Origin of the sequence: Bradyrhizobium sp. S3.12.5 (assembly GCF_040548225.1) — a bacterium.
Lineage (GTDB): Bacteria > Pseudomonadota > Alphaproteobacteria > Rhizobiales > Xanthobacteraceae > Bradyrhizobium > Bradyrhizobium cytisi.
The window spans coordinates 57,672-173,014 of sequence record NZ_JBEPRF010000017.1 but is presented as its reverse complement, the minus strand read 5'-3'; the positions used below and the strand labels follow the sequence as shown (position 1 = coordinate 173,014).

Annotated in this window: 93 protein-coding genes, 1 tRNA gene and 4 pseudogenes (2 of these 98 cut by a window edge); 51 read left to right on the top strand and 47 right to left on the bottom strand. The window is 63.5% G+C overall.

Annotation, left to right across the window (positions count from 1 at the left end):
- From ABIC09_RS25065 to ABIC09_RS25055, 3 genes are all read left to right on the top strand, one after another.
- On the top strand, positions 1–811 hold the 3' portion of the coding sequence (locus ABIC09_RS25065; RefSeq protein WP_354110932.1) for a CheR family methyltransferase. It extends 59 nt beyond the left edge of the window; the window shows 811 of its 870 coding nt (coding positions 60–870); its start codon lies beyond the left edge, outside the window; it ends in the stop codon at positions 809–811.
- A 2-nt stretch (positions 812–813) separates the two neighbouring features.
- Positions 814–1,131, top strand: a complete 318-nt coding sequence (locus ABIC09_RS25060) for a PilZ domain-containing protein (protein ID WP_128963451.1) — start codon at positions 814–816, stop codon at positions 1,129–1,131.
- Between the two features lie 142 nt (positions 1,132–1,273).
- Positions 1,274–1,777, top strand: coding sequence for a response regulator (locus tag ABIC09_RS25055; protein ID WP_148756725.1), 504 nt, complete (start codon positions 1,274–1,276; stop codon positions 1,775–1,777).
- 54 nt (positions 1,778–1,831) lie between these two features.
- Here ABIC09_RS25055 and ABIC09_RS25050 read toward each other — a convergent pair whose 3' ends face one another.
- Positions 1,832–2,134, bottom strand: coding sequence for a hypothetical protein (locus ABIC09_RS25050; protein WP_354086486.1), 303 nt, complete (start codon positions 2,132–2,134; stop codon positions 1,832–1,834).
- Positions 2,135–2,310: 176 nt separating this feature from the next.
- Between ABIC09_RS25050 and ABIC09_RS25045 the strand changes: the two genes are divergently transcribed.
- Positions 2,311–2,946 (top strand): response regulator transcription factor, encoded by a 636-nt coding sequence (locus ABIC09_RS25045; RefSeq protein ID WP_148756727.1) that lies wholly within the window; start codon positions 2,311–2,313, stop codon positions 2,944–2,946.
- A 150-nt stretch (positions 2,947–3,096) separates the two neighbouring features.
- On the opposite strand, the gene ABIC09_RS25040 is transcribed toward ABIC09_RS25045, so the two are convergent.
- From ABIC09_RS25040 to ABIC09_RS25030, 3 genes are all read right to left on the bottom strand, one after another.
- The gene (locus ABIC09_RS25040) at positions 3,097–6,693 is read right to left on the bottom strand and encodes a PAS domain S-box protein (RefSeq protein WP_354110931.1); all 3,597 of its coding nucleotides are present in this window, start codon (positions 6,691–6,693) and stop codon (positions 3,097–3,099) included.
- Positions 6,671–7,090 carry a response regulator gene (locus ABIC09_RS25035; RefSeq protein WP_354110930.1) on the bottom strand — a complete coding sequence of 140 codons (420 nt, stop codon included), beginning with the start codon at positions 7,088–7,090 and terminating at the stop codon, positions 6,671–6,673. The genes ABIC09_RS25040 and ABIC09_RS25035 overlap by 23 nt, the downstream gene beginning before the upstream one ends.
- Before the next feature lie 193 nt (positions 7,091–7,283).
- A complete protein-coding gene (locus ABIC09_RS25030; protein ID WP_354036289.1) occupies positions 7,284–7,988 on the bottom strand; it encodes a GntR family transcriptional regulator in 705 nt (234 codons plus the stop codon).
- Between the two features lie 94 nt (positions 7,989–8,082).
- Here ABIC09_RS25030 and ABIC09_RS25025 point away from each other — a divergent pair, with 94 nt between their 5' ends.
- The 6 genes from ABIC09_RS25025 to ABIC09_RS25000 all read left to right on the top strand — a co-directional run bounded on the left by ABIC09_RS25025 (position 8,083) and on the right by ABIC09_RS25000 (position 14,497).
- A complete protein-coding gene (locus ABIC09_RS25025) occupies positions 8,083–9,102 on the top strand; it encodes an ABC transporter substrate-binding protein (protein WP_354110929.1) in 1,020 nt (339 codons plus the stop codon).
- Complete coding sequence (locus tag ABIC09_RS25020) at positions 9,102–9,863, top strand: ABC transporter ATP-binding protein (protein WP_148755898.1); 762 nt, start codon at positions 9,102–9,104, stop codon at positions 9,861–9,863. The genes ABIC09_RS25025 and ABIC09_RS25020 overlap by 1 nt, the downstream gene beginning before the upstream one ends.
- Positions 9,864–9,874: 11 nt before the next feature.
- Positions 9,875–10,738, top strand: coding sequence for an ABC transporter permease (locus ABIC09_RS25015; RefSeq protein ID WP_354110928.1), 864 nt, complete (start codon positions 9,875–9,877; stop codon positions 10,736–10,738).
- Positions 10,735–12,471 (top strand): L-arabinonate dehydratase, encoded by a 1,737-nt coding sequence (gene araD, locus ABIC09_RS25010; protein WP_354110927.1) that lies wholly within the window; start codon positions 10,735–10,737, stop codon positions 12,469–12,471. The genes ABIC09_RS25015 and araD overlap by 4 nt, the downstream gene beginning before the upstream one ends.
- Positions 12,472–12,601: 130 nt before the next feature.
- Positions 12,602–13,321 (top strand): ribonuclease activity regulator RraA, encoded by a 720-nt coding sequence (locus tag ABIC09_RS25005; protein WP_354110926.1) that lies wholly within the window; start codon positions 12,602–12,604, stop codon positions 13,319–13,321.
- Positions 13,322–13,405: 84 nt separating this feature from the next.
- Positions 13,406–14,497 carry an SMP-30/gluconolactonase/LRE family protein gene (locus ABIC09_RS25000; RefSeq protein ID WP_354110925.1) on the top strand — a complete coding sequence of 364 codons (1,092 nt, stop codon included), beginning with the start codon at positions 13,406–13,408 and terminating at the stop codon, positions 14,495–14,497.
- Between the two features lie 56 nt (positions 14,498–14,553).
- Here the strand turns inward: ABIC09_RS25000 and ABIC09_RS24995 are convergent, their stop codons facing one another.
- From ABIC09_RS24995 to ABIC09_RS24980, 4 genes are all read right to left on the bottom strand, one after another.
- Complete coding sequence (locus ABIC09_RS24995; protein ID WP_354110924.1) at positions 14,554–16,659, bottom strand: S9 family peptidase; 2,106 nt, start codon at positions 16,657–16,659, stop codon at positions 14,554–14,556.
- Positions 16,660–16,899: 240 nt separating this feature from the next.
- On the bottom strand, positions 16,900–18,087 hold the full coding sequence (locus tag ABIC09_RS24990) for a pyridoxal-phosphate-dependent aminotransferase family protein (RefSeq protein WP_354086478.1): 1,188 nt from the start codon (positions 18,085–18,087) through the stop codon (positions 16,900–16,902).
- 106 nt (positions 18,088–18,193) lie between these two features.
- Positions 18,194–18,919 (bottom strand): thermonuclease family protein, encoded by a 726-nt coding sequence (locus ABIC09_RS24985; protein ID WP_354110923.1) that lies wholly within the window; start codon positions 18,917–18,919, stop codon positions 18,194–18,196.
- Between the two features lie 274 nt (positions 18,920–19,193).
- The gene (locus tag ABIC09_RS24980; protein WP_354036278.1) at positions 19,194–20,921 is read right to left on the bottom strand and encodes a hypothetical protein; all 1,728 of its coding nucleotides are present in this window, start codon (positions 20,919–20,921) and stop codon (positions 19,194–19,196) included.
- Between the two features lie 409 nt (positions 20,922–21,330).
- On the opposite strand from ABIC09_RS24980, the gene ABIC09_RS24975 reads away from it, so the two are divergent.
- Positions 21,331–22,182: a caspase family protein gene (locus ABIC09_RS24975; RefSeq protein WP_354110922.1), complete on the top strand. Its 852-nt coding sequence runs from the start codon at positions 21,331–21,333 to the stop codon at positions 22,180–22,182.
- 119 nt (positions 22,183–22,301) lie between these two features.
- Here ABIC09_RS24975 and ABIC09_RS24970 read toward each other — a convergent pair whose 3' ends face one another.
- From ABIC09_RS24970 to ABIC09_RS24960, 3 genes are all read right to left on the bottom strand, one after another.
- Positions 22,302–23,189 (bottom strand): efflux RND transporter periplasmic adaptor subunit, encoded by an 888-nt coding sequence (locus ABIC09_RS24970; protein ID WP_354036276.1) that lies wholly within the window; start codon positions 23,187–23,189, stop codon positions 22,302–22,304.
- 301 nt (positions 23,190–23,490) lie between these two features.
- Entirely contained in the window at positions 23,491–24,618 is a 1,128-nt protein-coding gene (locus ABIC09_RS24965) for a lactonase family protein (protein ID WP_354110921.1), read from the bottom strand.
- A 170-nt stretch (positions 24,619–24,788) separates the two neighbouring features.
- Positions 24,789–24,959, bottom strand: coding sequence for a hypothetical protein (locus ABIC09_RS24960; RefSeq protein ID WP_187435412.1), 171 nt, complete (start codon positions 24,957–24,959; stop codon positions 24,789–24,791).
- A gap of 244 nt (positions 24,960–25,203) precedes the next feature.
- Between ABIC09_RS24960 and ABIC09_RS24955 the strand changes: the two genes are divergently transcribed.
- Positions 25,204–25,326, top strand: a complete 123-nt coding sequence (locus ABIC09_RS24955; RefSeq protein ID WP_283812804.1) for a hypothetical protein — start codon at positions 25,204–25,206, stop codon at positions 25,324–25,326.
- Positions 25,327–25,481: 155 nt separating this feature from the next.
- Complete coding sequence (locus ABIC09_RS24950; RefSeq protein WP_354110920.1) at positions 25,482–27,581, top strand: methyl-accepting chemotaxis protein; 2,100 nt, start codon at positions 25,482–25,484, stop codon at positions 27,579–27,581.
- Between the two features lie 90 nt (positions 27,582–27,671).
- Here ABIC09_RS24950 and ABIC09_RS24945 read toward each other — a convergent pair whose 3' ends face one another.
- On the bottom strand, positions 27,672–28,370 hold the full coding sequence (locus ABIC09_RS24945) for a metallophosphoesterase family protein (RefSeq protein WP_354110937.1): 699 nt from the start codon (positions 28,368–28,370) through the stop codon (positions 27,672–27,674).
- Between the two features lie 229 nt (positions 28,371–28,599).
- Between ABIC09_RS24945 and ABIC09_RS24940 the strand changes: the two genes are divergently transcribed.
- Together ABIC09_RS24940 and ABIC09_RS24935 are read left to right on the top strand one after the other, a co-directional pair.
- Positions 28,600–29,859 carry an MBL fold metallo-hydrolase gene (locus tag ABIC09_RS24940; protein WP_354036301.1) on the top strand — a complete coding sequence of 420 codons (1,260 nt, stop codon included), beginning with the start codon at positions 28,600–28,602 and terminating at the stop codon, positions 29,857–29,859.
- A gap of 45 nt (positions 29,860–29,904) precedes the next feature.
- A complete protein-coding gene (locus ABIC09_RS24935; protein WP_354110919.1) occupies positions 29,905–30,861 on the top strand; it encodes a hypothetical protein in 957 nt (318 codons plus the stop codon).
- Positions 30,862–30,904: 43 nt separating this feature from the next.
- Here ABIC09_RS24935 and ABIC09_RS24930 read toward each other — a convergent pair whose 3' ends face one another.
- The 5 genes from ABIC09_RS24930 to ABIC09_RS24910 all read right to left on the bottom strand — a co-directional run bounded on the left by ABIC09_RS24930 (position 30,905) and on the right by ABIC09_RS24910 (position 37,047).
- Positions 30,905–32,602, bottom strand: coding sequence for a GMC family oxidoreductase (locus ABIC09_RS24930; protein WP_354110918.1), 1,698 nt, complete (start codon positions 32,600–32,602; stop codon positions 30,905–30,907).
- A gap of 98 nt (positions 32,603–32,700) precedes the next feature.
- Positions 32,701–32,961 carry a hypothetical protein gene (locus ABIC09_RS24925; protein WP_187435411.1) on the bottom strand — a complete coding sequence of 87 codons (261 nt, stop codon included), beginning with the start codon at positions 32,959–32,961 and terminating at the stop codon, positions 32,701–32,703.
- 48 nt (positions 32,962–33,009) lie between these two features.
- Positions 33,010–33,348 (bottom strand): hypothetical protein, encoded by a 339-nt coding sequence (locus ABIC09_RS24920; RefSeq protein WP_502917699.1) that lies wholly within the window; start codon positions 33,346–33,348, stop codon positions 33,010–33,012.
- A gap of 214 nt (positions 33,349–33,562) precedes the next feature.
- Positions 33,563–36,226 carry a bifunctional diguanylate cyclase/phosphodiesterase gene (locus ABIC09_RS24915; protein WP_354110917.1) on the bottom strand — a complete coding sequence of 888 codons (2,664 nt, stop codon included), beginning with the start codon at positions 36,224–36,226 and terminating at the stop codon, positions 33,563–33,565.
- Positions 36,227–36,354: 128 nt separating this feature from the next.
- Entirely contained in the window at positions 36,355–37,047 is a 693-nt protein-coding gene (locus ABIC09_RS24910; RefSeq protein WP_187435410.1) for a hypothetical protein, read from the bottom strand.
- Between the two features lie 163 nt (positions 37,048–37,210).
- On the opposite strand from ABIC09_RS24910, the gene ABIC09_RS24905 reads away from it, so the two are divergent.
- The 4 genes from ABIC09_RS24905 to ABIC09_RS24890 all read left to right on the top strand — a co-directional run bounded on the left by ABIC09_RS24905 (position 37,211) and on the right by ABIC09_RS24890 (position 42,644).
- Positions 37,211–38,233, top strand: coding sequence for a LysM peptidoglycan-binding domain-containing protein (locus ABIC09_RS24905; RefSeq protein ID WP_354110916.1), 1,023 nt, complete (start codon positions 37,211–37,213; stop codon positions 38,231–38,233).
- Between the two features lie 215 nt (positions 38,234–38,448).
- A complete protein-coding gene (locus ABIC09_RS24900) occupies positions 38,449–39,804 on the top strand; it encodes a Spy/CpxP family protein refolding chaperone (RefSeq protein WP_354110915.1) in 1,356 nt (451 codons plus the stop codon).
- A gap of 317 nt (positions 39,805–40,121) precedes the next feature.
- Positions 40,122–41,159 (top strand): cytochrome-c peroxidase, encoded by a 1,038-nt coding sequence (locus ABIC09_RS24895; RefSeq protein ID WP_354110914.1) that lies wholly within the window; start codon positions 40,122–40,124, stop codon positions 41,157–41,159.
- Positions 41,160–41,582: 423 nt separating this feature from the next.
- Positions 41,583–42,644, top strand: a complete 1,062-nt coding sequence (locus ABIC09_RS24890; RefSeq protein WP_354110913.1) for a hypothetical protein — start codon at positions 41,583–41,585, stop codon at positions 42,642–42,644.
- A gap of 5 nt (positions 42,645–42,649) precedes the next feature.
- Here ABIC09_RS24890 and ABIC09_RS24885 read toward each other — a convergent pair whose 3' ends face one another.
- Positions 42,650–43,006 carry a methylamine utilization protein gene (locus ABIC09_RS24885; protein WP_148755876.1) on the bottom strand — a complete coding sequence of 119 codons (357 nt, stop codon included), beginning with the start codon at positions 43,004–43,006 and terminating at the stop codon, positions 42,650–42,652.
- 209 nt (positions 43,007–43,215) lie between these two features.
- On the opposite strand from ABIC09_RS24885, the gene ABIC09_RS24880 reads away from it, so the two are divergent.
- The 5 genes from ABIC09_RS24880 to ABIC09_RS24860 all read left to right on the top strand — a co-directional run bounded on the left by ABIC09_RS24880 (position 43,216) and on the right by ABIC09_RS24860 (position 53,131).
- A complete protein-coding gene (locus tag ABIC09_RS24880; protein WP_354110912.1) occupies positions 43,216–46,137 on the top strand; it encodes an EAL domain-containing protein in 2,922 nt (973 codons plus the stop codon).
- Positions 46,138–46,444: 307 nt separating this feature from the next.
- Positions 46,445–47,989, top strand: coding sequence for a type I restriction-modification system subunit M (locus tag ABIC09_RS24875; RefSeq protein ID WP_354110911.1), 1,545 nt, complete (start codon positions 46,445–46,447; stop codon positions 47,987–47,989).
- Entirely contained in the window at positions 47,986–49,191 is a 1,206-nt protein-coding gene (locus tag ABIC09_RS24870; protein WP_354110910.1) for a restriction endonuclease subunit S, read from the top strand. The genes ABIC09_RS24875 and ABIC09_RS24870 overlap by 4 nt, the downstream gene beginning before the upstream one ends.
- 123 nt (positions 49,192–49,314) lie before the next feature.
- Positions 49,315–49,515 (top strand): hypothetical protein, encoded by a 201-nt coding sequence (locus tag ABIC09_RS24865; protein ID WP_354110909.1) that lies wholly within the window; start codon positions 49,315–49,317, stop codon positions 49,513–49,515.
- Between the two features lie 202 nt (positions 49,516–49,717).
- Positions 49,718–53,131, top strand: a complete 3,414-nt coding sequence (locus ABIC09_RS24860) for a DEAD/DEAH box helicase family protein (RefSeq protein ID WP_354110908.1) — start codon at positions 49,718–49,720, stop codon at positions 53,129–53,131.
- Positions 53,132–53,386: 255 nt separating this feature from the next.
- On the opposite strand, the gene ABIC09_RS24855 is transcribed toward ABIC09_RS24860, so the two are convergent.
- Positions 53,387–55,834: an adenylate/guanylate cyclase domain-containing protein gene (locus ABIC09_RS24855; protein WP_354110907.1), complete on the bottom strand. Its 2,448-nt coding sequence runs from the start codon at positions 55,832–55,834 to the stop codon at positions 53,387–53,389.
- A gap of 104 nt (positions 55,835–55,938) precedes the next feature.
- Positions 55,939–57,984, bottom strand: coding sequence for an AsmA family protein (locus ABIC09_RS24850; RefSeq protein ID WP_354110906.1), 2,046 nt, complete (start codon positions 57,982–57,984; stop codon positions 55,939–55,941).
- Positions 57,985–58,207: 223 nt separating this feature from the next.
- Here ABIC09_RS24850 and ABIC09_RS24845 point away from each other — a divergent pair, with 223 nt between their 5' ends.
- Positions 58,208–58,882: a Crp/Fnr family transcriptional regulator gene (locus tag ABIC09_RS24845; protein WP_148755872.1), complete on the top strand. Its 675-nt coding sequence runs from the start codon at positions 58,208–58,210 to the stop codon at positions 58,880–58,882.
- 9 nt (positions 58,883–58,891) lie between these two features.
- Here ABIC09_RS24845 and ABIC09_RS24840 read toward each other — a convergent pair whose 3' ends face one another.
- The 6 genes from ABIC09_RS24840 to ABIC09_RS24815 form a co-directional block, all read right to left on the bottom strand.
- Positions 58,892–59,128: a DUF4926 domain-containing protein gene (locus ABIC09_RS24840; protein ID WP_354110905.1), complete on the bottom strand. Its 237-nt coding sequence runs from the start codon at positions 59,126–59,128 to the stop codon at positions 58,892–58,894.
- On the bottom strand, positions 59,128–59,466 hold the full coding sequence (locus tag ABIC09_RS24835; RefSeq protein WP_354110904.1) for a DUF6883 domain-containing protein: 339 nt from the start codon (positions 59,464–59,466) through the stop codon (positions 59,128–59,130). Before ABIC09_RS24835 ends, ABIC09_RS24840 begins: the two co-directional genes overlap by 1 nt.
- Before the next feature lie 28 nt (positions 59,467–59,494).
- The gene (locus ABIC09_RS24830; protein WP_354110903.1) at positions 59,495–62,659 is read right to left on the bottom strand and encodes an efflux RND transporter permease subunit; all 3,165 of its coding nucleotides are present in this window, start codon (positions 62,657–62,659) and stop codon (positions 59,495–59,497) included.
- Complete coding sequence (locus ABIC09_RS24825; RefSeq protein ID WP_354036258.1) at positions 62,659–63,588, bottom strand: efflux RND transporter periplasmic adaptor subunit; 930 nt, start codon at positions 63,586–63,588, stop codon at positions 62,659–62,661. Before ABIC09_RS24825 ends, ABIC09_RS24830 begins: the two co-directional genes overlap by 1 nt.
- Positions 63,589–63,731: 143 nt before the next feature.
- Positions 63,732–64,403 carry an OmpA family protein gene (locus tag ABIC09_RS24820; RefSeq protein ID WP_187435409.1) on the bottom strand — a complete coding sequence of 224 codons (672 nt, stop codon included), beginning with the start codon at positions 64,401–64,403 and terminating at the stop codon, positions 63,732–63,734.
- A gap of 144 nt (positions 64,404–64,547) precedes the next feature.
- Complete coding sequence (locus ABIC09_RS24815) at positions 64,548–66,071, bottom strand: caspase family protein (RefSeq protein WP_354110902.1); 1,524 nt, start codon at positions 66,069–66,071, stop codon at positions 64,548–64,550.
- 363 nt (positions 66,072–66,434) lie between these two features.
- Here ABIC09_RS24815 and ABIC09_RS24810 point away from each other — a divergent pair, with 363 nt between their 5' ends.
- On the top strand, positions 66,435–67,241 hold the full coding sequence (locus ABIC09_RS24810) for an N-acyl homoserine lactonase family protein (protein ID WP_354110901.1): 807 nt from the start codon (positions 66,435–66,437) through the stop codon (positions 67,239–67,241).
- On the opposite strand, the gene ABIC09_RS24805 is transcribed toward ABIC09_RS24810, so the two are convergent.
- Positions 67,242–67,796: a MarR family winged helix-turn-helix transcriptional regulator gene (locus ABIC09_RS24805; RefSeq protein WP_354110900.1), complete on the bottom strand. Its 555-nt coding sequence runs from the start codon at positions 67,794–67,796 to the stop codon at positions 67,242–67,244.
- Positions 67,797–67,906: 110 nt separating this feature from the next.
- Between ABIC09_RS24805 and ABIC09_RS24800 the strand changes: the two genes are divergently transcribed.
- The 5 genes from ABIC09_RS24800 to fahA all read left to right on the top strand — a co-directional run bounded on the left by ABIC09_RS24800 (position 67,907) and on the right by fahA (position 73,479).
- Positions 67,907–69,523 carry an FAD-dependent oxidoreductase gene (locus tag ABIC09_RS24800; protein WP_354110899.1) on the top strand — a complete coding sequence of 539 codons (1,617 nt, stop codon included), beginning with the start codon at positions 67,907–67,909 and terminating at the stop codon, positions 69,521–69,523.
- A gap of 7 nt (positions 69,524–69,530) precedes the next feature.
- Entirely contained in the window at positions 69,531–69,755 is a 225-nt protein-coding gene (locus ABIC09_RS24795) for a DUF2783 domain-containing protein (RefSeq protein ID WP_008137646.1), read from the top strand.
- Positions 69,756–69,777: 22 nt separating this feature from the next.
- Positions 69,778–70,734 (top strand): MBL fold metallo-hydrolase, encoded by a 957-nt coding sequence (locus ABIC09_RS24790; RefSeq protein ID WP_148755862.1) that lies wholly within the window; start codon positions 69,778–69,780, stop codon positions 70,732–70,734.
- 2 nt (positions 70,735–70,736) lie between these two features.
- Positions 70,737–72,083: a homogentisate 1,2-dioxygenase gene (hmgA, locus tag ABIC09_RS24785; RefSeq protein ID WP_354110898.1), complete on the top strand. Its 1,347-nt coding sequence runs from the start codon at positions 70,737–70,739 to the stop codon at positions 72,081–72,083.
- A gap of 124 nt (positions 72,084–72,207) precedes the next feature.
- Positions 72,208–73,479 (top strand): fumarylacetoacetase, encoded by a 1,272-nt coding sequence (gene fahA / locus ABIC09_RS24780; protein WP_354110936.1) that lies wholly within the window; start codon positions 72,208–72,210, stop codon positions 73,477–73,479.
- A 149-nt stretch (positions 73,480–73,628) separates the two neighbouring features.
- On the opposite strand, the gene ABIC09_RS24775 is transcribed toward fahA, so the two are convergent.
- Both ABIC09_RS24775 and ABIC09_RS24770 read right to left on the bottom strand, forming a co-directional pair.
- Positions 73,629–73,940 carry a DUF1272 domain-containing protein gene (locus ABIC09_RS24775; RefSeq protein ID WP_354110897.1) on the bottom strand — a complete coding sequence of 104 codons (312 nt, stop codon included), beginning with the start codon at positions 73,938–73,940 and terminating at the stop codon, positions 73,629–73,631.
- 74 nt (positions 73,941–74,014) lie between these two features.
- Positions 74,015–74,494 (bottom strand): Lrp/AsnC family transcriptional regulator, encoded by a 480-nt coding sequence (locus ABIC09_RS24770; RefSeq protein WP_354086457.1) that lies wholly within the window; start codon positions 74,492–74,494, stop codon positions 74,015–74,017.
- 121 nt (positions 74,495–74,615) lie between these two features.
- Between ABIC09_RS24770 and hppD the strand changes: the two genes are divergently transcribed.
- Positions 74,616–75,734, top strand: a complete 1,119-nt coding sequence (hppD, locus tag ABIC09_RS24765; protein WP_354110896.1) for a 4-hydroxyphenylpyruvate dioxygenase — start codon at positions 74,616–74,618, stop codon at positions 75,732–75,734.
- A gap of 128 nt (positions 75,735–75,862) precedes the next feature.
- On the opposite strand, the gene ABIC09_RS24760 is transcribed toward hppD, so the two are convergent.
- From ABIC09_RS24760 to ABIC09_RS24745, 4 genes are all read right to left on the bottom strand, one after another.
- Positions 75,863–76,975, bottom strand: a complete 1,113-nt coding sequence (locus ABIC09_RS24760; protein ID WP_354110895.1) for a CaiB/BaiF CoA transferase family protein — start codon at positions 76,973–76,975, stop codon at positions 75,863–75,865.
- A 201-nt stretch (positions 76,976–77,176) separates the two neighbouring features.
- Complete coding sequence (locus ABIC09_RS24755) at positions 77,177–77,977, bottom strand: FAD binding domain-containing protein (protein ID WP_148755855.1); 801 nt, start codon at positions 77,975–77,977, stop codon at positions 77,177–77,179.
- A gap of 15 nt (positions 77,978–77,992) precedes the next feature.
- Positions 77,993–80,335 carry a xanthine dehydrogenase family protein molybdopterin-binding subunit gene (locus tag ABIC09_RS24750; RefSeq protein WP_354036245.1) on the bottom strand — a complete coding sequence of 781 codons (2,343 nt, stop codon included), beginning with the start codon at positions 80,333–80,335 and terminating at the stop codon, positions 77,993–77,995.
- Positions 80,336–80,419: 84 nt separating this feature from the next.
- Positions 80,420–80,905, bottom strand: a complete 486-nt coding sequence (locus ABIC09_RS24745) for a (2Fe-2S)-binding protein (RefSeq protein WP_354036244.1) — start codon at positions 80,903–80,905, stop codon at positions 80,420–80,422.
- 240 nt (positions 80,906–81,145) lie between these two features.
- On the opposite strand from ABIC09_RS24745, the gene ABIC09_RS24740 reads away from it, so the two are divergent.
- Both ABIC09_RS24740 and ABIC09_RS24735 read left to right on the top strand, forming a co-directional pair.
- On the top strand, positions 81,146–83,185 hold the full coding sequence (locus ABIC09_RS24740) for a methyl-accepting chemotaxis protein (RefSeq protein WP_354110894.1): 2,040 nt from the start codon (positions 81,146–81,148) through the stop codon (positions 83,183–83,185).
- A gap of 187 nt (positions 83,186–83,372) precedes the next feature.
- Positions 83,373–85,406: a methyl-accepting chemotaxis protein gene (locus ABIC09_RS24735; RefSeq protein WP_354110893.1), complete on the top strand. Its 2,034-nt coding sequence runs from the start codon at positions 83,373–83,375 to the stop codon at positions 85,404–85,406.
- A 3-nt stretch (positions 85,407–85,409) separates the two neighbouring features.
- Here ABIC09_RS24735 and ABIC09_RS24730 read toward each other — a convergent pair whose 3' ends face one another.
- Positions 85,410–85,781: a DUF3175 domain-containing protein gene (locus ABIC09_RS24730; protein WP_148755850.1), complete on the bottom strand. Its 372-nt coding sequence runs from the start codon at positions 85,779–85,781 to the stop codon at positions 85,410–85,412.
- Between the two features lie 130 nt (positions 85,782–85,911).
- On the opposite strand from ABIC09_RS24730, the gene ABIC09_RS24725 reads away from it, so the two are divergent.
- The 3 genes from ABIC09_RS24725 to ABIC09_RS24715 all read left to right on the top strand — a co-directional run bounded on the left by ABIC09_RS24725 (position 85,912) and on the right by ABIC09_RS24715 (position 89,923).
- Positions 85,912–87,399, top strand: a complete 1,488-nt coding sequence (locus ABIC09_RS24725; RefSeq protein ID WP_148755849.1) for an MFS transporter — start codon at positions 85,912–85,914, stop codon at positions 87,397–87,399.
- A gap of 4 nt (positions 87,400–87,403) precedes the next feature.
- Positions 87,404–88,225 (top strand): trehalose-phosphatase, encoded by an 822-nt coding sequence (gene otsB / locus ABIC09_RS24720; RefSeq protein ID WP_148755848.1) that lies wholly within the window; start codon positions 87,404–87,406, stop codon positions 88,223–88,225.
- 234 nt (positions 88,226–88,459) lie between these two features.
- A complete protein-coding gene (locus ABIC09_RS24715) occupies positions 88,460–89,923 on the top strand; it encodes a trehalose-6-phosphate synthase (RefSeq protein ID WP_354110892.1) in 1,464 nt (487 codons plus the stop codon).
- Positions 89,924–89,956: 33 nt separating this feature from the next.
- Here ABIC09_RS24715 and ABIC09_RS24710 read toward each other — a convergent pair whose 3' ends face one another.
- Positions 89,957–90,310, bottom strand: coding sequence for a hypothetical protein (locus tag ABIC09_RS24710; protein WP_354110891.1), 354 nt, complete (start codon positions 90,308–90,310; stop codon positions 89,957–89,959).
- 194 nt (positions 90,311–90,504) lie between these two features.
- Here ABIC09_RS24710 and ABIC09_RS24705 point away from each other — a divergent pair.
- Positions 90,505–90,594, top strand: a tRNA-Ser gene (locus ABIC09_RS24705).
- A gap of 222 nt (positions 90,595–90,816) precedes the next feature.
- Here ABIC09_RS24705 and ABIC09_RS24700 read toward each other — a convergent pair.
- From ABIC09_RS24700 to ABIC09_RS24690, 3 genes are read right to left on the bottom strand one after another with little or no spacing between them, the layout of a single operon-like run.
- On the bottom strand, positions 90,817–91,227 hold the full coding sequence (locus tag ABIC09_RS24700) for a ubiquitination-like system serine protease family protein (protein ID WP_354110890.1): 411 nt from the start codon (positions 91,225–91,227) through the stop codon (positions 90,817–90,819).
- Between the two features lie 5 nt (positions 91,228–91,232).
- Positions 91,233–92,417: a ThiF family adenylyltransferase gene (locus ABIC09_RS24695; protein WP_354110889.1), complete on the bottom strand. Its 1,185-nt coding sequence runs from the start codon at positions 92,415–92,417 to the stop codon at positions 91,233–91,235.
- The gene (locus ABIC09_RS24690) at positions 92,377–92,829 is read right to left on the bottom strand and encodes a multiubiquitin domain-containing protein (protein WP_354110888.1); all 453 of its coding nucleotides are present in this window, start codon (positions 92,827–92,829) and stop codon (positions 92,377–92,379) included. Before ABIC09_RS24690 ends, ABIC09_RS24695 begins: the two co-directional genes overlap by 41 nt.
- A gap of 175 nt (positions 92,830–93,004) precedes the next feature.
- On the opposite strand from ABIC09_RS24690, the gene ABIC09_RS24685 reads away from it, so the two are divergent.
- The 3 genes from ABIC09_RS24685 to ABIC09_RS24675 all read left to right on the top strand — a co-directional run bounded on the left by ABIC09_RS24685 (position 93,005) and on the right by ABIC09_RS24675 (position 94,626).
- Positions 93,005–93,376, top strand: coding sequence for a helix-turn-helix domain-containing protein (locus ABIC09_RS24685; RefSeq protein WP_354110887.1), 372 nt, complete (start codon positions 93,005–93,007; stop codon positions 93,374–93,376).
- Between the two features lie 11 nt (positions 93,377–93,387).
- Complete coding sequence (locus ABIC09_RS24680) at positions 93,388–94,251, top strand: ImmA/IrrE family metallo-endopeptidase (RefSeq protein ID WP_354110886.1); 864 nt, start codon at positions 93,388–93,390, stop codon at positions 94,249–94,251.
- Positions 94,252–94,329: 78 nt separating this feature from the next.
- Positions 94,330–94,626, top strand: a complete 297-nt coding sequence (locus ABIC09_RS24675; protein WP_354110885.1) for a hypothetical protein — start codon at positions 94,330–94,332, stop codon at positions 94,624–94,626.
- Between the two features lie 31 nt (positions 94,627–94,657).
- Here ABIC09_RS24675 and ABIC09_RS24670 read toward each other — a convergent pair.
- A pseudogene (locus ABIC09_RS24670) lies at positions 94,658–95,427 on the bottom strand (SDR family NAD(P)-dependent oxidoreductase).
- A gap of 206 nt (positions 95,428–95,633) precedes the next feature.
- Here ABIC09_RS24670 and ABIC09_RS24665 point away from each other — a divergent pair.
- The 5 genes and pseudogenes from ABIC09_RS24665 to ABIC09_RS24645 all read left to right on the top strand — a co-directional run bounded on the left by ABIC09_RS24665 (position 95,634) and on the right by ABIC09_RS24645 (position 103,989).
- Positions 95,634–96,164 (top strand): RNA polymerase sigma factor, encoded by a 531-nt coding sequence (locus tag ABIC09_RS24665; RefSeq protein WP_354110884.1) that lies wholly within the window; start codon positions 95,634–95,636, stop codon positions 96,162–96,164.
- Entirely contained in the window at positions 96,161–99,376 is a 3,216-nt protein-coding gene (locus ABIC09_RS24660; protein ID WP_354110883.1) for a DEAD/DEAH box helicase, read from the top strand. The genes ABIC09_RS24665 and ABIC09_RS24660 overlap by 4 nt, the downstream gene beginning before the upstream one ends.
- Position 99,377: 1 nt before the next feature.
- Positions 99,378–99,686 (top strand): annotated as a pseudogene (locus ABIC09_RS37475) (sacsin N-terminal ATP-binding-like domain-containing protein); the annotation flags it as partial.
- 165 nt (positions 99,687–99,851) lie between these two features.
- Positions 99,852–102,458: a hypothetical protein gene (locus ABIC09_RS24650; protein WP_354110881.1), complete on the top strand. Its 2,607-nt coding sequence runs from the start codon at positions 99,852–99,854 to the stop codon at positions 102,456–102,458.
- Between the two features lie 97 nt (positions 102,459–102,555).
- Entirely contained in the window at positions 102,556–103,989 is a 1,434-nt protein-coding gene (locus ABIC09_RS24645; RefSeq protein WP_354110880.1) for a phospholipase effector Tle1 domain-containing protein, read from the top strand.
- A 67-nt stretch (positions 103,990–104,056) separates the two neighbouring features.
- Here the strand turns inward: ABIC09_RS24645 and ABIC09_RS24640 are convergent, their stop codons facing one another.
- The 3 genes from ABIC09_RS24640 to ABIC09_RS24630 all read right to left on the bottom strand — a co-directional run bounded on the left by ABIC09_RS24640 (position 104,057) and on the right by ABIC09_RS24630 (position 108,810).
- Positions 104,057–104,584 (bottom strand): hypothetical protein, encoded by a 528-nt coding sequence (locus ABIC09_RS24640; RefSeq protein WP_354110879.1) that lies wholly within the window; start codon positions 104,582–104,584, stop codon positions 104,057–104,059.
- A 359-nt stretch (positions 104,585–104,943) separates the two neighbouring features.
- Positions 104,944–108,261 carry a DEAD/DEAH box helicase gene (locus ABIC09_RS24635; protein ID WP_354110878.1) on the bottom strand — a complete coding sequence of 1,106 codons (3,318 nt, stop codon included), beginning with the start codon at positions 108,259–108,261 and terminating at the stop codon, positions 104,944–104,946.
- A gap of 351 nt (positions 108,262–108,612) precedes the next feature.
- On the bottom strand, positions 108,613–108,810 hold the full coding sequence (locus ABIC09_RS24630; protein WP_354110877.1) for a hypothetical protein: 198 nt from the start codon (positions 108,808–108,810) through the stop codon (positions 108,613–108,615).
- A gap of 148 nt (positions 108,811–108,958) precedes the next feature.
- On the opposite strand from ABIC09_RS24630, the gene ABIC09_RS24625 reads away from it, so the two are divergent.
- Together ABIC09_RS24625 and ABIC09_RS24620 are read left to right on the top strand one after the other, a co-directional pair.
- Complete coding sequence (locus tag ABIC09_RS24625) at positions 108,959–109,579, top strand: hypothetical protein (RefSeq protein WP_354110876.1); 621 nt, start codon at positions 108,959–108,961, stop codon at positions 109,577–109,579.
- A 14-nt stretch (positions 109,580–109,593) separates the two neighbouring features.
- Positions 109,594–110,118, top strand: coding sequence for a hypothetical protein (locus ABIC09_RS24620; RefSeq protein WP_354110875.1), 525 nt, complete (start codon positions 109,594–109,596; stop codon positions 110,116–110,118).
- Between the two features lie 367 nt (positions 110,119–110,485).
- On the opposite strand, the pseudogene ABIC09_RS24615 reads toward ABIC09_RS24620, so the two are convergent.
- A pseudogene (locus ABIC09_RS24615) lies at positions 110,486–110,807 on the bottom strand (alcohol dehydrogenase catalytic domain-containing protein); the annotation flags it as partial.
- A 207-nt stretch (positions 110,808–111,014) separates the two neighbouring features.
- On the opposite strand from ABIC09_RS24615, the gene ABIC09_RS24610 reads away from it, so the two are divergent.
- Positions 111,015–111,164 carry a hypothetical protein gene (locus ABIC09_RS24610; RefSeq protein ID WP_354110874.1) on the top strand — a complete coding sequence of 50 codons (150 nt, stop codon included), beginning with the start codon at positions 111,015–111,017 and terminating at the stop codon, positions 111,162–111,164.
- A gap of 11 nt (positions 111,165–111,175) precedes the next feature.
- Here ABIC09_RS24610 and ABIC09_RS24605 read toward each other — a convergent pair whose 3' ends face one another.
- The 4 genes and pseudogenes from ABIC09_RS24605 to ABIC09_RS24590 form a co-directional block, all read right to left on the bottom strand.
- Positions 111,176–111,580: a hypothetical protein gene (locus ABIC09_RS24605; RefSeq protein WP_354110873.1), complete on the bottom strand. Its 405-nt coding sequence runs from the start codon at positions 111,578–111,580 to the stop codon at positions 111,176–111,178.
- A 16-nt stretch (positions 111,581–111,596) separates the two neighbouring features.
- Positions 111,597–111,797 carry a hypothetical protein gene (locus ABIC09_RS24600; protein ID WP_354110872.1) on the bottom strand — a complete coding sequence of 67 codons (201 nt, stop codon included), beginning with the start codon at positions 111,795–111,797 and terminating at the stop codon, positions 111,597–111,599.
- Positions 111,798–112,010: 213 nt separating this feature from the next.
- Positions 112,011–112,363 (bottom strand): annotated as a pseudogene (locus ABIC09_RS24595) (HAD family hydrolase).
- A gap of 31 nt (positions 112,364–112,394) precedes the next feature.
- Complete coding sequence (locus ABIC09_RS24590; RefSeq protein ID WP_354110871.1) at positions 112,395–112,637, bottom strand: hypothetical protein; 243 nt, start codon at positions 112,635–112,637, stop codon at positions 112,395–112,397.
- Positions 112,638–112,967: 330 nt separating this feature from the next.
- On the opposite strand from ABIC09_RS24590, the gene ABIC09_RS24585 reads away from it, so the two are divergent.
- Together ABIC09_RS24585 and ABIC09_RS24580 are read left to right on the top strand one after the other, a co-directional pair.
- Positions 112,968–113,681 carry a hypothetical protein gene (locus ABIC09_RS24585; RefSeq protein WP_354110870.1) on the top strand — a complete coding sequence of 238 codons (714 nt, stop codon included), beginning with the start codon at positions 112,968–112,970 and terminating at the stop codon, positions 113,679–113,681.
- Between the two features lie 489 nt (positions 113,682–114,170).
- Positions 114,171–115,343, top strand: the 5' portion of a protein-coding gene (locus ABIC09_RS24580; protein ID WP_354110869.1) for a Wadjet anti-phage system protein JetA family protein. 156 nt of this gene lie beyond the right edge of the window; the window shows 1,173 of its 1,329 coding nt (coding positions 1–1,173); its start codon is at positions 114,171–114,173; its stop codon lies beyond the right edge, outside the window.

Sequence of the window (115,343 nt, the reverse complement as noted above, 5' to 3'; positions counted from 1 at the left end):
TCTGTCCGCCGACAAGCAATATCTGATCGAAAGCCGTCTGCTGCCGCTTGCGCGCAAGGCCGGGCTCTCCGGTATCTCCGATCTGGTGCAGAAGCTGCAAGGCGGCTCGAGCGCGCTGATCACCAGCGTGGTCGAAGCCATGACCACGAACGAGACCTTCTTCTTCCGCGACAAGGTCCCGTTCGACCATTTCCGCGACACCATCATGCCGGAAGTTCTCAAGGCCCGCGCCAGCCGCCGCAGCGTGCGGATCTGGTGCGCCGCAGGCTCGACCGGGCAGGAGCCCTATTCGCTCGCGATGACCCTGAAGGAGATGGGCGCGGGCCTGACCGGCTGGCGCGTCGAGATCATCGCGACCGATCTTTCTCAGGAAGTGCTGGAGAAGGCCAAGGCCGGCGTCTACAGCCAGTTCGAGGTGCAGCGTGGCCTGCCGATCCAGATGTTGATGAAATATTTCAAGCAGACCGGCGAGACCTGGCAGGTCAATCCCGATCTGCGGGCGATGATCCAGCACCGGCAGCTCAATCTGCTGCAGGATTTCTCCCATCTCGGTACTTTCGACGTCATCTTCTGCCGCAACGTGCTGATCTATTTCGATCAGGAAACCAAGATCAACATCTTCAACCGCCTGGCGCGCCAGATCGAGCCCGACGGCTTCATGGTGCTCGGCGCTGCGGAGACCGTGGTCGGACTGACCGATACGTTCAGGCCGATTGCCGATCGTCGTGGCCTCTACAGGCCGAACGATCCGCGTGCCGCTGCGGCGGCCGGTGCCGCGGCGCCGCGGATGGTCGCGATGGCAGGGCGATAGGCATGGCCGAGGATGGCAAGGGCGCAGAGCGCGTCACATTCAGTCGGGGCTATGATGTCTGTATCATGGCTATCGACGGCACGTGGCGGCGCGACTGCACCCTCAATGCGATTTCCGATACCGATGCCATCCTCACGGTGGAAGGCTCGATCCAGGGATTGAACCTCAAGGAGTTCTTCCTGCTGCTGTCGTCCACCGGCCTTGCCTATCGCCGCTGCGAGCTGGTGCGCGTCAACGGCGCCGAGATGGACATCCAGTTCCTGCGCGGCAAGAATCGCAAGAAGCGCGGCGCGGCCAGCGGCCATGATGCGGTGGCGTGATCGCGACACGCAGCGTGTTGCTCCTTCCCGAGGCGTTGCTTCACATTTTCTGAAAACATCCGAACGAATTTGCAGGCCCGGCTTTACGTGGCCTAAGCGCGCACCGTGTATCAATGACAGGTCGCAATTTCAGGGTCCGGCCATGCCAAGAAGCTCTCTCTCCCCTATCCCGTCAAACCTTCCCGACGTCGCCGAACGGCGCGCGCTTCAGCTCCTGGTGGTCGATGACGACGCCACGCAGCGCAGCCTGATCAGTGTCGCCGCCAAGCAGGCCGGCCACGAAGTCGTCGTTGCGCCGTCGGTCGCGGAAGCCATCGAGAAGCTGCGCGCGGCGCGCTTCGACTGCGTGACGCTCGATCTCGTGCTGGAGGATGGCGACGGCATCGACGTGCTGCGCGAGATGGCGGCGGCGAAATTCACGGGCTCCGTGATCGTCATCAGCGGCATGGACGGCAAGCGCCGCAGCGGCGCCCGCAGCTTCGCCCGCTCGGTCGGGATCGAGCTTCAGAGCCTGCCGAAGCCGTTGGATCTCGCGGCGCTGCGCATCAGCCTCGCCAATCTCGGCAAGACGGCGATGGGGCTGCCGACGATCCATACCTGGGGCGGCGTCGCGACCGACGCGATCGTGGAGCGGCACCGCGCCTGAGGCGCGGAGCTGCCATGCAAGCGGCTGCGGCAAATCGGCTGCGCTGATTGCTGCCTAGTCCGGATTACCAGATTCCGACAGCTTCTGAAGGGCCCGGCCGAGCTCGGCCCGGCAGGCGTTGAGAGCGGCGCTCGCCGTGGCATAACGGGGCGTGACGTCGTCGAGCACGACAATCTCGGTGGAACCCGAGATAGCGCTCAAGATAGCGCTATCGTCATCCGGCTCCATCGCCGCGTCGATCAGGCGCATACTGATATCGATGCGCGCGATCAGGGAGCGAAGTTCGGCCGTGATCAACTGACGGCTGTCGGTTTCAGCCATCGCGGCGAGCGGGGGTGTGCCGGCGTAATTTAGCATGGATATTCTCCGTCCCCCGCAATAAGGCACCATGGCGCTACTTGTGCGTTAAGTTCATGTCCCGTACAAATGCGGGGTGGGTCGAATCTGCGCCGAAAGCCATAACGTTAGGTGCGGACGCGAGTCCTTGAACGCCGAACGGACTTGGTAATCGCCTTGGCGAATGGACATGGCACATGGTCGAACAAACCTCCCGTGGTGAGATCTTCGTGGTCGATGACGACCCGGCTGTTCGCGACACCCTGTCGATGGTGTTGAAGGCGTCGGGGTATGAGGTGATCTGTTTTGCGGACGGCGCAGCACTGCTCTCCGTCGCGCGAAGCCGGACGCCGGCTGCCGTGCTGCTCGACGTGCACATTCCCGGAAAATCGGGCCTCGATATTCTCAAGGAGCTGCACGGCGAAGACTATCCCGCGCCGATCTTCATGATCTCCGGCCAGGGCGACATTGCGATGGCGGTGGGCGCCATCAAGAGCGGCGCGCTCGACTTCATCGAGAAGCCGTTCCGCGGCAGCGAGATCGTCGGCCGGCTGGACGAAGCGATCGGCGCCTATGCGCGCCGGCAGTCGGAGAACGCATCGCCGAAGTTCGGCTCGCTGCATTTCCCCGGACGCGAGCCGCTGACCCGCAGGGAGCGCGAGGTGCTCGAGCAGTTCGCCGCCGGTGCCTCCAACAAGGAAGCCGGCCGCACCCTCGGCATCAGCCCGCGCACCATCGAGGATCACCGCGCCAACATCATGAAGAAGCTCGGCGCCCGCAATGCCGCCGATCTGATCCGCATCGTGATGACCGCGGCCCAGCGCGCGTCGTAAAATGGTCTCGTGCCCCAGACGCGGTGCATCATGAAATGATGCGCCGCTGAGCCGGGCCCATCTCTCCAACTCCACGGCTGACAGTTCTGGGTCCCGGCTCTGCGTTGCAGCGTTGCACGCTGCGCCTTGTCCGGGACACGAGATAGCGCCTTACGCCTGCAGCGCCTTGCGGATGATCCGCGCCAGATCGGATTTTCGATAGGGCTTCGCCAGCAGCAGCACGCCTGAATCCAGCCGGCCGTGATGGATGATCGCGTTCTCGGTATAGCCCGACGTGTAGACCACCCTGAGGTCGGGGAGCGTCTTCAGCACCTCGTCGGCGAGCTGCCGTCCGTTCATCTTGCCGGGCATGATCACGTCGGTGAACAGCAGGTCGAACGGCTTGCCGCTCGCGACGATGGTGAGCGCCTCCGCGGCATTGGCGGCCTGCAGGGTGACGTAGCCGAGCGAATGCAGCTGGGCCAGCACGTAGTCACGCACCAGCCGGTCGTCCTCGACCACGAGGATAGTCTCGTGACCGCCCTCGCTTGAGGCTGGCATCACGCCATCGGCGACCGGCGTCGGTGTCTTGCCCGGCGGCAGATACATCTTGATCGTGGTGCCGTGGCCTTCTTCGCTGTAGATCTTGATGTGGCCCGCGGACTGCTTGATGAAGCCGTAGACCATGGAGAGCCCGAGCCCGGTGCCCTTGCCCGGGCCCTTCGAGGTGAAGAAGGGGTCGAACACGCGCGCCAGCATATGGGAAGGAATGCCGGTGCCGGTGTCGCTCACCGCGATCAGCACGTAGTGCCCGGGCCTGACGTCGTTGACGCTGGCATAGACCTCGTCGAGATAGGCGGCGCCCGTCTCCACGATTAGCTTGCCGCCGCCGGGCATCGCGTCGCGCGCGTTGAGCGCGAGGTTGAGGATCGCCGTGGTGAGCTGGTTCGGGTCGACCACGGCGACGCAGCTCTCGTCCTCGAACACGGATTCGATCTGGATCTGCTCGCCCAGTGTCGGCCGCAGCAGCTTTGCGGTGTCGATGATCAGCGAATTGATGTCGATCTCGCGCGGCTGCAGCGGCTGCTTGCGTGCGAAGGCCAGCAGATGCTGGGTCAGCTCGGCGCCACGGCCAGCGGCCTCGTCGATCATCTTCGTGATCGCGGCAAGCCCCGGATCCCTGGCCACGGCATCGGCCAGGATCTCGATCGTCCCGGTGATCACGGTGAGGATATTGTTGAAATCGTGCGCCACGCCGCCGGTGAGCTGGCCGACCGCCTCCATCTTCTCGGCATGGCGGATACGCTCCTCGGAGGCGATCTTGTCGGTGAGGTCACGGTAAAACACGTTGAACAAGACGCCCTCGCGGCGCCGCAGCGCCGTGACGCTCAGCTCAGCCTTGAACTCCTTGCCGTCGCGGCGTCGGACCATGAGCTCGCGGCGGCGGTTGAGGGTCTGGCCATCCGCGGATTCGAGGAAGCGGGCGAGGCCGGCCTTGACCCTCTCGCGCTCGCTTTCCGCAACGATCAGGTCGACCGCGTTCTTGCCCAGCGCCTCGTCGCGCCGCCAGCCGAACAGCTCCTCGGCCCGCGAGCTCCAGTTCTGGATGGTGCTGCGATCGTCGGTCTGGACGAAGGCGTCGAGCGCGGTCTCGACGATGTTGCGCGCAAGCTGCTCGCTGTCACGCAAGGATTCGGCGGCGTGCCTCGCCTCGGTCATGTCGCGCCCGACGAAGAAGAAACGCTTGGCCTGATCCGACCAATTGCCGAGCCAGGACAGCCAGACCTCGTGGCCGTCCTTGTGAATGCACCGCGTGTCGGCGAGCTTCGGATGTCCGCCGCGCCGGAGTGCGCGCATCTCCTCGCGGGATTGGTCGAGATGGCCGGGATGGATGAAATCGACGCCGCTGCGGCCGATCATCTCGTCGGGCTTGTAGCCGAGCACGGTCTCACAGCTCGGGCTGATCTGCGCGATGTGGCCCCGCGAGTTCATGATCATGATCAGATCCTGCGAGGTGTCAAAAAGCTGCCGCCGCTCCTCCAGTTGCTGCTGTAGCGCCCGCTCCGCGCGCCGCGCTTCAGTCAGGCTGCGCGCGGACCCGGAGGCACCCATGATCTCGCCCAACGGCCCTCTGATCGGCGACAGGCTGAGCGAGATCTCGACCGGCGTGCCGTCCTTGCGCAGGCGCACCGTCTCGAAGCGCTCGATCGGCTCGCCCCGGGCGATACGCTGCAAAATATCCTTGCCCTGCTCGCGGCGGTCGGTCGGGACGATGATCGAGGTGGACTTCCCAATCGCCTCGTTCGCCGAATAGAAGTAGAGACGTTCGGCGGCAGGATTCCAGCCGGTGATGACGGCGTCGAGCGATTGCATCACGATCGCATCGTCGGATGACTCGACCGCGGCACTGAACAGGCGCTCACGCGCTTCATGATGGATTCGCGCGGCCTCGGTGCGGCGATGGTCCTCGATCTCGCGTTCGAGCGCGGCGGTTTTCACCCGGGTCTCTTCGACCATTTGGGCAAAGGCCCGCGCCAGCACGCCCGTCTCGCCGCCGGCATCGACGGGGATGTCTGCCGGCCGTCCGCTGCCGATGGCCTCCACAGCTTCGGTGAGACGCCCGATCGGGCGCGTCAAGGAGCGCGCCAGGAGCACCGCGAGCGCAGCCGCGGCGAGCACGGCAAGTACGCCGACGAGCAAGGAGGTCTTTTGAATGGCCGCCGGCACCCGGCCGAACACGGGCGGGGGGATCGTTTCGACGACCGCGATCCATTCCTTGCCTGCAAGCAGTGCTGGCGCGATCGCCGCGCCGCTCGGCCGGCCCGATCCGTCGGTCGTCAGATGGGTGGATCCGTCGAGCTTGCCGGCCAGCGCTGCAAAAAATGGAAAGTCTTGGCGCCAGTCGGTGGGATGGCCGCGCATTGAGCCGAATTCCCGCGCACGATCGGGGTGGACGAGATAATCGCCGCGCCAGCTTACGACGTAGATTTCTCCCCCTGTGCTCGTGGTCGCGCGGACACTGTCCAGTGCCCGGCGCATGTCGATATTGGCGATGATGATGCCGAACGGCTTGCCGTCCGGCGTGAACAGCGGCGTCGCGACCCGCAACGTCGGAATGTGAAGGTCCGCGGTTCCCCCGTGGCGGCTGGCGAGATCGACCGGAGAAACATAGACCTCGCCCGGCGCCAGTCGCATTGTGTCCTGAAAATAGGTTCGCTCGGTCTTGCGCTCCAGTTCGCTATTGGGGACGATCCGCGCCGTTCCGTTCGGGCCGGAGCGATCGACGCGGACCAGCTCGCGCTGATCGTCATCAAGGCCGATAATTCGAAACTGCCCATAGCTGGGCTTGGCGTCGATCTCGGCCGCGAGGCGCGCTGCGATGCGCTCGCGCCAGGTTTGCTCGGAAACGCCGTCGAGAGTGTCGATGCCGCCTGCGATATGGGCGCGGATCAGGCCATTGATGGCTGCGGCGGAGCGATAGCCGAGGAGATCGCCGCGGGCTCCGGCAACGTAGGATTCAAGATTGGTCGCCAGGAGGCGTGACTGGGCTTCGACGCGTTCCAGGACCCGCGGAATGACGGCTTGGGTCGTGTTGCGATAGCCCAGCCACCCCACTGCGGCCACGGTCACCGCCACCAGCAGGATCATCGCGATCGTGAGCCGCGTTGCGAGCCTCATGGGAATATTCGCTCCGCTTCCCGCATGGCCGCGCCTGTTCGGGCCTGGAACGGAACGAAGGCCCTTGTCATTGGCGGCTGGTGCTGACATTGGGCCCCGCCGGCTCGCCCGACTTCAGGCAACGGTCGGCCATCGCCAGCAGCACATCCGCCCGGAACGGCTTCTGCAGGCTGGCGACCGCGCCGAGCTTGATCGCCATCTTCAGGAAGTCGGGCTCCGCATAGGCGTCCGGCGTGATCGAGCGGCCGGAAATCACGATGATCGGTATAGCAGGCTGGAGCGCCCGCACGTGACGCATCGTCTCCAGCCCGTCCATGCCGGGCATGAAGACGTCGAGGAACAGCAGGTCGAACTGGCCGCCCTCGAACAGGACGAGCCCCTTGCGGCCGTCGCCGGCGACCGTCACGTGATGACCGGCCCGCTCCAACAGCAGGCGTATCGTAAGCTGGACGGCCGGGTCGTCATCCACGATCAGGATGTTGGCCACGTCAAAAACCTCCGGATCGGGCGGGGGAAGTTCCCTGCGACCCAAATCAAAGCATCAAATACGGAACTGTTGCGCGGATCGTGCCTGGCCTGCAAGCACTTCGCGCCCATTGCGACGTGTGATCGCCGGGGTTGCGTGCAAGTCATATGCATGTCTGCGTGCAAATGATGCCCGCCTGGTCCTCGGTGCCCGCCTAGTCGGAGAGATATTCGGGATAGCGCTCGCGGATCCTATCCAGCTCGCTCAGCGTGCCTGATAGATGCTTGCGCAGATGCTGCTGCGCAGCCTGGGCATCTTTCGCCTCGATTGCACGCGTGATTAGCTTGTGGTGGCGTACGATGTTCTGGGCCTTGCCGGGCGAGGGCAGATGCAGCCGGCGCAGCCGGTCAATATGTCCGCTGCGGCTTCGCACCAGCATCCAAAGGTCCTGCTTCCGGGCGGCGGCATAGAGCTGGGCGTGGAAATCATTATCGCCGGCAATGAAGGCCTCGAAGTCGCCGGCCTTCGCGAATTGCTGTTGCAACGCAATGGCGTGATCCAGCCGAATGATCAGGGCAGGATCAGGTTTGTCGGCAAGGAGCCGGACGATCTCCAGCTCCAGCGCCTGGCGCAGGAAATGCGCCTGTTGCGCGCGGTCGACGTCGATCTGGCTGACTACGGTCGCGTGCTGCGGAAATACGTCGACCAGGCCTTCTTCCTCGAGCCGCATCAGCGCGTCGCGCACCGGCGTTGAGCTGACGCCAAACTGGCCGGCCAGCTCTGCACGCGACAGCGGCGCGCCGGGCGGCAATTCCAGCGCAATGATCGCATTGCGCAGCCGCTCGAACACCTGCGGCGCGGCCTGCCGGGCTCGGTCGAGCCGGGCGGCCGCGCGCGGCACGGGATGGGCTGATTCCATGGCTGCGGCTCCGGCGGACTTGCCTTTGATACACTAATGCATTAGGGCATCAGCCCGGTTGCGCGTCAATGCCGGCCGGAGGAAACGAACAACAATGATCAAGCAATTCCAGCGTGGCAGTGCAGTCATCGCCCTGATCGCCGCGGCAGTCCTGTCGACCTCGCCCGCGCAGGCGCAGCAGAAATCCGAGATCTCCCTGTCGCGGCAGCCTGGCATTTTCTACATGCCGAGCCACATCATGGAGAAGCAGAAGCTGATCGAGAAGCACGCGGCTTTGCTCGGCGTGCCCGGCGTCACCACCAAATGGGTGACCTTCTCCAGCGGCGGCGCGCAGACCGATGCGCTGCTCGCAGGTGGCGTCGACATTCTCAACACCGGCACCGGCAATCTGCTGCTGCTGTGGGATCGCACCCGCGGCGGCGTGAAGGGCATCGTCGCGACCTCGGCGCAGCCGATGACGCTGATCAGCCGTGACGCCAACATCAAGTCGATCAAGGATTTTGGCCCGAGCGACAAGATCGCGGTGCCGACCGTGAAAGTCTCGACGCAGGCGATCGTGCTTCAGATTGCGGCGGCAGAGGCCTTCGGCGCCGACCAATGGTCGAAGCTCGATGCCAATACCGTGCAGCTTGGCCATCCCGATGCTTATGCGGCGCTGTCGAATCCCAAGCACGAGGTGCACACCCATTTCTCGATCCCGCCTTTCACGTTCCTCGAGCTGAAGAACGTGCCGGGCGCGCATATCGTGCTGAACTCGCCTGACGTGATGGGCGGCCCGCTCAGCCAGGCGCAGTTCTTCACCACCACCAAATTCGCCGACGCCAATCCAAAAATCATCCAGGCCGTGCGCGACGCGACCAAGGAAGCGCAGGACCTGATCCGCAGCGATACCAAGCAGGCGGTCGAGATCTACAAGGAGATCACCGGCGACAAGACCTCGGTGGAGGAGCTGCTCGATCTCCTGAAAGAACCCGGCATGATGGAATGGAATCTCGAGCCGCAGGGCACGATGAAGTTCGCGGCCCACCTCTACAAGACCGGCACGCTGAAGACCCAGCCCAAGGCCTGGACCGATTACTATCTCCCCGTCGCGCACGACCTGAAGGGCAACTGATGGCACTGCTCGACGTCAGTGGGGTGACGCTGCGCTACAAGACCTCCAGCGCCGTCGTCACCGCCACGGAGAGGGTGAGCTTCACCGTCGACAAGTCCGACCGCTTCGTGCTGCTCGGACCGTCCGGCTGCGGCAAGTCGACCCTGCTCAAGGCCGTCGGCGGCTACATGTCACCGAGCGAGGGCCGCATGACGATCGGCGATCGCGAGATCCGCGGCCCCGGCGCCGACCGCATGATGATCTTTCAGGAATTCGACCAGCTCCTGCCCTGGAAGAGCGTTCTCGCCAATGTGATGTTCCCGCTGCTGACCGCGCGAAAGCTGTCGCGCAAGGACGCTGAAGCGCGGGCGCGGGCCTATATCGAGAAGGTCGGCCTCACCCGCGTGGTCGACGCCTATCCGCACACGCTCTCCGGCGGCATGAAGCAGCGCGTCGCGATCGCGCGCGGCATGGCGATGGAGCCGGACATCCTGCTGATGGACGAGCCTTTCGCAGCGCTCGACGCACTGACGCGCCGGACCTGCCAGGACGAGCTGCTTCAGCTCTGGAGCGAAACCAGGTTCACCGTGCTGTTCGTGACGCATTCGATCGCGGAAGCGATCCGCATCGGCAACCGCATCCTGCTGCTGTCGCCGCATCCCGGCCGTGTCAAGGCCGAGGTGGTCGACGTCGACAAGGTGGGCAATGACGACGGCAGCGCCGGCCGGCTCGAAAAGGAGATTCACGATCTCCTGTTCGCCGGCGAAGCCACCGCGCACTAGGGGAGCCGCTCATGGGCGAAGTGAAGATTTTGCTGCGTCATGCGCCGGTCGCTGCCGTCAGTGGCACGGGTGAGGTCGAGCGCAAGCTGAGTGTGGCCGAGCTGCTGTGGAACGACGGCTTTGTTCGCAAGGCCGTCATCATCCTGTTTCTGGCCGCGATCTGGGAAGCTTACGGTGTTTACCTCGACAACCCCCTGCTGTTTCCCACGCTGCACGACACCATCGCGACGCTGTCCGACCGCGTGAAGGACGGCACTATTCCAATGCGGGCCTGGACCTCGCTGAAGGTGCTGTTCATGGGCTATTCGGCCGGCATCGTGCTGGCTGCGATCTTCACCGTGCTCGCGATCTCGACCCGCATCGGCACCGACTTCCTGGAAACGGTGACGGCGATGTTCAACCCGTTGCCGGCGATCGCGCTGCTGCCGTTGGCGCTGATCTGGTTCGGCCTCGGCAATGGCAGTCTCGTCTTCGTGCTGATCCATTCGGTGCTGTGGCCGGTCGCGCTCAACACCCATTCCGGCTTCAAGAGCGTGTCCAACACGCTGCGCATGGTCGGCCGCAATTACGGCCTGCGCGGGCTGCCCTATGTCGCAAAGATCCTGATTCCCGCGGCCTTCGGCTCGATCCTCACGGGTCTGAAGATCGGCTGGGCCTTTGCCTGGCGCACGCTCATCGCCGCCGAGCTGGTGTTCGGAGTGTCCTCGGGCCAGGGCGGGCTCGGCTGGTTTATCTTCGAGAACCGCAACCTGCTCGACATACCCGCAGTGTTCGCGGGCCTCTTGACGGTGATTATCATCGGGCTCTTTGTCGAGAACCTGATCTTCCGCGCCATCGAGCGGAACACCGTCCAGAAATGGGGCACCCAATCATGATCAAGAAGAAAGCACCCGACCAGCTTCGCAGCGCGCGCTGGTTCGCGCCCGATGATCTCCGCTCGTTCGGCCACCGCTCCCGCGCCATGCAGATGGGCTACGCCCCGGAGGAGTGGAAGGATCGGCCGTGCATCGCGATCATCAACACCTGGTCGGACGCGCAGCCCTGCCACATGCACTTCAAGTCGCGCGTCGACGACGTCAAGCGCGGCATCCTGATGGCCGGCGGCCTGCCGGTGGAATTGCCGGCGCTGTCGCTGTCGGAGTCGCTGCTGAAGCCGACCACCATGCTCTATCGTAATCTCCTGGCGATGGAGGCCGAGGAGCTGCTGCGCAGCCATCCGGTTGACGGCGTCGTGCTGATGGGCGGCTGCGACAAGACCACGCCGGCGCTGCTCTTGGGTGCGACCTCGATGAACATTCCGGCGATCTATCTGCCGGCAGGCCCGATGCTCCGCGGCAACTGGAAGGGCAAGACGCTCGGCTCCGGCTCGGACGGCTGGAAATACTGGGACGAGCGGCGCGCCGGCAAGATTTCCGACAAGGACTGGCTCGACATCGAAGCCGGCATTGCGCGGAGCTACGGCACCTGCATGACCATGGGCACGGCCTCGACCATGACCGCGATTGCCGAAGCCATTGGCATGACGCTGCCCGGCGCTTCCTCGATTCCCGCCGCGGATGCCAACCACATCCGCATGGCCTCTGAATGCGGCCGCCGCATCGTCGAGATGGTGTGGGAGGATCTGACGCCGAAGACGATCCAGACCCGCAAGGCCTTCGAGAACGCAATCGCGGTCGCGATGGCGATGGGCTGCTCCACCAACGCCATCATCCATCTGATCGCACAGGCCCGCCGCGCCGGCCAGGACATCGGCCTCGACGATTTCGAGATCGCGAGCCGCAAGGTGCCCGTCATCGCCAACGTCCGCCCGAGCGGAGATGCCTATCTGATGGAAGATTTCTTCTATGCCGGCGGCCTGCCGGCACTGATGGGCCAGATCAAGGACCATCTGCATCTCGACTGCATCACGGTGAGCGGCAAGACGCTTGGCGAGAACATCGACGGCGCCGAGGTGCATAATGCCGATGTCATTCGCAGCGTGGACAATCCCATCTACAAGGAAGGCGCGCTCGCCGTGCTCAAGGGCAATCTCGCGCCCGACGGCTGCGTCATCAAGCCCTCTGCCTGCGCGCAGCGCTTCCTCAAGCACACGGGTCCCGCGCTGGTGTTCGACGACTATCCGTCGATGAAGAAGGCGATCGACGATCCCAATCTGGATGTCACCGAGGATCACATCCTCATCTTGCGCAATGCGGGCCCGCAGGGCGGACCGGGCATGCCGGAATGGGGCATGCTGCCGATCCCGACAAAACTCGTGAAGCAGGGCGTGCGCGACATGGTGCGCATCTCGGATGCGCGCATGAGCGGCACCAGCTATGGCGCCTGCATCCTGCACGTTTCACCGGAGGCCTACATCGGCGGCCCGCTGGCGCTGGTGCAGAACGGCGATCGTATCACGCTCGACGTCGCCGCGCGCACCATCAATCTCGATGTGCCCGAGGCCGAGCTCGACAAGCGCCGCGCCGCCTGGAAGCAGCCCGAGCGCCGCTTCGAGCGCGGCTACGGCTGGATGTTCACCAAGCACATCAAGCAAGCCAACGACGGCTGCGACTTCGACTTCCTCGAGACTGATTTCGGCGCGCCGGTCGGCGAGCCTTCGATTTACTAACCCCCGTCATTCCGGGGCATCGCGAAGCGATGAGCCCCGGAATCCATTGAGCCGCAACATGTGAGGCCAAATGGATTCCGGGCTCGCGCCAAGTGGCGCGTCCCGGAATGACGATCAGAGAGAGCACATCATGCCCAAACTTAGCGAAGCCACCCGCAACAAGCTCAAGACCGTCTCCACCGCCACTGTCGCCACTGCGTTGTTCAAGCGCGGCCTGCGCATCCAGATGATCCAGGATGTGCATCCCCTAGGCCGCGACCAGCCGACCATGGTCGGCGAGGCCTTCACGCTGCGCTACATGCCGGCGCGCGAGGATCTCAACACCATCGACGTCTTCAGGGATCACTCCCATCCGCAGCGCAAGGCGGTCGAGGATTGCCCGGCAGGCAGCGTGCTGGTGATGGACAGCCGCAAGGACGCGCGCGCGGCTTCGGCCGGCGCGATCCTGGTGACGCGGTTGATGAAGCGCGGCGTCGCCGGCGTCGTCACCGACGGCGGCTTTCGCGATTCCGCCGAGATCGCCAAGCTCGGCATTCCCGCCTACCATCATCGCCCCTCCGCGCCGACCAATTTGACTCTGCATCAGGCGATCGAGATCAACGTTCCCATCGGCTGCGGCGATGCGCCGGTGTTTCCCGGCGACGTCGTCCTCGGCGATGCCGACGGCGTCATCGTCATCCCCGCGCATCTCGCCGATGAGATCGCCAATGAAACCTTCGAGATGACGGCATTCGAGGATTTCGTCACCGAGGAGGTCGGCAAGGGCCGCGGCATTTTCGGCCTTTATCCCGCGACCGACCCGCAGACGCTCACCGACTTCGCGGAATGGCGGAAGAAGAATGGCCGGTAAGGCCGTTCGCGCCAAAACCGATCACGTCAAGAAACAGGCCGGCCACATCAAGTGCCGGCCTTTTATCAAGCAGGGAGGACTCCTATGACTTTCACGCGACGCAATCTCTTGTCCAGCGCCGGCGCGGCGGCGGCTTCGACGCTGCTTGCCCGCGCGGCCGGTGCGCAATCGTTTCCGTTCACGCCCGCTCAGCGCTATCCGGACCCTGCCGTCCAGATCCTCGACCCGAGTTTTGCAAAATACCGGCTCTATTCCTCGACGCTCGAGCAGGTCGCGACTGGCCTGCGCTGGGCCGAAGGTCCGGTCTATTTCCCGGAAGGCGGTTATCTCCTGTTCTCCGACATTCCCAACAACCGGATCATGAAGTTCGACGAGAAGACCGGGCAGACCAGCGTGTTCCGTGCCAACGCCAATTACGCCAACGGGAATACGCGCGACCGTCAGGGCCGGCTTGTCACCTGTGAGCACTCGGTCACGCGCCGTATCACCCGCACCGAGAAGGACGGCAAGATCACAGTGCTCGCCGACAAGTTCGAGGGCAAGCGGCTGAACGCGCCGAACGACATCGTGGTGAAGTCCGACGACAGCATCTGGTTCACCGATCCGATCTTCGGCATTGCCGGCGAGTGGGAGGGCAAGAAGGAGAAGCCGGAGCAGGCCACCACCAACGTCTACCGCATCGCCAGGGACGGCAAGCTCACCGCCGTGCTCACCGACCTCGTCAATCCGAACGGCATCGCCTTCTCGCCGGATGAGAAGAAACTCTATGTCGTCGAGTGGAAGGGTACGCCCAATCGCAGCATCTGGAGCTACAATGTCGGCGACGACGGTAGCCTCAGCGGCAAGACCAAGCTGATCGACGCCGCCGACCAGGGCTCGCTCGACGGTTTTCGCGTCGACCGCGACGGCAATCTCTGGTGCGGCTGGGGCTCCAACGGCGCACTGCAGTCCGAGCCAACGGATGTCGGTGGCCGCAAGGTCTACCAGCTCAAGGGCAAGTCGGAGGATCTCGACGGCGTCATGGTGTTCAGCTCCGAGGGCAAGGCGCTCGCCTTCATCAAGCTGCCCGAGCGCTGCGAAAATCTGTGCTTCGGCGGGCCGAAGAACAACCGCCTCTACATGGCGAGCTGCCACTCGATCTACGCGCTTTATGTGGAGGCGCATGGGGCGGTGTGAGGCACGAAGCGACGGTGCCCTTTGCCTCTCCCCGTAAGAACGGGGAGAGGGAGAGGTCAGCCCTCCGCCTCCGCCATTCCCGCCGCCCACAGCGCGAACGCATACACGATCGCGACTTCATCGAGCCGGTCAAAGCGTCCCGAGGCGCCGCCATGGCCGGCGCCCATGTTGGTGCGGAGCAGGACCGGACCGCCGCCGGTCATGGTCGCGCGCAGGCGGGCGATCCATTTGGCGGGCTCCCAGTAGGTGACACGCGGATCGGTCAAGCCGCCCATCGCCAGGATCGCCGGATAGTCTTTTGCCGCGACGTTGTCGTAGGGCGAGTAGGACAGGATGGTGCGAAAATCCGTTTCGCTCTCGATCGGGTTGCCCCATTCCGGCCATTCGGGCGGCGTCAGCGGCAGCGTGTCGTCGAGCATGGTGTTGAGCACGTCGACGAACGGCACTTCGGCGACGATGCCCGCGAATAGTTCGCCGGCACGGTTGGCGACCGCGCCCATCAGCATGCCGCCGGCCGAGCCGCCATGGCCGACGATACGCTTGGCGCTGGTATATTTCGCGTCGATCAGCGCGCGGGCGCTGGCGGCGAAATCATCGAACGAATTGGTCTTCTTCTCGCGCTTGCCGTCGAGATACCAGCCCCAGCCCTTGTCGGCGCCGCCGCGGATATGGGCGATGGCGTAGACGAAACCGCGGTCGGCCAGCGACAGCCGGTTGGCGCTGAACGAGGCCGGCATCGCCATGCCGTAGGAGCCGTAGCCATAGAGCAGCAGCGGCGCCGCGCCGTCGAGCTTGAGCCCGCGGCGATAGAGGATCGAGACCGGCACCTCGGCGCCGTCCTGCGCCCTTGCCATGATGCGGGTGGTGACGTAGTCGCTCGCAACGTGCCCGGACGGAATTTCCTGGCGCTTGCGCAAGGTGCGCGTGCGCTTGGCCATGTCGTAGTCGTAGACCTCCGACGGCGTCGTCATCGACGAATAGGCAAAGCGCAAATTTGTCGTGTCGAATTCGTAGGAGCCCATCGTGTCGAGCGAATAGGCGGCCTCGTCGAACGCGATGGCGTGCTCCTCCGTCGTCTTGAGGTCGCGGATCACGATCGCAGGCAGCGCGTTGGCGCGCTCCAGCCGCACCAGATGGCCGGCATAGAGATCGAGATCGATGATGTAGATGCCGGGACGATAGGGGATCAGGTCGCGCCAGTTGTTCCGCTCGGGCGAGGCGAGCGGTGCCGTGACGATCTTGAAGTCGATGGCGTCGTCGGCATTGGTGAGGATGAAGAGCTCGTCGCCGCGATCGGCCAGCGAATATTGCACGCCCTCTTGGCGCGCTGCGACAAGGCGCGGCGGCGCTTCCGGATGGGTGAGATCGATCAGCCGCTGCTCGCTCGTCTCGTGGTCGCCACCGGCGATCACGCAGAAGCGGCCGCTGGTGCTCTCATGCAGATGGGTGAACCAGCCGGAATCCTGTTCCTCATAGACCAGCGTGTCGTCCGCCTGCCTGGTGCCGAGCCTGTGCCGCCACACCTGCATCGGGCGGTGATTGTCGTCGAGCTTCACATAGAAGAAGGACTTCGCGTCCTTGCTCCAGACGACGCCGCCGTCGGTCTCCTCGATGACGTCGTCGAGGTCCTTGGCCGTAGCCCAGTCGCGGACGCGGATCGTAAAATATTCCGAGCCTTTGGTGTCGGCGCTCCAGGCCTGCAGCTTGTGATCGTCCGAGTGGCGGCTGCCGCCGAACTTGAAGTATTTGTGGTCTTTTGCCAGCGCATCGCCGTCGAGCACGATATCGCCCTCGCCGCCCTCGCGCGGCATGCGGCCGAACAGCTCGTGCTGGCCGCCCTCGCGGAATTTGCGGAAATACGCGAACGGTCCGTCCGGCGACGGCACGCTGGAATCGTCTTCCTTGATGCGGGCGCGCATCTCGCGCACCAGCGTCTTTTGCAAGCTCGCGGTGTGGCCGAGCAGGCTCTCGGTGTAGCCGTTCTCTTCATCCAGATATTTGCGGATGTCGGGATCGAGCACCTTGGGCTCGCGCAGCACCTCCTGCCATTTTGCGTCCTTCAGCCAGGCATAGTCGTCGGCGACAGTGATGCCGTGGTGGGTGAAGGAATGCGGCCGGCGCGGAGCGACGGGAGCGGTGCTGGTTTTGCTGGTTTTGGGCAAATCGATCCTCGATATAGGGGCGTGTCTGGCCTCTATATCAGATCGAATGTGGGGGATTTAAAGAAGGCCGCTTGCACCGGCGGTCGGCTCCCTCGCCGCTTGCGGGGAGAGGGTGGGGTGAGGGGGAGTCTCCGCGAGGGAGGTGAGAGTTGAGTTCGCGGAGAGTCCCCCTCACCCGGAATGCGCGCGGAAGCGCGCCCATTCCGGCCTCTCCCCGCACGCGGGGAGAGGCGAAGAAGCCTACGCCGCCACCTGCTCGCCGAGATACGCCACCGCCGCCTCGAGCCCGCCTTTGCCGTGCGGGATCTTCAGCGCGTTGAGGCCGACCTCGATGACCCCGAGCGTGCCGAGCAGCATCGGGGCGTTGACATGGCCCATATGGGCGATGCGGAAAGCTTGTCCCGAGAGATCGCCGATGCCGGTGCCGAGCACGACGCCGCACTTCTCCTTGCAATAACGCTGCAGCACCGCGGGATCGTGGCCGGTGGTCATGGTCACTGTGGTCACGGTGTTGGAGCGCTCATGCGGTTCGGCGACGTTGAAGCCGAGCACCTGGCCCTCAGTCCATGCGCCGACCGCCCGCCGCGCGGCTTCGCCGAGCAGGGCGTGGCGGCGGAACGCGTTCTCCAGGCCTTCCTCGTGAATAAGGTCAATCGCCTGGCGCAGCGCGAACAACAGATGCACCGGCGCGGTGCCGGCATATTTGCGATAGTTCTCGGTGCCCTCGCGCTCGCTCCAGCTCCAATAGGGCGTTGCCATGTTCGCCTTCTTGTGGGCTTCCAGCGCACGCGCGTTCGCGGAGACGAAGCCGAGGCCGGGCGGCGTCATCAGGCCCTTCTGCGAGCCGGACATCGCGACGTCGACGCCCCATTTGTCCATCTCGAACGGCATGCAGCCGAGCGAGGCGACGGTGTCGACCATGTACAGCGCGGGATGGCCGGCCGCCTTGATCGCCTTGCCGATCGCCTCGATGTCGTTCTGCACGCCTGAGGCCGTATCGATCTGGACGACGACGACGGCCTTGATCTTGTGCTCGGTGTCGCGGCGTAGCCGCTCCTCGACCTCGTGTGGCCGCACCGCACGGCGCCAGTCGCCCTTGAGCACCTCGACCTCGGCGCCCATCAGCGCGGCCGCATTGCCCCAGCCGATCGCAAACCGTCCGCTCTCCAGCACCAGCACCTTGTCGCCGCGCGACAGCACGTTGCTCAGCGCGGCTTCCCAGGCGCCGTGGCCGTTGGCGATGTAGATGTAGGATTTGCCCTTGGTCGCGAACAGATTCGAGATGTCGCGGAGCAGGCTTTCAGTCAGGTCGAGCATCTCCCTGGAGTAGATGTCGATCGCCGGACGATGCATCGCCTGCAGCACCGCGTCGGGCATCGTGGTGGGCCCGGGGATGGCCAGAAATTCCCGGCCCGCGCGAACGGTCATTGCTATCTTCCTTGTGTCGTGAAGACTGTCTGGTGGGTCGCTGATTCACTCTTCTACGCGGCGGCGCAGCCTGAGAAAAGCACGTAAAATGCAGGTCTGAGGTGGGTTATCGCTTCGTCTCGCGGCAGCCGGCGGCCTCGGCCTCCTCGACCGAGCAGAACCAGCGTGTGCCCTTGCTGATCTTCATCTTGATCTGGGTGTACCAGCGGCTGTTCGGGGTGTGATAGATGCACTCGCCGGCGGTGTTGACGTTGCCCTTGATGGTGCAGTCCGGCGAGGGCGCGACCGGCCCCGAGGCCGAGGCGAGCAGCACCGCATGGGCGCCTTCGGGCGGCTTGGTGGCGCCCAAAATCGTCGTCTTCTTGTTGCGCACGCGCCAGTCCCAGGGGGCGATGAAGGCGCCCTGCCACATCCCGGCTTTTGCCTCACGTGCGGCAGCCTCGTCCGCGTCGTAATCGTGGGAGACGCGGGCGTAGGACAGCGCCCAGCCGCTGCGCACCAGCCATTTCTGGATGTCCTCGCCGCCGACCTCGCAGCGCGCCACGGTGCGGCCGCGCCGGTCGATCGAGCGGGCATGGCAGACCCAGCTCTTGCCCTCGGTGTATTTGGCGAGCTCGTCGCGCGCTGCCGCGCCGCAAGTCCAGCGCTCGGATTTGTTGTTGAGGCAAAGCTGGTCGGCCGACGGCGCGTCGATGCCGCCAAGCCGGACCCGCGTGCTGCCGATCAGGACGGAATCGCCATCACGGACCTTGGCGGTGCCGGTGACGTCAGCCGCCTGCGCCAGCGACGGCACAGCGAGCAGAGACAGCGCAATCAGGAGTTTTCGCAACATGCCGGTCCGAAGGTTCGGGAAAATCTCGATTAGCCCCGCAATTGTGGTCGGCTTTGGGCCGCCCGGCCAGCACATGCCTGACGGAGAGGCTTTCAACTTCCCGTCATTGAACGAATGGCGCTCGTGTCCCGGACGCGGTGCGACGTGCAACGCCGCTCCGCTGAGCCGGGACCCAGAAAATCGCGGGGGAGCGTACCGGTGTCGTGGGCCCCGGCTCTGCAGCGCACCGCCGAAGAGGCGCTGCGCTGCGTCCGGGGCACGGATGGAGTGCGTGTTACCCCCGCACCATTCGCCGCCGCGCCACCGCCAGCCCCATCAACACAAACGCCGACGTCACCTCCGGGCCGCCGACCAAAATCCGCGTCGGGGTCTTCATCTTGTTCCATTCATAGGCGCGGAACGGGCCGCGGCGGCCGCCTTCGCCGATGGCGTTGACGATCACGTTCAGAGCCGGCGCGAACGCGCGCGGGTCGGCGCCGAGATGGCCGAGCGCGATCAGCGCCAGTGCCGCGTCGAACACGTTCATCTCGGCCGCCATCAGCTCGCCCTTGACGTAGGAAAGCACGCGATGGCGGATGAAATCGAAATCGCCGTCGGGATCGATCGCAGCCTGGGCTGCCAGCGGCAGCGCCAGGAAGGCCGCATAGCAGCGGCCGAAATAGGCGCTGTAGAGCTCCGGCAGATAATAGATGTGCGAGCGCGGATTGGCGAAGGCACCGCTCGCCGCCAGCCGCTTCTGGAAGCCGATGATGCGATGCACGGTCGCGAGCCGCGCCGGTGTCTCCAGAATCCTCCAGCGCGCCAGATTGCGAAAGCTCACCTCGAGAATGTCGAGATTGAGCGTCGGGTCGAGATCGTTGCCGTAAGGACGCTCGCCCTTGAGGTTGTCGATCCAGGTCGCAACGCCGCCTTCGTAGTCGATATTGTCGTTGAGCGGCACCGTCACGCGCGGCTCGTTGACACCGGCATGCACCTGATAGCCCGCGTAGAAATCCAGCAGCGGCTGGTCGATGATCGGATCGGTGCAGCCGGCCTGCGTCGCCGCCGAAATCGAGCACGCCGTGGTGTCGCAATCCGGCACATAGACGCCGAAGCCAAGGTCCTGCTTGATCTGGGCGAAATAGCGCGAAAAGCGCGGATGCGGCGCCGGTGCCAGCGCCGTGATGACGTTGAAGCGCTGGCCGCCGCTGCCCTCGACCTGCTCGCGGCTGATGTTGACGCAGAAATCGACCATGTCGGCGATGGCGCGCTCGGCTGCAGTCTTGTCGGCCGGCGAGGCGAGCCCCGTTTCGACATAGCCGAGCAGCGCCTCGATGAAGAACGCATCGTAATAGGCCGAGCGGTGGCGGATCTGCACCGGCTCCCACATCGGCTCGGCGATTCCTCGCCAGGGTGGATTGACCACGGCGCGCGCGGGCGAGCGCGCGATGAAGACGCGGGCGAGGTTGAACAGCAGCGATGAATTCTTGTAGCCACGCGCGTTCAGCCCGCTGAGCGCCATGATCAGCTCGCGGCCGCGAAAATCGGGATCGCCGATCAGGTTGAAGGCGGCATAGGTCGGCAGGAAACCGTTGTTGCGGTACGAGCCGAGCAGATGCTGCGCGCAGTCGCGGATCACGCCGTCGATCTGCGATTGTGCCGGCATCGCGCCCACGAAATTGACCGGCGGCGGTTTTGGATGGTCGAGCGCGATGGTGTCGACGAGATCGGCGATGGGCTGGCCGACCGCCGCCCAGTCGGGTTCGGCATCGTCGCGGGCGCGGGCCAAAGCCTCGCGCAGCCGGGTCAGCTTGGCCTCGTCACGCAGATCGCTCAGGCCGGCGCGGCGCAGCAGCACCCGCAGCGCCGGGTTGCCGAGCGCGGTCTTGTAAAATTTCGCCAGATGCGGATCGCCGCTGGCTTGGCCCGACAAGACGGGATCGCAGACGTCATAAAGGGAGGGGCCGTCTTTCCGCGCCGTCAGCACCCGGCACGCGGCACCTGCAAAATAATGAAAGCTCATGAAATACCTGGTCGCGGGGGACTTTCACGGGAGCCAGGTCGATGACCCGTCCCCCACAAGTCTTTGAAAAGCTACCCGGATTCGCGGGAAATACAAATGTGACTGACGTCACGGAAAAGCCCGGCACGGGAGCTGCATAATCAATCCCCGGAAGGCTACGGGGAGCCAAAAATGGAGAAATCTGTTTGGGTAATTAACCAATATATTCAGTGGCTTAGATCAAATTTGGGACGATCTATTGCCGGGCCGGTGATATCCGGTTAAGGGTTTGTTTGGTGCGGCGCCGCAAATTGCGCGCAATTCGGGGGCACTCCCCCGGCCAATCCCTCAAACCTAAAGACGCCATCGCGCTACTCAATCCGTGTGCGCGCGCATGGACGGTCTTTGGCACTGACAGGAATGAACCGAGATGAATGTAAGGCAGCTCGACATTTCCCGACGCACGATTGCGGTGGCCGCGGCCCTCATCGGCACGGTGTCGCTGGCGATCGGCGCTCATGCTGCGCTGAATATGCGTTCGCTCGATGCCGCCAAGGCCGTTTCGACCGACCAGGTCACGGGCTCGCTGGGCCAGACCTCGCGTCTCGCGCTCGTCATCGGCAATGGTCATTATCCCGACGCGACCGCGCCGCTGACGCAGTCGATCAACGACGCGCGCGCGCTGTCCTCGTCGCTGCGCAAGAACGGTTTTGACGTCGACATGGTGGAGGACGCGAGCAAGGACGACATGGTCCGCGCCGTCAACCGCCTCAAGTCCCGCATCAGGCACGACACCGTCGTCATGCTGTTCTTCGGCGGCTACGGCGTGCAGGCCGGCCGCGAGAGCTACATGCTGCCGGTCGATGCCGTGATCTGGAAGGAGAGCGACGTCCGCCGCCAGGGCGTCTCGATCGAGGGCGTGCTCAACATGATGAAGGAGCAGGGCGCCAAGGCCAAGCTCGTCGTCGTCGATGCGTCCCGCCGCAATCCCTATGAGCGCCGCTTCCGCTCCTATTCGCATGGCCTCGCGCCGATCGGCACGCCCGACAATGCGCTGATCCTCTCCTCGGCCTCGCCCGGCAAGGTCGTCGACGACGGCAAGGGCGAGCACAGCACGCTGGTCAGCGAGCTCCTCAACAATCTCAATGCGCAAGGTAGCAGCGCCGAAAGCGTCTTCAACAAGACCCGCGTCGCCATCTCCCGCGCCTCCGAAGGCGACCAGGTCCCGACGGTTTCGTCCTCGCTGCTCGAGGACGTGCAGTTCAACCAAGCCGGCGGCTAGTTTCTAGCGGCAGCTTCGTAGGGTGGGCAAAGGCGCCCTTGCGCCGTGCCCACCATCTTTCCAACATTTCAATAGAAGAGGTGGGCACGCTTCGCTTTGCCCACCCTACGAGACCGTTGCTACTTCGCCGCTTCGCTCGCCATCACCGGGCGCACGGGATCGCCTTCGCGCAGCAGCGCGCCGGCACGGGCGACGACGATATCGCCTTCGGTGAGGCCGTCGCGGACCTCGATATTGCCGCCCGACATCAAGCCGGTCTCGACGCGCTTGGTCTCGACGCGATTGCGGCGGATCACCTGCACCACGGTGCCGGCGGATGAATATTGCACCGACGTCAGCGGCACCGCGACGTTGCAGCTCTGCCCGGTCTTGATCAGCGCGCGGCCGCTCGCATTGAGCAGCAGCCGCTTCTGCGAGGAGATGCCGATATAGACCATGCCTTGCTGGATGTTCGGCTCGACGGTCGGTCCGATGCGGCGCACCTTGCCCTCGATATCGCCGGCGCCGGCAATGCGCACGGTGGTCGGCTGATTGACCGCGAGCTTCCTGACATCGTTGGTCGCAACCAGGCCGACGAGATCATATTCGCTGCGCGCCACGATGGTGAACAGCGCCTCGCCCTTGGCCGAGGCGGGATTGCCGATCTGCGCGGTCGAGGTGGCGATGACGCCGGCAACGGGGGCGGTGACCTGCAGCGTGCCGCCTTCGGGCAGCGCCAGCCGTGCCAGCACCTGGCCGGCCGTCGTGGTCTCGCCGGCTTCGGCCAGCACCTCGGTCACCTTGAGCCCGGGACGCTCGGGCCGCACCGAGGTCTCCTCGCGCGCGATGATCGAGCCGGTGGCCTCGACGATGTCGGAGAAGCAGGACTTTGCCGCCTTCAGCACCGTGACCGCCGGCCCCTTGGGCGCGTCGTCATCGGCAGCGAGCACGGGCTGGGCGGAGACCAGCACCAGTCCGGCGAGCGTAACGAAGGTCAGGGAAGAGGAACGCGCAGGCAATGAACGCATCGGTCATTCCGGTTGGCCGCCAAGAAGGCTTCAATCGATAGCAGAAGCGATTGCGGCGGGCCATGGGCTGACCGGATGAGAAATGCCGCAGCGCAGGCGGCAGGAAGCCGCCCGTTGATTTAGTCGCTGCGAAAGCAAAGAGGTTCGCCGGTGGTCGCGCATCCCGGACTCGTCATGGCCGGGCTTGTCCCGGCCATCCACGTCTTGGCCACGTGGAACGAAGAACGTGGATGCCCGGGACAAGCCCGGGCATGACGGCCTCTTGTAGAAGCTACCCTAGGAGAGGAGGGGCAGCGCCACCTCACTTCAGCGTCAAAAACTCCACCCAGTTCGGCTTCTTGCCGGTGGCGTAGGATTTCAGCTTGCTGAGTGCGCCGCTGGTCTGGTCGATGGCGTAGACCGTCATGCCGTCGGACAGCTCGCCGACCGCGGCGAGGTAACGGCCGGTCGGATCGATGTTGAAGCCGCGCGGCTGCTTCTCGGTCGGCACGCTGCCGATCGTGGTCAGCTTGCCGCTTGATGCATCGACCTTGTAGGCGGTGAGCGTGTTGGTGGTGCGCTCGGAAGCGTAGAGGAAGCGGCCGTCGGGGGTGATGTGGATGTCGGCGGCCCAGGGTTTTCCGTTGAAGCCCTCGGGGAGCGCCGTCGTGCGCTGGATCTCGCTCCACGCGCCGCTCCTGGCCTCATAGCTGTATGCTGCAACGTCGCCGTTCAGCTCGTGGATGAGATAGACGAACTTGCCGTTGGGATGAAACACGAAGTGCCGCGGCCCGGATTTCTCCGGCGTCTTGATCGCCGGCGGATCGCTCGGCGTCAGCGTGCCCGCGGCGGCATCGAACGCAAAGCTCAACACCTGATCGGAGCCGAGATTGGTCGCGAACACAAAGCGGTTGTCGGGCGAGGGCAGCAAGGCGTGTGCGTTCAGCCCGGTCGGGATCACGTGCTTCGGCTCGCCGACGACGCCGTTGGCTTGAAGCGGATTTAGCGCGACCTTGTTGCCGCCATAGGAGGCGCTGAACAGCACCTTGCCGCCGCGGTCGGTGGCGATGTTGGCCATGCTGTCGGCGAGCGGCCCGTTGCCGATATGGCTGAGGAGGCCCGTCTTGGGATCGATCGCAAAGCTCTCCGCGAGGAAGGGCTGCGAGCGGACGCCGGCGATCAGCACGCGGTGGTCGGGCGTGATCGCGAGCGGGGTCGAGGATCCCGGTTTTTCGACGCCGGTGAAGGCGGCCGTCTGCACCGGCGTCATCTCGCCGTTCTCGGCGATCTTGAACACGCTGATGTCGTTGCTGTCGGCATTGCCGACATAGGCGAAGGATTCGGCCATGCCGGCACGGACTCCGGAAACGAGGGCAAGAGCGCTGACAAGAGCGGTGAAGAGCGTGGTGGCGATCGCCGCGCGGGATGCGGGGCGTGTCGGTTTGATCATGGGCCGTCCTCCTGAGCCGGTATGGCTTGTCGTTTTGCGGCAGAGGATAGCGGCTGGGGTTCCGTTGCACCAAATTCCAATTGGGATTGATCGATGCCGAAATGGTATCGGTTGCAAGGCGCTTTCGAGAGACAAGGCGTTTTCGAGCGAAGTGGGATGCTGGTTCGTGTCTACCGCACCGACGCCGTCAGGTCGCGTGAGGGCAGATGCGGGCCGGCCGGATGGTCGGGTGGCCCGAGCACGGTCCACACGGCAACGGCCACCAAGGCCGAGGTCAGGATGGTCCAGGCGACGAGTTGCTTGCGCATCAGGCCAAATCCGTCCGTCGAAGGTTCGGCCATCGTGCACTGCAAACGGCGACGACCCTATGAACTCGTTCACAGGGGCCTTCGGTATGGCGATGTCGTGGCAAAGCGCCACACCGGTTAAACCGATCGCAAGGTCTCGCTGACAAACTCAGGAGAGGTTGCGCTTCGCCTGCTCAAGTCGCAGGCATCCCCGCCGCATGATCGCGTGGGAACGGCGGCCGCGCCCCGCCGTTACCCCGGTCTCGCCGGTGGAGGACACCGAAACGGAGGCTGGCACGTGTTTTGGATTTATTGGGACACCGCCTGGTCGCTTATCATCAGCGGCATCATGTTCACCACCATCGTCACGCATCCGGACGCCGAGCTCGTCGAAGTGCACGCCGCAAAGCGACGAATGTGAACTTTTACGGGACCTGAGGTCGCCGCCTCCAACAGGGGCAAATTGAGCCTGGCTCGCGCCTGGCCAGCGGGGTAGGCGCATCTGGTGAACCAAATCTTAGGAGCAGGCCGGTATTTTTCTGCATCTTTTTCAGATTCAGAGACCCGGCGCTCCCCATGGCATTGTTCGGCAATCCCTCCATTCGTTCGGTTCTCGGCGCCATCATCGGCGTCCTCGGCCTGTTCCTGGTCGGGCAGCTCTCGACCGGGCTGCTTGGCGCCATCGCGCGCAACAGCGCGGCGCAGAAGGTCGAGCGCTTCGCCAGCACCGACCAGCAGCTGTTCGCGACCCTGCTCGGCTTCCGGCTCGAGCGCGGAACGTTCCTGTCGGGTCTGGTCGCGGACGCCCCGGCCAATGCCAATGCCGATGACCGCATCGCCACCAACCGGGGATTGTCGGAAACGGCCTACAAGAACGTGCTCGAGCGTCTCACGGGTGTGAGCGATTCTCGCCTGGCCGCCGCCACGAGCAAGCTGGTCGCGATCCACGACGCACTCGTGCCGTTGCGAACCAAGGCGGAAGGCGCCATCCATCAGCCGAAGGCCACGCGTGACGCCAGGGTCGGCGACGAGTTCCGCAAAGCCGCGCAAGATTATCTCGATGCCATTCTGGCGCTGACGGCCGAGCTCGAGAACGCGCTCAAGCTCACCGATCCCGTGGTCGATCATCTCCTGGGAATCAAGCAGTCGGCCTGGTCGGCGCGTGCAAACGGTGGCTCCGTCGCAATCCGTCTTGAAGCTGCGGCTGCGGCCGGCAAGCCCTGGAGTGCCGCCGACATGGTCGGCGCTGCCGAGGATACCGGCCGCTCCAAGCAGGCCTGGAGCCAGGTGCTGGAAGTCGCCGCGCGCCCTGACGCGCCGGCAAGCCTCACCGACGTGATCGCGCGCTCGAAGCAGGGCGAGGCTGCCGCCATGACCGAGCGCCAGCAGGGCTTCATCAAGGCGCTGAGCAACAACCAGACCATCGACATCAAGGTCGAGGATCTGTCCAAGCTCAATACCGCGATTCTCAACTATAGCGTCGAGGCCGGCCAGGCCGCGCTCGCCGAAATGGTCGCCCGCGCCCGTCAACAGATGACATCGGCGACATGGAGCCTCGCGCTCAATGGCGGGATGATGCTGGTTGCGCTCGCCATTACGGCTTTCGGCTTCATCCTGGTGAACCGCCGCGTCAGCGCGCCGATCCGCACGCTGACGCAGGCGATGCGCTCGCTTGCCGAGCGTGACTATGCGATCGCGCTCGCGGGCATCGAGCGCGGCGATGAGATCGGAGAAATGTCGCGTGCGGTGTCGGTGTTCAGGGAGAACATGATCGCCGGCGATCGCCTCGCCCAGGAGCAATCGACGGAGCAGGGCCGGAAAGAGCGGCGCCAGCTTGCGGTCGACGGCCTGATCGAGCAGTTCGAGAAGACCGTCACGGAATCGCTGCACACGCTGGCCTCGGCCTCCGGCGAGCTCAACGCCACCGCGCAGTCGATGTCGTCGACCGCCGAGCAGGGTTCGTCCCAGGCGGCCTCGGTCGCGAGCCTGTCGGGCGATGCCTCCTCCAACGTTCAGACGGTTGCGGCGGCGACGGAAGAGCTGTCGGCCTCGATCAGCGAGATCAGCCGTCAGGTCGCGGAATCCTCCAGCATTGCCGGTGCCGCCGCCAGCGAAGCCGATCGCACCAATGCCGAGGTGCAGGCGCTGGCCGACGCCGCCCAGCGCATCGGCGACGTCGTCGCGCTGATCACCGGCATTGCTGAGCAGACCAACCTGCTTGCGCTCAACGCCACCATCGAGGCGGCGCGCGCGGGCGACGCCGGCCGTGGCTTTGCGGTGGTCGCATCCGAGGTGAAGAACCTCGCCACGCAGACCGCGAAGGCGACCGAGGAGATCACGGGTCAGGTCGCCGCGATCCAGGGCGCGACCAAGTCGTCGGTGACCGCGATCCAGTCGATCGGCACCACCATCCAGCGCGTCAACGAGATCGCGGCGGCGATCGCGGCCGCCGTCGAGGAGCAGGGCGCCGCAACGCGCGAGATCGCCCGCAACGTGCAGCAGGCCTCGCAGGGCACCAACGAGGTCTCGCGCCACATCTCCGGCGTGTCGCAAGCCGCCGGGCAGACCGGTGCCGCCGCAGGCGAAGTGCTGGATTCGGCCAAGATGCTGGCGCGCCTGTCGGACGATCTCAAGCGCGACGTCGACCGCTTCGTCGGCGATCTCCGCGCGGCGTAGCGCAATTCTGCTCCGCTTGCGGTGTGCCGGATGCTGCGCAGCGCATCGTTGCGTGTTGCGCTTCGCCCCGGAGACGAGTGTTCAAGGTCCTTATCGCGCAGGCCAGGCGTCTCCGTCGCTGTCGATGAAGTGCGTCGGCAGGAGCCGGTCAGCGGTAAACGATGCGGCCGTGAGCGCTCGCCCAAAGCAGGCACCGGTGTCGATGTTGAGGCGGTTTGGACGCAAGTCCGGCAGGCCGGATTCAGTTGGAGTGTGTCCGTGAACGACGAACGCCCCGTGACTGGCACGAGACGACAGGAACGGCTCGCGGATCCACAATACATCATCCTCGGTTTGATCCGGGACCGGCACACCGGGTCGAATTCCGGTATGGACAAAAAGTCGGCCACGATCCGTGAACGTCAGTGGAAGCGCGTCGATCCAGGCAAGATGTTCCTTTGGAAGCTCGCACGGATCTCCGACACCATAGCTATCCAGCGTCTGCTCCCCGCCATTGGCCCACCAATTGACCAGGTCTGCATCCGTCCGCTCTCTTGCGGCGGCTCGTAGCAGCATGTCGTCGTGATTGCCGCGCAAGCAGACGACATGATCAGTTCCGCGCTCCTGCCTGTCGATCAGGACATCGAGGACCTTTCTTGCGTCCGGCCCACGGTCAACATAGTCGCCAATGAATACAAACCGAGCATGCCGTCCGCCTTTGATCATATCGCAGGCCTCCAGAAGGCGGACCAGCTTGTCAAAGCAGCCGTGTACATCACCGATTGCAAATGTGATGATATCGTCCAACACGCCAATCTCCGGAGCAGCCGAACACTTGGCAAGGAAATGCCTCTTGATGCCAGCAGAATATTTTTTTGGAATATTCCATAATAAGTAAATTTCTTCGAGCCTCGTTTGAATCCTCGGAGTGAAGACTATTGCGAGGCGGACGCGTCGCAGCGAGATCCGCAAGTCTTACAGGCTCCCAAGGCCACGACGAACGTTCGGCTTCAAACCTACGAGGGTCCACTCAGTGCGAATGAAAATCCACCGAGGAACGCGCGAAATCGGCGGAACGTGTGTTGAGCTGGAAAGCGCGGGGAATCGAATTCTTCTTGATCTCGGACTCCCTCTTGCGGCATCGGATCTGGCCTCGACGCCGCTACCCGATGTCGAAGGGCTGGGCGGAGGCGAGGACCGGCCATTGGCCATCATTCTGTCGCACGGGCACCGGGATCACTGGGGTCTCGTTCCCAAGGCCAGCCGCGAAATCCCGCTTGTGATGGGGAGGGCGACCGAAAGCATCATGCGGGCGGCCACCGATTTCGTTCCAGATGCCGTTGCGCTCGATGCGGTTCACCATCTCGAGCACGCGAGACGAATGACAATCGGACCTTTCAGCGTCACGCCGCGCTTGGTGGATCATTCAGGCTTCGACGCCTATGCCATGGAGATCGAGGCCGACGGCAAACGCCTGTTCTATTCCGGCGACCTCCGGGCGCACGGCCGCAAGGGCAGCCTGTTTGAGGCCCTGATCGGCAACCCGCCTCGCAACATCGATATCATGCTGATGGAGGGGTCGAGCCTCGGCCGTCTACCGGACGACGGGACCTTCCCGACGGAAGATACCTTGGAATTGACTTTCGCCGACCGCTTCAAGGACACCGCGGGTGTGGCGCTGGTCGCCTGTTCGGCGCAGAATATCGATCGGGTCGTTACGGTTTACCGTGCGGCCAAGCGGTGCGGGCGAACGCTCATCATCGACGCCTACGCGGCGGAAATCCTGAAAGCGACCGGGCAACAGAGCATTCCGAGGCCCTCGACCGGCTGGTCCAATCTTGCAGTCTACATTCCGGAAAGGCAGCGGCGGCAACTGAAGGCGAGGGGAATTGCCGCGCTGGTCGACAGCTACCGCGGATTCAGGCTTTGGCCCGAGCAATTGGCTGAGCAGGCGTCGCGATCGGTCATGCTGTTTCGCGGCTGGATGATGGATGATCTCGATCGGGCCAATGCCCTTTCGGGGGCCAGCCTGTTCTGGTCGCAATGGGACGGATATCTTGCGGAGGGCACTCCGGGCGCGGCGCTCAGAGCAGATTGTGAAGCCCGTCGCATACCTTTCGAAGTCATTCATACGTCAGGGCACGCCAGCCCGCGGGATTTGAAGCGTCTTGCTGCAGCGGTTGCACCCAAATGGCTGGTCCCGATCCATACCTTCGAGCGCCATCGATTCCCAGGTCTCTTCGAAAATGTGAAACTGGTGAATGACGGCGAATGGACTGAGGTTGGCCGCGAGCCGTAGTACCGCTCTCACAGGATCATCAACGGCGGATCGCAAAGGCAGGCAATGGGTTCATTCGTTCGCAAATTCGACCTCGATACTTTCGAGAAACGCTTGACCAACTCCGGGCAGGAGGGTTGGTGGAATGATCTGCTGATGCTGTGGCGACCAAGTGGGCAAGAGTCGGGCACGCATGGGCTGCGACTTGCCATTCGCAACAATTATCTGAATTTCTACCGGCTCGGACAATCGATCGCGCGCGTCGGCCTCAACAGACAAAAGCAGCCCACACTGGCCGTGCACGCAAAGTACGTCCTGCCTGAGGCTGAGAGACGGACAGTCGGGCAGGAGTATGTCGTGCTTACCGGCTCCACTCTGACTCGCCCGGGCGGGCAAGAGTTCCCCTATGAAGGCATTCAGACTCTGAAGGCGTGGATTGATGCGGCCAAGGACTATACTGGGGACGAGAAGAAGTTTGTCGATAAGCTCTTGAGCGTTCCGGAAAATGACGGCGTCATCGATCTGGAAATGGCTTTGCCGGCCTGGGGCAATGTGAAGACTGCGTCGCGCATGGATCTGGTCTCAATCGAACGGGTCAATGGACAACTCACTGTCTTTTTTGGCGAAGTGAAGCTCTTCGATGACAGCCGGCTGCGTTGTCGGGCCGCGCTTGTTCGCGATGAAATGCCGGAGGTTCTCTGGCAATTGAGCATCTATCGAAACTATCTGGCCGTTCCGAGCCACCGGGCTCGGATCAGCGAACAATATGCAGAAGCGGCCCAATTGCTCTCGCGGTTGCGAGATGCGGCCGATGCCATCGGCCAGACGCGCCCGCTTGGACGGGCCATCCTGCAATCGAGACACGAAAGTCTCTCGGTCGCTAATCTCGCTCGGCTGATCGTGCACAACGAACACCAGCGCGCGTGGACCGAGCACCGCGCCAAGCTCGAAGCTGAACGAGAGCGTGTGCCGATGATAGAGCTCGGTGCAGCAGGCCCGCTCAACCTCGCAACGACAACTTAGGTTCGGATCTTCGCATTGGCTGTCGCCGCGACATCGCCTGAGATCACTGCATCATCGCGGCTGCGATCTTCTCCGCCGACATCAGCACCGGAAAATTGGTGTTGGCGCACGGCACGACCGGGAAGATCGAGGCGTCGACGACGCGCAGGCCCTGGATGCCTTTGACGCGGCCTTGGGCATCGACCACCGCCATGGGATCGTCGGCCCGTCCCATGCGGCACGAGCAGGAGGCGTGCCAGACGCCGATAGTGGCCTTGCGCACGAAGGCTTCGAGCGTCTCGTCGTCGTTGATCACGTCATCGAAGGTAAAGCCTTCGACCACGAAATTGTCGATCAGATAGTGGCGCAGCGCCGCGGGTCCATCCATCAGGGTCGCGGCGATCCCGGTCAAAATCCTGTTCCTGGTGTTGACCACGCCGATCTTGCGGACCTTGTCGGTATAGGCGGCCGGGAACGGCTTGTCGGTCACCGCCTTCACGGCGTCGCTCATTTGAATGGCCGCCATCTTGCGGAAGCCACTCATCAGGCGCTCGAGGTCGCGCCGGTCGGACAGCAGATTGAACTCGACGACCGGCTCGGCGGCGGAATCGCGCGAGGCAAGCTTGACCTGTCCAGTCTCGGAATAGGTCTTGTTGACGAAGGTCAGCGCCGAGCCGATCTGCGCGCCGACCGCGTGCCAGGCCGACTTGCTGAGCAGGACCACGAACATGTCGCCCTTCGGCACGCCCGGCAGCCCCGACGAATAACGCAGGCCGAGCTGCATGTGACGCCTGGTATGCTCGTTCATGCGGGCGCCGCGGCGGACGAAGGAAGATAGCGAGATCGAGGGATGATCCATCAGGCGCTGGCCGACGCCTGCGAGCCCCATCAGGACCGGAATGCCCATATCCTTGAGGTGACCCACCGGGCCGATGCCGGCGCGCAACAGATGCGCCGGCGAATGGATCGCGCCGCTGGAGAGGATGATCTCGCGTCCCCGGAATTCCTGCTCGCGTCCGTCGACGACAGCCTTCACGCCGACGCATTGCGTGCCTTCAAACAGCAGCTCGTTCACCTGCGTGTTGGTGGAGATCGTCAGGTTCGTACGCTTGCGGGTGTCGCGATCGAGATAGCCCATTGCGGCCGAGACGCGTTGCTCGGCCTGGTTGGAATGCGTCACCGGGAAATAGCCGTCGACGAACTCGCCGTTCTGGTCGGGCAGATATTGATGGCCGGCCTGCTCGAAGGCGTCGGCGAATGCCTGGGAATGCCGGGTCCAGTGCTCGCGCGGAATTCGGCGCACGGGAATTCGGCCGTCCTTGCCGTGATACGGCCCATCGAAATCGAGGTCGCGCTCGACCTTCTTGAAGAACGGCAGCACGTCGGCCCATGTCCAGCCCGAGGCCCCCCGCGCGTCCCATTCGTCGTAATCGGTCGGTGCGCCGCGATTGGCCATCTGACCGTTGATCGAGGAGCCGCCGCCGAGCACGCGCGCCTGCTCGTATTTGCGCAAGGGCGGGCGCGCTTCGTTCGGATTGTTGTGGCTGACGACCTGGGTCGTGACCTTCAATTCCGTCCAGTGGAAGCGCGGATCGAAATAGGCGGTGCCGGGATAGCTGTCCCTGATTTCGGCCGGCTCGCTGCCGGGAGGCGTGTCCTGTCCGGCTTCGCACAGCAGGACCTTGTTGGCGCTCCTGGCGGAGAGCCGGTGGGCCAGCACGGACCCCGCCGAGCCGCCGCCCACGATAATGTAGTCGTACACGATTGGCGTTTCCTCTTGTTCTTGTCCCAAGAGGGTAGCGTGGATTTATCGCGAGGTCACGCCTGCGCCGACCGATCTGTGAGCGACGTCGGTGCGGTCTATTGCAGAACCTTCGGCATCACGACGACGACATCGACCTGTCGCTTCAGCACACGCGATGCGACAGTGGCGATATAGATCGAATAGCCGTCCTCGATGTCGGACGCGATCTCCTCGTCCTTGGCGAAGGCGTAGAGCATCGTGCCGTCGAGCTTGTCGAAACGGATGCCTGCAAACAGGCGATCGAACGTCTCGGCGCCGACGGCGCCCGCCGTCAGTGCCTGTATGGCCTGGTCCTGGACGAGTGTGAGCTTCATCATGCCGATGAGATATGAAACGGTTGCGCGAATGCAAGGTGGCTTGCGGCCTCACGTCATGCTTCCCGGCATGAAGCAGCGGATCAAGGCGCGACCGTTGACGTAGTAGGGCCAGACGATGGTGCGGCCGATGCGGTTCGGCTCGGTGATCACGGTGTCGTCAGGCACCTGGATCCACTCACCCTGGATCCTGACCCGGTAATGTCCGTTGCTCGTGTCCCAATCGACGTCGTCGAGCGCCGTGCCATCGGCGTCCGCGCAGCAGGGCCCGCCGCCCCTGCTGTGCAGGCTCTCGAACCAGCCCTTGAGCGGAGAGTTCGCGTAGCGCCCGTCATCGCGCGCGTCCGCGGGCGCGCCGATCAGGGCGATCGCCGCAGCAAGAAGAACCATTCGCAAAACCAACATTGCCATGTCGCCTCGCTCGATCTGCGCACCTGCGCAAAGCGCGAGACGCAAGCGTCCGCGATGCGCGCGATGCGATTGGCCGACCGCCCGCCGGCCGGAGCTTCCGGCCGTCTCAGCAAGGCCATAACCGCGAGCCGGCGCGTTTGATCCTATTTTCGGGGAGGCCGCGGACAGATCAATGCAGGCGAAGCAGCCGAGGTCAGGCCGCAGCCGCCTGCTTCGACAGCAATTGCTTCAGCTTCGCCGCCGGCACCGCCGGGCTGAACAGCCAGCCCTGCATCTGGCTGCAGCCGAGCTGCCGCAGCACTTCGCGCTGGGCTTCGGTCTCGACGCCTTCCGCGGTCGTCGCCATGTGGCGCGCGGCGGCCATTTGCACCACGGCCTGCACGATCGGCGAGGAATCCTCGGGCTCGCCGATGTCGCTGATGAAGCTGCGATCGATCTTGATCTTGTCGAAGGGGAAGCGGGGCAGATAGCTCAGCGACGAATAGCCGGTGCCGAAATCGTCGAGCGCGATGCGCACGCCGAGCTCGCGGAGCTGCTGGAGGACCGTGAGCGCTTCCTCGTCGTCGCGGATCAGCACGGTTTCGGTGATCTCGAGCTCGAGGCGCCCCGGCGCAAGGCCTGACTCGGCGAGCGCTGCGGCAACCTTCAGCGCCAGTGTCCTGGATCGGAATTGCACCGGCGAGACGTTGACAGCGATGTGGATGTCGCCGGGCCAGGATGCGGCCTCGGTGCAGGCCTGCCTCAAGACCCATTCGCCGATCTCGCCGATCAGGCCGGTGTCTTCCGCGACCGGAATGAAGTCGGCGGGCGAGACCATGCCGCGCTCGGGATGGCGCCAGCGCAGCAGCGCCTCGCAGCCAGTGACGACATTGGCGGAGAGATCGACCAGCGGCTGGTAGTGCACCTCGAACTCGCCGCGCCCGAGCGCCTGGCGCAGATCGAGCTCGAGCTGGCGGCGCAGCCCGGCCTTGGCGTCGTATTCGGGCACGAAGATGCGGAAGGTGCCGCGGCCCTCGGATTTCGCGGCATACATTGCGAGATCGGCGCGCTTGAGCAGATCATCGAGATTGTCGCCGTGGTCGGGCGCGATCGCGACGCCGATGCTGGCATCGGTCGCGATCTCCTGGCCCTTGCAATCCACCGGCATGCGCAGCGACGCCAGGATCTGTTCGGCGAGCGCGGTCAGCCCGGCCTGGTCGCAGCTCCCGGCCCTGATGATAGCGAACTCGTCGCCGCCGAGGCGTGCCACGAGATCGTTGCCGCTGGCGCAGGCGCGCAGGCGGTTGGCGACCTGGCGCAGCAATTCGTCGCCGACCTCGTGGCCGAGCGAATCGTTGACGCCCTTGAACTCGTCGACGTCGATATAGAGGATTGCAAACGGCTTGCCTTGGGCAAGCTCCGCCACCCGCCGTTCCAGATGGCCACGCATCAGCACGCGGTTGGGCAGGTCGGTCAGCGCGTCGTAATGCGCCATATGGGCGATGCGCTCGTCGGCGCGGATGCGCTCGGTGACGTCGTCATGCGTGGCGAGCCAGCCGCCGGCTGCACCCGGCTGGTTCTTGATCTCGATCAGGCGGCCGTCGGAGGTCTCGACGACGTTGCTCTGGATGCGTCCGACGCTGTTCAGGATGTCGTCGCAATAGGAATCGACGTCGCCGTCGAACGAGCCGGTGTCGGCGCGATGCTGGATCACGTCGCGGAAATGGGCGCCGGGCTTCACCAATGCGGTCGAGAGCCGATACATCTCGATGTAGCGGCGGTTGCAGACGATGAGCCGCTCGTCCTGGTCGAACATGAGCAAGCCCTGCGTCATCGTGTTCATCGCTGTGTCGAGCCGCTGCTTCTCCAGCGAGACGCGCCTCGTCACCTGGCGGAAGATCAGGAACAGCGTGAGCACGAGCAGGCCGATCGACAGCACGGCGACGGTGACGAAGAACTTGGTTTGCGTGTGCCAGGTGGCGAGCGTCGCATCCAGCGATTTGGTGGCGACCACGACCAGCGGCTCGCCGGTCAGCATGCGCGAGGCGACGATCCGGTCCTTGCCGTCGATCGGGCTGGCGAGCTCCGTGGTGACGAAGCTGCGCTCGAACACGGCCATCTGCTCCGGCGAGCCGGTGCGGTAGTTCTGCCCGATCATGGTGTCGACATGCGGAACGCGCGCCAGCAGCTGGCCGTTCTGGTGGTGCATCGCGATCGAGGATTCCTCGCCGAGGCCGGTCGAGGCGAAGAAGGATTCAAGCTGCTCCGGCGCAATCGCCCGCGATACCAGGCCGAAGAATTCACCGTGGGGGCCCGACACCCGCCGCGCGAACACGATCGCCGGGCCCTTGCCGAGCCGGCCGGGCACGACCTCGATCTCTTCCTGCGAAGCCGGATCGTTCTTGAGCCGGTTGAAATAGCGGCGATCGGACACCGAGATGTCGGCGACCGGCCAGCGCTTCGACGAGTTGATCAGCACGCCGTTGGCATCGAACACATTGGCGCCGGCGACGTCGGACCAGCCGCTGGCCTTGGTGCGCAGCACCTCGTGCACGGCGAGCGTCGCCATCTCGCTGCGGAACATGTCGGCGGATTCGATGCCATGGCTCTCGAGTTCCGCGATGATGCTCTTCTGCAGCACCGCAAAGTCCTCGAACTCGCGGTCGAAATGGCGGGCGAGCAGACGGACGGAGCTTTCCAGGCTGTCGCGGCCGCCCTCGATGGCGTTCTGCCGGAACCGGTCGACGGTGAGCCCAGTGCCGATGGCCATCGCCGCCATCAGCACGAAGCCGCCGACGATCAGCCACGTCAGCGGCGCGCCTCGCCATTGGCGAAGCAGCGCGCGCAGTCGCGCGGTCCATCGAATTGATGCGCCCATCCAGCCCTCCCGTGGGATGCAGGATGCCGCAAAACCTCCAAGACCCCGTTACCAGCGAAGGTTAGTGAGATGTGAATCGGAGCGGAATCAGGGGGTTGGTTCCGTTCGCGCAAGGGACCATAATGCCCTCACCGCTTGATCTCCCAGTGCAGCGCTTCCGCGTTGCCTTTGGCGAACATCGCCGGCACGTCGAACTTGCCGGTCTTGAGGTCATAGCGGCATTTCCAGTCGGCCAGTCCCTTCACGGCGACGTTCTTCGGATGCTTGTCCATCTCGCCCGACAGCGAGATCAGGAGGTAGCGGTTGTTGGGCCAGTCGACGCCGAGCCAGCGATAGGCATCCTCGCTGCCTTTCATGAGATTGGCCGAGATGTGGTAGTCGAGCTTCAAGTTCTTCGTGTCGCGCCGGCTGTGAAAATAATCCCAGGCGAGATCGCTCAGCGACTTCTTGGTGGCGCTTACGAAGGCGCCGTTCTCGACATGGTAGAGAAACAGATCCTGCTCGCCCGAGCCGGTCTTCTGCATCCGCACCAGCCATTGCGAGTCGCTGCTGAAGCGGAAGCCGGCGCCATAGCCCTGCTCGGGCTTCAGCTCGGTCATCTGCGCTCCTCGCCGGGCCCAGACCTGCCATTTGACGTCGAAATCCCCGGCGTCCTTCATGTACTGCTCGATCCCTGTGGCGCCGTCGGGCGAGGTGAAGGCGAGATCGGCATTGTCTGTGAGGACGAACCCCGGCGGCGGGCCGGAGGCGGCGAGCGCGGACGCGGCGGCGAGCGTCAGGGCAAGCGCCAGGAATGATGCGAAGCGGCAAAATCCGTTCACGGGAAAAATCCTCAAAAAATATGCCGCAGTGCGGCTTCGCCCATTTGACGCCGACGGGGCTACCTCGGTTCATCCCATTGACCGTCTTGCTGCCGCAGCCAAATCGGCGCACTTTGCCGGAGCCGATTTGCGACCCAAGATTTCGATTAAGGTTTGAGGACTGATGATCACCGCATCCAAGGCCTTCATTGCATTCTGTCTGCTCGCGGTGGCCGGCACCGTCTTGGTGATCGGCCCGACCGAGCTGCGCCGTCTGCTGCCGGGCGGGGCGGGCACCGAGCTCGCGGTCGTCGCCAAGCCTGAGGTCAAGCCTGAGGCCAAGATTGAGCCGAAGACTGAGCCGAAGACTGAGCTGAACTCCGAACAACCGAAACTCGCCGCGGTTGCACCGCCCGCGCCGTCCGCCTCGCCGGCACCGCCCGGCACCGCGAAGGCGGGGGCGCTGGCCGAGACCGAGAAGCAGGTCGCGGCGCTGGCCGATATCGCGCCGGCCAAGCCGCAGCCACCAGTTGCGGATGCCGGTCCCCGTTTCGACGTCGCGCGCGTCGACGATCAAGGCGAGGCCGCGGTGATCGCGGGCCGGGCCGCGCCGGGTTCGAAGGTCGAGCTGATGCGTGACGGCCAGCCGCTCGACAGCGTGGTGGCCGATGCCTCGGGCCAGTTCGTGATGACCCCGCCAAAGCTTCCCGCCGGCAGCTACGAGCTGACGCTGCGCGCCAGGGCGCCCGACGGCTCCGTCATGCAGTCCAGCCGCACCATGCCGGTGACGATTGCCGAAGCCGCGCCGCCGCCCGCGCGCGTCGCAGCGGCAGCGAAGCCGGCTGAAAACGACAAATCGGACATCGTCGCGTCCCTGCCGGCGCCGCGCCTGGCCTCGGCTTTGGACCGGTCCGCGGCTCGGCCGCGCATGATGGGCACGCCCAAGCCAAAGGCGATGGCGAGGATGCCGGCGGCCGGTACCACGGTCGCGTCCGCCTCGCCCGCGGACGTCCTCAACACTGCAACGGCGGAAGCCGGCGGCAGCCGGGTGGTCTCCCGCGGCGACAGCCTCTGGGCGCTGAGCCGTCTCGCTTACGGCGACGGCGCGCGCTACGCGGTGATCTTCAACGCCAACCGCGCAAAGATCCACAATCCCAATCTGATCTACCCCGGCCAGACCGTCTTGGTTCCGCAAAGGGCGCAGTGAGGCGGCTTCTCCTTCTCCCTCGCCCCGTTCTTACGGGGAGAGGGCGGGGTGAGGGGCTCTCTCCACGGGCGGAATCGTCGAGAGACCTGTACCCGCTCACCCGGATGACATCTGCGATGTCATCCGACCTCTCCCCGCAAGCGGGGCGAGGTAAGACGACGGCGACGCTTTGCCCGTCTCGCCGCGGAACATTTGGTTCCCCGGCGAGTTTCTCGATGCGACGCGATCTGGGCTTGGCGCTGGAGGAGGGCCAAGAAGTGATCATTTCGGTGGTCGGCTTGGTGATCAGGTCGAGATTCCGCCTGCGTTTGGCGCTGGCCGGCGCGGTCCTCGCGATTCTGACAGTGCTGTTGCCAAATCAAGCCCAGGCGCAGTTCGGACTCCGCGGCGGGCCGCTCGGTATCGCGCGCTTCGCCGTCGGCCACGTCATCGGCCTGTCGCGGCTGCGCCACGCCCGCATGGCGGTGCGCGGCAGTCGTTATCGCTCCGCTGCGCTGAGGTCGCAGGATCCGCGCCAGATTCCCAACGGAGCCGAGCGCGGTCAGCCCGCCAACCCCTATATTATGCGCGCGGCGCTCACGGCGCAGGCCGCGCTGTCGGGCTGGCACGGCGGCCGCCGTCCGCAGGGCTGGTGGCGCCATCCCGACGGCAGCTACGGCTGGGTCGGTCCCGTGTTCTGGCCGTTCGCGCATGACGATCTCACCAATGCGGTAATCTTCGGCGATGCCACCAGCCTGTCGCTCTATGGCTATGGCGATATCTATGCCGCGATCTTCGCGCCCTATGCGGCTCCGGAGCTCGCCGCCTACACCGCGCCGCAAGGACGTCGTGCGCGACGAGTGCCGCCGGTGGAGGCGGTCTGCGACGCCAGCGACACCGGCGGCCTGCCCGTCGACCGTATCGCCGCCGCGGTGCAGCCGAACGAGATGCAGCGCACCGCGCTCGACGATCTCGGCGCCGCCTGGGCCTCCGCGCGCGACACCATCCGCGCCTCGTGCCCGGCGCAGGCGCCGATGACCGCGCCGGAGCGCCTCGGCGTGATGCAAGCCCGGCTTGATGCCATGATCAAGGCCACGGACGCGCTCGCGGCGCCGCTCGCCAAATTCGTCGATCTCCTCGATGACAGCCAGAAAGCAAAGCTCGAGAAGCTCACCAACGAACGTCGTGCGGCGGTTGCATCCGCCCAGCACAAGGACGCGCAAGCCGCCGCAGCCTGCGATCCGAACAACGATCCCCGCTACGATGTGCAGGCGCAGCGTCAATACGAGCAGCTCGTGCAGCAGCAATGGCCCGCCGCCGAGATCGCATCCACGCTGAAGCTCGACGACACCGGACGCGCCCGCCTCGACGTGCTCCAGGACACCACGCTGCGCACCATGGAGACGCTTAGTCCCTGTCCGACAAAGGCTGCATCAACACCACAGGCCCGCCTCGCCGCCGTGAAGACGCGGCTCGAGAGGATGCAGCAGGCGGTGGGCGGCGTCGGCGATGCGCTCGATGATTTCGAGTTCGACCTGAGCGACGAGCAGAAGGCCGCGTTTGAGGCGATCGGGCCGAAGCGGGGGATGTGAGAGTTGCAAGACGTCCGTCTGCGCGGCATCATCCAACACCTACGCGAAACAGATCCTCATCCTTGTGGAGCCCGCAATAAGCGGGCCGCATGCGGCGCTAACTAACAGCCTCCCGACCTAACTGCGTCCTGGGTGCGCCATTGCCTATTGGCAGTCGCGCGGACTGACCGGACCATGATCATATTACCTGTTGAGCGCCTATGCGGTCATCGTCTTCGATCCACTGTCGGCGCGTTCGTTCGGATCTGCCGTCATCCATTAAAGCTTCGTTGACTAACACTTCATATACAGATCCGGTATTTCCGTCCGAGGAGCCGATGAAGGTCTGGGTCAGCCTGGCTTTACTTGCGGCGCTTTTGCCGCTGGGCCAGCGTTTTGCCTTGATGTCCGCCGAGAAACCAGGCGAGGCTACGGAGATCCGTGCCAGCTACCGTCGGCCCGCAACCATTCTTTTTCCGGATGACAATCCCTACTCCGCGGCGAAAGCGGGTCTTGGGCAGATGTTGTTCTTCGACCCACTGCTATCGAGATCCCGTACCGTTTCCTGTGCGACTTGCCACAACCCGTCACTTTCGTGGGGTGATGGCCTCGCGCATGCGATCGGGGAGGACCCGAGGGGTCTGCCGTTGCGTTCGCCCACTCTGATCGATGTGGCGTTCAGTGAACCGTTGGGCTGGGACGGGAAATTCAGGGATATCGAGGCCGTGACGTTTGGTCCGATCACTGGCCGGGCGAATATGAATCTGACGGAATCGGAGCTGATCGAGCGTCTCTCCACCGCACCGGCCTATGGTGATGCATTCGCAAACGCGTTCGGAGATCGTGCAATCACGCGGCCCAGGATCGAAGCCGCCCTGGCGACCTTTGAACGCACCATTGTCGCTGGCGAGTCGCCGTTCGATAGGTGGATCACGGGCGATGACGCCGCGATCAGCGCGCCGGCGAAACGCGGCTTCGAGATTTTCAACGGCAAAGCACGATGCTCAAACTGCCACAGCGGGCCGTCTTTTACAGATGGATCGTTCCAGGATATCGGCACTGCAACAGGTGATAATATTGGGCGCGGCCGACTGTTTCCGACATCGCAAAAGCTGCGATACGCGTTCAAGACGCCGACCTTGCGCGATGTCACGCGCCGCGCGCCCTACATGCACGATGGCTCTGTGGCAACGCTCGAACAGGTGATCGAGCTCTATAACAATGGTGGGATCGATCGACCTAGCCGATCGCCTTCGATCCGGCCACTGTTCCTTACGGCGGACGAAAAGAGCGATCTGATCGCCTTTCTTCAAACCCTTACCGCCTCGTCCCCGGCAGTGCCTTTCCCCGAGGTGCCCGGACAACGAGCTCCCTGATCGGGCCGGCCGAGAAGGGGCTCAATGAAGGTGCGGCAATGCCGACCCCAACAGGCCAAAACCGAAGATAAGAAGGGCGCCTGTCCAGGCCTCCAGGGTTTCGGCTCGCACTGCGTACCGCTTTGCGCCGCGGGCCAGGACCGAGCCCACCGCCACACCTGCCGCACTTAACGCTCCGAACATGGACTGCTCCAATCATCCGCTTGTCCGCCGTTTAGTACGCCCCCTGGGTTGAAGGCCCGTCCTCAAGATCCGTAAAGTTTGAAGGGATTTGCGGTGGGTTGGCCGTTCAAATAAGCCCCGGTGCCGCCCCCATTAACCACCAAACAACCAGCGGATGCGACAGGCGCCACAAACCTTAAAATTTATGCTAGGGTGAATAGATCGTTAAGGATGTGCGTTTAAGACGGGCGGTTTTTTGAAATGTTCAGGTCTCTGGGACGAGATGCCGTTTCGGCCTCCCGAGCAATCTACCTGTTTGCCACGTCAATCGCCGGATTCTGCGTCTGGATCCTGGGGACGGAAGAGGCAGCCGCCCATGTCAAATGGTTTTGCGCCTACGACGCTGCCGGCCAGCCGCGCGGCCTTGAGAACGTTCTGTGCCAGGATTTTGAGCTCCTCCTGGGCGTTGCCTTGCTCTGGTTCTTTTCCGGCTGTGTGGTGGAGCGGACATCTTTGGGTGAGCTGATGGCCCGCTCGCTGAACCGCTTCACGGAGACGCTGGAGCTGCATACCGAGCTGATGATGCGCGCAGTCTGCGGGTTTTTCTTCGTCTCGCTCTGGGCGGTCGGAGGTATCATCCTGACCCCCGAACTGAAAACGACGTCCGCGCTGGTCGGGCCTTTGCAGCTTGCCATCGCCGCCGGCCTGCTGTCGCGTCGCACGATGCCGCTATCTGCGGCCGGGATCGCGGTGTTGTTCGCGCTCGCGGTACGGGACTACGGCACCTTTCATTTGGCCGATTATCCGATCTTTCTCGGGTTTGCGGCCTACCTCGCCCTCACCGGGCTGCAAAAGGACCTCTTCGGCGTTTCGCCGCTCGACGTGGTGCGCTATGCGACCGCCGTCACGTTGATGTGGGCGTCGATCGAGAAGTGGGCCTATCCGGAATGGAGTTTTCCGCTCCTGATCGAGCATCCCGGCATCACGCTTGGGTTCGAAAGCGAGTTCTACATGCGGGCCGCGGGAATGGTCGAGTTCACCCTCGCTTTTGCCTTGGCTTGGACACCGCTAGTCCGGCGCATTGCGGCGGCCATGTTGCTCGGCATGTTTATCAGCGCATGCTTCGAATTCGGCAAGCTTGATGTCATCGGCCACTCGGCGATCATCGTCGTCCTGGTCGCGATCGTTTGCGATACCCGGCAGGCCGCGTCAGACTATCGCTCGCCGTGGCTCGCCCCGGCAGGACTATGCGCGGCGCTGACGGTCACGCTGTTCGCCTATTATGTTGGCCACGCCGCGATCTTCAACACGACGATTCTCTAGGGTCTTTACTTGGTGACGTGCACGCCAAGCTTCATCTTGGGATGAATGCCGCACAGCACGGTGTAGTCACCAGGCACGGAAAAAACGACGTCGAACTGGCTGCCCGGCTGCTGATCCCCGGTATCGAAATCAAAGCTGTCCGCGCTCAAATAGGCGTGGTGGAGGAGCTCGCCGTCGTCGTTAACGAACCGTAAAGTTTCGCCGCGCTTGATGATGATCTCTCTCGGCCTAAACTCCCGATCCTTTTGCGAGATCGTGTAAGGAGCCGCGCCCAAAGCGGCTCCCGCGAAGAGACCCCCTACAATTGCGGCCGTGATCTGAAAACCGAGCCCGCCTGCGCGCAAAGGCAAAAACCTCGCCATTATTTCAACCCCGCTGAAACTTCAACTTTACCAAGAATCCGTCCGGGCTCGAATCTTTCGAGCCGCGTGAGTACCCCCATACTTATCACAGGTTGATCTTAACGATTTCCGCATCCCTTGCAGTCATTGCTAGGGAAATTTTAGGCGGAGCCGCTGCTGCCTCCGCGCGATATGTTTGCGATTAGGTGTTTACAGCGAAAGACACTGTGATGGGTCCTTTCGTCGGCAGCGTTGCGCGTCAACCGAACGCGGTTATCGAGACCTTTCGGTCGATAATCGCTCGGGTGTCGCGGCTTGTCGCGCGCGGTTCGATCAGAACCGGAATCTTGATCTTCTGTCTTGCAATGAGCGCGATTGCGGCAGCTTTGGGAGGGTATGCCACACTCGGTATCCGGCACGCCGGTGACCTGGTTGCGAAAACCTTCGACGAGTCATTGATGTCGATCAACTACGCGCGGGCGGCTGGCGCCGATTTCGCCGGAATGCGCGTGGCATCTGCACAACGGCTGCTCACAAAAGACCTAGCGGTCCAGGCGCGGCTCGATGCCGAAATCGAGGAGCTGGCCAAGTCGCTTTCGGAAGACGTCACCATCGCGGCCGAGCGGTCACAGTCCGAGCGCGCCGCACAAGCAGCCGCCAAGGTCCAGGAGGCGGCAAATGCCTGGATCGCGCTTCGTCGAGGTCAATTTCAGGAAGCGAGCGGTCATGAGGTCAATGGTGTTGATCAGTATTCGAGCACTGTGAATCAGCAGATCGAATTGCTGGTGAACTATACTGCCGGCGATGGCTTTCTATTTCGTCAGCGAGCGCTTGCTGCGATCAAGCGGGATATACAACTCAACGTCGCAGGACTGACCGTCGCCCTTCTTCTGTCCGGTCTTTTTTCCTGGCTGTTGGCACGGCGGATCATTGGTCCCGTCGCCATCGCATCCAAAGCGGCCCAGAGCATCGCCGATGGCGATTTGAACACGGGCATTCCGGAAGGCAGCGGCGACGAGTTGGGTACGCTGTTAACCGCCATGGGCCGAATGCGGGACAATATCAGGGCGATGGTCGAGCGGGAGGTGGCGCAGCGGCGTTCGGCGCAGGCGCGGCTTTCCGATGCGCTCGAGCACTCCCGCGAGGGCGTCGTCCTCCTCGACCAAAGCGGCCAGATCGCGTTGGCCAATTCCAGAGCGAGCGAATTCATTCGCTGCTCTCCGCAGCTGGTCCATCCGTTGCGGACGGCCCGTGCGCCCGGCACCCAGCGCTCAACGGACCTCATGCTGCAAGAGGACGCTAACGAGGTCGAAGGGGTGGAGAGCGAGGCCCAACTCCCGGATGGAAGATGGCTGCGGGTCAGCCGCAGCCCGACCCAGGAGGGCGGCGTCATCCTCGTCTTCAGCGACATTACCGGTTTGAGACAGCAGAAAGCCGAGCTGCACGCGACCAATCTGAGATTGGATGCGGCGCTCTCGCACATGTCGCAAGGCCTCTGTCTCTATGACGGAGAAGGACGGCTGCAGGTCGTCAACCGGCGCTTCTGCGAGATCTTCGATATTTCGCCGGAGCTCGTGCTTCCAGGGATGACATTCGAGGATGTCCTCCGCCTGAGTGTTGCCGCCGGCAATCATGGCAGCCAGACGGTGGCTGACCTTCGCGCGGAAAGCGAGGAGTTGTTGGCGCGCGGGAAACACGGCTCCTACCTTCAGCAGCTCAGCGGCAACCGCGTTGTCTCGATCGCCTGTCGCTCCACATCCGACGGCGGCTGGCTCATCAGCTGTGAAGATGTGACCGAACAACAAAGGGCGCAATCTCAGATCGCGTTCATGGCGCGGCATGACGCTCTGACGGGATTGCCAAACCGGTCTTTGTTCGCCGAGCGGATCGAACAAGCTGTTGCAGAGGCGGGCCGAGGTGCGGGGTTTGCCGTGTTCTGTATTGATTTGGATAATTTCAAACAGGTCAATGACACCTTGGGACATCCGGTGGGTGATGCGCTGCTTTGCGCGGTTGCGGCCCGATTAAGTGCGTGCGTCCGAGAGGGTGATACGGTTGCGCGGCTGGGGGGCGACGAGTTTGCGCTCATCCAATCTGAAGTCCGAAACGCTGACGATGCTGCGCACCTCGCCCGGTGTGTCGTCGAGCATGTCGGAGCGCCTTATGAGCTGAACGGACATCGGGTCATCGTCGGCTGCAGCGCCGGAATTTCCCTGGCACCGGGTGACGGCACGACGCGCGAGAAACTGCTGAAAAATGCGGACATGGCGTTGTACCGGTCCAAAATGGACGGCAGGGGAACATGGCGGTTTTTCGAGCCGGCAATGGACACGAGTCTTCAAACCCGAAGAGCGCTCGAAATCGACCTGCGCGAAGCCATGGACAAGGACGAATTCGATTTGTTCTATCAGCCCATCTATGATTTGCGCATGGACCGGATCAGCGGCTTTGAGGCATTGTTGCGCTGGCGACATCCGGAGAGGGGAATGGTGCCGCCGGACCAGTTCATCCCTGTCGCCGAAGAGATTGGCCTCATTACTCCGCTTGGGGAATGGGTGCTCAATCGTGCCTGCGCCCAGGCGGCGAGTTGGCCGAACGAGCTCAAGATTGCGGTCAATGTTTCGGCCACTCAGTTTCGTGACCCACGGCTCGCGGCCCTCATCGCGAAAGCACTCGATACTTCGGCGCTGGCGCCACATCGACTTGAGCTCGAAATCACTGAATCGGTTCTCCTTGGCAACAGCGCCGAAACCATTGCGACGCTGCATGAGCTGAAGGCGCGTGGGCTGCGCATCGCTTTGGATGATTTTGGTACCGGCTACTCTTCGCTCAGCTATCTGCGCAGTTTCCCCTTTGACAAACTCAAGATCGACCAATCGTTCGTCCGCGACGTGACGGCCACAAAGGGATCGAAATTGATTGTCCGAGCGATCACCAGCCTCGGGAAGAGCCTCGGCATGACGACGACGGCGGAGGGCGTTGAGACAATTGAGCAGTTGAACCAGATGAAGGCCGAAGGATGCAACGAGGCGCAGGGATACTTGTTCAGCCGTCCGGTCCCGGCGACAGAACTCGCATCGACGATCCTAAGCTTGAGAAACGGCCTCAAGAGTCTCAAGAGAAGTGACTGGGCCAATCTGAGAGCCAGTTAAGGTTCATCTCGCTTGCTCAGTGAAATCGACGTGCTCTCGGTCTTGGTGGGGCGACACAGGTGCGCTGTTGCGCCATCCTGAGCATTCTGTTCGGGTGCCGAGCGATGGCTCGACCCACAGCTTTCCTGTCGGTTGGCGGGCGTCTCGAAGGATGGCAGCAAGGAAGCTGCCAGCCGCATCACAATACAATACGCTGGCTCGCCTTCCCAGTCCTCCACAGCCCCTGCCATTCCCACCAAAGCCGCGCTTCGCTTCCCCCGCCGCATTTGCTAATGCAACCTCCGGCGAACGCAAATCGAGGCAGGGAATGCTCACGGGTGAACTCCGTTCCAAGATCGACAACGTCTGGAACGCTTTCTGGGCGGGCGGCATCGCCAATCCGATCGAGGTGATCGAGCAGATCACCTATCTGCTCTTCATCCGCGGCCTCGACGAGGCCCATACCCGCGAGGAGAACAAGGCCAACCGCCTCGGCAAGCCGATGGAGCGGCGCATCTTCCCCAAAGGCAAGGACGGCATCGGCAAGGGCGGCGGCGTCGCCTATGAGGAGATGCGATGGTCGCGGCTGAAGAACAAGGACCCCGCGACGATGTTCACCATCGTCTCCGAACACGTCTTCCCGTTCCTGCGCAACATGGCGGAAGAAGGCACCGCGCACGCCACTCACATGAAGGGTGCGCGCTTCACCATTCCGACGCCGGCGCTGCTCGCCAAGGTCGTCGATCTCCTCGCCGATATCCCGATGGAGGACCGCGACACCAAGGGCGATCTCTACGAATACATGCTGGGCAAGATCGCGACCGCAGGGCAGAACGGCCAGTTTCGCACCCCGCGCCACATCATCGCGTTGATGGTCGAGATGACCGCGCCCACGCCGAAAGACGTGATCTGCGATCCAGCCTGCGGCACCTGCGGCTTCCTGGTCGCGGCCGGCGAATATCTGCGCGACAATCATCCGAAGCTGTTTCACGACAAGGCAAGCCGCGACCATTTCAACGAGGAGATGTTCCACGGCTTCGATTTCGACGGCACGATGCTGCGCATCGGCTCGATGAACATGACGCTGCATGGCGTCGAGGACCCGGACATCCGCTACAAGGATTCACTGTCGCAGGAGCATGCTGGCGATATCGATCGTTATTCGTTGGTGCTCGCCAATCCGCCGTTTGCGGGCTCGCTCGACTATGAGACGACGGCCAAAGATCTGCTGGCGGTGGTCAAGACCAAGAAGACAGAGCTTCTGTTCATGGCGCTGTTCCTCAAGCTGCTGAAGCCCGGCGGGCGCGCGGCGGTGATCGTGCCGGACGGCGTGCTGTTCGGCTCGTCCACCGCGCACAAGGCGATTCGTAAAATGCTGGTCGAGGATCACAAGCTGGACGGCATCGTGAAACTGCCGTCCGGCGTATTCCGGCCCTATGCCGGCGTGTCGACGGCGATGGTGCTGTTCACCAAGACCAATTCCGGCGGCACCGATCACGTTTGGTTCTACGATTGCCAAGGGGACGGGTTCTCTCTCGATGACAAGCGTAACGCATTACTGCCTGCAGACAAGATCGGACCGAAGGCAAAGCTCGATGCCGACGAGCATGTGAAGAGCAATTTGCCTGACATCGCTGCGCGTTGGAAGGAGCGGGGAAGCACCGAACGTGTACAGCCACGGACTGCTCAGAGTTTCACCGTGCCTAAGGCCGAGATTGCTGCAGCGGGCTACGATCTTTCCATCAATCGCTACAAAGAGGTGGTTCACGAGGTGGCCGACCACCGTCCGCCAAAAGAGATCATTGCGGAATTGAGGGAGCTTGAGAAGGAGCTTGCGAAAGGATTGAACGAGCTGGAGGGAATTTCGACGTGAACTCAAAGGCGGACATTGGCCTCACGTTCGCTCGGACTTGCCAATTGGGAGATCTGCTAGATTTTAGGAGCGAGATTGTACATCCAAAGGATAAGCCGACAGGATCTTCGATTTTCGTCGGGTTAGAGCACATCGAGCGGGACACCGGCGTCCGTGTCGGGGCAGAGCATATTGATTTATCGGATCTGACAGGAAGGCGCGCTCGGTTTTTTTCAGGCGATATCGTCTACGGTTACTTGCGCCCGTATCTGAACAAAGTTTGGATTGCCGAATTCGACGGAATTTGCTCAGTTGATCAGTATGTTTTCATAGTCCGACCTGATGTTGATCGCGACTACATTGCGCGATTTCTTCGCAGCGATCATTTTCTTGAGACGGCTCCGATTGGCTCTAGTCCAGGTCAACTGCCGAGGATTCGCACCGGTGAGATAGCTGCGACGCCGATTGTACTTCCATCTCTTGCGGACCAGCGGCGGATCGCAGCGATCCTAGACGCGGCCGATAATCTGCGCCGGATACGTAGACGAGCCCTCAAGCTACTCGATGATCTTGTGCAGTCGCTTTTCATGGAGATGTTTGGACGAGAAATCTCTCTCATGTCCGATCGCTCCACCAAGATGCTTGGCGAGATAGTGGACCTCCAAAATGGAGCCTACTATCCGGCGGACCTTTATAGCTCTACTCAAGCCGGTACCGAGATGGTTCACATGAGCGATGCCTTCTATGGCGTCGTTCAACGAGGAAGCTTAAGACGTGTAATGGCAACCTCGGCAGATGTTCAAAAATATGGACTCTCCCAATCAGATCTCATTATTGCTCGCCGATCCCTCAACATTGAAGGCGCTGCGAAACCCTGCCTGATTCCCTTTTCCGGTGAGCCGCTCCTATACGAATCATCATTCGTTAGGCTGCGACCGAGAAAGGGAACTATTCGCTCTCCTTACTTGTACCATTATCTTTCCCTCCCGCTCGTCCGAGCAAGAGAGCTTGCCCGTTTCATCACGCAATCTACTATCTCGGGTATTAACCAGTCTAACCTGAGCAAGGTTCGAGTTTTTGTGCCGCCAGTTGCTGCTCAAGAGGAGTTTTGTCGAGCGGTCGAGATGGTGGATCAGAATCGACAGGCGCATGCCAAATCATTAGAAGTGCTCGGGCATCTTTTTTCGTCGTTGCAGGCAAGAGCGTTCTCTGGACGACTATGATTGGCTGACCTCAAATCCGGGGTCGTCACCTCACCTGCGACCGGAAGCGGGCCGCGATCCGCATCATTTCGGCGCGCCGCCCGACCCGCCGCGAGATCAGGTCCTACGAAAATGGGTGACCCGATGAAGGACGAATATGATTTCTCGACCGCCGAGCGCGGCAAGTTCTTCCGGAAAGGCGGGCGCATCGTGCCGCCCGTCCATCTGGAGCCGGATGTGCTGGCCTATCTGTCCGAATTGGCCGATGCGAAGGGAACTTCGCTGAATGAGCTGGTGAACACCCTCCTCAAAGAGGATATCGAGCAACTCGACGCGGCCAAGTAGCAGGGCGCCTGGCGGCACGTCCCGGCGCGCGCGGTTGGCGGACGATCCCGTAGGGGTTGCATCCGGCTCGCCCGGATGGGACGATATCCCCGCCGTTGAGGCCTGTCGGGCAGACAGGTAGGTGCAGGGGAGCCAAATTGCCTCAGAGTCTTGATCAGGCCGGTCCGGCCCGCGCGGCGGCGGAAGCCGCCTGAGCCGGCCGATGTCGAATTTTACCTTCCTCGCCGCTGAATTCCCCACCGTGCACGAGGCCGCGGTGGAAGCCGAGCGCCAGGCGGCGGTGTCGCCGACTGCGGCGGCGTTCTTTGCCGGCAAGACCGTCGAGGTTGCCGTGAAATGGGCGTTCCGATCCGACCCCAATCTCAAGCTGCCCTATCAGGACAACATCGCCGCACTGCTGCATGAGCCGAGCTTTCGCCGCGCGGCGGGCGAGGCGGTGTTCGCCAAAGCGAAGTACATCAATACGCTCCGCAACCGCGCGGTCCATGAAGAGCGTCGCATCAGCTCCGGCGATGCCACGGGCGCGGTGAAGGAGCTGTTTCACGTCTGCTTCTGGTTTGCCCGCACGTATGGCAAGGTTAAGCCGGCGGATAGCCTCGTCTTCGATCCGTCGGTGCTGTCGCGCCGCGACGATGTCTTGAAGAAGGCGTTCGTCCAGCTCAAGACCCAGCAGGCCGAGCTCGACGCCAAGAACGGCGAGCTGACCAAGCTGCTGCTCGACAAGCAGAACCTTGACGAAGAGCTGAAGAAAGTCCGTGCCGAGGTCGCCGTGGCCCGCAAGGCCGCGGAAGCGAAGCCTGATATCCACGACTACAACGAGGCCGAGACCCGGGATCGTTATATAGACCTCCTGCTGCGCGAGGCGGGCTGGGCGCTCGACAAACCCGACGACACCGAGTTCCGGGTCGAGGGCATGCCCAACAACGAGGGCGTCGGCTTCGTCGACTACGTGCTTTGGGGCGCGGACGGCAAGCCGCTCGGCCTGGTCGAGGCCAAGCGGACCCGCAAAGATGCCCGCGCGGGCCAGCAGCAGGCCAAGCTTTATGCCGACTGTCTGGAAGCGCGCTACGGCCAGCGTCCCGTGATCTTCTACTCCAACGGTTACGAGCACTGGATCTGGGACGATACCCGCTATCCGCCGCGCAAGATCGGCGGCTTCTATAAGCACGATGAACTGGAACTGTTGATCCAGCGCCGGGCCAGCCGCAGATCGCTTGGCCCAGAGCCGATCAACCGCAAAATCGTCGAGCGGCCCTACCAGCACCGGGCCATCCGCTCCATCGCCAAGCATTTCGAGGAGGACGGGGAGCGCAAGGCGCTGCTCGTCATGGCGACCGGCTCCGGCAAGACGCGCACCGTGATCGCGCTTGTCGATCTGCTGATGCGCGCCGGCTGGGTCAAGCGCGTGCTGTTCCTCGCCGACCGCGTCGCGCTGGTGAATCAGGCGGCCGGTGCCTTCAAGGCGCATCTGCCTGATTCCGCTCCGGTCAATCTCGTGACCGAGCGAACCAGCGAAGGCCGCGTCTTCATCTCGACCTATCCGACCATGATGGGCCTGATCGACGGCAAGCAGGAAGGAAAGGCTAGGTTCGGCCCCGGCCATTTCGATCTCATCGTCATCGACGAAGCGCATCGCTCGGTCTACCAGCGCTACCGTGCCATCTTCGAGTATTTCGACTCCTTCCTCGTGGGCCTCACCGCGACGCCAAAGGATGAGATCGATCGCAACACCTACTCGCTGTTCGATCTCGAAGACGGCGTCCCGACCGATGCCTATTCGCTGGAGGAGGCGGTGGCTGAGGGGCATCTCGTGCCGCCAAAGACGATCTCTGTGCCGTTGAAGATCGTCCGTTCTGGTCTGTGCTATGACGATCTCAGCCCCGAGGAAAAAGACCAGTGGGACATGCTGGAATGGGGCGAGGACGACGTCCCAGACACTATCGAAGCCGCCGAGGTCAACAAGCGTCTCTTCAACGAGGAGACGGTTGATCTCGTGATCGCTCACCTCATGCAGAACGGCTTGAAGGTCGAGGGTGGTGACCGCCTCGGCAAGACCATCGTCTTTGCCAAGAACGAGGCGCACGCTAAGTTCATCGAAGGGCGCTTCAATACCGCATATCCGGCTCTGGCCGGCCATTTCGCCCGTGTTATCACGCATCAGACCGGCGCCTACACCCAGAGCCTGATCGATGATTTCTCGATCAAGGCCAAGGCGCCGCATATCGCGATTTCCGTCGACATGCTCGACACTGGCATCGATGTGCCTGGGGTCGTCAACCTCGTCTTCTTCAAGCCGGTGCGGTCGAAGACGAAGTTCTGGCAGATGATCGGCCGCGGCACGCGGCTGTGTCCCGATCTGTTCGGTCCCGGACAGGACAAGGAGTTCTTCCGTGTCTTCGACTATTGCCAGAACATCGAGTTCTTCGGTGCCAATCCCGAATTGAAGGAGACCGGCGCGGCGCGTTCGCTCTCCGAGCGTCTGTTTGCCGGACGGGTCGATCTGGTGCGGGCGCTGGATGAGAAGCATGCCAAGGCAGACGGCTTTGCTGCTGGCGCACAGGCTCCCTACGAGCCGGGCGACGAGGCGCCGCCGAGCGAGCCGGACATTCGCGCGTCCGCCGCCAAAACGCTGCAAGAGATCGTTGGCGGAATGAACGAAGATAATTTCATCGTGCGTCAGCACCGCCGCTCCGTGGAAAAGTTTCGCGAGCCGAATGCATGGCACGCGATCGATGACGAGAAGCGCAAGGAGCTGGTCGACGAAGTCGCGCCGCTGCCGTCAAGCCACATGCTGGGCACCGAGGACGCCAAACGCTTTGACCTCCTGATGTTCCAGCTCGAACTGACGCTGCTCAAGGGCTCAAAGCGTTTCGACACGCTCCGCAAGCAGCTTCTCGAGATCGCGTCCGCCCTGGAGGAACAGACCGCCATTCCCGCGATCGCGCAGCATGCCGAGCTGATCGAAGAAATCCAGAGCGACCAATGGTGGGAAGGCGTCACGGTGCCGCTCCTCGAACTGGTACGTTTGCGCCTCCGTGACCTCGTGCAGCACATCGAGAAGGGAAAGAAGGCGCTGGTTTATTCAAACTTCGCGGACGAGATCGGCGAAGGCGTCGAACTGCAATTGCCCCAAGTAGGCGAGGCTGACTTTGCCCGCTTCAGGAGCAAGGCCCGCCACTTCCTGCGCGCGCATCAGGACAATATCGTCCTGCACAAGCTACGGCAGGGCAAGCCGCTGACCCCGTCCGATCTCAGCGAGCTGGAGAAGATGCTCTTGGATGCCGGCGTTGGCGAGGCCGGTGACATCGAGCGCGCGCGTGAGACGAGCCACGGCTTTGGACGGTTTGTGCGCTCACTCGTAGGACTTGATCGCGCTGCGGTCAGCGAGGCATTCGGTGGATTCATCGCCGGCGGCACCGCGACCGCGGCCCAAATCGAGTTCATCAACATGGTGGTCGAGCATTTGACCGATCAAGGCATGATGGACCCGTCGCTGCTGTACGAACCGCCCTTCACCGCGATTGCGCCGACAGGGCCGGAGCATCTGTTCGACGAGGCCAAGGTCGTCCGCCTCGTCAGCACGATTCGCGAGATCAACGACAGCGCAGTTGCTTGAGTGGGACGACTGTGACCCGACGGGCAAGCACATCAGTGCTTGGTGACCTCACGCGCAAACGCCCGATGATGCCATCATGCCGGTGTTTTGCCCGACGTGTCAAAGAGAATTTCGCCAAATCCGCAAATTGCGTGAAATTCGCCATGCGGCTCAGAGCCATGGCTACTGTGCATGGGGTTGTTCTCGACTTTTTGCGTTCGCGCGGAGCCAACTTGTAAGGATCTCTTACAAGTTCAGCAGGCGGTCAGCGCGAATTCACCCTCTCCGCCGCGCGGCCGACGCATCCACCACCGTCGCCTCCTCTTCACGCCAGGACAAAATCTCCATCGCGAGCACCGGGTGGTTAAAACCCTTGAGCTGGAGATCATCCAGCGCGCGGGCTTCGACGGATTGCTCGACGATGCCGTAGACGCGGCGGCTCACCACGATCTGGTTGGCGAGGGCCTCGCCGCAGAGGCGGGAGGCTAGGTTGGTGACGCTGCCGATCGCGGCATATTCCAGCCGCTGCTCGAAGCCGACCTGGCCGAGCGTGGCATAGCCGAGCGCGATGCCGATGCCGAAGCCGAGGCTATGCCCGCGGTTGCGCCAGCGCTCGGTCAGCGGGCCGATGGTGTCGCGCATCTCCACCGCCATCTTCACGGCGCGGGCGGTGTGGTCCTCGAACTGGATCGGCGCGTTGAACAGGATCATCACGCCGTCGCCGGCATATTTGTCGAGCGTGCCCTCATATTTGAAGATGAGCTTGCCGAGCGCGGCGTGATATTCGCGCAGCACGTTCATCGCCTCTTCCGGCTCGGTCGCTTCGGTGAACGCGGTGAAGCCGCGCAGGTCGCAGAACACCACGGTCACCTCGCGGCGCTGGCTGGTGAGCAGCCCCTCGGGGCTGTCGGAGGAGGCGATCAGCTGCGCCACCTGCGGCGCCAGGAAACGCTCGAGCTTGCGGATGCGCTCGATCTCGCCGAGCTGGGTCGCGACGCGCTCTTCCAGCGACTTGTTCCAGTTCTTCAGCTGCTCGGTCTGCTCGCGCAGCTGGTCGGCCTGGGCGCGCACGGTCTCGTGCGCCGTCTCCAGCGCGTGGCTCTTGTGGTCGACCTCGGTGAACAGGCGCGCATTGCGCATCGCCAGCACCGCCTGGTTGGCGAAGGTGCGCATCAGGCCGGTGAGGCTGCCTTCGAACGCGCCGCGGGCGCGGCGCAGCACAACGAGTGAGCCGAGCGTGCCCTGCTGGTCGACGAGCGGCACCACCAGCACCGCATGGAAGCCGGCATTGACCGCGACGTCGCGCAGCGGCTGCCCGGCGGCGTGATCGAGATCGGCAATCGCGATCGGCTCGCCGCGCGCTGCGGCCTCGCTCAAGATGTTCTCGCCTTCCTCGATCGTGACATGGTCGCCTTCGGCCGATCTGTCGATGCCGTCGGCCTCGACCAGGTTGAAGCGATGTCGTTCGGCATCATGGCCGTAGATCAGCACCGCGTCGGCATGGCTGATCTCGAGCGCGCGGGCGGCGATGGTCGGCAGCACGGCGTTGAGGTCGAGCGAGGATGCGACCGCGCGGCCGACCTCTTCCAGCACCTTCAGCTCGTTGATCGACTGCGCGAGGTCGCGGGTGCGCTCTTCGACTTTTGTTTCGAGGTCGGTGTAGGTCTCCTGGAGCTGGCCGGCCATGCGGTTGAACTGGCCGGCGAGCTCTTCCAGCTCGTCGGAGGTGTGGACGTCGATGCGGTGGCTGAAGTCGCCTTCGCCGAGCTTGTGCGCGCCATCGCGCAGCGCCGTGATCGGGATGATCATGCGGCGCGCCAGCAGCGTGCCGGCGAGGATCGCGACCAGCAGGCCCATGCCGATCAAAAGCGCGATGCGCACGAGCTGGTCGCGGATCGGCGTCAGCGCCTGCGCGGTCGGCTGCTCGAACAGCACGCTCCAGCCGAGCTTCGGCACGGTGCTCGCGGCGGTCAACACCGAATGGCCGTTGAAGTCGGTGCCCGACGTATCGGGCGCGCGGCCGGGCGCGATCGCAGCCGCGACCTGCGGCAGCTTCGACAGGTCCTTGCCGACGTCGGGCCCCTTCGACGAGGCCGCCAGCACGCGGCCGCGTGCGTCGACCACATAGGCGAACGCGGCCTTGCCGACCTGGGCGTCGGTGAGGTAATCGGCGAGGAAGCCGAGATCGACCTCGGCCACGGTGACGCCGGCATTGAAGCCGGAATGCGCCACCGAGATCGACATCACCGGTTTCTGGTCGACGAAGCTGGGCGCCGAGTAGCTCACCCCGCGCGCCACCGCATCGGTGAAGCGCATGTCGCGGACGAGGTCCGCATTGCCGTTTGTCGTGGTCGACTGGCGCGAGACGCGCAGCACCTCGCGGCCGTCGCCGTTGAGCTGGAGCAGCTCGGAGACGACTGCGACCTGCTGCAGCAGCTGGGCGTAGTCGGCGCGGCGCTTCTCCAGCGTGTCCCGGCTGGCCGTCGTCACCCAGCTGATCTGGCGCTCGAGCTCGGACACCGATTGCTCGATGCGCCTTGCGGCGGCCTGCGCCTTGTCCTCGAGCCCGTCGATCAGCGAGGTGTTGATGGCGCGATAGGAGATCCAGGTCTCCATCGCGCCGTTGACGGCGAGCACGAACACGACGAGGCCGACGAGGGAGATGACATATTTGGCGAACAGGCCCTCGCGCAGAAACCAGGTCTTGTTGTTCGCTCCCGCCATCCGGATCCTCTCGCGCCGCGACCGACGCCGGCGCTATGGATCCTTCTACCACAATTTGGGCCTTGGGACCGGCAAGGGGGCGGTCAAGGGCGGGTGTGGCGCAATCACCGATTAAACAGCTGCCGCATCACGTCGTTCATCGGCTGGCTGTCCTGCTGCGCCTCGGGCGGGTCCTGGGTCGGAGGGGCCGGCGAAGCCTGGGGTGCCGGTGTGGCCGATCCGCCGGGCAGGCTGCGGCTTCGGCCGGCGCCGTTTCCGGCGCCGCCCGAGAGCCCCTGCTGGATCAGATTGCCGATCGCCTCTCCGAGCTGGCCGCCGAGCAGATTGTTCTGCCCCTGTCCTTGCCCTTGCTGCTGCGTCTGCGGGTTGGCATTGCCGGCCGTATTGCCGCCACCCGGCGCAGCGGCGCCGCCGAGGCCAAAACTGTTCAGGATGTTGCCGAGCCCGGCGCCATCGGGTCCGAACAGGCCCTTGCCCATCTCGCGCAGCTTGGCGTAAGCGGCATCCGGATTGTCGAGCACGCCCGCCATGTCAGGATAGATCCGCGGCTGCGACCACGCGCCGGTGATCATCACGGGAATGCCGAAGCCGATGGGATCGGAGGCGCGGCCCTGGCCTTCGGTCGTCATCACCAGCTTCGGCTCGACGCGAAAGCCCATCATCTTGGTGTCGAGCGCAATGGTGCCGGTGCCGGTGACGCGCACCAGTGGCCCGATCAGGTTGAGGTCGGTCGTCACCGCCTGGCCCTTGTCGATGCGGAACGAGGCAGAGAGCTGCGACAGGTCGGTGCTCTGTGCCTCACTGTCCTGCCAGCCCGAGAGCGTGCCCGACGTCAGCGAACGGATCATCTGCGCGACATTGATGCCGCGGATGGCGCCGTCCTGGAAACTGACGAAGGCCGTGCCCTGCATGTTCGTCATCAGCGCGTGCTGGCTGGTGCCGGCGCTGCGCAGAGCCAGCTTGGCTTGCATCTTACCGTCGATCCGGTCGAACTCAGCGAGGCCCTGCAGCAGCGGCAGCGCGCGCACGCCGACGAGGTCGGAATGCATCGCAAAACTCGGCGCGCCGCTGGTCGCATCGAGGATTACCTCGCCCGAAACCTGTCCGCCATAGGCGCCGAGATTGGCGGTGCCGAGCTTCAAGATGCCGCCGGCGAGCTTTGCATCGAGCGCCAGGGGCGCAAGATGGGCGTCGCCGATGACGGCTTCGTTGGCCGAGATCCTGATCTGCGCGTCGACATAGTTGAGCCCGGACACGTCGATCGGCGCATCGCTCCAGGGCTGCCCGGCCGCGCCATCAGGCGATTTCGACAGCGGGATCGCCAGCCGCTGGAAGTCGAGATCGACCTTCACCAGCGGCTTGCTGGCGATGTCGACCGAGGCCCAGCCGTTGAAGGCGCCATCGCCGAACGTGCCATTGACGCCGTTGACCATCACGATCGCACCGTTGAGCCGCAGCTCGGCATGGCCGGCGAGCTGGGACTTCAGCACGTCAGGCATATCGATGGCGAAATCCACCGGCATGGTCTGCCGCTCGATCGGCGGTGCCGGTGTGGTGGCCTTGATGTCGAACTTGGTCGGGTGCTCGCCGACGCGCGCGGTGCCGGCGACGTTGACCTTGCGGTCGCGGCCCATGACGGCGTCGGCATTGATCGCGCTGATACGGCCGTCGACCCGATCGCGCGCGCGCGCGAATGCGACTTCGCCGTCGACGATCCTGACACGGTCGATGCTCGCGCCGTCCATGTCGAGCGCAAGCGGCTTTTGCGACGCATCGGCATTCGGCAGGCGCTCGCGCAGCAGCGGCTGGTACAGCACCGGATGGGTGACGACGATCTCGCTGATGTCAGGGCGACCCGACCACACGCTTGCGAGCGACATGTCGGCCTGCACGCTGTCGATCGTCACGCGCGTGATGCCGCTGCGGTCCTTGGGGTCCTGGAGCGTGAGGTCGTTCAGCGTGATGTTCAGCGTCGGCCACAGGCTGATCCTGGTGGTGCCGTCGATCGACAGGCGATAGCCGCTCGCCTGCTCGACGCGCGAGGCAATCGTCGCGGTCAGGAAGCCGGAGGGGATCCCGATCACCAGCAGGAGTGCGATCACGATGACGATTGCGGCCAAAGCTGCGCCGGCGAATTTCACTGCTCTCATGTCGACTTTCCAACGACGGACGAGTGGCGCCGAAACCGGCAGATTGCCCGCCCTTTACGCCTGAGTTTATCCCGGGACGGGAAGCCGCTCCAAGCGGCTAAAAATAATCGGGAGGTGCTGCAAAGTTATGTGACTTATGACACACTTGCCCAACGCGGTTTTACGCGATTCTGACGCCGATGCTTCCAAGCGATTTGCCAAAGAAATTCACAAGGACGTTGAAATGAGCAAGCAGGCCGAATTTGCGGTCATTCTGAAAATGAATGCCATGTTCGCCGATCTCGGGACGGACGAACTCCAGCGGTTGTCCCATCTCTGCCACACCCAGCATCTGGCGAATGGCGAGGTGCTGTTCCAGAAGGGCGACCCCGGTGACGCGCTGTTCGGGGTGCGCCGCGGCCAGGTCCGCATCGAGACCGGCGCCTCCGACGGCAGCCGGCTGACGCTGAATTTCATGGGCCCGGGCGACCTGTTCGGCGAGGTCGCGGTGCTCGACGGCCAGAGCCGCACCGCGGACGCGGCCGCCGGCGAGGTGAGCGAATTGTTCGTGCTGCGGCGCGAAGACTTCCTCGCCTTCCTCGAGCGCGAGCCGAAGGTCGCGATCAAGATCATCGCGCTGTTGTGCCAGCGCATCCGCTGGCAGAGCGAGCGAATGGAGGAATCCATGTTGCAGCCGCTGCCGGTGCGGCTGGCGCGGCGGCTCTGCGCGCTCGCCGCGGATTTCGGTTCCGAGGTGCACATCTCGCAGGAGCAGCTCGGCGTCTTCGTCGGCGCCGCCCGCGAGAGCGTCAACCGCCAGCTTCAGGCTTGGCGCAAGGAAGCGATCCTGGACCTCCAGCGCGGCCGCATCCTGCTGCGGAACATGACCAAGCTGACGGCGATCGCGCGGAACGAGTAGGGACCGCAGCTAGGCTGCTTCCGGCACATAATGTAAAGTTAGAAGCTCTGATCGCTGGCAAGGAGCGACCGCGTATGGTCGTCCATCATCGCCGCTGAATTCGACGAGCACCGTCTCGTTGTCGAGCTCTTCGACGATTGTGCCGACGTTTCCTCGCGCCAACCGGTTCTCCGGGAGGTTAGTCAGCAATGCAACGACGTCCAGCACCGTCGGCGTTCGATTTTTCTTACCGCTTACTGCGCTCATCATAGCACCCAACAGGTGACGAATGTCGGCCGGTCGTCACCGGCCCGTATGATCCAAACCGTTCTTACCACAGCCTGCTTCCGATGTCGCCTGAGTAGCACGTCCATGCGCCAGTGACTGCCCCAACGATCTGTCGCAATCTGGGACGCATCGCCCGAAAGTGCAGCATCAAGCAGCGCATCGCGAAGCCAGGGTGCATCTTCCTGTTGGAGACCGAGCGCGTCGCTGAAAACCCTCGCTTTATGTCGGCCGCGCGGATGCAAGGGATTTAGGCAGTAACCGTCGATCTTCCGAATGTCGATAGTAGCGTTCTTGCCATTCGGAATGCGCAACGTCATGGCAACTTCATCTCGCTCCCGTTCAATCTCACTCCGCCGCAGGATGCACGACGCCCTTCGGCACCGATGCCGCCTCTCCGGGCGCCGCGCCGGAGGGCGGGACCGCATGATGATCGACGGTCTCCGCGTCCTCGCTGTGCACGATCAGCCGCTTGCCGAAGCGCCAGATCAGGGCGCCGAGGTCGTCCATCACCATGAACATCGCGGGCACGAACACCAGCGACAGGATGGTGGAGAAGATCAGGCCGCCGATCACCGCGAGCGCCATCGGTGAGCGGAATTCGCCGCCGGCGCCGACCGCGAGTGCGCTCGGCATCATGCCTGCGGCCATCGCGATCGTGGTCATCACGATCGGGCGGGCGCGCTTCATGCCGGCGTCGATCATCGCCTCGTCGCGCGGCTTGCCGTCGCGGATCGCCTCGATCGCGAACTCCACCAGCATGATCGCGTTCTTGGTGACGATGCCCATCAGCATCAGGATGCCGATCCACACCGGCGTGGTGAGCTGCTTGCCGGTGACGAGCAGTGCCGCAATCGCGCCGCCGATCGAGAGCGGTAGCGAGAACAGAATGGTGATCGGCTGCAGGAAGGTGCCGAACAGCAGCACCAGCACCGCATAGACCATCATCAGGCCGGCCGTGATCGCGGTGGCAAAGCCGTCGGACAGCTCGTTGAGGCTTTCGGCGTCGCCGGAGGGTGAGACCTTCACTCCCTTCGGGAGGCTCTTCATGACAGGCAGGTCGTAGATCTTCTTGGTGGCATCGCCGAGCGCCGCTGAGCCGACGAGGTCGGCGGCGACGGTGGCCTGTCGCTCGCGGTCGTAGCGGTTGATGCTGGTCGGACCCTGGTCGAGCTTGACGTCGGCGATGACCGAGAGCGGAACGCCACCCTTCTCGCCGTGCTCGCCGAGCGGCACGCGCAGCTGCTCCAGTGTCTTGAGATTGCCGCGCGCGGCGTCCTCGAGCTGCACCCGGATCGGGACCAGGCGGTCGCCGACGTCGAACTTGGCAAGCGCCGGGCCGACGTCGCCAATGGTCGCGACACGGATGGTCTGCGACAGGCTTTCGGTCGAGACGCCGAGCCGTGCGGCGAGATCGGCGCGCGGCTCGATACGCAGTTCGGGACGCTCCAGCGAGGTCTCCGAGATCACGTTGGCGATGGTCGGAATCCGCTTCATTTGCGTCGCGAGCTCGCTGGCGACGTTGTTGACGATGTTGGCATCGACGCCGGTCACGACCAGAGAGATTGCGCGCAGGCCGTTCTCGTCCAGGAACCAGAAGCGGATATCGGGAACGTTCTCCAGCTCCTGGCTGATCGAGAATTCAAGCTCGCGCTGGGTGATGTTGCGGTCGTTCTTGGGCGTGTAATTGATGATCAGCGCAGCGCGCCGGACTTCCTGGGTGCCCGGCGGGACGCGCCCGCCGTCGACGAAGATGCTCTTCACCTCGGCCCGCTTGCGCAGGCGTGCGACGATGTCCTCGGTGACCTTTTCGGTGTAGGCGAGCTGCGTGCCCGGCGGCAGTTCGAGGGCGAGCAGCGAGCGGGCGCTGTCCTGCGCCGGCAGGAAGCCCTGCGGCAGCAGCGTGATGCTCCAGATCGAGGCCGCGAAGATGCCGAAGCCGATCAGCACCGTGATGAAATAGTGCTTCACCGACCACGATACGAGGCCGTGATAGGTCCGCAGGATGCGGCCGGGCGGCGGCTCTTCATGATTGCCATGCTTGAGGAAGTAGGCCGCCAGCATGGGCGTCACGAAGCGCGCCGCGAGCAGCGAGAAGAACACCTGTACCGAGACCGTGATGCCGAACTGCTTGAAGAACTGTCCGGCGATGCCCGACATGAAGCTCGCGGGCGCGAAGATCGCGATGATGGTCAGCGAGATCGCGATCACGGCGAGGCCGATCTCGTCGGCGGCTTCCAGTGCTGCTCGATAGGGCGATTTGCCCATGTTCATGTGCCGTACGATGTTCTCGATCTCGACGATGGCATCGTCGACCAGAATACCTGTCGATAGCGTGATGGCGAGGAAGCTGACGAGGTTGAGGGAGAAGCCGAGGATGTCCATCGCCCAGAACGCTGGGAAGATCGACAGCGGCAGCGAGACCGCGGCAATGATGGTGGCGCGCAGGTCGCGCAGGAACAACAGCACGATGACCACGGCGAGGATGGCGCCCTCGAACAGGGTCGAGATCGCCGCCTCGTAGTTGCCGTTGGTGTATTCGACGGAGGTGTCGATCAACTTGAGGTCGACATCGGGATAGGCCGCCTTGAGCGCGTCAATGCGCTTCTGCACGGCTTCGGCGACCTTCACGTCGCTAGCACCCTTGGAACGCTTGATGCCGAGCGCGACCACCGGCTCGCCGTTGAAGCGGGCGAAGGTGCGGCGGTCGGCGATGGTGTCGGTGACGGTGCCGAGATCGTCCAGCCGGACCTCGCCGCCGCCGAACAGCGGGACCATGGTGCCGGCAAGGTCGCTGAGCGTCTTGGCGCCGGCCAGGGTCCGGATCGCCTGGTCGTTCTTGCCGATTTCGGCGCGGCCGCCGGCGACGTCGACATTGGTACCGCGCAGGCTCTGGCTGACATTGACGGCGGTCAGCCCCATCGCCTGCAGGCGATCGGGATCGAGCGAGACCAGGATCTCGCGCTCGACGCCGCCGATGCGCTCGACCTGGGCGACGCCGCGCACGCCTTGTAGCGCGCGCTTGACCACGTCGTCGACGAAATAGGAGAGCTGCTCGGGCGTCTTGCCGGGCGAGATCGCGGCATAGGTGACGATCGGCAGGCCGATCACGTCGACGCGCTGGATCAGCGGCTCGGTGACGTTCTGCGGCAGGTTCGAGCGCACGCGCGTCACCGCGTCCTTGACGTCATTGAGTGCGCGGTCGGTATTGGTCTCAAGCGCGAACTGGATGGTGGTGACCGACACGCCGTCGGTGATCGAGGAGGTGATGTGCCGCACGCCCTCGACGCCGGAGACGGCGTCTTCAACCGTCTTGGTGACCTGGGATTCGAGCTCCGCGGGCGCGGCGCCGAACTGCGCCACCGCGACCGAGATCACGGGAATGTCGGCAGAGGGCAGTCGCGTGATCGCGAGCTTGGTGAAGGACGTCCAGCCGAGGATCAGCAGGATGATCGAGAAGACCACCGACGGCAGCGGATTGCGGATCGACCATGCCGAGATATTGAGAGCCATCAGCGTACCCGCGTGCGATCGAGTTCATCGGCGAACATGGTCTTGATCTGGTCGCCGTCATGGAGCGAAGAGCCGGCATCGGCCACGACGATTTCGCCGACGTCGACCCCTTCAAGGATTTCGGTTTGGCTGTCGGATGTTAGCCCGACGCGCACCCGGCGTGTCTCGATGGTGTTGCCTTTGACCACCTGCACGGTGAGATGGTCTATCGCCGTCTTGGGAACCGCGACGCCGCAGCTTCGCTTGGCGTCGATCGAGGCACGGGCAAACACGCCGACCTTCAGCGACGGATTGTTGGTGACGCTGATGCGGACGCGGCCGAGCTGCGTGGCGCGGTCGATCTCGGGAGCAACCAGCCGGACCCGGCCGATCAGATCGGCGGCGTCGTCCCGGCTGATCCGCACCGTCGCACCGGGGCTGAGTTTTGGCATGTGCACGGCCGGAACCTGTGCATCCAGCTCGATCTCGTTGTTCACGGCGATGCGGAACATCGGTCCCGCCTGAGGCGAGGCCGGCGCGCCGACAATGGTCCGCACTTCCGTGATGAGACCTGGCGCGGGCGCCTTCAGCGAGATCGGACCCTGCGGGCCCGGCCTTTGCGGCTGGCCCGGGATCTGCGGCGGCGCTGTCAGGCGTGCCAGCTCCTGGTTGTCGGTGACGACAGCGCCTTCAGTGACGAAGAGGTCGGTGACCTTCGATCCTTCCTGGTCCGCCATGACCACGGCCTCGCGCCTCGGCACGAAGAAGCCGGTGACGCGTACCAGATCGGAGAAGCAGGCATTGGTCGACTTCGTCACGATGACGAGCGCCTCGCCCGGCGTCTCCTTCGCCTCGGGGCGATGCCGATGCTCGAACCAGTAATAGCCGACGCCGAGCGCAACGATAAACGCCACGGTTCCCGCAGGCTTGATATATTCGGAGATGTTCATCGCCGGATCATCCTGGCCTGGCTCGGGGTTGCTGGGAACGTTTCCCTTAAACGAAGCGGCGTCCCGCAGGGCTGCGGGACGCGCGCCGGGAGCAAGACGTTACACCACATCACGACTTGTCACTTCAACGGATTACGTCGTGGTCACTTCGATGCGGTAGTCTTGTTTTCCATGTTCACGACCTGCACGCGGCGGTTCACCTCGGCCATCGGCTGGCTCGGATCCTTCAGCTTGCTCTTGCCGTAGCCGACGGTGACGAGGTCGGCTGCTGCGATGCTGTACTTCTCGACAAGGTAGCGCTTGATCGAATCCGCGCGGCGTTCCGACAGCTCCTGATTGTAGCCCTCGCCGCCGGCGGCGTCGGTGTGGCCGGCGACCACGAAGGTCGAGCCCTTCAGGTCGGGGCTGGTCAGCGCGCGGCCCAGCGCCTGCACCGAAGGCAGCGACTTGGTGCTGATGTCGGCCGAGTTGTAGTCGAAGGTGATTTCGAGATCGATATTCGGCTTGTCCTTGGCGGCGGAGGCGATTTCCTCACGCTCGGTCGACGACAGCGAGCGCGTGGCGCGGCCGCGGACGGACTGGATCAGCTTGGTTTCCGCCGGGTTCGGCGCCGGATCGGCCTGCGGGGCAATCGAGAGGCCGCGGGTCAGGGGCTTCTTCGGCGGCGGCGCCAGCGCGCGGACGATCTCGTCCTCGGTAACGTTCTTGCTGTTGCCGTCGTCGCCGGCGAAGGCGGGCGGGAGTGTCAGCGACAGCGCGGCGCCGATGGTAATGACGGAGAGGATTGCGGTCAGTCCCTTTGCAGCCAATCTCATTGCCAGTCCCTCCAGCGCGAGCCCGCGCGGTTCCAAAATTCCTGCAAATGGCCCCCACGGCAAGGCCGCCTGCGGCGTCCGTTCGGTTAGTCTTTGCCGGGCCGCCACGGGTTCGAGGCGCCGCTGGCCTCAAATCAAAAAATATCAACGCACTCCGTAACTTGCGAATTCCTGCGCGATGTTCGGATCCATCGCCTTGGCATTGGCGAGGTCGAGCGCGCCTTCCTGGGCCGAGCCGTTGCGCTGCTTGGCGATCCCCCGTCCAAAGAGTGAGGAGGTCAGCCGCGGGTTGATCTTCAGTGCGGCGTCGAAATCGGCGATGGCATTCTTCACCGCTCCGGATTTGAGGTTCACCAGCCCCCGGCTGTCCAGCGCATCGACGAAATTCGGCCGTAGCCGCAGCGCCTCGTTGCAATCCTTCAGCGCGGCCTGGAGGTCGCCGACCACGGCACGGGTCCAGCAGCGGTTGTTCAGCGCCTCGACGTCCTTCGCATTGATCCGGAGCGTGTCGTCAAAATCCCTGATGGCGAGGCTGTAGGCCCCTTTGCTGGCATAGACCTGGCCGCGCCGGTACAGCGCATTCACGTCGTCCGGATTGGTGGCGATCTTGGCCGTCAGGCCCTTGATGGTGGGATCCTCAGCCAGCACGGCCGCGCTCGGCCCGCCATCCGCGTTCGGCGCCGGAGCTGGCTCGGCCGGTTTGACCGGCGCTTGCGGCGGAGGCAGCGCGGCCTCAACCTGCGGCTTCGGTGCCGGCGGCGGTGACGGAGATGCAGGCGGCGCCGGCGGATTGTTCGCAGCCACAGGTGGTGCTGGCGGGGCGGGCGGAGCCGGAGGCGGGTTGTTGGCGACCGCAGCCGGCGGCGGTGCGGGAGGCGCCGGTGGCGGGGTCGCCGCCGTCGGGCGCGATCCCGCGGCCCCCGGAATGAACGAGAAATCCTCGGCGAGCGAGGACGAGATCCACGGCACCTGCTCGCCGCGCGAGGCGCGGGTGACGCCCATCTTGGTGCGGTTCAGCGTCTCCTCCGCCATCAGGTCGGGGACGCGGACTTCCTTGAGCAGTTCCTGAACAAAGAGGCTGTGATCACCTCCGGCGTCCGACACCACGGACGCCAGCGCCGCCGAATACATCACCAGCGTGCCGTTCGGCGCGATGACCGGGGTCAGACCCGCTGAAAAGCTGCGGAACCGCCGTTCGAACGGGTTGCGCCTGCTGGCATCGATCAGCGCGATCTTGACGCCGGCGCCACGGGTGTTGAGCTCGCCCAGGATCGCTTCGATGCTGAAACCGTCGCGACGGACGTCGGACTCGGTCCAGATCTGTGCGTCGACCGGGATCATGTAGCTCTGGCGTGCCGACTGGATGCCGAACCCGCTGTAGAAGATCAGCGCCACCGAGCCCGGCTTGATCTTGCCATAGAGCTTGTCGAAGGCGCGGCGCATGCCGTCGCCGGTCAGGTTTTCGCCGACCTCGACCGAAAAGCCGTCGCGCTTGAGCTCGTCGGCGACATCGCGGCTGTCGTTGATCGGCTCCTTCAGCGGAGTGTCCGCGTCCGGATATTTGGCATTGCCGATGACCAGCGCGTAGCGGTCGCCGGCCGCGTGCGACGGGGCGGTCGGGATGAGCGAGACAAGCAATGGCAGAAGAAAAAGCAGGCGAATTTTCATAATCAGCGCGGTCCAGCCAAAAAGGCGCCGTTACCAGCTTGCGCCGCGGCGACCTTAACTTACGCAATGTGCATTATCAAACCGGGGAGTCGGGGCGTCAACCGCTTGGAGATTCGGCACTATCGCGACAATTGACCGCGATGCACGGGCCGGCGGCGAGGGGAATAAGTCGGCGGTCACGGCTCTACTCGACGCATTCTCGTTCAGGGTTCCTGCTGTCATGTTAGGCCGGTACTCGCGACCAAAATGTGATTGGTCTCACATTGCGCCCTGCGTCCGCCGCAGACGTTTGACCTTTGCTGCGGGCAATGGCTTGGTGCGCGGCAGGTCCATTCAGAAAAAGCAAAAGCCGGGATCAAAGTCATGGGAAACGCCTACGAGATCTATGCTCTGCGTTATGCGACCATGTCGCCGCGCACCCCCAGCATGAATTTTCTGGCGCCCGACCCGCATGATAGCGCCGCGCAGGATCTCGACTACTTCGTTTGGCTGATCCGAGGGCAGGGCCGCGATATTCTGGTCGATACCGGCTTCAATGCCGAGGAGGCGACCTCGCGCGCGCGCAAGCTGACGCTCAATCCGGTCGATGCGCTGGAGCGTTTTGGCGTTGCCGCATCGAGCATTCGCGACATTATTGTGACGCATCTGCATTACGATCACGCCGGCAATCTCGACCGCTTCCCGAACGCGCGCTTCCATCTCCAGGAGCGCGAGATGGCTTACGCCACCGGCCGCTGCATGTGCAACGGACTGCTGCGACATCCATTCTCGGTCGAGCACGTCACCCAGATGGTGCGCCATGTCTATCGCGAGCGCGTCCATTTCTATTCCGGCGACGGCGAGGTCGCGCCTGGTGTCACCGTGCACCGTGTCGGCGGCCATTCCGACGGCTTGCAGGTGGTCAAGGCCGAGACCGCGCGCGGTCCGGTGGTGCTGGCGTCCGACGCTGCGCATTACTACGCCAATCTGCAGCGCCGTAGCCCGTTCCCGATCGTCTACAATGTCGGCGACATGGCGGTGGGCTGGGAGACGATCGAACGTCTCGCCGGCCATCCCGATCGCTATATTCCCGGGCACGATCCGATCGTGACCGAGATCTATCCGCGTGCGAGCGACAAGGTCGACGCCTGGGCGCTGCATTTGCCGCCGACGCGGTCGTTTGCGAAGTGATTAATACGCCTGCTTGGCGTCGGCCTCTTCGCTGGTCTGGATCAGGTCGAGGCTATCCTCGATCTTGCCGAGCAGCGCGGAGAGCTGCTTGCGCTCCTGCGCGGACAGGCAGGCGAGGATCTCGTCTTCCCGCAGCAGCAATTGCGGGAACAGCTCCTCGTAAAGCGCGCGGCCCTTCTTCGTCAGCTGCAGGCGGAATTCGCGGCGGTCGGCTTCGTTCTCGACCCGCTCGATCAGGCCGTCACGCAGCAGCGCCGTCACCGCGCGGCTGATGGTGGATTTGTGCGTGCGGGTGCATTGGGAGATGTACTGCGCGCTACAGGCATCGTTGCGGAAGCCGAGCGTGGCCATCACGCGCCAGGCCGGAATGTCGAGGCCGTGACGTTCCTGATATTCGACCGCGAGCGCGGAACTGACCTCCGCTGCCAGCCGGTTGAGGCGGAACGGCACGAATCTGAACAGATCGAGCCGCGACTTGGGTCGCGCCTTGGGCCGCGATGAAGCCTCGTCGGCTTGCCGTGTCTTCAACGCGATGTCGCTGGATGTCCTCGCCAAGAAGAGCGCTCCGAATTCCAGTTGACGGCCGGCCGGCTCCGGTCCAAAATAGTTGCACGTGAGACTATCTAGCAGATCGGTCCTCTCCTGACCAGAGCCGAGGTTAGTGTATGGCAGGCGCCAATACGCATCAGGCCAAAACCCAGTTCGGCTATCGCCGCCACTCCGACCAGGACCGCCCGGGCCAAAATCCGGCCGAGCATCCGGTCGTGGTCGTCGGCGCAGGGCCCGTCGGGCTGTCGCTGGCGATCGATCTCGCCCAGCGCGGCCAGCGCGTCGTCCTTCTGGATGATGCCGACCGCATCGGCGAGGGCTCGCGCGCGATCTGCTTCTCGAAGCGCTCGCTGGAATATTGGGACCGGCTCGGCGTTGCCGACCGCATGGTCGACAAGGGCGTCGTGTGGAGCGTCGGCCGCATCTTTCACGGCGAGTCTCAGCTCTATCAGTTCAACCTGCTGCCCGAGGACGGTCACAAGCGGCCGGCCTTCATCAATCTCCAGCAATATTACGCCGAGGCCTATCTGGTCGATCGCATCGGCGATCTGCCAGGGATCGACCTGCGCTGGCGCAACAAGGTGACGGCGGTCGAGCAACGCAACGATTCCGTTGCGCTGACGATCGAGACGCCCGAAGGCGCCTATCGCCTGCATGGGCAATATGTCGTCGCCTGCGACGGTGCGCGGTCCTCGCTGCGGCAGATGGTCGGCGCCGAGTTCGCCGGACAGGTGTTCGAGGATCAGTTCCTGATCGCCGACGTCAAGATGACGGCGGAGTTTCCGACGGAGCGCTGGTTCTGGTTCGATCCGCCGTTTCATGCCGGACGTTCGGCGTTGCTGCACCGGCAGCCCGACGATGTCTGGCGCATCGATCTCCAGCTCAGCCGTGATGCCGATCCCGTCGTCGAGAAGAAGCCTGAGAACGTGCGGCCACGGCTCGCGCGGATGCTCGGCCACGACAAGTTCGAGTTCGAGTGGATCTCGCTCTACAAATTCCAGTGCCGACGCATGGATCGCTTCATCCACGGCCGCGTGATTTTTGCGGGCGATTCCGCACACCAGGTCTCGCCCTTCGGCGCGCGTGGGGCGAACTCGGGACTCGAGGACGCCGAAAACCTGTCCTGGAAGCTCGACCGCGTGCTGCGCGGCACCTCGCCCGCAAGCCTGCTCGAAAGCTACCATGTCGAGCGCAGCGGGGCTGCCGACGAGAATATCCGCGAATCCACCCGCTCGACCGATTTCATGGCGCCGAACTCGCATCAGGAAGCCCGGCTGCGCCAGGCGGTGCTGTCGCTCGCCAAGGAAACCGAGTTCGCCAAGCGCATGGTCAATGGCGGCCGGCTGTCGGTGCCATGCAGCTATGACTCGCCGCTGTCGTCACCCGATGCCGACGCGTGGGATGCCGGCCCGCGGCCCGGCTGTTCCATGCTCGACGCCCCTGTGGCGGGCCAAGCCTATCTGACCGATGCGTTCCGCCAGGATGGAACTGATTTCACTTTGCTGTCGTTCAGCAATGGCGCAGCGATTGATGCACCCGATGGCGTGAAGGATATTCTTATCGGCGGCGAGAGCGGACTTGCCGATCCCTCGGGCCTCGTCGCCAAGCGCTATGATGCCGAGCCGGGCTCCGCTTATCTGCTCAGGCCCGACGGCTACGTCGCAGCGCGCTTCCGCCATCCGACGCGTGAGGCGATCACGGCCGCGCTATCGCGAGCAGCAGGTCTGAATTGAGGTTGATATGCCGCTTTCCACCAGCTCCAATTTTGCGCGGCCCGACGATGCCTTTCGCGCCATCGTCGAGGCTCATCGCGGCCTCACCGACGAGCAGAGCGCGGATTTCGACGCGGCGCTGGTGCTGATCCTCGCCAACCATATCGGCGATATCGACGTGCTGCGGGAAGCGCTCGTGCTGGCGAAACGCCGCATGATCGACGGCCAGCAGCAACAACAGCAGCAACAGTAACCCAAGACTTGAGGATGAACTGATGGCGAAGAATTTCGCATCCACCGGCGATCTCTCCGAGAAGAAGATCACCTTCTCCGAGATCGGCGCCGATCTCTACGCGTTCACCGCCGAAGGCGATCCGAACACGGCGATCATCGTCGGCGACGACGGCTGCCTCGTGTTCGACGCGCAGTCGACGCCCGCAATGGCCAACAAGGTGATCGAGCGTGTGCGCACCGTCACCGACAAGCCGATCAAATATGTCGTGCTGTCGCATTATCACGCCGTGCGCGTGCTCGGCGCCTCCGCCTACAAGGCGCAGGGAATCGTCGCCTCGCAGGAGACTTATCGTCTGATCGAGGAACGTGGTCAGCAGGATTGGGATTCCGAGTATGGCCGTTTTCCCCGCCTGTTCCAGGATGCCCAAAGCATTCCCGGCCTGACCTGGCCGACGCTGACCTTCGAAGGCGAGATGTCGATCTATCTCGGCAAGCGCGAGGTGCGGCTGATGCAGCTCGGTGCCGGCCACACCTCCGGCGACATCGTCGCCTGGGTGCCGGATGCCGAGGTGATGTTCTCCGGCGATCTCATCGAATATCACTCGGCCTGCTATTGCGGTGATGCGCATCTGCGCGAATGGCCGCTGACGCTGAACGAGATCCGCAATTTCAATCCCAAGGCGATCGCGCCGGGCCGCGGCGATGCGCTCAAGGGCACAGCCACCGTGCGCGAGGCCATCGCCATGACACGCGACTTCGTCACCTCGCTCTATGGCGCGGCCGAAGTCTCGGTCGCCAAGGGGCGGACGCTGAAGGAATCGATGGCCGCGACGCGCGAAGTGATGGACCCGAAATTCCACAGTTTTGCCATCTACGAGCACTGCCTGCCATTCAATGTGTCGCGCGCCTATGACGAAGCATCGGGGATCGACGATCCCGTGATCTGGACCGACAAGCGAGACCAGGAAATGTGGGCGGCCCTGCAAGGAGGAGGATAGTCATGAACGTCAATACCTCACCCGATCAGATCATCCGCAGCTCGGCGCAGGTGACGCCGGGCTACATGTCCGGATTCGGCAACAGTTTTGAGACCGAAGCGCTGCCTGGCGCGCTGCCGATCGGGCGCAACTCGCCGCAGCGCTGCGCCTACGGCCTCTATGCCGAACAGCTCTCGGGCTCGCCCTTCACCGCGCCGCGCGGCACCAACGAGCGCTCCTGGCTCTATCGCATCCGCCCCTCCGTGAAGCACTCCGGTCGCTTCGAGAAGGCCGATGCCGGTCTGTGGCGCTCGGCGCCGTGCCACGAGAACGATTTGCCGATCGCGCAACTGCGCTGGGATCCGGCGCCGCTGCCGAAGGAGGACATGACCTTCCTCCAGGGCGTGCAGACCATGACGACCGCCGGTGACGTCAATACGCAGGCCGGCATGGCCGCGCATGTCTATCTCGTCACCAAGTCGATGGTGGACCAGCATTTCTACAATGCCGATGGCGAGTTGATGTTCGTGCTCCAGCAGGGCAATCTTCGCGTCGTCACGGAATTCGGCCGCATCGACGCCGAGCCCGGCGAGATCGTGGTGATCCCGCGCGGCGTGAAATTCCGTGTCGAGATTCCAAATGGTCCGGCGCGCGGCTATCTCTGCGAAAACTATGGCGGCGCCTTCACGCTGCCGGAGCGCGGGCCGATCGGCGCCAACTGTCTTGCGAACGCGCGGGACTTCCTGACGCCGGTCGCGCACTATGAGGACATGGACAGGCCGACCGAGCTGTTCGTGAAATGGGGCGGCTCGCTGTTCAAGACGCAGCTCGCCCATTCGCCGATCGACGTCGTCGCCTGGCACGGCAATTACGCGCCCTACAAATACGATCTGCGCACCTTCTCGCCGGTCGGCGCGATTGGTTTCGACCACCCCGATCCCTCGATCTTCACGGTGCTGACGTCGCCCTCGGAGACCGCGGGCACCGCGAATATCGACTTCGTCATCTTCCCCGAGCGCTGGCTGGTCGCAGAAAACACCTTCCGTCCGCCCTGGTATCACATGAACATCATGAGCGAGTTCATGGGTCTGATCTACGGCGTCTACGACGCCAAGCCGCAGGGCTTCGTCCCAGGCGGCATCAGCCTGCACAATTGCATGCTACCGCACGGCCCCGATCGCGACGCCTTCGAGCACGCCAGCAATGGCGAGCTGAAGCCGGTCAAGCTCACGGGCACCATGGCCTTCATGTTCGAGACCCGCTACCCGCAGCGCGTGACAGCGCATGCCGCGAATGCGTCGACGCTGCAGGACGATTACGCGGATTGCTGGAAGGGACTGGAGAAGCGGTTCGATCCGAATAGACCGTGACCGTCCAACTATGTCGCCGTCATGCCCGGGCTTGTCCCGGGCATCCACGTCTTGATGCGCAGAGGAAAGATCGTGGATGGCCGGGACAAGCCCGGCCATGACGGTCTCAAGTCCGGAGATTCATGTGCCCCACCCCAACGATCCCAGCCTCCGTTCCTTCATCGAGGTCGACCCCGCCTCCGACTTCCCGATCCAGAACCTGCCCTATGGCGTGTTCTCGACCGCGCGTAATCCGACGCCGCGCGGTGGCGTTGCGATCGGCAACTATGTGCTCGATCTCTGGGAGCTCGAGCAGGACTCGCGGCTCGATGTCGGTCCGCTCGGCGTGTTCTCCGGCCCCTCGCTCAATCCCTTCATGGCGCTCGGGCCAAAAGTCTGGACCGGGACGCGGGCGCGGATCAGCGAGCTGCTGCGCCACGATCATCCGGAGCTGCGCGACAATGAGGAGCTGCGCAAGCAGGCGCTGGTGCCGATGCGCGAGGTGATACTGCATCTGCCGTTCGCGGTCTCCGGCTATACCGACTTCTATTCGTCGAAAGAGCACGCCACCAATGTCGGCGTGATGTTCCGCGGCAAGGATAATGCGCTGCAACCGAACTGGCTGCACATGCCGATCGGCTATAACGGCCGCGCGTCCACCGTCGTGGTCTCGGGCACCAAGGTGAAGCGGCCGCGCGGGCAGTTGAAGCCGCCGAATGCGGAAGTGCCGAGTTTTGGCCCGTGCAAGCGGCTCGATTTCGAGCTGGAGATGGGCGTCGTGGTCGGCCAGCCCTCAGCCATGGGCGGTATGCTCACCGAGCAACAGGCCGAAGAGATGATCTTCGGCTTCGTGCTGCTCAACGACTGGAGCGCGCGCGACATCCAGCAATGGGAATATGTGCCGCTCGGCCCGTTCCTGGCGAAAGCGTTCGCGACCTCGATCAGCCCGTGGGTGGTGACGCGCGAAGCACTGGAGCCGTTCCGCCTGAAGGGGCCGACGCAGGAGCCGGAGCCGCTCGATTATCTCAAGCAGGCAAAGCCGCAGAATTACGATCTGGAGCTCGACGTCTCCTTGCATGGCGCCGGCGCCAATGCGCCTGCCGGCATCAGCCGGACCAACTTCAAGTATATGTACTGGTCCTCGGTGCAGCAGCTGATGCATCACGCCTCCTCTGGCTGCGCGATGAATGTCGGCGATCTCCTCGGCAGCGGCACCATTTCCGGCCCTGAGAAGAACCAGCGCGGCAGCTTGCTGGAGATCAGCTGGAACGGCACCGAGCCAGTGGAATTGCCCGGCGGCGTCAAACGCTCGTTCCTGGAAGACGGCGACAGCCTGGTGATGCGCGGTTGGTGCCAGGGGAATGGTTATCGCGTCGGGTTCGGCGAGGTCGAGGGGACGATTGTGCCGGCGGAGTGAATTCCGTTATCGCGACAAACTCCGTCATTGCGAGCGCAGCGAAGCAATCCAGAATCTCTCCGCAGCGGCAGTCTGGATTGCTTCGTCGCATCAGCGCAAAATTGCTTCGCAATTTTGTCGCGAGCTCCTCGCAATGACGTGGAGAGAGCTCACCGCTTCTCCGGCGCCACGTCCTTGACCCTTGCGCAATGCGCGGCGACGTCCTCCACGCTGTACTTCAAATGCACCCGCTTGTCGGACGGCGCCTGCTTGCTCGTGCATACGCCCGGGCGCCACTCCTGCGTCGGCCTGATCGGGCGCGGGGCAAAGCCGCCGCCGCAGTTCGGGCAGACGTTGGAGAGCTTTGTCTCCACGCAATCCGCACAGAACGTGCATTCATAGGAGCAGATCCGCGCATCCGTTGCATCAGGCGGCAGGTCGCGATCGCAACATTCGCAGTTCGGTCGAAGCTGGAGCGCCATGGGTGAATCTCCGAAAGCCGGCCGGGATCATCGCAGATCGCGCGCGCGGCGCGAATGGCGTAGTTCCCTCGATTTCAGCCAGCCTTCAAATCCTTCAGCGGCAGCTTCGAGCTTTCCTTCAGCCGGTCCAGCACGATCGAGGAGCGCACATGCGCCACGCTCTGGTGCGGCATCAGCACGTCGTTGACGAGGTTGGAGAGCCCCTTGAGATCGCGCAGCACGGCTTTCAGCACATAGTCGGCGTCGCCCGTGAGCGAATAGGCCTCCTGGATCTCGTCGATGCGGTTGACCAGCGCCCGGAAGCGTTTTGAATTGTCCGGCGAGTGGGTCGCAAGTCCCACCTGGATGAAGGCGATCACGCCGAAGCCTAGCGCCTCGCTGGAGAGGTCGGCGTGATAGCCGGCGATAATCTTCTCTTCCTCCAGCCGCATCCGCCGGCGCGAGCATTGCGAAGCCGAGAGGCCGGCTTGCTCGGCAAGCTCCTGGTTGGTGAGGCGGCCGTCATCCTGGAGTGCGTCCAGGATCTTGAGGTCGAAGGCATCCAGCGGAATCATGCGTCATTTGTCAATTTTGTGCACGGATCGTGCGTACGATAGCCAAAACGCGTTCAATTTGCACGCTCATTGCGCGTCCCGTGAAGGATAGTTCATCCCAGCAGCAGATTGGGAGAGCAGCATGGGTCCGTTTCCGCACGATGCACCGCCGGCCACGATCACCGCCGACAATCCGATGGGCACCGACGGCTTCGAGTTCGTCGAATATGCGCATCCCAATCCGAAAGAACTGCATGACCTGTTCAAGCTGATGGGCTATGCGCCCGTCGCGCGGCACAAGACCAAGAAGATCACGGTCTATCGCCAGGGCGACATCAACTATCTCGTCAACGAGGAGCCCGGCACCCACGGCTACGAGTTCGTTGCCGCGCACGGCCCCTGCGCGCCGTCGATGGCGTTCCGCGTGGTCGATGCGAAGCTTGCCTATGACCGCGCAGTTTCGCTCGGTGCGGAGCCTGCCGATGTGTCATCGGCGCAGAAGACGCTCGATGTGCCCGCGATCAAGGGCATCGGCGGCAGCCTGCTCTATTTCGTCGATCGCTACGGCGCCAACGGTTCGGCCTATGAAGCCGAGTTCGAGTGGCTGGGCGCACGCGATCCGCGGCCGGTTGGTGCGGGCCTGTTCTATCTCGATCACCTCACCCACAACGTCCATCGCGGCCGCATGGATGTCTGGACCGGCTTCTACGAAAAATTGTTCAACTTCCGCCAGATTCGTTTCTTCGACATTGAGGGCCGGGCGTCGGGCCTGTTCTCGCGCGCGCTGACGAGCCCCGATGGCAAGATCCGGATTCCGATCAACGAGGACGCCGGCGATTCCGGCCAGATCGAGGAGTATCTGAAAATCTATCGCGGCGAGGGCATCCAGCACATCGCGTGCGGTTGCCGCGACGTCCATCAGGCCATCGAAGGTCTACGCGCCGCGGGCCTGCCCTTCATGCCGTCGCCGCCCGAGACCTATTTCGAGCGCATCGATGCGCGGCTGCCGAGGCATGGCGAGGATGTCGCGCGCCTGCAGAAGAACGGCATTCTCATCGACGGCGAGGGCGTGGTCGACGGCGGCCAGACCAAGGTGCTGCTGCAGATCTTCTCGGCCAATGCGATCGGCCCGATCTTCTTCGAGTTCATCGAGCGCAAGGGCGACGACGGCTTTGGCGAGGGCAATTTCAAGGCCCTGTTCGAGTCGATCGAGGAGGATCAGATACGGCGCGGAGTGCTGAAGGTGGAGGATGCGGCTTAGGCCGTCAGCCGCGCTGCTGTAGGGTGGGCAAAGCGTGAGCGTGCCCACCACCTCTACCGGATTCGTGGAGAGATGGTGGGCACGGCGCAAGAGCGCCTTTGCCCACCCTACAGGATCGTGCGACGGGGTTACTTCGCCGCTTTCCACGCCTGCATCACCACCGTGATCTCCGCGCCCTCCGGCTCGCGCACCACGGACGGCGTGCGCGAGAAGCGCGGCGCCGGTGCGGGCTGCTTCACGCCGTGGCGTTCGACGAACACGTTTCGCGCGACCATGTGCGGATGCTCGGTCGCTTCCGACATGGTCAGCACCGGCGCGAAGCAGATGTCGCTGCCTTCCATGATCTTGCACCAGTCCTCGCGCGTCTTGCTCTTGAACACGGCAGCCAGCTTCTCCTTCAGCGCGGGCCAGGCCTTGGGATCCATCTGCGCGTCGAAATCGGCATCTGGCAGGCCTGCGCGCTCGCGCAGCAGCGCGTAGAACTGCGGCTCGATCGAGCCGATCGAAACGAAATGGCCGCAGGCGCATTCATAGACGCCGTAGAAGTGGGCGCCGCCGTCGAGGAAGTTCCGGTTGCGACCTTCGGTCCAGCGGCCGAGCGTTTTCATGTCGAAGAAGAACGACATCAGCGATGCCGCGCCGTCGCACATCGCGGCGTCGACAACCTGGCCCTTGCCGGACCTCGAGGCTTCCAGCAGTGCGGCGAGTACGCCGACGACCAGATAGAGCGCCCCGCCGCCGAAATCGCCAACCAGGTTGAGCGGCGGCACCGGCGCTTCCTCAGGTCCGATCGCGGCGAGCGCACCTGTGATCGAGATGTAGTTGATGTCGTGGCCGGCGGCATTCGCAAGCGGGCCTTCCTGGCCCCAACCGGTCATGCGGCCATAGACGAGCTTGGGATTGCGCGCGAGCACGATATCGGGGCCGAGCCCCAGCCGTTCCATCACGCCGGGACGAAAACCTTCGACCAGCGCGTCGGCGCTGGCGAGCAGGTCGAGCACCTGTGCGATGGACTCCTTGTCCTTGAGGTCGAGCTCGATCACCTTGCGACCGCGGCCCGCCACCGACTTCAGGCTCTTCTTGGCGCCGACGCGGTCGAGCGTGACGACATCGGCGCCCATGTCGGCCAGCATCATGCAGGCGAACGGGCCGGGTCCGATGCCGGCGAATTCGACGACGCGGAAGCCCGCGAGCGGGCCTGAAGTGCCGACGGATGTGTTCTTGGCGGGTTTGTCGAGCACGGGTTTTGTTTTCCTTGGGTCGCGGGCGGCGGATGCCGATTGGTCGGCAGCCGCGCCGGACGTTCCTCTCTGGGGCGAGTTAATTGGCTGATTAACTTTTCTCGCCTTCACGCCAGCGAGGCAAGCGCTTTTCACGCATGGGCGCATCATAAATGCGGCGCGCATTGCTGCGCGCCGCAGAAGATTTGTGTTGAGGCGCTATCAGCCAGCGGCAGTTACGGCGCGCTGCGCCATCACTTTGATGAGGTTGGCGCGGTACTCTGCACTGCCGTGAATGTCGGCCAGCAGATTGCTCGCCGAAATGTTCACGCCATCGATTGCTGTCGGCGACCAGTTCGCCTTCAGCGCTGCCTCGATTGCAGGCACCCGCATCACGCCGCTCTGCGAAGCGCCGGTCGCGGCGGCGCGGATCTCGCCCGACTTCATTTGCGCGACGAAGACTGCGGTCAGCGCAAAGCGCGAGGCTGGATGCGGGAATTTCGCATAACCGGCTTTCGCAGGAACCGGGAACGAGACGGCGGTGATAATCTCGCCGTCTTCAAGGGCTGTCGTGAACAGGCCCTTGAAATAGTCGTCCGCCGCAATCGAGCGCTTGTTGGTCTTGATCGTTGCGCCGAGTGCCAGCGTCGCGGCCGGATAATCCGCGGCCGGATCGTTGTTGGCGAGCGAGCCACCGATCGTGCCGCGGTAGCGCACGGCGGGGTCGCCGATCAGCGAGGCGAGATAGGCGAGCGCGGGTATCGCTTTCTTCACAGCATCGCTGGTCGCGACCTCGTAATGCGGCGTGGCGGCCTTGACGCTCAGAGTGTCGCCGGAGGCCTCGATGCCGATCAGCTCCTTGATCCTGCCGAGATCGATCACGTCGGAGGGGCTGGCGAGCCGCTGCTTCATCACCGGCAGCAGCGTCTGGCCGCCTGCGAGAAATTTCGCCTCACTGCCCTTGGCGAAGAGAGCGGCGGCCTCGTCGACCGAGGAGGCGCGATGATAAGTGGTCTGATACATCTTTGATGCTCCCTCTTAAGCCGCGTGGATCGTGCGCCACACCCGGTCCGGGGTTGCGGGCATTTCCAGGTTGTTCTTGCCGATCGCATCCGTGATCGCATTGATCACGGCCGCAGAGGCGCCGATCGCGCCGGCTTCACCGCAACCCTTGATGCCGAGCGGATTGCCCGGGCACAGCGTCGTGGTGTGGGAGAGATTGAACGAGGGCAGATCGTCGGCGCGCGGCATGGAATAATCCATGAACGAGGCCGTGACCGGCTGGCCGTTGGCATCGTAGATGGCGTGCTCGAGCAGCGCTTGTCCGATGCCCTGGGCAAGGCCGCCATGGACCTGGCCCTCGACGATCATCGGGTTGATCAGCCGGCCGAAATCGTCGGCCGCGACGAAGTTGACGAAGGAGGTCTTGCCCGTGCCGGGATCGACCTCGAGCTCGCAGATGTAAGCGCCGGCCGGGAAGGTGAAGTTGGTCGGGTCGTAGAAGGCGCTTTCCTTCAGGCCCGGCTCCATCCCGTCAGGCAGATTGTGTGCGGTGTAGGCCGCGAGCGCAACCATCGGCAGCGCAATCGCCTTGTCGGTACCGGTCACCTTGAACTCGCCGTTCTCGATGACGATGTCGGCTTCCGACGCTTCGAGCGCATGCGCTGCGATCTTCTTGGCCTTGGATTCCATCTTCTCCATCGCCTTCAGGATCGCAGTGAGACCGACAGCCGCCGACCGCGAGCCGTAGGTGCCCATGCCGAACTGCACCTTGTCGGTGTCGCCATGGACGATCGAGACCTGGCTGATGGGAACACCCAAGCGCTCTGCGACGAGCTGGCAGAACGTGGTCTCGTGACCCTGTCCGTGGCTATGCGAGCCCGTGAGGATCTCGATGGTGCCGACCGGGTTGACGCGCACTTCGGCCGATTCCCAGAGACCGACGCCGGCGCCCAGGCTGCCGACAGCCTTCGACGGTGCAATGCCGCAGGCCTCGATGTAGCAGGAGACGCCGATGCCGCGCAGCTTGCCTTGCGACTTGGCTTGCGCCTTGCGGGCGGCGAAGCCGGCATAGTCGATCGCCTTCATCGCGGCGTCGAGCGAGGCATTAAAGTCGCCGGTGTCATAGGCCATGATCACAGGCGTCTGGTGCGGGAACTGGGTGATGAAGTTGGTGCGGCGCAACTGGGCCGGATCGACCTTGAGCTGCCGCGCCGCCGTCTCCATGAGACGTTCGATCAGGTAGCTCGCCTCGGGGCGGCCTGCGCCGCGATAGGCATCGACCGGCGTGGTGTTGGTGTAGACCCCGACCACCTCGGCATGGATCGCCGGGATGTTGTACTGGCCCGACAGCAGCGTCGCGTAGAGATAGGTCGGCACCGACGACGAGAACAGCGACATATACGCGCCGAAATTGGCGTAGGTCTTCACCTTCAAGCCGATGATCTTGTTGTTGGCGTCGAGCGCCATCTCGGCATGGGTGACATGGTCGCGGCCATGCGCGTCGGTGAGGAAGGCTTCGGTGCGGTCGCCGGTCCATTTCACGGGACGGCCGACCTTCTTCGAGGCCCACAACGCCACCATCTCTTCCGGGTAGATGAAGATTTTCGAGCCGAAGCCGCCGCCGACGTCGGGGGCGATCACGCGCAGCTTGTGCTCGGGGGCAATGTTGTAGAACGCCGACAGCACGAGGCGAGCGACGTGCGGGTTCTGCGAGGTCGTATAGAGAGTGAAGTGCTCTTCCGCCGCATCGTAATCGGCGATCGCCGCGCGCGGCTCCATCGCGTTCGGGGCGAGGCGGTTGTTGGTGACGTCGAGCTTGACGACGTTGGCGGCCTTGGCGAAGGCGGCATCCGTCGCGCCCTCGTCGCCGATCACCCAGTCATAGACCTGGTTGCCGGGAGCCTCAGGGTGAAGCTGCGGTGCGCCGGACTTGATCGCGGCCTGGATGTCGGCGACGGCCGGCAGCTCTTCATAATCCACGACCACGGCCTCGGCCGCGTCGCGCGCCAGATTCTTCGTGTCGGCGATGACGACCGCCACGGCCTGTCCGACGAAGCGCACCGTCTCCGGCGCCATCGCCGGCCATGCCCCCATCTTCATCGGGCTGCCGTCCTTGGAGGTGATGGCCCAGCCGCAGATGAGGTTGCCGACCTTGTCGTCGACCAGCTCCTGTCCGGTGAGGACCGCGACCACGCCCGGCATCTTCAGCGCGGCGGAAGAGTCGATGTTCTTCACCTTGGCGTGTGCGTGCGGGCTGCGGATGAAATGGGCATGGGTCATGCCCAGCAATTTGATGTCGTCGACGTACCGGCCCTTGCCGGTAATGAAACGCTTGTCTTCCTTGCGCACGACGCGCGCGCCGATGCCTTCAACACCCATGTCTGGTCCTCCCGACCGGAATTATCTTGACTGCGCTTTCCCTCGAAAGCCGCAGCGGTGGTTCTTTTTTCGAGGCGGGCCGCTCTACTCGGCCGCCTGCGAGACCTTCATGCGCCCGGCTGCATCCAGCACGGCTTTGACGATGTTGTGGTAACCGGTGCAGCGGCAGATATTGCCTTCGAGCTCGTGCCGGACGGTGGGCTCGTCGAGCTGGCCACCATGGCGGTGCACGATGTCGATCGCCGACATGATCATGCCCGGGGTGCAATAGCCGCACTGCAGGCCGTGATTGTCGCGGAAGGCGGCCTGCATCGGGTGCAGCTCGTCGCCCTTGGCGATGCCTTCGATGGTGGTGACATTGGCGCCGTCGGCCTGGCCCGCCAGCATGGTGCAGGACTTCACCGCCTTGCCGTCCATGTGCACGACGCAGGCGCCGCACTGGCTGGTGTCGCAGCCGACATGGGTTCCGGTGAGGTTGAGATGGTCGCGCAGGAGCTGGACCAGCAGCGTGCGGTCCTCGACGTCGACAGCAACGGCCTTGCCGTTCACCGTCAGTTTGACTGTAGACACGGAACATACCTCCCGGGATTGATTTTGATTGTTTCTAATTAGAGACCGCGGCCCCCAGGCTTGGCAACTAGGATTTTGATCGCCCCGGTCCGTCCGGTCGGCCTTTGGCCGATAGGGCCTTTGATTGCGCGAACGTGACGAATTTACCGGCCTTTATCGATTCTGCCCTAGTTTTGCGCATCCGGGTCTTGGGGGCGGGGCGCCTCCGGACGATGGCTGAATAGAAAATGGGGGTTGGGAATGTCCGGGCGTACCGCGTCGCCATCCAAGCGCAGCATATTTCCGACCCTCCGGTTCCGCGCCAAGATCATCCTCGGCTTTGCCGCGGTGCTGGTGATCTCCGCCGGCAGCATGGCCTTTGCCTATTTCGGCTTCGAACGGGTCTCGTCCGGCGTCGGGTCCTATCGCAGCAGCGTCTCGGAGGCCGATCTCGCCCGCAATATCGACCGCGAGCTGCTCGGCTACCGTTCGGCCGTCAAATATTTCGTCGTCACCGGCAAGGAGGATGATGCCAAGGCGGCGCTCGACGCCGAGGCCAGCCTGAGGAGTGCCATCGACCAGGCCGTCAAGAGCGCCAAGACGCCGGCGCGGCAGGACAGTCTCGACAAGCTCGCCAAGGAGTTCTCGAATTTCTCCGCCACCTTCGCCAAGGTCCTCCAGGCCAAGCGCGACAGCACGCTGCTGGTGCAGAACCAGCTCTCGCGCCAAGCCAATCTGCTGAAGTACAAGCTCGACGATATCGGCAACAATGCCTCCGATTCCGAGGCGCAGGCGATCGAGTTCGGCACCAAGCAGGTCAACGCCCAGTTTCAGACCGCAAGCGCGGCGGCGACCAATTTCGTGCTGACGTCCGACCAGGCGATCGCGACCAGTGCGCTGGCCCGCTTGAAATTCGTCGAGAACTCGCTCGGCGCGGTCTATTCCATGGACGACAAGATCGTCGCCGGCCTGAAGGACGCCAAGACCATTCTTGTCGCCTATCGCGAAGCGCTTGAGAAGCTGATCGCCAACGCCAGGATGGTCGACGAGCTCGTCACCGAGATGAGCGGCTCGGCGGGCGCGATCCTTCGGGGCGCCTCTGCCATGAAGGCGGATCTGGTCGCCGAACAGCAGCGGCTGGATTCGGAATCGGAAGCGACCATCGGGAAGACCGAGCAACTGGTGCTGATGCTGGCCATCGGCGGCACGCTGCTCGGCGCGGTCCTCGCCTTCCTGCTCGGCACCGGCATCTCGCGGCCGATGATTGCGATGTGCAAGGCGATGCGCGAGCTTGCTTCTGGCAATTTCGATGTCGTGCTGCCAGGCCTCGGCCGCAAGGACGAGATCGGCGAGATGGCCGGCGCGGTCGAAGAGTTCAAGGTTCAGGCGGTCGCCAAGGCCGAGCGCGATGCCGCCGCCAGCGAAGCCCAGAACAGGGAGCAGGCAGCAAGCCGCCGCGGCGAGCTGATCCGCTTTGCCGATGATTTCGAGAGCGCCGTCGGCGCCATCGTGTCGAACGTCTCGGCCTCCGCCGTGCAGCTCGAATCTTCGGCTTCCACGCTGACCCGCACCGCTGAGACCACGCAGACGCTGTCGAGCCAGGTCGCCGGTGTCTCCGAGCAGGCCTCGAGCAACATGCAGTCCGTCGCAACCGCGACCGAAGAGCTGTCGGCCTCGGTCGAGGAGATCGGCCGCCAGGTCCGCGACTCCAGCCGGATTGCCGAGGCCGCCGTGGTGCAGGCCAAGGAGACCGACGGCCGCATCGGAAAACTCTCGCATGCGGCCCAGCAGATCGGCGAGGTCGTCAAGCTCATCACGGCGATTGCCGAACAGACCAATCTTCTCGCGCTCAACGCCACCATCGAGGCGGCCCGCGCCGGTGAAGCCGGCCGCGGCTTCGCGGTGGTCGCAAGCGAGGTGAAGTCCCTGGCGAGTCAAACCGCCAAGGCTACCGACGAGATTTCCTCGCACATCACGGGCATGCAGGGCGCCACCGCCGAATCGGTCGCCGCGATCAAGGAGATCGGCGCGACCATCGGCAAGATCTCGTCGATCTCGACCTCGATTGCCAGCGCCGTGGAAGAGCAGGGCGCCGCGACCCAGGAGATCGCCCGCAGTGTCCAGACCGTCGCCCAGGGCACCCAGACCGCCGCGACCGATATCGGCCAGGTCAATCGCGGCGCCGCCGAAACCGGCTCGGCCTCGGAAGAGGTGCTGAACTCGGCCAAGACGCTGTCGAGCGAAAGCACCAGGCTGCGCGCCGAGCTCGACCGGTTCATGGCGAATATCCGGGCGGCGTAGGGCACTTGCTCCGATTTCGCCTCGGTCTTTCCCGTGGCGACGGTCCGTCCCCGCGTCACCTAACCGCGGGTTGCGACGCGCCAAGTTTACCGCGGCTTATCCTTTGCCATTTACCGTGCATTTGAGTCGGGGAGCGGGCTGCTCCCGGGCTGCGCCTGGTTTTCCGCGAATGGAATGGGGTGGGGGAATGTCCGTGAAGTCGAAGCCGAGCTCATCGAAGCTCTTCACCTTGCGTTTTCGTGCAAAAATCATCCTCGGCTTCGTGGCGGTGCTGGCCATCCTCGCCGTCAGCATGGCATTTGCCTATTTCGGCTTCGAGCGAATCGCGAGTGCCGTGGCGTCCTACCGGACCAGCGTGGCGGAAGCAGACCTGGCGCGGACCTTCGATCGCGAATTAATCAGCTATCAGGGGCTGACCCGGGCCTACACGCTGACCGGTGCCCCGGACGACGAAACGGCGGCCAAGGCGGCCGAAGAGAGTCTGAAGGCAGCGATCGCCAAGTCGATGTCGGCCACAACAGGCGCTGCACGTCGCGAGCAGGTCGGCAAGCTCGAGGCCGAGTTCCAGCGCTTCGCAAAGATATTCGGCGAGATCATCACGCTGACGCGTGAGAACAACAAGATTGCGACCGACGAGTTGAACAGCGTCGGCAACAAGATCCGCTTCAAGTTCGACGACCTCGCCGACACTGCGGCGCTGGCCGGGCTCGCATCGGTCCAGACCACGGCCAAGGACATCACCTCGCAATATCTCGCGGTCTCCACCTCGGTCAGCGCCTTCGTCGCCAAGCCGGAGCCGAAGGCCGCCGACGGCGTGGTCGCCCGCATCAAGTTTCTGGAGACGCTGCTGGTCTCGATCTACGCCAACGACCAGAAGATCACCGACCGAGTCACCGAGATCGGTGGCCTGCTGAAGCAGTACCGCGCGTCGTTTGCAAAGCTTTCCGACAATGTGAAAATCATCGTCAAGTCGAACGGCGAGATGACCAAGACGGCCGCGTCCATCCTCAAGCTCTCGGGCGAGTTGCGGTCGGACCTGGCGGCCGATCAGCAGCGCATCGAGGCGAGCGCCAATCTGACGATCGGGGAAACCGAGCGGCTGATGCTGATGCTGGCGCTGGGTGGTCTTGCCATCGGTGCTGTGCTGGCCCTGATGCTCGGCAATGGCATCTCGCGGCCGATGATTGCGATGTGCAAGGCGATGCGCGAGCTTGCTTCTGGCAATTTCGACGTCGTGCTGCCGGGCCTCGGCCGCAAGGACGAGATCGGCGAGATGGCCGGCGCCGTCGAAGAGTTCAAGGTTCAGGCGGTCGCCAAGGCCGAGCGCGATGCCGCCGCCAGCGAAGCCCAGAACAGGGAGCAGGCAGCAAGCCGCCGCGGCGAGCTGATCCGCTTTGCCGATGATTTCGAGAGCGCCGTCGGCGCCATCGTGTCAAACGTCTCGGCCTCCGCCGTGCAGCTCGAATCTTCGGCTTCCACGCTGACCCGCACGGCCGAGACCACGCAGACGCTGTCGAGCCAGGTCGCCGGTGTCTCCGAGCAGGCCTCGAGCAACATGCAGTCCGTCGCAACCGCGACGGAAGAGCTGTCGGCCTCGGTCGAGGAGATCGGCCGCCAGGTCCGCGACTCCAGCCGTATTGCCGAGGCCGCCGTGGTGCAGGCCAAGGAGACCGATGGTCGCATCGGAAAACTCTCGCATGCGGCCCAGCAGATCGGCGAGGTCGTCAAGCTCATCACGGCGATTGCCGAACAGACCAATCTTCTCGCGCTCAACGCCACCATCGAGGCGGCCCGCGCCGGTGAAGCCGGCCGCGGCTTCGCGGTGGTCGCAAGCGAGGTGAAGTCCCTGGCGAGTCAAACCGCCAAGGCTACCGACGAGATTTCCTCGCACATCACGGGCATGCAGGGCGCGACCGCCGAATCGGTTGCCGCGATCAAGGAGATCGGCGCGACCATCGGCAAGATCTCGTCGATCTCGACCTCGATTGCCAGCGCCGTGGAAGAGCAGGGCGCCGCGACCCAGGAGATCGCCCGCAGTGTCCAGACCGTCGCCCAGGGCACCCAGACCGCCGCGACCGATATCGGCCAGGTCAATCGCGGCGCCGCCGAAACCGGCTCGGCCTCGGAAGAGGTGCTGAACTCGGCCAAGACGCTGTCGAGCGAAAGCACCCGGCTGCGCGCCGAGCTCGACCGGTTCATGGCGAATATCCGGGCGGCGTAAGGATCACTCCTTCCCAAACGCCCGCTTCAGCTCCACCTTCGCTTTCTCCAACCGCTCGCGCTGCGTCTTTGGCAACGTCTTGCCGGCGCGGTTGATATAGAACGTCAGCATCGACAGCGCAGAGCGATAGGCACCGGTCTTGCGACGGGCGCTGTGTTCGGCAGAGCGCTTCAGTGAGGCCGCGATCCGCTTCGGGCTCGTGAGCGTGAACACGCCGCGCTTGAGGTCGAGTGCGTCGCTCTCCCTTGTGACGCGCTGCGACCAGCGTTTTGGCGCGGCACGCTTTGTGCCCTTGCGCGCGGTGTTGCGCCTCGCGCTGGTCTTCCTGTGTGCTGCAGTTTTGCGCGAATGTGTCGTCTTTCTGACATGAGCCATGCGTCAACTCCTTGCGGCTCCAGCAGAAACGGCCGGCATCGGGCGACGTTCCTAAGGGAACCTGCTCTTGCCGCAGACGTTGTCGCAGGTGGCAGGCGGAATGCCGCACCTCCCGTGACCCAGCAACCCGATGGAATTGCAGCAGAGCCCAGCGCCGAATGATGGACCTGCAGTCTCGACGGCGGCCGTTACCGATCGCATTGTCGAGACCAGCATTCCCGCGCGGCTCGATGCGCTGCCCTGGAGCGGCTTTCACACCCGTGTGGTGCTGGCGCTCGGGATCACCTGGATTCTAGACGGGCTCGAGGTGACGTTGGCCGGCGCGCTCTCAGGTGCGCTGAAGCAGAGCCCGACGCTGCACTTCTCCAACCTCGATCTTGGTTTTGCCAACTCGGCTTATCTTGCAGGCGCTGTGCTCGGTGCGATCGGCTTCGGCTGGCTGACCGACCGCATCGGCCGTAAAAAACTGTTCTTCATCACGCTTGCGCTCTACCTCTCCGCGACGGCCGCGACCGCGCTGTCGTGGGACATCGCGAGCTATGCGCTATTCCGCTTCCTGACCGGCGCCGGCATCGGCGGCGAATATACGGCGATCAACTCGACCATCCAGGAGCTGGTGCCGGCGCGCTACCGCGGCTGGACTGATTTGGTCATCAACGGCAGCTTCTGGATCGGCGCGGCGATGGGCGCGGTTGCAGCCATCGTGCTGCTCGACCCCGCGCTGGTCGGGCCCGATCTCGGCTGGCGTCTTGCCTATCTCATCGGCGCGACCATCGGTCTCGTCGTGCTGTTGATGCGGATGTGGATCCCGGAAAGCCCGCGCTGGCTGATGATCCATGGCCGCCCGGATCAGGCCCACAAGATCGTCGACGGCATCGAGCGTTCGGTGACCGGGCATGATCAGGATCCAAGCGGTCGACGCTTCGCCAAGGTGCGCCTGAAGATGCGCGATCACACCCCGATCAGGGAAGTCGTGCACACGCTGTTCTCTGTCTATCGCCAGCGCGCGCTGGTCGGCCTCGTGCTGATGGTCGCGCAGGCTTTCTTCTACAACGCGATCTTCTTCACCTTTGCGCTGGTGCTGACCGATTTCTACGGCATCAGCGCCGATCATGTCGGCTGGTACCTGCTGCCGTTCGCGGCCGGAAACTTCCTTGGTCCGCTGATGCTCGGCCGCCTGTTCGATACGCTAGGCCGCCGCACCATGATCATGTTCACCTATGGCGTCTCGGGCCTGCTGCTGGCGGTGTCAGGTTATCTGTTCTCGATCGGTGCGCTGAGCGCGCAGGGGCAGACCATTGCCTGGATGGTGATCTTCTTCTTTGCCTCGCCCGCGGCGAGCGCCGCCTATCTCACTGTGAGCGAGACTTTTCCGCTCGAAGTTCGCGCGCTGGCGATTGCAGTGTTCTATGCGGTGGGCACGGGCATCGGCGGCGTCGTAGGCCCGGCGCTGTTCGGCGCCCTGATCGACACGGGATCACGCAACAGCGTGTTCGCCGGCTATTTGTTGGGGGCTGCCCTGATGATCGCGGCTGCGATCGTGGCATGGCGCTACGCCGTCTCCGCGGAGCGCAAATCGCTCGAACAAATCGCGCGGCCGCTTGCCTTTATGGAGTAGACTTATGACATCGGAACTTGCTGAATTGGATCAGAAGCACGCCATGCCCGACGAAGAAGCGCCCGACGCCGTCCCGGTGCCGCATGCACTCGTCCCGCATCTCAACGAGACCGCGATCCTGCTCGACATCGACGGCACGCTGCTCGATTTGATGCCGACGCCGCGCGAGGTGTGGGTGCCGCCGGGCCTCTCGGAGACGCTGAACCGGCTGACGGAGCGCACCTCGGGCGCGCTGGCCATGGTGAGCGGCCGCTCGCTCAACGACATCGACCTGATCTTTGCGCCCGATGTGTTTCGCGCCGTCGCCGGTCACGGTGCGGAGATGCGGCTGTCGGTGGACAATGAAGCCGACGATGTGCACGCACCCCCGATGGACAAGGAGCTGAAGCGGCGGCTGGCCGCGATCGCAAAGCTCAGTCCCGGCATTCTGCTCGAGGACAAGGGCTATTCGCTGGCGCTGCATTACCGGCTTGCGCCGCATGCCGAGAAGGCGATCTATGAAGCCGTCTCGCTGATCCGGGCCGATCTGCCCAATGCGCCGATCGAGGTGCTGCCCGGCAAGTTCGTTTGCGAGATCAAGCATCCCGGTTTCACCAAGGCAACCGGCGTGCGCGAGCTGATGAAGCACGAGCCCTTCAACGGACGCCGCCCGATCTTCATCGGCGACGACGTCACCGATGAAACCGTGTTCGCGATCATGCCCGACATGAACGGGCTCTCCTTCTCGGTCGGCCGCCGCGCCATCGGCGTCAACGGTCACTTCGATGCGCCGAACGATGTGCGTGCGTTCCTCGCGCACCTGCTCGACGACACAAGGTTGGAATAAGGCACGGTCATCGCAGAGCCACATTGTAACGCGCAGTTCCTTCGCGCGCCTAACTTATGTTGCGTGAATTTCACGCCAAGGCTCTCTTTCCCCGACCGAAATCCCCGGGTTCCCTCAGGGAAACTGGTTCCAACGCGCGCGCCTGACTTTGGTTTCATTTCGCAGAAATGATGACAGGAACCATATTGATGAACGGCAGTTAAACGGGGTGGAATGAACAGGAGGGGACGACCTGTGAATTTAGTCGTCATTTCGAATCGTGTTGCGCGCGGGAAACCCAACGAGCCCATGACGGGCGGCCTCGCTGCGGCATTGCTTCCGGTCGTGGAGCATTCGGGTGCCATCTGGGTGGGTTCCTCCGGTCGCGTTCGTGACGGCCATCAGAAGGAGCCTTTCGCCGAGATCGAGGCACTGGGCTCCGGCGCGATTGCGACGCTGGATCTGCCGGCAGCGCATTATGGCGGATACTATGAAGGCTTCGCCAACTCGGCGCTGTGGCCGGCGCTGCATTCGCGCAGCGATTTGATCCGCGTCTCGCGCGAGGACTATGTCAGCTATCGCGAGGTCAACGCTTTCATGGCGCGTGCCTTGATGCGCTTCCGCAAGGCACAGACTGCGTTCTGGGTGCAGGATTATCATTTCCTCGCGCTCGGCGCGGAGCTGCGCGATCTCGGCGTCAATGACCCCATCGGCTTCTTCCTGCACACTCCCTGGCCGGTGGCTGCGGTGATGCAAGGCGTGCCAAATCATCGCGAGCTGATCACGGCGATGCTGGCTTACGATCTGCTCGGTTTCCAGACCGACGAGGATTGTCAGAATTTTCTCGGTTATGTCGGCGGCGAGCTCGGTCTCACGGTCGATGATGGCGTCGTCATTTCGCAGCACGGTCGCACGCGCTGTGAAGTGTTTCCGATCGGCATCGATGCCGAAAAATTCGCGCAATACGCCGCGAAGTCGGTGTCTCATCCGGATGTGTCGCGGCTGCGCCGCAGCCTCAATGGCGAGCGGCTCGCGATCGGCGTCGACCGGCTCGATTACTCCAAGGGCCTCGTCAATCGCATCAGCGCGTTCGACCGGCTCTGGACCGAGCATCCGCAGTTCGCGCGCAGCATCTCGCTGCTGCAGATCGCCAACCCGTCGCGGGGCGCGATCGAAGCGTATGGCAATCTGCAGAACGACGTCGCGCGCCTTGTCACCGACGTCAACGGCCGCCATGGCGAGGTCGATTGGACGCCGATCCGCTATCTCAACAAGGGTTTTAGCCAGACCGTGCTGGCAGGCCTTTATCGCACTGCGCAGGTTGGCGTGGTGACGCCGCTGCATGACGGCATGAACCTTGTCGCCAAGGAATATGTCGCCGCGCAAAACCCGGCCGATCCCGGCGTGCTGGTGCTGTCAAAGTTCGCCGGTGCCGCCAACGAGCTGGAGACGGCGCTGCTGGTCAACCCGCACGACATCGACGGCATGGCCCGTGCCATCGCGGTCGCTGCCGCGATGCCGCTCACCGAGCGCAAGATGCGCTGGGACGCGATGATGAAGACGTTGCGCGGCCACACCATCCAGCAGTGGTCGTCGGATTTCGTCGCCGAGCTGGAGAAGTGCCGTACCGAGAAGGTCGCGGCCGCCCCGCTCGCCGCGCAACCGCCGCAGGCGCTTCGCTGGTTGAAGTCGGCGATATCGGGTGTGCGGTTGATCTAACTCGCGCCCCATTCTTATGGGGAGAGGCGAGCCTCAATAGCAATACGACACGCCATCCAGAATCGCACACTGCCGCTTGTTCGGCGCGTTCGGATCGTCCATTGGCACCACGCCCTTGCCCTGGCCGACGAACACGCCGGGTCCGACATGCACCGAGCTTTTGTTGCCGATGATCACGCTCTGGTGCGGGGTCGAGCTGGAGCGGGTCCCGTCCGGCCAGAGGATGGCATCGCCCGAAAGCACCCCGCGCCGCCCATCGTCGCAGGTCACATCGACGCCCTGCCGGATGCAGGCCTGCGCGTTGGCTGACGCGGTAAAGGCGGCGCCAAGGGCCAAAAAAAGGGCCAAAATCAGGCTTGGCGCGGTGATGGTTTTGCAGATGGCCATGGCGTCCCCGTCGTGTTTGGCGTCGTTGAATGAATCGTCGCGCCAAACCCGCGACTGGTTCAGCCATAGGCAAGTTCCGGCGGTCTCGTGGCGCGAGATATTCCGCTGTAAATACAATATGTTGCGGAAAATCCGACCGTTTTACCTGCGATCCCTTGCAAAATCACCGGCGTCCCTTCAAGAGAAGGCGCTCCGGAGAGATGGCCGAGTGGCTTAAGGCGCACGCTTGGAAAGCGTGTGTGCGGGAAACCGTACCGTGGGTTCGAATCCCACTCTCTCCGCCACTGAATTTCAGTAGCGAAAAAGTCCTTCAAAATCAGGGTCTTCCTGAACCGCCGAATTTTAGCGGTGGAGCACCACGGTGGAGCACCGTGATCCCCTTAAAAACACTGCCACGGGCGGTCTGCGCCGTCAGCAATAATCTGCATCGCTGACGGAGAACCTACAGTCTTCGCGAGCAGGGCCTGCGGGCGGGCACGCGGCCCGGGATCGCGTGCCTCACCGTATCACATTCGCAACATCTGCCTGAGCCGTCCGAACGCCCTTGCTGCGATCATGCGGATCCAACTCGTCCAAGTCTGCAGCTTGGCTTCGCGGTCGACATGCCGAGCGATCTGCCCGCGCATCGTCGCGGAGGCCATGGCGTCCGAGAACGCGGCGAGCCACTGCACCTTGCCGGACGTGATGATGTAGTGGGACTTGCAGGGCGCGTCGCAGACCGAGATCGACGGCCGCACGGTCGCGAAACCGTTCTGCTGCGACACCTGATGACTGTCGGGCACCAGAAGCATGACGCGATGTCCGCAGCCGCAGGCGCAGGAAAGCGCCGCGACCTCGAATTCGGCAGAGTGATAGAGGACGCCTTGTTCGAGTTGCTTGGGCAGGCGCTCAACGGCCCGGTATGTGAAACTGACCATACGTTCTATTCCATCTCCATCGTCGCAGTATCGAAGATGTACGATGTCGCCTCGTCGAGACGATCGAGCAGCTTGAAATGCTGCTTGAACCTGATCACGGCCATGATGGCGTTCATCGCGTTCAACTCCGTGATCTGCGCCTGCTTGCGATACTCGTTCTCCTTTGCGTTCTCGACGGGGAGCCGCGCGCTCCCAACGTTGTCGTCGTATGCCTTGCGATCGGTGCCGGTGATACGGACGAACCCGCTCAGACCTACCAGAGATCGGTCCAGCCCCATCCCGCAGTCGACGTAGGGAATTCCCCGTGCGCTCAGCCAATCGACGATCAGCTTGCGTGCCGGGCCGTTGTCGACGGACACGAACACGAAATCGAACCCGGCCAGGCGGTCGATGTTCGCCGAGGTGATGCGCTCGGGCACCGGCTCGAGGCCCGAGTGCCAGTTGCCGTACTGCCGCGCCAGCGCGTCCACCTTGAGGCTGCCGATCGCATCAACGATGAATCCCGGAATCCGGAAGATCGTGTGGACGTGCACCTTGTCGTCGTCGAAGAACGTGATGCGATCGAGATGCGTTCGCGCGACGAAATCGAGGATGTAGGAGCCGGTCCCACCCAGCCCGACGATGGCGACGCGCTTCCCGCGCAGCAGGGAGGAGACGTCGTTCATGTGATACCTCGAGGACATCATGTCGGGAATGCGCAGCGGACTACCCTGGGCCGCGGCCTTCACCGCGATGCCGCCAAACGGCGTCGCCTCCGGATAGGCCGCCATCGCCGGCGCCGTGATCGCGTCGAGATAGGTCTGCACCTTCTCCTCGAAAGAACGGTAGTCTCGGTTCGTGCCGTTCTCCTGCAGTTTGAACGAGAACGACTGATCGGTGATCAGATCCGGGGCGACCGTCACTTGATGGACGCCGCCGCCGAGCCTGATCTGTCGCTTCTGCTGGTCGAACGGCCGGGTGCCCCGCCACCATACTTGGTGGTTGTTGGTCGGCGGATCGATCGCCGCTCCATTGAGGTCGAGGGTGCTGGCGAGGTCGCCGTACTTCAGCCTGCCCTCCTCGTCGAGGTAGGGCAGGCGGTAGATGACGAAGTAGCCGCCGACGAAGTCGAGGTGGTAACCGAGCTCCTCCAGGTCCCTGACGAAGGGGTTACGACTCGCCAGTTCCGGCAACCCTAAAGCGCATGCCATCTTTCACCGCCACCTTCTGTCCAGGAGCCAAAGCGCCGCTCGGGTTTTCCGCCGGGCCGTGGGAATACTTCACCAGGTACTCGTTCGACGGACTGCCGCCGCTGCCGAGATAGAGCTCGACGACCTGCGCGTAGGTGATGTGCTTCTTCTCGACCTGGTGCTCGTCCGTGTTGACGAAGATGTCGAACACCTTCTGACTGTAGAAGTGCTCGTCTTCCTTCAAGTCGATGAGCTCGGCGTCGCGCGGCACCGGCTTGTCCTCCTTGTCGCCGTCGATCTCGCGGTAAAGACGCTGATGCGCCGGGATTTCCGCCAAGGCATAGAGCGCCTCGCCGGTGGTCCGGTCCGGCGATTCGAAAGCCTCCCGGTTGATGTGGATGCGCACAAGGTGCGCGGCGACTTCGACAGACATATCCAGTACCTTTCCGCCGTTCGGCGCTTGCGTTTTTTTCGAGTCGATGTAAACCGGTGTCTAGCCAGACAACAGTTCGACCTCGAAAACGCCCATGTCCGGCTTACGACCAGAGAGGGCGTGTTGTCCAGCCAGACAACACTTAAATGTGGCGAAATTCTGACGAGGGGTGCCAATGCCGGAAACGGCGCTAGGGACGTGGTTGAAGGATTTGCGCAATCGCCGCGGCTTGAGCCTCCGCGATCTAGCCGATCGCAGCAGCGTCGATCACGCCTACATCTACCGCCTGGAAACCGGCGCCAAGGAGGCCCCATCGGACGTGGTGGTCGATAAGTTGCTGTCGGCGCTTGCGCCGCCGAAACGCGATGAGGAGATTCTGCGGTTCTTGGTCGACCACAGCAACATCGACATCAAGCTTCTCGATTTCGTTCGCGACGATCCGAAGGTCGCATTCGACGAATTCCATATGCTGACAACGACGGTCAACCGCGGCGCGCGGCCCGACTATGCGACCATGCTCGCCCGCATCCGGAAAATCATGAAATAGGAGCCCGGACTATGCTTGATGAACTCGATATCGCTACGAAGGCGCGGGAGTTCATCAAGCTGTGCGGGCCGCTCGCCCTGCCGGTTTCGGTCCATGCGTACGCGGCGCAGATCGGCGGGACGGTGGTCGACGACACGCTGGGAGAGAACGAGGATGCGTTTTCCTTCCGTGAACCCGGCGGCAAGCTCCACATCTGCGTAAACTGCGCCCAAACGCCGCGGCGTCGGCGCTTCAGCGTGTGCCATGAAGTAGCCCACGTAGTCCTGGGCATCGAACCCGACCATTCGGCGCCAAGCTGGAGCTACGCTCGCCGGCCGGCGGGCGAGATCGCCTGCGACGACTTCGCCGCCGAACTTCTACTGCCCTACAAGCTGTTCAAGCCGCGGGTCGACAGCGCCGACATGGGGCTGGCCGCGATCGGCGAACTGGCCGACGAGTTCGACGCGTCGCTGCAGTCCACCGGTTCGCGGTTCGCGATCTTCTCGCGCGAACTGTGCGCGTTCGTCGTCTCGGAAGGGGGCAAGATCCGCTACAGCGCGCGATCGCCGCGTCTGCGCGAGGCGAAGGGCTGGATCAGGCGGGGCATGCCCCTGCCGGCTGACTCCTACACTGCGCGCGTCCGCGCCGGCGAGGGATTGTCGAGCCCCGAGGAGACCGAGCCCGATCAGTGGTTCGAGGATTGGCAGCGCGACGGAGTGCTCATCGAAGACACCCGGCATCTGGGACAATGGGACCAGACGCTGACCCTGCTGTGGTTCGACGAGGATGAGTTGGCGTCGCCCGCCCCCGAACGGAAGCAGTGGGATGAAGACTCCTATCGGCTGCGCGAGCTCGACGGTGTGCTCCCCTGGCCTGGCCGTTCCAAACGCAAGTAGAACAAGAGTTCGGTGGCGCGGAAGGACCGAGCGCACCCGTTTGGTCGCCTGATTGGTTGACGCAGGACCAGCGTCGCAATGCGCTATCGATCATCCAAGCCGGTCCTCGTTCTGCAATGCACCAAAGCAGCAGCGCACCGCTTGCTGCTTCCGGTCACGAAGATATCTCAGCAGCACTTCGTCGCTTCAATCGGTTCGGTGTGGACAACGACGGCACGCAGCACTTACTTTGCCACAGGCATTTCAATCAGAGGTTTGTGCGTGCGCTACATTATTGCGATCTCGGGGCCGGTTGCGGTCGGAAAATCTGCGTTGGCCGACGAGCTTCTTAAAAGATTCAGTTCCCATCGGATTAAGCCGCAGTTCCTCGAGTGATTGCCGCTGGATGTCGGCGCCTGTCGCGAAGCTACGATTGAGGAAGTGCCACCCCGGTAAGCTCTCGCAGTGCATCGATGAGCGCGTCCTGAAATGCCGGTTCGGAGGCTTCTCCAGCCGGCTCCTGCTGCCGTCGGTTATGCCAGTAGCGGCTGCTGACGCGCGCTTCGGAGGCATCGCTGACCGCCAGCCATGCCTGCGTCCTCTGTCCGGTCTCGATGTCGACAGGAGCGCTCGAACCTCCCATACGTGTGCGCACCCATCCCGGATCGACGGCGTTGCTCAGGACCTTTGGCCAGCGGCGTGCCAGCGTGAACGCCAACGCGAAAGCGTGCAGCTTGCTTTCGGCGTAGGCTTGGGCCGATTTCCAAGACCGCGTCTTCCAGTCGATGCCCCTGAGAGAGCCTTCCCCTCCCCGATGCAGACCGCTGCTAAGGAACACCAGCCGATCCGGTCGCTCGATCAGCGACGTCAGCAGGTAGGGTGCGAGCTGTGTTGATGGCCAAGGTGACTGCATGACCGTCCAGCGTCGAGCCGCGGCTCGGAGTAGACGCCGGCGTTATGGATTATCGCGTCCATGCGCCCGATCGCGTTCACTTGGTTCACGATGCTCTTCGTCTCCGCCGCGTTGCTCAAGTCGCCCACGACTACCGCCGCGGCACGCGTCGTCAGGTCGCCGAGCGCTGCGGCGCGGTCCGTCGAACGTGCATGAAGGACAACTCGATGCCCGCCGTCTAGGAGGGACTGCGCGGCTGCCCGGCCGAGGCCGTCCGTGCTGCCGGTGGCGAATACGATAGCCATTTAAGTCCCCTGGATGTGGCATCTACATATGATCTCGCATCACCAAATCCATTCCTGCCCTTTTGGGTTTTCGCGCCAAAAGTCAAATACAACAATGCCTTAAATCCCGCGTGTGCTGACATGGGGCGTCCGGCGAAAATTTTTTTTGCAGGTCCTTCCCAAATTCCTCCGCTCGCGCGCAGGCTTTCTTGAGGAGTGGCAGTAGAGTGGATCAGGAAGCAGCCTATCTCTCACCGGCAGAGGTCCGTCGCGTTCTGGACCGGCTGAACCGCGCGGACATCGTTCGACTGTCGCTGCTCGCGCGCAACTGGCTGCGGGGGCTGCCGAGACGGAGTCCTGACGACCTGGTCAACGAGGCGATGGAGAGGATTCTTTCGGGCAGACGGCCGTGGCCCTGCGAGCTCGATTGGGGCGCGTTCTTCAACGGCGTGATGCGCAGCATCGCCGATCAATGGCGGAAGGAAGACCGTCGCGTGCCGCTTGCGGAAGACGTCGGTGCCGAATTCGACGGACCTGCACCCGGGCCCGACCTCGAAGCCGCCGACCTAGTCGGAAGAATGCGCGATGCGCTGGCGGAGGATATGCCGGCGAGGGAGATGTTCGAACACCTTCTCGTCGACCGGGATCGCGACGAGATACAATTCGCCGTTGGGATGGACGAAACCGCCTTCGACACGGTTCGGAGACGGATGTTCCGCCATCTCAGGCTGGCCTTCGTTTCGGGATGGAAAGAATGACCGCAGCCCCTATCGACGAGCGCGCGCTCGCCCTGATCGCAGAGAGCATTCTGGACGCGAGCGACGACGAGATCGTTCGCGTGGCGTTGGAGAACGGCATCGACGTCGACGCCCTCGAGCGGAAGGTCCGTCGCATGATCTCCGAGCGCGTGGCCGACGCCGACGAAAGCGAACGTTCCCGGTTTTCGGTGGGAGAGACGGTCGCTCTTCGATCGGATCTGGCGCGGATCGGCGTCGTCACCTCGACCATGACCAGCAATCGCGAGATGCGCTACGGCGTGTTCATCGACGGGCGCATCCAGACCTTCTACGCCAGCCAGATTATGCCGGCCGCGCCGGCTCCGGCGAGCGTCAGCGCGACGTTGGAGGAATTCAACGCGCGCCTCACCGCGCTCCAACTCGTCGCCCCGAGTCTTGAGAACCTTTACTCGCTGCAGGCTGGGCGCATCGACTTCATTCCGTATCAGTTTCGGCCGGTGCTGAAGTTCATCCGCTCTGACAGGCCGCGCCTTCTCGTCGCGGACGAGGTCGGCGTCGGAAAGACGATCGAGGCGGGTCTGCTGCTGCGCGAGTTGCAGGCGCGGCGACCGCTGCGTTCCGTTCTGATCGTCTGCTCCAAGGCGCTCGTCACGGAGGAGAAGTGGCACCGGGAGATGCGCCGGTTCGACGAGGAGTTTGTCACTCTATCGAGCGCGGATGTGCGGTATTGCCTCGACCAGACCGACCTGGACGGTGAGTGGCCCGATCGTTTCGGCCGCGCGATCCTTCCGTTCTCGTTGGTGAACGACAATCTGATCAACGGCTTTGCGGCCAAGAAGGGAGGGGGCTCCAAGGGGCTGGCCACCTTGGACACGCCGCCCAGGTTCGACCTTCTCATCGTCGACGAGGCCCACAACGCCCGCAATACGGAGACCAACCTTCACAACGGCCTGAAGATGTTGGCCGACAACGCCGAGGCTGTCGTGCTCGTCACGGCGACGCCGGTCCAACTCGGTACCGACGATCTGTTTTCCCTGCTCAACCTGCTGCGGCCCGACCTCGTCATCGACAAGCCGACCTTCGCGCGGATGGCCGAACCCAATCCGGCGATCAATGCCGCGGTTGCGGCGATCAGGGGAGGTCGTCCGGATTGGCGCGAAGTCGCGCTCGAGAAGTTGGCGGAGGCTGCGGCGACCGACTGGGGGCGGGCGATGCTTTGGCCATCTCCCGAGTATAAGGCGTTGGCCGCCGCGATCCGCGGGGCGACGAGCGAAGAGGCGCGCGTTCGCCTCGTCTACAGGACCGAGCTGCTGCATAGCTTCTCGTCCCTGATCAGCAGAACTAGGCGGCGGGATATCGGGAGCTTCACCACCCGCAAGCCGCAGACCGTAGCGGTGCCTTTCACGCCGGAACAGCAGACCGTGCATGACACCCTGCTCGAGGTCCAGCGCCGCGTCTACTTGCGTACTCACGGCGCGGGCCCGCTCGGCTTCCTGATGACCACCATCCGGCGGCAGACCGCCAGCTCGCTCCATGGGTTGGTGCCGCTTCTCGAGGCGATCCTGACCCGCAACTTGACCGAAGTCGAGCGGTCCGAAATCGGCGACGACGAGGAGGCATTGAGCGGCGAGGGTATCGAGGAGCTTCGCTCCCAGGTCCAATCGACGCTGGAGCTCGCGAGAGCTCTGCCCGCGGAGGATCCGAAACTCGAGCGGCTGCTGGGAATCGCGGGCCAGAAGGGCGGCATGGCCAACCGGAGACTGCTGCTGTTCAGCGCCTTCCGTCACACGCTCGACTATCTCTATTCGGCCATGAAGGACCGGGGCATTCGCGTCGGCATGATCCACGGCAACGTCGACGACGAGAGGCGTCGCGCGATACGGCGTTCGTTCGCGCTTCCCGCGCAGGACGCCGACGCGATCGACGTTCTTCTTTCTTCGGAGGTCGGTTCGGAAGGGTTGGACTTCCAGTTCTGCGACGCCCTGGTCAATTTCGACATCCCGTGGAATCCGATGCGGATCGAGCAGCGGATCGGCCGCATCGACCGATACGGGCAGAAGAGCGAGACCATTGCGATCTACAATTTCGTGACGCCGGGCACGGTCGATTTCGACATCTACAGCCGATGTCTGACGCGGATCGGAATCTTCGAGCGGTCGATCGGGGGTAGCGAGGCGATTCTTGGCGACATCGCCACCCGGCTGCAGGAGGTAGCGGAGGATTTCTCGCTGACCGATCAGGAGCGGAACGAACGGCTCCAGCAGTTGGCCGACAACGAAATCCGCGTGATTGCCGAGAGCGAGGCGCTCGAGGAGCGCGAGGCGGAGTTGTTCGGCGTGCGCATAACCCGCAGCCGGATCGACGACGACATCGCGCAGGCCTCAAGCCGCTGGCTCGAGCCCTCGGCCTTGGAAAGGCTCGTCGGAATCCATCTGGAGCGCGTCCTCGAGGTCGGGCGGAATCCAATCCTCGGCCAGGGCGCCGCAAAGACGCTTCGACTGTCGGCCGAAGCGCGGCGCCGTCTCATCCCGACCCGCGCGCGGGGCATGCGGGCGACCACCGTCGAGCGGGAATGGGAGGCCTGGCTGCGTGGCGACCAACCGACGCTCGGCATGACGTTCGAACGGGAGGCGGCGAACGCGGACCGGTCGCTGGCCTTCATCACGCCCGTGCATCCGCTTACCCAAGCCGCGGCGCGCGCTCTCGCGGGCGAAGAGGAGCTTCGCGTCGCGGTCGCGGTGTCGGCGCCCGGCATTCGGCCCGGCGATCATCCCTTCGCGCTGTATCAGTGGCAGTTTTCGGGGCTGCGGGAGGATGCGATGCTCGTTCCCGTCGTCGCTGACGAGGATCTCGCCCGTATTCTCATGGACCTGCTGTCGACAGCCCGCGATCTGCCGGGATTGGCGCCGCCCGCCGCTTCGGCGCTCGACGCCCTCGATGGCTGGCACCATGAACTATGGCAGCGGCGGCGAGCCGAGCACGTGTCCGAGGCAGCCGAGATCGCGCGTTTCAGGAGGGACAGCCTGCAGGCGAGCTTCCGGGCGCGGATGGGCATTCTCGAAGAGCAGCGCGATCGGGTGAGCGAAGAACGGATCCGCAGGATGCGGGTCGCTCAGATCGACCGCGCGGTCGCCGATCAGGGCGAGGCTTTGGCGAGGCTGGCACGCGACGAAGCCAGTGCTGACATCTTTGCCCGGCGTGTGGCGGCGGGCATCATTCGCGTGGAGGTCTGACATGACCCAGGATTTCGCAAGCTTCCTCGCCGAACTTCGCGGCATGCGAAGGGGATGGGTCGAGTCCAATCGCGTCAATCGCTTCGACCGCGGCATCTGGAACGCGACCGTCGAAAAGTATCCCGATCCGACGCACTTCGTCTTCGAACTGCTGCAGAATGCAGAGGATACGGGCGCGACAACGGCGAGCTTTCGGCTGAGCGCGGATTCGATCGTCTTCGAACACGACGGCAGACCCTTCGATCGGGCGGACATCGAAGGCATCACCGGGATGGGAAACACGACGAAGCTCGAAGACGCCAACAAGATCGGCAGCTTCGGCATAGGATTCAAGTCGGCCTACGTCGTCACCAGGCGCCCGGAGGTGCACTGTCGGATCGAAGGTGCACCGGTCGCCTTCGCGATCGAGGATCTGGTCGTTCCCGAGCTCATAACTCCGCGCTACGACGACGAGAAGACGAGGATCGTCCTGCCGTTGCCGGCAGCGATCGGCAGCGAGACCATCGCCAAGGTTCTCGCCGCGCTCGACGTCTCCGGAGCGCGAAGTCTGCTCTTCCTGAAGAACGTCGTGCGTTTGGAATGGAGCGACGGTTCGAGCACCGCCGTCTGCACGGTCGAAGACGAAGCGGAAGTGCGCGCTCTCCGTACGATGAAGGGGTCGTCCGAAGCCAGGCTCGAGCGGTTCGTCCTTCTGAGCCGCGACGTCAGGAACGAAGAGGATGGCCGCATCTACTCCGTCAAGATCGCGCTCCGGCTGAACGATGGCGGCGAAATCGTCGCGGAGAGCCCCTCGACGAGACTAGCGGTGTACTTCGAGACGGAAGAGGCGACCGGGTTGCACTTTCACGTGCATGGCCCGTTCAAGCTCACGGACAATCGCGCCAACATCAAGCGGAACCATCCCTGGAATACCCACCTTGTGTCGGAGATCGCGCAGCTTCTGGCGACGAGCTTGACCGGCTTGCGGGACAAGGGGTTGGTGAAGCGCGGATTTCTCGAGGTTCTGCCCAACGGCAACGACGATCTTGCCGAGCACTGGCGGCCGGTACTCGATGCCGTCGTCGCGACTTTCAACGCGGAAGCGCTTTTGCCGGCGCAGGGCGCGGGTCACGTATCGGCGCCTCAAGCCGTCCGCGGACCCGCCGATATCCGCGATCTCCTCGGTGACGAAGGGCTGGCGACCCTGGAGGGACAGGACGGACTTCGCTGGATCGCGGGCGGGATGCGCAATGGTCGGATCGACGCCTTCCTGGCGACGCTCCAACTTCGCGACTGGAATTACGCCGAATTCCTGAACGCATTTCAGCGGATGTTTTCGCCGGCATGGGAGCCTCGCGTGGTCGAGATCAAGACCCAGGCCAAGACCTGGTTCGACGCGCTTCCCGACGATCGGCTCCAGCGATTCTATCTGCTACTGGAAACGGCTGCCGGAGCCACCAAGCGCCATACGATGCTCGCGCAGACTCCGTTCGTCCGCCTAGAAGACGGGACGCGGACGACGCCGGCAGGCGCGTTGATCGCACCGGACCATGCAGAGCTGGACGAGGAGGCGGCCTCGCACGGTCTATCTCTTGTCCGGGCCTCATTGATCCGGGAGGGAAGGGCGCGCGGGAAGGAAGTCGAGCAATTCCTCCGCCGGCTGGGCGCCAAGGACATAGACGAAGAGCACTATCTCAAGTCGATCGTGCAGGCGAACTACGCGACGGGTAGGGAGCGACCGACCGCGGAGCGTCATCTCCAGCACATGCGCCGCTTCCTGAAGTGGACGGCGGAAACGAAGAACTACGCCATCTTTGCGGGAGCGGCGTTTCTTCGGACGGAAGGCGCGGAAGGATTCAGCCGGCCGATTTCGGTGTTCCTGGACGCACCTTTCGTCGACAGCGGCCTTTCGAGGATCTACGGAGGGCAGGTGCCTGGTCGGGACCGGAAGGCGCTTTGGGGCGGATACGCGAAGCTGAAGCGTACTGAGCTCATAAGCTTTCTGACGGCGTTGGGAGTGGAACACGTTCTTACGGTGGTATCGACGCGCATCTCGGGCAACCACCCGCGCTGGCGGCAGCTATCGGCAGGCTTCGGCGGTACGCGAACGACGAGCACGAGAACGGACATCGACTATACGATTCCGCAGATCAGTGGCCTGCTCGCCTTGCGCGACAAGTACGTATCCGCCTTGATTTGGAAGGCCGTGTCAGCCGTCGGCGAAAGAGGCATGTATGCGCTGTACGCTCCCAATCAGGAACATCAGCCACGCCAGGAAAACTCCACATTGGCGATCGCGCTCCGCAGGGCCGAGTGGATTCCTGCCAAGGACGGATCGTTGCGCAGTCCGCGAACGATCACCGGAGCGGATCTCGCGAAGGGTTATTCGAGGGCGGGCAACGAGCTATGGCTTGACGCGATCGGCTTCGGCGACGACGATCGAAAGCGCTCGCAGGAGCACCTTGCCCGGCGCGCCGCCGCGCAGACCATAGGCCTTCCGCCGGAGCTCGCCGATCGGCTGGAGCGCCTCAGCCCCGAGGCGCTGGAGACGCTCGGCAACGAGATGCTACGTCGACTCGAAAGCGGCGCCTTTTCCCAGCATCAGTTTCCGGAGCGCGAAGCGCCGAATCCGGAACGGCGCTCGGAGCGCCTCGCGGAGCGCGCGCAGGCTGCTACCGCGAAGACTTACGAAACTCGAAGCCGAACGGTGAGGACGAGCGAGAAGGATGTGAAGATGCTCGCTCGTCCCTATCTCCGCGACCTCTACACCAACGATTCCGGCGAGATGATCTGCCAAGCCTGTCACGACGTCATGCCGTTCAAGCTTCCGGACGGTTCCCCCTATTTCGAAGCGCCGGAGGTCCTCGGAGCCTTGTCGCAGGAAATTGCAGAGAACCATCTCGCTCTCTGTCCCACCTGCTGCGCGAAGTGGCATCACGCTAACGATACCGCGGAGACCGTTCTTCGTGACGCCATCGAGGTCTCGGACTTGCCGGAGATCGACGTCACGCTCGCCGGTTCGCCAGTGAAGCTGCGCTTCGTCCGGGTCCACTTCGACGACCTTCGCACGATCTTGACGGCACTGAAGCGGGTGCTCGCCTAGGGGCCTACGTGGCGACGGCGGCGGGTTCTACCAACCTTCGTGAGCTTCTCGCTCGCAGCTTTTTGTTCCCTTCATTCCCTCTGACCGGCGAGACCGCATGCCCAAGAACATCCTGATTTTCTCTGACGGCACCGGCCAGGCCGGGGGCCTTCGTCCGGACGAGAACCGCTCCAACATATACAAGTTCTACCGGGCGACCCGCTGCGGCCCCGACACCGCAATCGATCCGCGGGAGCAGCTTGCCTTCTACGACGCGGGTCTCGGTTCACGGCCGCCCGGCGGCGCGTTGTTCGTCACTCGCGCCTACCGTTGGCTGCACAACGTGGCGAGCCAAGCGACGGGGCTCGGCATCACCACCAACATCATCGACTGCTACGTCGCCATCATTCGGATGTGGGAGCCCGGCGACCGGATATTCCTGTTCGGTTTCAGCCGCGGCGCCTACACCGTCCGATGTCTCGCGGCCGTGCTAGGGCAGTGTGGGGTGCCGACGACGATGGCCGACGGCACCCCGCTCCGACGTGACGTCGGCACTACGACCCGAATCGCCCGTGAGGCCGTCAAGCAGGTCTACCAGCACGTCAGTTCGCCGAAGGATACCGACTACCTGCCTCAGCGCGAGGCGCTGGCGAAGCGCTTCCGCCAGACGTATCGCAGCGACGTCGCCGGCGCGTCCAACGCGGTGCCGTTCTTCGTCGGCGTCTTCGACACGGTTGCGTCCCTCGGCAGCTATGCACTCTCCGCGGCGCTGGTCGGCGCGTCGGCCGTCCTCATTGCTGCACTGAGCTACCTGCAGTCGTTCTTCCTGTTTCCCTTTATCCCGACCTTGCTGTGGACCGCGGCGGTTGCGGCGGGCGCGGCGGGCCTCGCATATGTCGCGACCCACGTGAAATACGCCGTCGATCTGCCGGACTATTCGTTCCGGCAGACGCTGCATCTGGCTTCGCCGAAGATGAGGTTCTACGACCTGCACCTGAACAACGCGGTCTGGTACGCGCGCCACGCCATGTCGATCGATGAGAACCGTGCCGACTTCGCGCGCGTTCCGTGGGGTGGATCGCACAACAAGGGGCCGCAGCGTCCCGATGAATATCCGGACTGGCTGCAACAGGTCTGGTTCGCTGGAAACCACTCGGACATCGGTGGTAGCTACCCGGAAAATGAGGCGCGCTTGTCGGACATCTCGTTGGGATGGATGGTGCATGCAGCCAAGAACCTGCCCGACGGCACGACACCCGATGGCTTCGGCATCAAAGTCGACGATCGGTACATGACGCTAAATCCGGACCCGCTTGGCCCACAGCACGATGAACGTGAACCGGGTTATCTGCGCGGGCGATTCAAATGGGCCGAAGGCCTGCGCCAAGTCCAGGACGAGGCGATCCTGCATTCGAGCGTCCTCGCGCGCTTCGCTGCGCCCGAGGGTGTCCAACACTTCTACCAGCGTGTAGATTACCGACCGCCGAACCTGCGTGACCACACGAAAGTAAAGCAATACTATGCCGCGCGCCCAACAGGCGATGGCTCGTAGCAGTCGATGTTCGGCGACTTCTTCATAGTCACCAGAGGTTCCTTGCCCCATGCGCGAAGAGGCACGATCAGCGCGCTGCTTCTTTTCGCCGGATGCATTTTCGCACCCGTTGCCGCGCCATGGCTTTTGGTCGAACTTGTCTTTTGGCGCGCCGCTGTAGCCACGCATTGAGCCGAGATCGCCTGAGCGCACGACTGTGACGACGAGATCGGGTCGACATCGTCTTCGGACGAGAGACAGTCGCGTACAGCTTGAATTGATTCCAGAATGTGATTTCGTAGAGGTCGGCATCCCCAGATCGTGCCCTTCGAATCACCAGGCCCGGTTCTCTCTTGAATTCCTGGCCGACCCTATCGAGCATGGCCTTTACGTCCTTTGCGTCCTCGTCGTTCACCATGAAGGACTCGATCTTCTGGCTGGATTCGATAAATGCGTGATCCTCGCGAAACGTAATCCCGCGCACGATTTTCTCGGTTATCGCGGGCAGGCCTTGCTCGGGAATGCTGATTCCGAGCTGCTCTTCGAGCGGGCGATCCCAACGCTCTCCCAAGCCGGGCACCACGTTCTTTTCCTTGAGCTCCTCTCCCTTATACATCTCGCCTAGGATTTTCTTCGCCCGAGCGTCGCGGGCCGCTGCGTCACCCTCGCTCTTGGCAGCGTCAGGGTTGATTGCGCGTAGCGCCTTCTCTGCAAGTCCGCCTGAAGCGGGGTTGCCAGCGTCAAGCGTCAGCCCTAAGCGGCCAATTAAGTCCCGCTCCAGCCTTCCGTAACGGTCATTTACAGGCGATGCAGGATAGAATCTGCCATTTTTCCAGGTCGGCTGGCGTCGAGTCGGGGTACCACGACCGCGGGAACACGTGGTCCGAATTGAGGTCCATGCCATTCTTAAGGCAGTGGACGCAGCGTCCCTTCCGAGGTTTCTTTGCCATGTTTCATGTTCGCCCTGGAGAATCGTCAGTGGCAGAAAAGTAGGAGGCGCGCGCCGGCTCTGGCGCACGCGGTTCTTAATCCATCCCAATGCATGAGCAATTGCCGCAATCTATTGTCGATCGTGTCCGCCAGAATGTGACCGGCGACCACGGCCCGATCGACGGTATTTCCCGCGACGATCCAAACTTCCCGATCGTATGTTGGATTCCCGCAGGCCGCGGCTAAAGCGTCGGATATCTGCTGAGGGGTTAAACCCTTGGAGTTGCGGAAGATGCGATCCCGGCCGATGAGCGTCCGCTTGTTTGCCTGCACGTCTTTGGTCCACCTGTCCGCCTTCCAATTCCCAACCGGTGCGTAGCGCGCAAGGAAAGCCAGCGAAGCGGTCGCCTGTCGTCCCACTGCCTGCAGTGAATCTACGTTGTAGACGTTGTCGCCCTTCTTGTTCACCTTGGCGTGGATGAACGAGATCTTCTTTTGGTCCGGGTCCAGTGCGATAAAATCTGCGATCTCCTTGGAATCGTCGTCGCAAACGATGAGCGGATACGGGCTTAGGCGCGCGCCGAATTCCTGCCACCCCCTGTGAAGCGTGCCCTTGTTGCTAGTGTGCACGATCGCGTCGACTGCCCCGAAGATCGATTCTGCATGCCACCGACCCATGTCCGGGTAGAAATCTTCGCCCTTTTCGCTCTTTGCGTCGGCTAGGACCTTCACCGAGTGCACGTCGTCGAGGATTGGTGTGCTCCCGTCGGGCAATTTGTATGTGATGCGGGGTTCGAAAAATCTCTTCTCGGCGTACACGACGTTAGGTTCGGTGACGAGAATTCGAAAACTTTGCTGTGCCGAAATTCTCTGACTTGCAGTTTGCGGATGAGCTCTGTCGCCCGTCTCTTTCGCTCTGAAGAGGTCATTTAAGCCGTCGCTGTGGAAGCGGTATCGTTCTGTTTCGTCGTTGTAGCTGATGCTGCAAGATACTTGTTTGCCGAGCACTTCGACCGCGAATTTGCCCTCAGCGTCGACTTCGGCACATACGTCGTCGTGATCGATATCGGGATCCGCCGCGAGCGTCCGCGCTTCGGAATGAGAGTCCGTATGCTCAAGAAGCTCATCGCGGGAAAAACTGAGCAGAATGCTTTGGGGTTGTGCGCCGTCCTTAGTAATGTCATCCCGTATGAGCGCATAGCGGTCGAAGACTTGGCTCCGGGCAGTCTTACCGCCAAGTTCCTTCGCCAAAGAAGCTGTCCATGCAACGTAGTCCATTAGCGCCAGGCGTCGTTCAGTGGAATCTCGAAAGCGTGCGTTGGCGAAGCCGATATAGCGGCCGCGGCCGTCGACAAACCCCGACGCTGCTGTTGGGACCAAGTGGGGATCGAGCAGATCGGTAAAGGTGGTCTCGAAGGCTCGCGTACGAACCGCCAAGGTGCGGATGGCCTGTTCGGACATGTCGAGTGACCCAAATGACATTCGCGTAAGTCGCGACGTCGATCCTCCTGGGAACGCCTGTTCGAGCGTTCGTCGAGATGCCACCTCCAGACCGAGTGCCTCCATATCCAGCACATTGCCCTCGGTATCGTGCGCCATAACGAAGTCTTTGTGCTGCACGGCGACGAAGACGCCCAGCGTCCACTCCGAGAAAAATTTGTCGATCAGCAAGGGCGAGTTCCGCCATGCGTAGTAACTGAACCCCAGACAGTTTGCTGGGAGCCCTTCGATCGGGACGATCTTGAATCGATCCTTCTCCATTAATGCATCTTCCGCCGCTTCCGACAGTTCGGCGATAGCGCGCGAGGGATCGGCCCATTTGAAGATTGCGGTGCTCGCAGGAATCTGCAGATCGGCAGCCGTCAGAGGCGAAGAGGGATCGAAGCGTTCCCTGAAATCGCCCCCGATATACTGATTGTCCGGCATGAATTTCAGAAGCCGGTCGGGCAGGGCGGTTTCGTTCGTCACAATGTTTCGGGTCTCTGCCGCGCAGTAAGCTTCATACGACTTGTAGCGATCCCATGTTGTCTTTATGCGTGCTGCGTTTGCGTCGCCTGCAAGAACCCAGGCTCTTTGTTTGCGTATGCGCCCAGGGCTCGTTCGTACAACCCGCCCGATCTGTTGGACGAGCTGGCGGCCGTTCGTGTGTAGGTCATAGATGGCGACAGCGATGAAGTCGGGATTGTCGACGCCTTCCATCAGTTTGTATTGATGCAGCCAGAATTGCGCGTCGCCGCACTCGCGGATCGCGCGTCGGACGCTCTGGAATCTTCGGGGGTACTGCCGTGAGGCCTTCGCGCGGTCGTGGATGAGGACCGATTTTGTGCCTGACACCTGATCGATCTTGCGTTGCAGGCTCTGCAACGTGTCGAGATCGTCGGCACGAATCATGACTTTCGGCGTGTTCGTCCACGCTTTTGCTTGAGCAAACAGAGCCGGAAGTTGCCGCTGTAGACCGCTGACGAACTTGTCGCTTGCCGATCCACTGCCGTGTGGCTTCACCACGACGGGTTCGACGTCTCGTATTACATGGTTCGCCACGGCGTCGCTGTGCGGGTAGTTGAAAACGAACTGTCCCCTTACACGGAACGATTTGAAGTCGTTGCGATACGGCGTCGCGCTAAGCAACACCGTGGGTCTGTTGAGTTCGCGCACGCCCTTCGACCAGGAGATCGCCGGTTCGTAATGGCCTTCGTCGACAAGGATCAGGTCGAAACTCGCGAGCAGAGCCAGCACATCCTGCGCAGCTTTTGCCTTTGCGGCTCGTTCTGGCCTCGGGTCCCGAGCTCGCCGACGGATCATGTCCAAGGCTTGATAGGTGCCCGTAAGGACCGATTTGGCGGCCGCAGGAACGTGCTGCAGAATAGCGTCGGCCAGCCTCGGTAAGAGCGTCTCGACGTACGCATCCTGCAGGTCTGCTCCCATGGACGGCGTATCGGCCGTGAAAGTCCGGCCCTCGTCAACCGAGTAGCCGAGATGCTTCCAAAATCGAAAGCGGACGTCGTCGCTCATTTGCGCGACCAATGATTCGCGCGGTGTGAGGACAAGTGTACGGCTGACCGTCGGCAGGCAGCGACCGAGGACCGCTACTATGCCGGACTTGCCCGTACCGGTGGGCAGCTTGAGGAGCGCGGCTTCTCTCAGGCTTGGTCGCTCGGGCAAATGAGGGTCAGCAGCTATGTAGGCTGCCACGGTTTCGATTGCTCGGCGCTGATGCTCATACAGCGTCGGTTTTGAGCCTTCCCAAAAGTGGTATTTTTGGAGGTGGCGTAGCATCGTGCCGTAGGACTTCTCGTCCACGGAGGAGGCGACCTCGTCATCTATCGATGTGCGCGGATCGCGAACGAGATCGCGAATTCCCATTAGATTCCTTTCGTAACGACGCGAGTTGCGTCTAGCCAGCGACGCTCCATTCGGCATGCGTCGGCCGCTTCAGAATCTATTCGGCGAGCCGAAGATCATCAATTGAGAAGTTAGTATGGATCAACCTATGCGAGATTAATGACGAGATGGCTTCCCTCTACTTGCCGCGACCTGCTCAGGGTCCGCCCGGCTCGCGCCGGGGCCGCTTCGATCGACGTCCGGGGAGGCTTCGGCTCTGCGGCAGTCGGTGGCGCGATGGTCTGGGAATCCTTGCTCCAGCGTGTCGGATCAGTACACGCTCGCTGCCGTCTCCTCGACGCCTTCCGCCAGGAGTTCGATGAACCGCGCGGTCTAGCGCGCGATCGCATCGGGGCGGACCCGGCTCCCGATGCCGAGCAGCATCCAGACCCCGTCCATGGCGAGGGCTTCGGCGTTGTCCGCGAGCGTGCATGGGACGACGCCGGCGACGACGAGCGCATCGATCGCGTCCTTGACCATCTTGGGGTCGAGATTGAGCCGCTCGGCGGCCTCCCGCCGGAAGCCGTGCACGGCGTACAGGTTATTCCTGGCCGCGCTCGCTCTAGTCGCTTTGTCCGAAATTCCGTTTCTCCCGCGGCCCTTGGACCGCCACCGGTTGACACTTTTCGTCCCTTTCTCTACAGAAATAAATTCTCTGGAGTCAAACGGATGCGGTGGAATGGTTAATTCGCGTCAGCTCGCCGAGGGGGTCGCCGTGGCCATGGGCAAGCCGCTGACCTCGACCGCGCAGCACATCAAAAATCTCCGGGAGGCCAAGGGGGCGCTGGACGGAAAGCCGCTCGTCACCGCGGGCGGGCGCGGGCGCAACGCGCCGGCGATGTCGCGGCGGGATGCGGCGACCCTGATCTGCGCGCTCCTGGGTTCGGAGGCCGTGCAGGACAGCGTCAGGACGATCGAGTGGATGCGGGAGCTGGAACCGGCGTTTCACGGCTATCGCTGGAATGCGCGCTACGGCTGGGGCAGCCCGGAGTTCGAGATTGGAATTCGCCCGGAAGACGGTGCCATCGAGGCGTTAGAGCGCGTCCTCGGGTTCTTCGACCGCGAGAGGGCCTACCGGCTGAACCTCGAGCGGTTCGGACGGCCCGACGCGGAGATCTACTTCAGGATTTACGTGGAATTCACGCAGCGCTTCGTATCGCTGACCTTCGGCGTGCGCCGCATGGTCTCGGCTGCCTGGATATACGGGCGTCGTTCGGGCGGTCGCGATCGGCAGGCGCGCTGGTGCGAGCAGGACGAATTGCGCGAGATCGCGATGATCTCCGCCCCATCCGGACGATGACAGGAGGAAGAGCGATGAAGGGCCCGACAGAAGCGCTGATGAGATTTCAAGGATTCGCCGCCTGGAAGTGGGAGGACGAATTCCGTGCCGCCATCTCGAGCCAGAGGCCCGATGCGGACGATGCGATGGTGGAGCGCATGAAGCTGTCCATCGTCGACGACTTCGTCGAGTTCGTCATGGAAGTCGTCAGCCCGGAGCTGGGCCTCAGCATTCTCGTCGACGTGGAAGGTTTCGGCGACAAGTCCGTGGTCGGCACCATCGACTTCGAGGATCGGAAGGAGGACCTCGCGGACGTGGAGCGGCGCATCGCCGAATGGGGGCCGGTTCCGCGAGCGTGCAAGTCGGGGCCTATCCTGGACCGGCTGCTCGCCTGCGCCGAATTCATGATGGCGCCCGACCGTCTCGAGTTCGGCGAGCTCAAGCGGGAGTGCATCGCCCGATTCAGGAACGACGGCTCGCTGAAGCTGGCGGTGCAGTCCGCCGAGCCTGACGGGAGCCGGAGCGACCCGTTCGCGCCGGCACCACGGCGGCCGGTCTGACGATCGGGTCGGTCGAGAAGGCCATCCGCTCGGGCAAGACCGTCGCGGCGGCCCCGAAGGGGCGGGGGGGGGCGCGGACCTGGCCGGTTTCGGGGAGACGGGCGATACCGTTTTCCTGCTATGCTCGTCATCGACGCCTCCCAAGAGACCGGCCCCGGCGCCCTTGCTGGCGTCCGTCACGCCGGTGAAGGGCGCCGCCGGCACCCTCGGCGGCCGGGGCCGCGCCGGCGGCGCGGTTTCGTGCGGTGACGTCGCGTAACGCATCATGGCGCCGGCGACCGTTAAAACGCCTCCACCGTGGCGGCGGTTGTTTTCGGGAAGTACCTGCGCCGCAGGCACTTTCGACAAAACTGCGCGGGATTCTCCAACGCGGATACTCCGCCTGGCCGCCGGAGTAGCCGCCCGTCATGTGCGAATATCCGAACAGTCCCGCCGTTGTACCCGAACTGCTCGGCGGCCATCTTCGCGTTGCGGTTCAATCGCTGACAGACGGCGTAGTTGCCCAGCTTGCACTGCCAGCATTCGCCGCAGTTGATGTTAAAGGGCACAACGATGCGGTCGCCCTTCTTCAGCTTGTGGCTCGGCGATCCAACTTCTACGACTTCACCCATGAATTCGTGGCCGAGGATGTCGCCGCTCTTCATCGTGGGCATGAGACCGTCCATGAGATGAAGGTCGGATCCGCAGATCGCGCAGCACCAGGAGAGAGCGTTGAAGGCGCGTCGTCATCTCTGACGCGCCACGCTCGGGTTGAACTTGGGCGGGCGGCGGGCCCCGTCAGTAACTCTCGATCTTCGCCTCCCTCGCCGGCCAAACGACGTGAGAGCCAGTTCACACGCACATCCACCGACGCCCGGTAGGATGATTGTGCAACTTTCTCCCGGAGGGTCAGACAGATGGACGCGGAAGTACGGATCGTAGCGAGCGCAGTCCGCTCGACTACAGGCCTTGAGGAATTCAAGACCATCGCGATCTTTTGCTGTCTAGGACTGCTGCTCTCGCTCGTCGCCGCCATGAGCTATGGCCTGGATCTCGCGGCTTTCTGAGATGCTGCGCTTCAGGATGCGGTCGCGCGTGCTCGCTCGCGTCCTTCGCGGCGGCGTTCGCGCCGCTCCCGTCGCCGCTTTGCTCGCTCGACCTGCGGCGGCAGTGGAGGAACAGTCGCGTCGACGGCGTCGGCCGGAGCCGGCTCGAAGGCTTGGCCGACGCCGCCGCGCGCCTCCATGAATTCGAGCACCGTCCGCCCCTTGTCCGAAATCTTCCACCCGCCGCTTTCGCGCGTCACCAAGCCTTGCGAAAAGACGTCGAGGTCCGGCACCCGCGCCGCCAGCCGTTTGGTACGGTCGGCCCAGTCCCAGCCGCTGGTCGCCAAGATCGCCATATCGCGCTTGATGTCGTCCATCACGGCAAAGCCGCCGGGGTAGCTCACCAGTATCTTCAGTACCGTGACCTGGAAATTCACGCCGTCCCTCGATCTGTCAACGCCACATCGTCGGCGCCCGCGATAAAGCCTGGCGTCCGACTTGTCTAAGGCCCTCAAGCGAGACCTCGCCACGCGTGGCGGCCTCCAGAATTTTTGAAGCGACGTGCGTGCGAGCACCGGTCTCGCTCGTCGAGACGCTTTGGCAGACTTCGTCGAGGACCGCGCGCAAAAGCGCGATGGTAGCCGTATCGAACATGAGATGCCCCTGAGCGGGAAAATTGTAGAGTAGCCGAGTTTTCCCGATATGCGAGTCGTATATGGGGTCAGCGAATGTGACCTTCCTATACCCGGAAGCTCCCGCGCCGCGGACAATCACCAACGGCCCGCTGCGACTGACGACGGGAACCGGACACTCCGGATACAGGTTCTGCTTTCATGGGCGAACCCATCCCGTGGCTGCTCGAGAAGCCTACTTCGCCAGGCGCGTGTCGTCGAAACGCGCGAACAGGGCGGCGGGTCCGGGGTACACGTCGACGCAGCCGGCTTCCCGCAGCGCGGCCTTCCGTGAAACCTCCGCAGAGGACGCCGATCGTCGGAATACCCGCCTTGCCGGCCGCGAGGGCGTCATAAGGCGTATCTCCGATCGCAACTGCCCACAGCGCTTTCGATCCCAAGCTTCTCGCCCTTGCCGATCTGGCTTCGAGCCTGCTCGAAGGTGACCTCATGACCGAATTCGACCATCGCCTCCTGCCAAGCTAGGGCATGCAGGTCGACGCTATCGAGCAGCGTCCCGTCGAGATCGAAGATGACGGCTTCGGGCATGGTAGGGCTCCCGCTTCGAAGGAATAGCGCCCTAGCGCCGACGTGCGACCCAGATCCCAAGCACAAAGGCAGCAAAGAGAGATTGCAGCGGCGCCTTCAGAGTAACCTCGCGCGACTGCTCGGCCCAGCGCTTCACGGCATCATCTTGCGAATGAGACCGCCGGCGGCTCCCATCGGCCTGAATATTCGGTTTCCCGGAGGTGTGCGCCACGTCGTTGTGATCAAACGTCAGCCCGGACGCTTCCGTCATTGCAGAGATATCTTTCGAGTCCATGCGGCTCTCCTAGGATGGCTCGAGAGCAACCGGCTTTGCCGCGGCCCGTTCCTAAGCAGACTTACGACGCACTCCGGCACCTCATCGCTCACCCCCTAGAGCTCAGTTGCCGGAGAATATCGGACCCGGGGGCTAATGCAATTGAGCAATTTGACTGCATCAACCTTTGCGGGATCGTTGACGAGTTAGCTTCCCACCGGTTCGTTTTCCCCGCATTTCTGACCCTCGTAGGCAAGGAAGCCTTTCCCTACCTTTTCTTCTGTGTCCACGCTGGCATGCGCCGTCGTCTGGAGTGGGGCGGGTGCCGTCAACGTGTGAGGAGTAGACAGCATGCGAGGCATCAGAGCCATCTCGATCGATCCGGCCGCGCGGTCGATCGCCGCAATCGAGATCAGCCCCGAGACGCGTTCGTTGAGCGACTTCTTCGGCGAGAGGCCGATGGTGGCGTTAAGGCTGCCGAAGGGCGATGCCTTGCTCACGGCGGTCCGGGAATACGGGGAGGCCTTCACGGTTGGCGGATCGCGCCCCCTCGTCGGCCCTGCCCTGATCGTCGGACATCGGAGCGCGCCGGGCGAGCGCGCGTCCGCACGCATCGCCCTTGCCGACGTCGTCACGATGGTCCGCTGGACTTCCATCCAGAAACCGCCGCAGCCAGAACTTCCGCCGCCGCCCGGCGAGGTGCGCGTCATCGTCATCGACCCGGAGCTGGGCATCATCGAGGAAAGGGTCATCGCTGCCCACATGCCGGCGGCGGATCGCCTGCTTGGCAGCCCGCACGACCGGCATATCCGCCTTCCGACGGGCGACTACCTGCTGTCCGCCAAGACCGATCGGGACTACCGCTGGCAGTCGCGATATGGTGACGCGAACCTCTTCGGCCGCTGCGTGATCGTGGGCCACGATCGTACGACGGACTACTTCGCCGACGTGGCAATTAGGGTCGAGCATCTGCGGAAGCGTGTCGAATTCCGCGGCCCGGACGACAAGGTCTGGGTCCGCTATGCCGACCGGGAAGCGATGGACGCGCCAGCGGCGGCCGAATAGCATGCTGCTTACGGGCGCAAAAGCCGGACTGTAGCCGTCGGTCGACGGTCGGCCGGGCCGCTTCAATTCGTCAGGTCTCCACACCAAATCCAATGCTGCGTTGAAGGTAGCGCGCTTTTAAGGTGTGCGTCCTGTGCAGCCGCCGACGGGTTCTACGAAGCCATCGAGTACGCCTATCTGACTGGTTGACTGACCCCGAAAATGCCACCATTGGTCGGACATGGGGCAGTCGCTTTCACAGCATGAAACGGCGTCTTTTCTCGCACCCGCGAAACGGTTTCGCCGTGGGAAGAGCCCATGTCTTGATCCGTTGCGGGCGTGTCTTACGGAGTCCGTCGAGCAGACGGGACGTGTCCTTGGCCTCGGACGCGCGATCGCTTCCTTGACGGCGGCTGACGATCTCTCCCCCCACAGCAAGGGGATTGTATGAGCGATCTCTTCGGCTGCGTTCCTCCCGAAGCCTTCAAGATATTCACGGGCCGCCACGCCTTGGCGGCCGAGGCTGCGCTGTTGCGGCTGTGCGCCACGCACTTCGGCGAAATGACGTTGGAAAATCCCGAGCGCGATCAAGTGAAGAATTCGATAGCCGCAGCGATCGAGGGAATGCCCGCGCCGCCAGCGGCTCCCGACGAGGGCGACGGGCACGGGGACGAGCCGGAAACCGCGTCGTCCGACTATCTGTATCTGAAGATGCGAGAAGGCGGCTGGCTGGTCGAGGAGTCCGACCGCTGGCTGATCCGCGTGACGATGCCCGAAGGCTACCGCCGGTTAATGACGGTGCTGCGCGATCTGAAGGAGAACGTCGCCAAGAGCTTCACCGGACTGGTTTCGCAGGTCTCCTCCCTGATCGGCGCGGCCGCGGACGACCCGACGATGCACGCCACCAACATCGACGCCGCGTGGCAGACCGCCGTCGGATTCCGGCGCCATATGGCAGGCATCGATGCGGCTCTACTTTCCGTGACGCGGAGGCTGAACGCAGCCGACGGAATGGACGACTCCGTCGATGTGTTCTTCGCTGAATTCGTCAACAAGATCCTGATCCGCGACTGGACCAAGATTCTGTCGCAGAACAATCCGTGGCGGTCGAGACATCACGTGACCCGCGCCGTCCGCGAAATCCTCGGCTCCGCGGCGGCGATGGAGAAGGCGATGGCCGCCTACGTCGAAGCCGGTCACGCGACGACGGAAGCCGAAGCCGAGACGCTCATACGCAGGCGCCTTGCCGAGATCTCGACCTCGTTCGACGACATCGAGCGGCTCCGGGTCCGCATCGACCAAGGCCAGGTTGGCATCGAAGGACGGATCCGCGACATCCTCAGGTTCATCGGCCGCAATCCGGCGACCATCCGCGAAAAGGTCGAATCCTGCCTTGAGGCATTGGCCCTCCTCGACGATCACGTCGATCTTCCCTGCGTCCTGCCGCTTCTCAACTGCCTGGAGCCCATCGGGGAATCCCGTTTTCCGGAAGCGAGAGAGCCCCTGCCGGCGCCCGAGCCCCGCGTGCTTCGACGGCCGCCGGATGACCCCTACAGGAAGCGCTTCATCCAGGATTGCCGCTCGTTCGATTTCGCCTCCGAACCCACTACGGGACACGCACTCGCCTATTTGGGCTCCAAAGCCGGCGGCGACGCGGTCGCCATCGCGCCGGCGAACGCCAAG

What these genes read in the sequence shown, in the direction of transcription:
- ABIC09_RS24895 (WP_354110914.1), top strand. Translation starts at nt 40,122, where the DNA reads ATGAAGGTCTGGGTCAGCCTGGCTTTACTTGCGGCGCTTTTGCCGCTG.
- ABIC09_RS25060 (WP_128963451.1), top strand. Translation starts at nt 814, where the DNA reads ATGGCCGAGGATGGCAAGGGCGCAGAGCGCGTCACATTCAGTCGGGGC.
- ABIC09_RS24770 (WP_354086457.1), bottom strand. Translation starts at nt 74,494, where the DNA reads ATGATTCCGCTGGATGCCTTCGACCTCAAGATCCTGGACGCACTCCAG.
- ABIC09_RS24725 (WP_148755849.1), top strand. Translation starts at nt 85,912, where the DNA reads ATGGAATTGCAGCAGAGCCCAGCGCCGAATGATGGACCTGCAGTCTCG.
- ABIC09_RS24790 (WP_148755862.1), top strand. Translation starts at nt 69,778, where the DNA reads ATGGCGAAGAATTTCGCATCCACCGGCGATCTCTCCGAGAAGAAGATC.
- ABIC09_RS24755 (WP_148755855.1), bottom strand. Translation starts at nt 77,977, where the DNA reads ATGTATCAGACCACTTATCATCGCGCCTCCTCGGTCGACGAGGCCGCC.
- ABIC09_RS24695 (WP_354110889.1), bottom strand. Translation starts at nt 92,417, where the DNA reads ATGGCATGCGCTTTAGGGTTGCCGGAACTGGCGAGTCGTAACCCCTTC.
- hmgA (WP_354110898.1), top strand. Translation starts at nt 70,737, where the DNA reads ATGAACGTCAATACCTCACCCGATCAGATCATCCGCAGCTCGGCGCAG.
- otsB (WP_148755848.1), top strand. Translation starts at nt 87,404, where the DNA reads ATGACATCGGAACTTGCTGAATTGGATCAGAAGCACGCCATGCCCGAC.
- ABIC09_RS24700 (WP_354110890.1), bottom strand. Translation starts at nt 91,227, where the DNA reads ATGGTCAGTTTCACATACCGGGCCGTTGAGCGCCTGCCCAAGCAACTC.
- ABIC09_RS25055 (WP_148756725.1), top strand. Translation starts at nt 1,274, where the DNA reads ATGCCAAGAAGCTCTCTCTCCCCTATCCCGTCAAACCTTCCCGACGTC.
- ABIC09_RS24950 (WP_354110920.1), top strand. Translation starts at nt 25,482, where the DNA reads ATGGCATTGTTCGGCAATCCCTCCATTCGTTCGGTTCTCGGCGCCATC.
- ABIC09_RS24710 (WP_354110891.1), bottom strand. Translation starts at nt 90,310, where the DNA reads ATGGCCATCTGCAAAACCATCACCGCGCCAAGCCTGATTTTGGCCCTT.
- ABIC09_RS24855 (WP_354110907.1), bottom strand. Translation starts at nt 55,834, where the DNA reads ATGGCGGGAGCGAACAACAAGACCTGGTTTCTGCGCGAGGGCCTGTTC.
- ABIC09_RS25030 (WP_354036289.1), bottom strand. Translation starts at nt 7,988, where the DNA reads ATGGAATCAGCCCATCCCGTGCCGCGCGCGGCCGCCCGGCTCGACCGA.
- ABIC09_RS25025 (WP_354110929.1), top strand. Translation starts at nt 8,083, where the DNA reads ATGATCAAGCAATTCCAGCGTGGCAGTGCAGTCATCGCCCTGATCGCC.
- ABIC09_RS25005 (WP_354110926.1), top strand. Translation starts at nt 12,602, where the DNA reads ATGCCCAAACTTAGCGAAGCCACCCGCAACAAGCTCAAGACCGTCTCC.
- ABIC09_RS24815 (WP_354110902.1), bottom strand. Translation starts at nt 66,071, where the DNA reads ATGAAAATTCGCCTGCTTTTTCTTCTGCCATTGCTTGTCTCGCTCATC.
- araD (WP_354110927.1), top strand. Translation starts at nt 10,735, where the DNA reads ATGATCAAGAAGAAAGCACCCGACCAGCTTCGCAGCGCGCGCTGGTTC.
- ABIC09_RS24795 (WP_008137646.1), top strand. Translation starts at nt 69,531, where the DNA reads ATGCCGCTTTCCACCAGCTCCAATTTTGCGCGGCCCGACGATGCCTTT.
- ABIC09_RS24960 (WP_187435412.1), bottom strand. Translation starts at nt 24,959, where the DNA reads ATGGCCGAACCTTCGACGGACGGATTTGGCCTGATGCGCAAGCAACTC.
- ABIC09_RS24645 (WP_354110880.1), top strand. Translation starts at nt 102,556, where the DNA reads ATGCCCAAGAACATCCTGATTTTCTCTGACGGCACCGGCCAGGCCGGG.
- ABIC09_RS24735 (WP_354110893.1), top strand. Translation starts at nt 83,373, where the DNA reads ATGTCCGTGAAGTCGAAGCCGAGCTCATCGAAGCTCTTCACCTTGCGT.
- ABIC09_RS24840 (WP_354110905.1), bottom strand. Translation starts at nt 59,128, where the DNA reads ATGAGCGCAGTAAGCGGTAAGAAAAATCGAACGCCGACGGTGCTGGAC.
- ABIC09_RS24610 (WP_354110874.1), top strand. Translation starts at nt 111,015, where the DNA reads ATGGACGCGGAAGTACGGATCGTAGCGAGCGCAGTCCGCTCGACTACA.
- ABIC09_RS24915 (WP_354110917.1), bottom strand. Translation starts at nt 36,226, where the DNA reads ATGGGCGCATCAATTCGATGGACCGCGCGACTGCGCGCGCTGCTTCGC.
- ABIC09_RS24635 (WP_354110878.1), bottom strand. Translation starts at nt 108,261, where the DNA reads ATGGGAATTCGCGATCTCGTTCGCGATCCGCGCACATCGATAGATGAC.
- ABIC09_RS25040 (WP_354110931.1), bottom strand. Translation starts at nt 6,693, where the DNA reads ATGTCAGCACCAGCCGCCAATGACAAGGGCCTTCGTTCCGTTCCAGGC.
- ABIC09_RS24590 (WP_354110871.1), bottom strand. Translation starts at nt 112,637, where the DNA reads ATGGACTCGAAAGATATCTCTGCAATGACGGAAGCGTCCGGGCTGACG.
- ABIC09_RS24640 (WP_354110879.1), bottom strand. Translation starts at nt 104,584, where the DNA reads ATGTATAAGGGAGAGGAGCTCAAGGAAAAGAACGTGGTGCCCGGCTTG.
- ABIC09_RS24800 (WP_354110899.1), top strand. Translation starts at nt 67,907, where the DNA reads ATGGCAGGCGCCAATACGCATCAGGCCAAAACCCAGTTCGGCTATCGC.
- ABIC09_RS24660 (WP_354110883.1), top strand. Translation starts at nt 96,161, where the DNA reads ATGACCGCAGCCCCTATCGACGAGCGCGCGCTCGCCCTGATCGCAGAG.
- ABIC09_RS24975 (WP_354110922.1), top strand. Translation starts at nt 21,331, where the DNA reads ATGAATGTAAGGCAGCTCGACATTTCCCGACGCACGATTGCGGTGGCC.
- ABIC09_RS24880 (WP_354110912.1), top strand. Translation starts at nt 43,216, where the DNA reads ATGGGTCCTTTCGTCGGCAGCGTTGCGCGTCAACCGAACGCGGTTATC.
- ABIC09_RS24620 (WP_354110875.1), top strand. Translation starts at nt 109,594, where the DNA reads ATGAAGGGCCCGACAGAAGCGCTGATGAGATTTCAAGGATTCGCCGCC.
- ABIC09_RS24825 (WP_354036258.1), bottom strand. Translation starts at nt 63,588, where the DNA reads ATGAACATCTCCGAATATATCAAGCCTGCGGGAACCGTGGCGTTTATC.
- ABIC09_RS25045 (WP_148756727.1), top strand. Translation starts at nt 2,311, where the DNA reads ATGGTCGAACAAACCTCCCGTGGTGAGATCTTCGTGGTCGATGACGAC.
- ABIC09_RS24675 (WP_354110885.1), top strand. Translation starts at nt 94,330, where the DNA reads ATGCGCTATCGATCATCCAAGCCGGTCCTCGTTCTGCAATGCACCAAA.
- ABIC09_RS24920 (WP_502917699.1), bottom strand. Translation starts at nt 33,348, where the DNA reads ATGGTTCTTCTTGCTGCGGCGATCGCCCTGATCGGCGCGCCCGCGGAC.
- ABIC09_RS24685 (WP_354110887.1), top strand. Translation starts at nt 93,005, where the DNA reads ATGCCGGAAACGGCGCTAGGGACGTGGTTGAAGGATTTGCGCAATCGC.
- ABIC09_RS24885 (WP_148755876.1), bottom strand. Translation starts at nt 43,006, where the DNA reads ATGGCGAGGTTTTTGCCTTTGCGCGCAGGCGGGCTCGGTTTTCAGATC.
- hppD (WP_354110896.1), top strand. Translation starts at nt 74,616, where the DNA reads ATGGGTCCGTTTCCGCACGATGCACCGCCGGCCACGATCACCGCCGAC.
- ABIC09_RS24585 (WP_354110870.1), top strand. Translation starts at nt 112,968, where the DNA reads ATGCGAGGCATCAGAGCCATCTCGATCGATCCGGCCGCGCGGTCGATC.
- ABIC09_RS24830 (WP_354110903.1), bottom strand. Translation starts at nt 62,659, where the DNA reads ATGGCTCTCAATATCTCGGCATGGTCGATCCGCAATCCGCTGCCGTCG.
- ABIC09_RS24905 (WP_354110916.1), top strand. Translation starts at nt 37,211, where the DNA reads ATGATCACCGCATCCAAGGCCTTCATTGCATTCTGTCTGCTCGCGGTG.
- ABIC09_RS24985 (WP_354110923.1), bottom strand. Translation starts at nt 18,919, where the DNA reads ATGTTGCGAAAACTCCTGATTGCGCTGTCTCTGCTCGCTGTGCCGTCG.
- ABIC09_RS24730 (WP_148755850.1), bottom strand. Translation starts at nt 85,781, where the DNA reads ATGGCTCATGTCAGAAAGACGACACATTCGCGCAAAACTGCAGCACAC.
- ABIC09_RS24965 (WP_354110921.1), bottom strand. Translation starts at nt 24,618, where the DNA reads ATGATCAAACCGACACGCCCCGCATCCCGCGCGGCGATCGCCACCACG.
- ABIC09_RS25020 (WP_148755898.1), top strand. Translation starts at nt 9,102, where the DNA reads ATGGCACTGCTCGACGTCAGTGGGGTGACGCTGCGCTACAAGACCTCC.
- ABIC09_RS24820 (WP_187435409.1), bottom strand. Translation starts at nt 64,403, where the DNA reads ATGAGATTGGCTGCAAAGGGACTGACCGCAATCCTCTCCGTCATTACC.
- ABIC09_RS24775 (WP_354110897.1), bottom strand. Translation starts at nt 73,940, where the DNA reads ATGGCGCTCCAGCTTCGACCGAACTGCGAATGTTGCGATCGCGACCTG.
- ABIC09_RS24690 (WP_354110888.1), bottom strand. Translation starts at nt 92,829, where the DNA reads ATGTCTGTCGAAGTCGCCGCGCACCTTGTGCGCATCCACATCAACCGG.
- ABIC09_RS24935 (WP_354110919.1), top strand. Translation starts at nt 29,905, where the DNA reads ATGGGTTCATTCGTTCGCAAATTCGACCTCGATACTTTCGAGAAACGC.
- ABIC09_RS24740 (WP_354110894.1), top strand. Translation starts at nt 81,146, where the DNA reads ATGTCCGGGCGTACCGCGTCGCCATCCAAGCGCAGCATATTTCCGACC.
- ABIC09_RS25000 (WP_354110925.1), top strand. Translation starts at nt 13,406, where the DNA reads ATGACTTTCACGCGACGCAATCTCTTGTCCAGCGCCGGCGCGGCGGCG.
- ABIC09_RS24845 (WP_148755872.1), top strand. Translation starts at nt 58,208, where the DNA reads ATGAGCAAGCAGGCCGAATTTGCGGTCATTCTGAAAATGAATGCCATG.
- ABIC09_RS24850 (WP_354110906.1), bottom strand. Translation starts at nt 57,984, where the DNA reads ATGAGAGCAGTGAAATTCGCCGGCGCAGCTTTGGCCGCAATCGTCATC.
- ABIC09_RS24875 (WP_354110911.1), top strand. Translation starts at nt 46,445, where the DNA reads ATGCTCACGGGTGAACTCCGTTCCAAGATCGACAACGTCTGGAACGCT.
- ABIC09_RS24940 (WP_354036301.1), top strand. Translation starts at nt 28,600, where the DNA reads ATGAAAATCCACCGAGGAACGCGCGAAATCGGCGGAACGTGTGTTGAG.
- ABIC09_RS24980 (WP_354036278.1), bottom strand. Translation starts at nt 20,921, where the DNA reads ATGAGCTTTCATTATTTTGCAGGTGCCGCGTGCCGGGTGCTGACGGCG.
- ABIC09_RS24600 (WP_354110872.1), bottom strand. Translation starts at nt 111,797, where the DNA reads ATGTTCGATACGGCTACCATCGCGCTTTTGCGCGCGGTCCTCGACGAA.
- ABIC09_RS24810 (WP_354110901.1), top strand. Translation starts at nt 66,435, where the DNA reads ATGGGAAACGCCTACGAGATCTATGCTCTGCGTTATGCGACCATGTCG.
- ABIC09_RS24835 (WP_354110904.1), bottom strand. Translation starts at nt 59,466, where the DNA reads ATGACGTTGCGCATTCCGAATGGCAAGAACGCTACTATCGACATTCGG.
- ABIC09_RS24925 (WP_187435411.1), bottom strand. Translation starts at nt 32,961, where the DNA reads ATGATGAAGCTCACACTCGTCCAGGACCAGGCCATACAGGCACTGACG.
- ABIC09_RS24750 (WP_354036245.1), bottom strand. Translation starts at nt 80,335, where the DNA reads ATGGGTGTTGAAGGCATCGGCGCGCGCGTCGTGCGCAAGGAAGACAAG.
- ABIC09_RS24860 (WP_354110908.1), top strand. Translation starts at nt 49,718, where the DNA reads ATGTCGAATTTTACCTTCCTCGCCGCTGAATTCCCCACCGTGCACGAG.
- ABIC09_RS24625 (WP_354110876.1), top strand. Translation starts at nt 108,959, where the DNA reads ATGGTTAATTCGCGTCAGCTCGCCGAGGGGGTCGCCGTGGCCATGGGC.
- ABIC09_RS25050 (WP_354086486.1), bottom strand. Translation starts at nt 2,134, where the DNA reads ATGCTAAATTACGCCGGCACACCCCCGCTCGCCGCGATGGCTGAAACC.
- ABIC09_RS24990 (WP_354086478.1), bottom strand. Translation starts at nt 18,087, where the DNA reads ATGACCGTTCGCGCGGGCCGGGAATTTCTGGCCATCCCCGGGCCCACC.
- ABIC09_RS24970 (WP_354036276.1), bottom strand. Translation starts at nt 23,189, where the DNA reads ATGCGTTCATTGCCTGCGCGTTCCTCTTCCCTGACCTTCGTTACGCTC.
- ABIC09_RS24680 (WP_354110886.1), top strand. Translation starts at nt 93,388, where the DNA reads ATGCTTGATGAACTCGATATCGCTACGAAGGCGCGGGAGTTCATCAAG.
- ABIC09_RS24890 (WP_354110913.1), top strand. Translation starts at nt 41,583, where the DNA reads ATGTTCAGGTCTCTGGGACGAGATGCCGTTTCGGCCTCCCGAGCAATC.
- ABIC09_RS25015 (WP_354110928.1), top strand. Translation starts at nt 9,875, where the DNA reads ATGGGCGAAGTGAAGATTTTGCTGCGTCATGCGCCGGTCGCTGCCGTC.
- ABIC09_RS24900 (WP_354110915.1), top strand. Translation starts at nt 38,449, where the DNA reads ATGCGACGCGATCTGGGCTTGGCGCTGGAGGAGGGCCAAGAAGTGATC.
- ABIC09_RS24865 (WP_354110909.1), top strand. Translation starts at nt 49,315, where the DNA reads ATGAAGGACGAATATGATTTCTCGACCGCCGAGCGCGGCAAGTTCTTC.